General features: G+C 70.7%; 98 protein-coding genes and 2 pseudogenes (2 of these 100 only partly in view). 42 read left to right on the top strand and 58 right to left on the bottom strand.

The genetic code is table 11. The annotated features are described in order from the left end of the window. From IPK24_09105 to IPK24_09055, 11 genes are all read right to left on the bottom strand, one after another. Window positions 1-204, bottom strand: partial view of a glycosyltransferase family 2 protein gene (locus IPK24_09105; protein ID MBK8075706.1) — the beginning only. The gene continues 705 nt to the left of window position 1, outside the view; the window shows 204 of its 909 coding nt (coding positions 1-204); the start codon lies at window positions 202-204; its stop codon lies beyond the left edge, outside the window. A gap of 202 nt (window positions 205-406) precedes the next feature. Continuing rightward, window positions 407-1,294, bottom strand: coding sequence for a glycosyltransferase (locus IPK24_09100; protein ID MBK8075705.1), 888 nt, complete (start codon window positions 1,292-1,294; stop codon window positions 407-409). Between the two features lie 77 nt (window positions 1,295-1,371). Then, window positions 1,372-2,205, bottom strand: a complete 834-nt coding sequence (locus IPK24_09095) for a WecB/TagA/CpsF family glycosyltransferase (GenBank protein MBK8075704.1) — start codon at window positions 2,203-2,205, stop codon at window positions 1,372-1,374. Between the two features lie 622 nt (window positions 2,206-2,827). Further along, window positions 2,828-3,826 carry an NAD(+) synthase gene (gene nadE / locus IPK24_09090; protein MBK8075703.1) on the bottom strand — a complete coding sequence of 333 codons (999 nt, stop codon included), beginning with the start codon at window positions 3,824-3,826 and terminating at the stop codon, window positions 2,828-2,830. A gap of 3 nt (window positions 3,827-3,829) precedes the next feature. After that, entirely contained in the window at window positions 3,830-5,836 is a 2,007-nt protein-coding gene (gene asnB / locus IPK24_09085; GenBank protein ID MBK8075702.1) for an asparagine synthase (glutamine-hydrolyzing), read from the bottom strand. Continuing rightward, window positions 5,836-6,063 (bottom strand): hypothetical protein, encoded by a 228-nt coding sequence (locus IPK24_09080; GenBank protein MBK8075701.1) that lies wholly within the window; start codon window positions 6,061-6,063, stop codon window positions 5,836-5,838. Before IPK24_09080 ends, asnB begins: the two co-directional genes overlap by 1 nt. Next, entirely contained in the window at window positions 6,060-6,470 is a 411-nt protein-coding gene (gene acpS / locus IPK24_09075) for a holo-ACP synthase (protein MBK8075700.1), read from the bottom strand. The genes IPK24_09080 and acpS overlap by 4 nt, the downstream gene beginning before the upstream one ends. Then, window positions 6,467-7,321, bottom strand: a complete 855-nt coding sequence (locus IPK24_09070; GenBank protein MBK8075699.1) for a hypothetical protein — start codon at window positions 7,319-7,321, stop codon at window positions 6,467-6,469. The genes acpS and IPK24_09070 overlap by 4 nt, the downstream gene beginning before the upstream one ends. Beyond that, entirely contained in the window at window positions 7,318-8,832 is a 1,515-nt protein-coding gene (locus IPK24_09065; protein ID MBK8075698.1) for an AMP-binding protein, read from the bottom strand. The genes IPK24_09070 and IPK24_09065 overlap by 4 nt, the downstream gene beginning before the upstream one ends. Window positions 8,833-8,852: 20 nt before the next feature. Continuing rightward, window positions 8,853-9,119 (bottom strand): acyl carrier protein, encoded by a 267-nt coding sequence (locus IPK24_09060; protein ID MBK8075697.1) that lies wholly within the window; start codon window positions 9,117-9,119, stop codon window positions 8,853-8,855. Between the two features lie 99 nt (window positions 9,120-9,218). After that, a complete protein-coding gene (locus IPK24_09055) occupies window positions 9,219-10,739 on the bottom strand; it encodes a sugar transferase (GenBank protein ID MBK8075696.1) in 1,521 nt (506 codons plus the stop codon). Between the two features lie 357 nt (window positions 10,740-11,096). Here IPK24_09055 and IPK24_09050 point away from each other — a divergent pair, with 357 nt between their 5' ends. The 9 genes from IPK24_09050 to IPK24_09010 all read left to right on the top strand — a co-directional run bounded on the left by IPK24_09050 (window position 11,097) and on the right by IPK24_09010 (window position 24,792). Beyond that, on the top strand, window positions 11,097-11,792 hold the full coding sequence (locus IPK24_09050) for an HAD-IA family hydrolase (protein ID MBK8075695.1): 696 nt from the start codon (window positions 11,097-11,099) through the stop codon (window positions 11,790-11,792). A gap of 10 nt (window positions 11,793-11,802) precedes the next feature. Beyond that, complete coding sequence (locus IPK24_09045) at window positions 11,803-12,600, top strand: ABC-2 family transporter protein (protein ID MBK8075694.1); 798 nt, start codon at window positions 11,803-11,805, stop codon at window positions 12,598-12,600. Next, a complete protein-coding gene (locus tag IPK24_09040; GenBank protein ID MBK8075693.1) occupies window positions 12,593-13,429 on the top strand; it encodes an ABC-2 family transporter protein in 837 nt (278 codons plus the stop codon). The genes IPK24_09045 and IPK24_09040 overlap by 8 nt, the downstream gene beginning before the upstream one ends. Further along, window positions 13,426-14,418, top strand: a complete 993-nt coding sequence (locus IPK24_09035) for an ATP-binding cassette domain-containing protein (protein MBK8075692.1) — start codon at window positions 13,426-13,428, stop codon at window positions 14,416-14,418. Before IPK24_09040 ends, IPK24_09035 begins: the two co-directional genes overlap by 4 nt. 310 nt (window positions 14,419-14,728) lie before the next feature. Continuing rightward, on the top strand, window positions 14,729-14,941 hold the full coding sequence (locus IPK24_09030; GenBank protein MBK8075691.1) for a hypothetical protein: 213 nt from the start codon (window positions 14,729-14,731) through the stop codon (window positions 14,939-14,941). A 2,806-nt stretch (window positions 14,942-17,747) separates the two neighbouring features. Then, window positions 17,748-19,349, top strand: a complete 1,602-nt coding sequence (gene wecB, locus IPK24_09025; protein MBK8075690.1) for a UDP-N-acetylglucosamine 2-epimerase (non-hydrolyzing) — start codon at window positions 17,748-17,750, stop codon at window positions 19,347-19,349. A 20-nt stretch (window positions 19,350-19,369) separates the two neighbouring features. Next, on the top strand, window positions 19,370-21,271 hold the full coding sequence (locus tag IPK24_09020; GenBank protein MBK8075689.1) for a DUF2334 domain-containing protein: 1,902 nt from the start codon (window positions 19,370-19,372) through the stop codon (window positions 21,269-21,271). Between the two features lie 139 nt (window positions 21,272-21,410). Next, window positions 21,411-22,964, top strand: a complete 1,554-nt coding sequence (locus IPK24_09015) for a Tat pathway signal sequence (GenBank protein MBK8075688.1) — start codon at window positions 21,411-21,413, stop codon at window positions 22,962-22,964. 67 nt (window positions 22,965-23,031) lie between these two features. Continuing rightward, window positions 23,032-24,792 (top strand): polysaccharide deacetylase family protein, encoded by a 1,761-nt coding sequence (locus tag IPK24_09010; GenBank protein ID MBK8075687.1) that lies wholly within the window; start codon window positions 23,032-23,034, stop codon window positions 24,790-24,792. 108 nt (window positions 24,793-24,900) lie between these two features. Here the strand turns inward: IPK24_09010 and IPK24_09005 are convergent, their stop codons facing one another. Further along, a complete protein-coding gene (locus tag IPK24_09005; GenBank protein ID MBK8075686.1) occupies window positions 24,901-25,581 on the bottom strand; it encodes a hypothetical protein in 681 nt (226 codons plus the stop codon). 196 nt (window positions 25,582-25,777) lie between these two features. After that, window positions 25,778-28,312 carry an ATP-dependent Clp protease ATP-binding subunit gene (locus IPK24_09000; protein MBK8075685.1) on the bottom strand — a complete coding sequence of 845 codons (2,535 nt, stop codon included), beginning with the start codon at window positions 28,310-28,312 and terminating at the stop codon, window positions 25,778-25,780. 317 nt (window positions 28,313-28,629) lie between these two features. On the opposite strand from IPK24_09000, the gene IPK24_08995 reads away from it, so the two are divergent. Further along, the gene (locus tag IPK24_08995) at window positions 28,630-30,225 is read left to right on the top strand and encodes a 4-coumarate--CoA ligase family protein (GenBank protein MBK8075684.1); all 1,596 of its coding nucleotides are present in this window, start codon (window positions 28,630-28,632) and stop codon (window positions 30,223-30,225) included. Between the two features lie 114 nt (window positions 30,226-30,339). Here IPK24_08995 and IPK24_08990 read toward each other — a convergent pair whose 3' ends face one another. The 3 genes from IPK24_08990 to IPK24_08980 form a co-directional block, all read right to left on the bottom strand. After that, window positions 30,340-30,684 (bottom strand): Lsr2 family protein, encoded by a 345-nt coding sequence (locus tag IPK24_08990; protein MBK8075683.1) that lies wholly within the window; start codon window positions 30,682-30,684, stop codon window positions 30,340-30,342. A 477-nt stretch (window positions 30,685-31,161) separates the two neighbouring features. Continuing rightward, a complete protein-coding gene (locus IPK24_08985) occupies window positions 31,162-31,410 on the bottom strand; it encodes a hypothetical protein (protein ID MBK8075682.1) in 249 nt (82 codons plus the stop codon). Window positions 31,411-31,453: 43 nt separating this feature from the next. Further along, window positions 31,454-31,990 (bottom strand): hypothetical protein, encoded by a 537-nt coding sequence (locus tag IPK24_08980; GenBank protein MBK8075681.1) that lies wholly within the window; start codon window positions 31,988-31,990, stop codon window positions 31,454-31,456. 235 nt (window positions 31,991-32,225) lie between these two features. On the opposite strand from IPK24_08980, the gene IPK24_08975 reads away from it, so the two are divergent. After that, window positions 32,226-33,284: a hypothetical protein gene (locus IPK24_08975; protein ID MBK8075680.1), complete on the top strand. Its 1,059-nt coding sequence runs from the start codon at window positions 32,226-32,228 to the stop codon at window positions 33,282-33,284. A 48-nt stretch (window positions 33,285-33,332) separates the two neighbouring features. Here IPK24_08975 and IPK24_08970 read toward each other — a convergent pair whose 3' ends face one another. The 5 genes from IPK24_08970 to IPK24_08950 all read right to left on the bottom strand — a co-directional run bounded on the left by IPK24_08970 (window position 33,333) and on the right by IPK24_08950 (window position 37,620). Then, window positions 33,333-34,268 (bottom strand): nicotinate-nucleotide diphosphorylase (carboxylating), encoded by a 936-nt coding sequence (locus IPK24_08970; GenBank protein MBK8075679.1) that lies wholly within the window; start codon window positions 34,266-34,268, stop codon window positions 33,333-33,335. 140 nt (window positions 34,269-34,408) lie between these two features. Beyond that, a complete protein-coding gene (locus IPK24_08965; GenBank protein MBK8075678.1) occupies window positions 34,409-35,341 on the bottom strand; it encodes a pantoate--beta-alanine ligase in 933 nt (310 codons plus the stop codon). 42 nt (window positions 35,342-35,383) lie between these two features. Continuing rightward, window positions 35,384-35,569, bottom strand: coding sequence for a hypothetical protein (locus IPK24_08960; GenBank protein ID MBK8075677.1), 186 nt, complete (start codon window positions 35,567-35,569; stop codon window positions 35,384-35,386). Next, on the bottom strand, window positions 35,566-36,552 hold the full coding sequence (locus IPK24_08955) for an SPFH domain-containing protein (protein MBK8075676.1): 987 nt from the start codon (window positions 36,550-36,552) through the stop codon (window positions 35,566-35,568). Before IPK24_08955 ends, IPK24_08960 begins: the two co-directional genes overlap by 4 nt. A gap of 114 nt (window positions 36,553-36,666) precedes the next feature. Then, entirely contained in the window at window positions 36,667-37,620 is a 954-nt protein-coding gene (locus IPK24_08950) for a DUF2520 domain-containing protein (protein MBK8075675.1), read from the bottom strand. 74 nt (window positions 37,621-37,694) lie between these two features. On the opposite strand from IPK24_08950, the gene IPK24_08945 reads away from it, so the two are divergent. After that, window positions 37,695-38,450: a methyltransferase domain-containing protein gene (locus tag IPK24_08945; protein ID MBK8075674.1), complete on the top strand. Its 756-nt coding sequence runs from the start codon at window positions 37,695-37,697 to the stop codon at window positions 38,448-38,450. 235 nt (window positions 38,451-38,685) lie between these two features. After that, a complete protein-coding gene (locus IPK24_08940; GenBank protein MBK8075673.1) occupies window positions 38,686-39,825 on the top strand; it encodes an ATP-binding protein in 1,140 nt (379 codons plus the stop codon). A 403-nt stretch (window positions 39,826-40,228) separates the two neighbouring features. On the opposite strand, the gene menC is transcribed toward IPK24_08940, so the two are convergent. Further along, window positions 40,229-41,347 carry an o-succinylbenzoate synthase gene (gene menC, locus IPK24_08935; protein ID MBK8075672.1) on the bottom strand — a complete coding sequence of 373 codons (1,119 nt, stop codon included), beginning with the start codon at window positions 41,345-41,347 and terminating at the stop codon, window positions 40,229-40,231. Beyond that, window positions 41,344-42,258, bottom strand: a complete 915-nt coding sequence (locus IPK24_08930; GenBank protein MBK8075671.1) for a GNAT family N-acetyltransferase — start codon at window positions 42,256-42,258, stop codon at window positions 41,344-41,346. The genes menC and IPK24_08930 overlap by 4 nt, the downstream gene beginning before the upstream one ends. A 60-nt stretch (window positions 42,259-42,318) precedes the next feature. Between IPK24_08930 and IPK24_08925 the strand changes: the two genes are divergently transcribed. After that, the gene (locus tag IPK24_08925; protein MBK8075670.1) at window positions 42,319-43,263 is read left to right on the top strand and encodes an SAM-dependent methyltransferase; all 945 of its coding nucleotides are present in this window, start codon (window positions 42,319-42,321) and stop codon (window positions 43,261-43,263) included. A gap of 120 nt (window positions 43,264-43,383) precedes the next feature. Then, entirely contained in the window at window positions 43,384-43,836 is a 453-nt protein-coding gene (locus IPK24_08920; protein ID MBK8075669.1) for a hypothetical protein, read from the top strand. A 38-nt stretch (window positions 43,837-43,874) separates the two neighbouring features. Here IPK24_08920 and IPK24_08915 read toward each other — a convergent pair whose 3' ends face one another. Both IPK24_08915 and IPK24_08910 read right to left on the bottom strand, forming a co-directional pair. Next, the gene (locus tag IPK24_08915) at window positions 43,875-45,353 is read right to left on the bottom strand and encodes a PH domain-containing protein (GenBank protein MBK8075668.1); all 1,479 of its coding nucleotides are present in this window, start codon (window positions 45,351-45,353) and stop codon (window positions 43,875-43,877) included. Between the two features lie 8 nt (window positions 45,354-45,361). After that, window positions 45,362-45,853, bottom strand: a complete 492-nt coding sequence (locus IPK24_08910; GenBank protein MBK8075667.1) for a PH domain-containing protein — start codon at window positions 45,851-45,853, stop codon at window positions 45,362-45,364. A 98-nt stretch (window positions 45,854-45,951) separates the two neighbouring features. On the opposite strand from IPK24_08910, the gene IPK24_08905 reads away from it, so the two are divergent. Beyond that, window positions 45,952-47,055 (top strand): NADH-quinone oxidoreductase subunit D, encoded by a 1,104-nt coding sequence (locus IPK24_08905; GenBank protein MBK8075666.1) that lies wholly within the window; start codon window positions 45,952-45,954, stop codon window positions 47,053-47,055. Between the two features lie 39 nt (window positions 47,056-47,094). Here the strand turns inward: IPK24_08905 and IPK24_08900 are convergent, their stop codons facing one another. The 3 genes from IPK24_08900 to IPK24_08890 all read right to left on the bottom strand — a co-directional run bounded on the left by IPK24_08900 (window position 47,095) and on the right by IPK24_08890 (window position 51,194). Continuing rightward, entirely contained in the window at window positions 47,095-48,231 is a 1,137-nt protein-coding gene (locus IPK24_08900; protein MBK8075665.1) for a hypothetical protein, read from the bottom strand. Between the two features lie 249 nt (window positions 48,232-48,480). Beyond that, a complete protein-coding gene (locus IPK24_08895) occupies window positions 48,481-50,364 on the bottom strand; it encodes an FAD-dependent oxidoreductase (protein ID MBK8075664.1) in 1,884 nt (627 codons plus the stop codon). Then, the gene (locus IPK24_08890; protein ID MBK8075663.1) at window positions 50,307-51,194 is read right to left on the bottom strand and encodes a hypothetical protein; all 888 of its coding nucleotides are present in this window, start codon (window positions 51,192-51,194) and stop codon (window positions 50,307-50,309) included. The genes IPK24_08895 and IPK24_08890 overlap by 58 nt, the downstream gene beginning before the upstream one ends. Before the next feature lie 142 nt (window positions 51,195-51,336). On the opposite strand from IPK24_08890, the gene IPK24_08885 reads away from it, so the two are divergent. After that, window positions 51,337-53,967: a DUF4062 domain-containing protein gene (locus IPK24_08885; GenBank protein ID MBK8075662.1), complete on the top strand. Its 2,631-nt coding sequence runs from the start codon at window positions 51,337-51,339 to the stop codon at window positions 53,965-53,967. Between the two features lie 48 nt (window positions 53,968-54,015). Here the strand turns inward: IPK24_08885 and IPK24_08880 are convergent, their stop codons facing one another. Genes IPK24_08880 through folP form a run of 3 tightly spaced genes read right to left on the bottom strand, consistent with a single transcriptional unit; the run spans window position 54,016 to window position 56,197 of the window. Next, the gene (locus IPK24_08880; protein ID MBK8075661.1) at window positions 54,016-54,483 is read right to left on the bottom strand and encodes a DUF3180 domain-containing protein; all 468 of its coding nucleotides are present in this window, start codon (window positions 54,481-54,483) and stop codon (window positions 54,016-54,018) included. Beyond that, entirely contained in the window at window positions 54,483-55,370 is an 888-nt protein-coding gene (gene folK / locus IPK24_08875; GenBank protein MBK8075660.1) for a 2-amino-4-hydroxy-6-hydroxymethyldihydropteridine diphosphokinase, read from the bottom strand. The genes IPK24_08880 and folK overlap by 1 nt, the downstream gene beginning before the upstream one ends. Beyond that, a complete protein-coding gene (gene folP / locus IPK24_08870; protein MBK8075659.1) occupies window positions 55,367-56,197 on the bottom strand; it encodes a dihydropteroate synthase in 831 nt (276 codons plus the stop codon). The genes folK and folP overlap by 4 nt, the downstream gene beginning before the upstream one ends. A gap of 907 nt (window positions 56,198-57,104) precedes the next feature. Here folP and IPK24_08865 point away from each other — a divergent pair. Continuing rightward, entirely contained in the window at window positions 57,105-58,985 is a 1,881-nt protein-coding gene (locus IPK24_08865) for a SulP family inorganic anion transporter (protein MBK8075658.1), read from the top strand. Between the two features lie 126 nt (window positions 58,986-59,111). On the opposite strand, the gene folE is transcribed toward IPK24_08865, so the two are convergent. The 6 genes from folE to dacB all read right to left on the bottom strand — a co-directional run bounded on the left by folE (window position 59,112) and on the right by dacB (window position 66,156). Further along, the gene (folE, locus tag IPK24_08860; GenBank protein MBK8075657.1) at window positions 59,112-59,786 is read right to left on the bottom strand and encodes a GTP cyclohydrolase I FolE; all 675 of its coding nucleotides are present in this window, start codon (window positions 59,784-59,786) and stop codon (window positions 59,112-59,114) included. Window positions 59,787-59,800: 14 nt separating this feature from the next. After that, a complete protein-coding gene (gene ftsH, locus IPK24_08855) occupies window positions 59,801-61,801 on the bottom strand; it encodes an ATP-dependent zinc metalloprotease FtsH (protein ID MBK8075656.1) in 2,001 nt (666 codons plus the stop codon). A 166-nt stretch (window positions 61,802-61,967) separates the two neighbouring features. Then, window positions 61,968-62,522 carry a hypoxanthine phosphoribosyltransferase gene (hpt, locus tag IPK24_08850; protein MBK8075655.1) on the bottom strand — a complete coding sequence of 185 codons (555 nt, stop codon included), beginning with the start codon at window positions 62,520-62,522 and terminating at the stop codon, window positions 61,968-61,970. 78 nt (window positions 62,523-62,600) lie between these two features. Next, window positions 62,601-63,590, bottom strand: a complete 990-nt coding sequence (gene tilS / locus IPK24_08845; protein ID MBK8075654.1) for a tRNA lysidine(34) synthetase TilS — start codon at window positions 63,588-63,590, stop codon at window positions 62,601-62,603. 8 nt (window positions 63,591-63,598) lie between these two features. Further along, window positions 63,599-64,684 (bottom strand): zinc-dependent metalloprotease, encoded by a 1,086-nt coding sequence (locus IPK24_08840; GenBank protein MBK8075653.1) that lies wholly within the window; start codon window positions 64,682-64,684, stop codon window positions 63,599-63,601. A 68-nt stretch (window positions 64,685-64,752) separates the two neighbouring features. Beyond that, on the bottom strand, window positions 64,753-66,156 hold the full coding sequence (dacB, locus tag IPK24_08835) for a D-alanyl-D-alanine carboxypeptidase/D-alanyl-D-alanine-endopeptidase (protein MBK8075652.1): 1,404 nt from the start codon (window positions 66,154-66,156) through the stop codon (window positions 64,753-64,755). A 129-nt stretch (window positions 66,157-66,285) separates the two neighbouring features. Between dacB and IPK24_08830 the strand changes: the two genes are divergently transcribed. From IPK24_08830 to IPK24_08820, 3 genes are all read left to right on the top strand, one after another. Further along, window positions 66,286-66,843 (top strand): inorganic diphosphatase, encoded by a 558-nt coding sequence (locus IPK24_08830; GenBank protein ID MBK8075651.1) that lies wholly within the window; start codon window positions 66,286-66,288, stop codon window positions 66,841-66,843. Between the two features lie 68 nt (window positions 66,844-66,911). Then, a complete protein-coding gene (locus tag IPK24_08825) occupies window positions 66,912-67,628 on the top strand; it encodes a hypothetical protein (protein MBK8075650.1) in 717 nt (238 codons plus the stop codon). A 131-nt stretch (window positions 67,629-67,759) separates the two neighbouring features. Further along, window positions 67,760-68,971: a hypothetical protein gene (locus tag IPK24_08820; protein ID MBK8075649.1), complete on the top strand. Its 1,212-nt coding sequence runs from the start codon at window positions 67,760-67,762 to the stop codon at window positions 68,969-68,971. A 101-nt stretch (window positions 68,972-69,072) separates the two neighbouring features. Here IPK24_08820 and serA read toward each other — a convergent pair whose 3' ends face one another. From serA to IPK24_08805, 3 genes are all read right to left on the bottom strand, one after another. Further along, window positions 69,073-70,290 (bottom strand): phosphoglycerate dehydrogenase, encoded by a 1,218-nt coding sequence (serA, locus tag IPK24_08815; protein ID MBK8075648.1) that lies wholly within the window; start codon window positions 70,288-70,290, stop codon window positions 69,073-69,075. Between the two features lie 62 nt (window positions 70,291-70,352). Further along, the gene (locus tag IPK24_08810; protein MBK8075647.1) at window positions 70,353-71,276 is read right to left on the bottom strand and encodes a transglutaminase family protein; all 924 of its coding nucleotides are present in this window, start codon (window positions 71,274-71,276) and stop codon (window positions 70,353-70,355) included. After that, the gene (locus tag IPK24_08805; protein ID MBK8075646.1) at window positions 71,273-73,831 is read right to left on the bottom strand and encodes a circularly permuted type 2 ATP-grasp protein; all 2,559 of its coding nucleotides are present in this window, start codon (window positions 73,829-73,831) and stop codon (window positions 71,273-71,275) included. Before IPK24_08805 ends, IPK24_08810 begins: the two co-directional genes overlap by 4 nt. A 313-nt stretch (window positions 73,832-74,144) precedes the next feature. Here IPK24_08805 and IPK24_08800 point away from each other — a divergent pair, with 313 nt between their 5' ends. From IPK24_08800 to IPK24_08790, 3 genes are all read left to right on the top strand, one after another. Beyond that, window positions 74,145-75,368 (top strand): hypothetical protein, encoded by a 1,224-nt coding sequence (locus IPK24_08800; protein MBK8075645.1) that lies wholly within the window; start codon window positions 74,145-74,147, stop codon window positions 75,366-75,368. Continuing rightward, complete coding sequence (locus tag IPK24_08795; GenBank protein ID MBK8075644.1) at window positions 75,335-76,060, top strand: HNH endonuclease; 726 nt, start codon at window positions 75,335-75,337, stop codon at window positions 76,058-76,060. The genes IPK24_08800 and IPK24_08795 overlap by 34 nt, the downstream gene beginning before the upstream one ends. 91 nt (window positions 76,061-76,151) lie before the next feature. Further along, complete coding sequence (locus tag IPK24_08790; GenBank protein MBK8075643.1) at window positions 76,152-77,213, top strand: DUF695 domain-containing protein; 1,062 nt, start codon at window positions 76,152-76,154, stop codon at window positions 77,211-77,213. Here the strand turns inward: IPK24_08790 and IPK24_08785 are convergent. Genes IPK24_08785 through IPK24_08775 form a run of 3 tightly spaced genes read right to left on the bottom strand, consistent with a single transcriptional unit; the run spans window position 77,161 to window position 79,318 of the window. Next, window positions 77,161-77,481, bottom strand: a complete 321-nt coding sequence (locus tag IPK24_08785; protein MBK8075642.1) for a ferredoxin — start codon at window positions 77,479-77,481, stop codon at window positions 77,161-77,163. The genes IPK24_08790 and IPK24_08785 overlap by 53 nt on opposite strands. Continuing rightward, window positions 77,478-78,743 carry an NADH-quinone oxidoreductase subunit F gene (locus tag IPK24_08780; protein MBK8075641.1) on the bottom strand — a complete coding sequence of 422 codons (1,266 nt, stop codon included), beginning with the start codon at window positions 78,741-78,743 and terminating at the stop codon, window positions 77,478-77,480. The genes IPK24_08785 and IPK24_08780 overlap by 4 nt, the downstream gene beginning before the upstream one ends. Then, window positions 78,740-79,318, bottom strand: a complete 579-nt coding sequence (locus IPK24_08775; protein MBK8075640.1) for a ferric reductase-like transmembrane domain-containing protein — start codon at window positions 79,316-79,318, stop codon at window positions 78,740-78,742. The genes IPK24_08780 and IPK24_08775 overlap by 4 nt, the downstream gene beginning before the upstream one ends. 209 nt (window positions 79,319-79,527) lie before the next feature. Between IPK24_08775 and IPK24_08770 the strand changes: the two genes are divergently transcribed. Together IPK24_08770 and IPK24_08765 are read left to right on the top strand one after the other, a co-directional pair. Beyond that, entirely contained in the window at window positions 79,528-80,229 is a 702-nt protein-coding gene (locus tag IPK24_08770) for a response regulator transcription factor (GenBank protein MBK8075639.1), read from the top strand. 7 nt (window positions 80,230-80,236) lie between these two features. Continuing rightward, window positions 80,237-81,712 carry a HAMP domain-containing histidine kinase gene (locus IPK24_08765; protein MBK8075638.1) on the top strand — a complete coding sequence of 492 codons (1,476 nt, stop codon included), beginning with the start codon at window positions 80,237-80,239 and terminating at the stop codon, window positions 81,710-81,712. Between the two features lie 12 nt (window positions 81,713-81,724). Here the strand turns inward: IPK24_08765 and IPK24_08760 are convergent, their stop codons facing one another. From IPK24_08760 to IPK24_08750, 3 genes are all read right to left on the bottom strand, one after another. Continuing rightward, window positions 81,725-82,222, bottom strand: a complete 498-nt coding sequence (locus IPK24_08760) for a hypothetical protein (protein MBK8075637.1) — start codon at window positions 82,220-82,222, stop codon at window positions 81,725-81,727. Between the two features lie 54 nt (window positions 82,223-82,276). Further along, on the bottom strand, window positions 82,277-82,864 hold the full coding sequence (locus IPK24_08755) for a sigma-70 family RNA polymerase sigma factor (GenBank protein ID MBK8075636.1): 588 nt from the start codon (window positions 82,862-82,864) through the stop codon (window positions 82,277-82,279). 147 nt (window positions 82,865-83,011) lie between these two features. Beyond that, window positions 83,012-84,172, bottom strand: coding sequence for an inorganic phosphate transporter (locus IPK24_08750; protein MBK8075635.1), 1,161 nt, complete (start codon window positions 84,170-84,172; stop codon window positions 83,012-83,014). Between the two features lie 241 nt (window positions 84,173-84,413). Here IPK24_08750 and sulP point away from each other — a divergent pair, with 241 nt between their 5' ends. Further along, complete coding sequence (gene sulP / locus IPK24_08745; GenBank protein ID MBK8075634.1) at window positions 84,414-86,273, top strand: sulfate permease; 1,860 nt, start codon at window positions 84,414-84,416, stop codon at window positions 86,271-86,273. A gap of 25 nt (window positions 86,274-86,298) precedes the next feature. On the opposite strand, the gene IPK24_08740 is transcribed toward sulP, so the two are convergent. Beyond that, the gene (locus IPK24_08740; GenBank protein ID MBK8075633.1) at window positions 86,299-87,492 is read right to left on the bottom strand and encodes an aminotransferase class I/II-fold pyridoxal phosphate-dependent enzyme; all 1,194 of its coding nucleotides are present in this window, start codon (window positions 87,490-87,492) and stop codon (window positions 86,299-86,301) included. A gap of 124 nt (window positions 87,493-87,616) precedes the next feature. On the opposite strand from IPK24_08740, the gene IPK24_08735 reads away from it, so the two are divergent. The 5 genes from IPK24_08735 to IPK24_08715 all read left to right on the top strand — a co-directional run bounded on the left by IPK24_08735 (window position 87,617) and on the right by IPK24_08715 (window position 94,191). After that, window positions 87,617-89,137 carry an HNH endonuclease gene (locus IPK24_08735; GenBank protein MBK8075632.1) on the top strand — a complete coding sequence of 507 codons (1,521 nt, stop codon included), beginning with the start codon at window positions 87,617-87,619 and terminating at the stop codon, window positions 89,135-89,137. Between the two features lie 105 nt (window positions 89,138-89,242). Beyond that, window positions 89,243-90,184, top strand: coding sequence for a homoserine O-succinyltransferase (gene metA / locus IPK24_08730; protein MBK8075631.1), 942 nt, complete (start codon window positions 89,243-89,245; stop codon window positions 90,182-90,184). Between the two features lie 140 nt (window positions 90,185-90,324). Further along, window positions 90,325-92,079, top strand: coding sequence for a S8 family serine peptidase (locus IPK24_08725; protein ID MBK8075630.1), 1,755 nt, complete (start codon window positions 90,325-90,327; stop codon window positions 92,077-92,079). Between the two features lie 158 nt (window positions 92,080-92,237). After that, on the top strand, window positions 92,238-92,579 hold the full coding sequence (locus IPK24_08720) for a hypothetical protein (GenBank protein MBK8075629.1): 342 nt from the start codon (window positions 92,238-92,240) through the stop codon (window positions 92,577-92,579). After that, on the top strand, window positions 92,569-94,191 hold the full coding sequence (locus IPK24_08715; GenBank protein ID MBK8075628.1) for a DUF222 domain-containing protein: 1,623 nt from the start codon (window positions 92,569-92,571) through the stop codon (window positions 94,189-94,191). Before IPK24_08720 ends, IPK24_08715 begins: the two co-directional genes overlap by 11 nt. Before the next feature lie 43 nt (window positions 94,192-94,234). Here the strand turns inward: IPK24_08715 and IPK24_08710 are convergent, their stop codons facing one another. Beyond that, window positions 94,235-95,947: an amidohydrolase gene (locus IPK24_08710; GenBank protein ID MBK8075627.1), complete on the bottom strand. Its 1,713-nt coding sequence runs from the start codon at window positions 95,945-95,947 to the stop codon at window positions 94,235-94,237. Between the two features lie 276 nt (window positions 95,948-96,223). Here IPK24_08710 and IPK24_08705 point away from each other — a divergent pair, with 276 nt between their 5' ends. From IPK24_08705 to IPK24_08690, 4 genes and pseudogenes are all read left to right on the top strand, one after another. After that, window positions 96,224-96,559 (top strand): STAS domain-containing protein, encoded by a 336-nt coding sequence (locus IPK24_08705; protein ID MBK8075626.1) that lies wholly within the window; start codon window positions 96,224-96,226, stop codon window positions 96,557-96,559. Beyond that, complete coding sequence (locus IPK24_08700) at window positions 96,556-97,308, top strand: GAF and ANTAR domain-containing protein (protein ID MBK8075625.1); 753 nt, start codon at window positions 96,556-96,558, stop codon at window positions 97,306-97,308. Before IPK24_08705 ends, IPK24_08700 begins: the two co-directional genes overlap by 4 nt. A gap of 80 nt (window positions 97,309-97,388) precedes the next feature. After that, window positions 97,389-98,084 (top strand): annotated as a pseudogene (locus tag IPK24_08695) (GAF and ANTAR domain-containing protein). A 133-nt stretch (window positions 98,085-98,217) separates the two neighbouring features. Beyond that, window positions 98,218-98,691 carry a universal stress protein gene (locus tag IPK24_08690; protein MBK8075624.1) on the top strand — a complete coding sequence of 158 codons (474 nt, stop codon included), beginning with the start codon at window positions 98,218-98,220 and terminating at the stop codon, window positions 98,689-98,691. Window positions 98,692-98,741: 50 nt separating this feature from the next. Here the strand turns inward: IPK24_08690 and IPK24_08685 are convergent, their stop codons facing one another. Both IPK24_08685 and IPK24_08680 read right to left on the bottom strand, forming a co-directional pair. Further along, window positions 98,742-99,536 (bottom strand): CAP domain-containing protein, encoded by a 795-nt coding sequence (locus IPK24_08685; GenBank protein ID MBK8075623.1) that lies wholly within the window; start codon window positions 99,534-99,536, stop codon window positions 98,742-98,744. Window positions 99,537-99,603: 67 nt separating this feature from the next. After that, window positions 99,604-100,413, bottom strand: a complete 810-nt coding sequence (locus IPK24_08680; GenBank protein MBK8075622.1) for an SAM-dependent methyltransferase — start codon at window positions 100,411-100,413, stop codon at window positions 99,604-99,606. Between the two features lie 126 nt (window positions 100,414-100,539). Here IPK24_08680 and IPK24_08675 point away from each other — a divergent pair, with 126 nt between their 5' ends. Further along, the gene (locus IPK24_08675) at window positions 100,540-102,690 is read left to right on the top strand and encodes an EAL domain-containing protein (GenBank protein MBK8075621.1); all 2,151 of its coding nucleotides are present in this window, start codon (window positions 100,540-100,542) and stop codon (window positions 102,688-102,690) included. 43 nt (window positions 102,691-102,733) lie between these two features. Here the strand turns inward: IPK24_08675 and IPK24_08670 are convergent, their stop codons facing one another. The 3 genes and pseudogenes from IPK24_08670 to IPK24_08660 all read right to left on the bottom strand — a co-directional run bounded on the left by IPK24_08670 (window position 102,734) and on the right by IPK24_08660 (window position 106,734). Further along, window positions 102,734-104,941, bottom strand: a complete 2,208-nt coding sequence (locus IPK24_08670) for a molybdopterin-dependent oxidoreductase (protein ID MBK8075620.1) — start codon at window positions 104,939-104,941, stop codon at window positions 102,734-102,736. 10 nt (window positions 104,942-104,951) lie between these two features. After that, complete coding sequence (locus tag IPK24_08665; GenBank protein ID MBK8075619.1) at window positions 104,952-105,089, bottom strand: DUF3553 domain-containing protein; 138 nt, start codon at window positions 105,087-105,089, stop codon at window positions 104,952-104,954. 295 nt (window positions 105,090-105,384) lie between these two features. Further along, a pseudogene (locus IPK24_08660) lies at window positions 105,385-106,734 on the bottom strand (DEAD/DEAH box helicase). A 234-nt stretch (window positions 106,735-106,968) separates the two neighbouring features. Here IPK24_08660 and IPK24_08655 point away from each other — a divergent pair. From IPK24_08655 to IPK24_08640, 4 genes are all read left to right on the top strand, one after another. Next, window positions 106,969-107,907 carry a hypothetical protein gene (locus IPK24_08655; protein ID MBK8075618.1) on the top strand — a complete coding sequence of 313 codons (939 nt, stop codon included), beginning with the start codon at window positions 106,969-106,971 and terminating at the stop codon, window positions 107,905-107,907. 107 nt (window positions 107,908-108,014) lie between these two features. After that, window positions 108,015-109,628, top strand: a complete 1,614-nt coding sequence (locus IPK24_08650) for a methyl-accepting chemotaxis protein (GenBank protein ID MBK8075617.1) — start codon at window positions 108,015-108,017, stop codon at window positions 109,626-109,628. Between the two features lie 135 nt (window positions 109,629-109,763). After that, window positions 109,764-110,792 (top strand): amidohydrolase family protein, encoded by a 1,029-nt coding sequence (locus tag IPK24_08645; GenBank protein ID MBK8075616.1) that lies wholly within the window; start codon window positions 109,764-109,766, stop codon window positions 110,790-110,792. Beyond that, window positions 110,789-111,622 carry an SDR family oxidoreductase gene (locus IPK24_08640; GenBank protein MBK8075615.1) on the top strand — a complete coding sequence of 278 codons (834 nt, stop codon included), beginning with the start codon at window positions 110,789-110,791 and terminating at the stop codon, window positions 111,620-111,622. Before IPK24_08645 ends, IPK24_08640 begins: the two co-directional genes overlap by 4 nt. An 89-nt stretch (window positions 111,623-111,711) precedes the next feature. Here IPK24_08640 and IPK24_08635 read toward each other — a convergent pair whose 3' ends face one another. Next, complete coding sequence (locus tag IPK24_08635) at window positions 111,712-112,725, bottom strand: SDR family oxidoreductase (protein ID MBK8075614.1); 1,014 nt, start codon at window positions 112,723-112,725, stop codon at window positions 111,712-111,714. Between the two features lie 134 nt (window positions 112,726-112,859). On the opposite strand from IPK24_08635, the gene trmB reads away from it, so the two are divergent. Beyond that, the gene (gene trmB / locus IPK24_08630) at window positions 112,860-113,573 is read left to right on the top strand and encodes a tRNA (guanosine(46)-N7)-methyltransferase TrmB (GenBank protein ID MBK8075613.1); all 714 of its coding nucleotides are present in this window, start codon (window positions 112,860-112,862) and stop codon (window positions 113,571-113,573) included. Here trmB and IPK24_08625 read toward each other — a convergent pair. The 4 genes from IPK24_08625 to IPK24_08610 all read right to left on the bottom strand — a co-directional run. After that, window positions 113,562-113,999: a hypothetical protein gene (locus IPK24_08625; GenBank protein MBK8075612.1), complete on the bottom strand. Its 438-nt coding sequence runs from the start codon at window positions 113,997-113,999 to the stop codon at window positions 113,562-113,564. The two genes, trmB and IPK24_08625, sit on opposite strands and share 12 nt — an antisense overlap. Further along, complete coding sequence (locus tag IPK24_08620) at window positions 113,992-114,354, bottom strand: hypothetical protein (GenBank protein MBK8075611.1); 363 nt, start codon at window positions 114,352-114,354, stop codon at window positions 113,992-113,994. The genes IPK24_08625 and IPK24_08620 overlap by 8 nt, the downstream gene beginning before the upstream one ends. A gap of 221 nt (window positions 114,355-114,575) precedes the next feature. Further along, window positions 114,576-115,028, bottom strand: coding sequence for a hypothetical protein (locus IPK24_08615; GenBank protein ID MBK8075610.1), 453 nt, complete (start codon window positions 115,026-115,028; stop codon window positions 114,576-114,578). Next, window positions 115,000-115,343: the final stretch of an MFS transporter gene (locus IPK24_08610; protein MBK8075609.1), read on the bottom strand. 922 nt of this gene lie beyond the right edge of the window; only the last 344 of its 1,266 coding nucleotides appear in the window; the start codon falls outside the window, past its right edge; the stop codon is at window positions 115,000-115,002. Before IPK24_08610 ends, IPK24_08615 begins: the two co-directional genes overlap by 29 nt.

Here is a 115,343-nt window from a genome sequence, read left to right as displayed (position 1 = left end):
GATGTTGATCGCTGCCGCATAGCCGAGATTGCCCCCCGAGGGCACGAAGCGCACCCAGTCGTAGCCTCGTACGACGTCGGGAGTGCCGTCCTGCGAATCGTTGTCGACGACCAGGACGTCCAGGTCCAGCCCCGTGCGCCGCTCACGGTCGAGGGCATCGAGGAGCCGTGGGATCTGGCGGGCGCTCTGGTACGTGACGATCAACGCTGTGCACGGCGGATGGTTCGACGCCGAGGCATCCGCCTCGGTAGCTGACGTCGCTCGGCACATCGATGATCTCCAGGGAAACGGCATGTCAGGCGACGAACAAGGCGTGCCAGCCCGGGAAGCGGACTGAACATCCTGACAGGTCAAAGCATAACCGCCTGCTGCGCGCCAGTCCCGGAGGCTTCAGATCCCCACGACATCAGCACGCACCCGGCCCTGGCAAGGATTGACGGCTGGAGTCGTCTCTCTCCCACGACGTGCCCACGCGCCGGAAGCGATCGAGGCGGGCGAGGCAGGCGAACCCGATGTACACCAACACATCAAGGGCAGCCGTCGGGCCGGCGACGATCGATCGGACCAGCCCCCACAGGGTCGATGTGAGTGGCTGCCGAAGCACCAACTCGTCACCGCCCACCTCGTCGCGCTGAAGCCGCTGGATCTTCGCGACCGCCCCTCGGCGTAGCACCGCGAGGAGCGCGCGAGCGGTTCGGGGGACGCGAACGACGACCGGGTCGCCGCTGATCACGGCGATCTCGCTGTCCGTGAACAGCGAGTCGACGAACAGATCGTCACCGACGACCGCCGGCCAGGTTCGGAAGCGCGCTCGACCACGTTCACTGAGACCGTAGACCCCGGCCCCCCACAACCGGTTGAACAGCGACGGGATCAACAGCCGCGCGCGGTAGTAGGACCGGACCAGCCTGGACGCCCCCCGGGTGTCGTAGGTCAGCGCGGGGCGCGCCGCGAGCACCCGGCCGTCGCGGGACAGATGATCGAGCACGGCCAGAGCGGACGCCCCTGGCAGGGAGACATCGGCGTCCAGATAGAGGCGCGGGAAGGTGGTCGCCTCGTCGTCACCTCTTTGGAGTGCGGCGATCTTGGATGACTCCGCGATCTCCACCACGCGTATCGCGGGATGAACGGACGCCGCGACCTCCGCCGTGTCGTCAGTGCAGCCGTTGCACACCACGATGACCTCGAGCGTGCCCAGAGGCAGTGCGCTCACCAGCGCCGTGAGCGTGTGAGCAATCACCGTCGACTCGTTGTGAGCCGGAATGATCACGCTTCCCAACGGACCCCGGGTCACATTGCCACCCTTCTCATCTCTCGGCCCTGGCTCTCGACCGTGACGGACACGCGCTCAGCGGATGTAGCTGGATCGCCCTACTGATCAGCCCGGATTCGAGGCTCCGCAGGCTGTGGATCGGCTGCCGGCCGGGGCAACGCCGGAATGGCGCTGTTGGCGTACAACATGCGCAACGCCCGAGGGCTCTGGACGAGATACCGACGCGACAGTCGACGGGGCTCCCGGGCGAGACGATAAGCCCACTCCAATCCATGATCACGCATCCACCTCGGTGCCCGCGGAATCGTGCCCGCCATGAAGTCGACGGCAGCACCGAACGCCACGGCCACGAGCGCCCCGGTTCCGTTCGCGTACTTGGCCATCCACTGCTCTTGCAGGGGCTTCCCGAGCGCAACCACGAGCAGGTCCACACGATGCGAGGCCAGTTCCTGCTGTATCCGCCGACAGGCCTGTTCGTCCAGGAGATCTTCTCGGGAAGGTGTCAGATGACAGGCGAGGTTCAACCGCGGCCGCTGACGAGCCATCGCGGCAGCCAACGGCTCGCGCAGCGCCGGACTTCCACCGAGAACGGCGACCGATGACTGACGAGACTCGGCCAGGCCGAGGAAGTCCGGCAGGAGGTCGGCTCCGGCCAGTCGCGGATAGGCGGTACCCGTCAGTCGCCGCGCGACCTGCACCAAAGGGATGCCGTCGAGAAGGACGAGCCAATCGTCCATGTGGCCAGGGTCCATGTCGTCCCCATCGACCAGCTCGCCGAAGTGGGCCAAGTGATCGAGATTGGCTGACGCCACGAGGAGACACCCGGTGCCTCGGGGACGCCCGAGATGCCCATCCATGAGGCGCCACAGGTCATCGGCCATGACCAGGTCGACCGCGCAGCCACCGAGCAGCACGCGGCGCAACCCGGTCACCTGGGCACCGGATGGTGCGCGGAGATCGATGACGAGATCGGTCTCCGGCGATGGCCCTGCCATCAACTGTTCGCCAGCCGACGACGGAACTTGATCGGGCGCCCGCTTCGAAAAGCCCCAAGTTCGCGTCATGCTTCACCCCTCGACATTCAGGTGCGTGCTCGGCGCACTTGGCCCCAAGGATTGGATCGGGTGCCATAACCATTTTCTATCGGAACCCGTTGCGTGTCAGGGGTTCCGGGGAAGCGACACCGATCCTGTCAGCCAGAGAGGGGAATGAATCACATTGCGTATAGAGGCCCTCACGGACGGTGGAAGAAGCTCATCGATCCGGACTGGAGACGAAATCCTGGCCACTGGAACTCAGCGGAAAGGCCGGTCCGAACCTGTCTCATATCGTCACCAATTCTCTACTCAGAGTTAGTAAGTGACTCACGTGCCGGTCGCACGAGGAGGACGGCGGGGCAGCGTGAGTCGCGGCCCGAGACCGAGAAGCGGAGGGACGGTCGCTCAGCCACCACGCCGGTCTGGGGCTGCGCGGGCACGAAGACGCCCGGGCAAGCCGCTGTTGCCCGGGCGTCAGAATTCGTTCGGGTCTCGCAGAGATACGGTTACCGGCTCGTCACGAGCCGACGATCTCCTCGACCGGCTGGACCAGTTGGGGAGCGAAATGCAGGTATCCCGTCGTCCGGCGCTTGCCGTCGATGTCGTGATACACGCGTTCCACCTGCTGTGCGGTGAGCCCGGTGGCCACTGCCACTTCCTCCAGCGGGACGCCGTTGTTCTTCCCGTACAAGCACAAGTCCATCCGGTCGTGCGGCAGCGAGAAGTAGAACTCCTCCTGTGACTGCGGCAGCGAGTAGGTGTCGGTCGTCGACGGCCGGGTACGGATGGCCTCCGGAACACCCAGGTGCTCGGCAAGCGCATACACCTGCGACTTGTACAGGTGGGCGATTGGCTTGACATCCGCTGAGCCGTCGCCCAGCTTCACGAAGAAGCCCTGGTCGTACTCCAACCGGTTCGGCGTACCGGACACGACGTAGTTCAGTCGATCGGCATGGTAGTACTCCAGCATCTTTCGGACCCGCTGCTTGAAGTTGGTCGCCGCGACGATTCCGAGGTAGGCCTCGTGCGGCAGCCGATGCTTGGTTTGCGTGCCGTCGGGCGCCTGCACGACAACCGAGTACAGCCGGAAGGTGTCGGAGTCGACGACGCTCGGCAGCACGATCTTCGAGGAGTATCCCTGACCGTACTCGGGGCAGACCAACCTGATCGCCTCGTCCCGGCGGGTGTAGCAGCCCGAGGCCTCGAGGATGGGCGACAGCTCCTCGAGCGTGGAGTCGATCCCGAGCGAATCGGACAGCATCCGGCTGAAGACCAAGGTGTCCGAGGACGACTCGCGCTCGGGCATGTGCAGTCCGAAGACCCGATTCGGACCGAGCGCCCGCACGCAGAGTGCCGCCACCACGCTCGAGTCGATGCCGCCCGAGAGAGCCACCACGATTCCGCGGCGGCGGGTACGGGCCAGGTAGGCGTTCAGGCTCGACGAGATCTTCGCCGTCTCCTGCTCCGCGTCGATCGCCAGGCTCGTAGGTCCGAACGAAACCGCTGAGGTGCTCATCGCTCACTGACTCCTGTCATAGGTCGAGGCAAGTGCCATCCGGTCGACAGCAACCAGGGGGTCGACAGTCACCGGCTCGGACGCCGACCCATGGCCAGCGACGAATAGGGCGTGGGTCAGCTGGGTCGAGATGACTGCCAGCACACGCATGTTGTCGGTGTTGCTCATGTTCTGCCCACGGGTGCGGGCGCACTTGTCGACCAGTCCCCTGACCAACGCAGCATCGAAAACCCCGGCGTCGCGGACAGCGCGCTCGGACGTGATCTCGTCGAACCAGTCGGGGCGGCCGGTCGTGAAGAAGCTCGCTGCGTCCGGCGCTCGGTACGGTTGCTTCGGCCGGTGCAGGATCTCCTCTGGAAGCAGATCTGCGAACGCACGCTTGAGCAGGTACTTCTCCTCCAGGCCGAACAGCTTGTGCTGAGCAGGCAGGGCATTGGCAAAGTCCACGACATCCCGGTCGAGAAAGGGGAACCGACCCTCGACCGAGTTCGCCATCAGCATCCGGTCCCCTTGCGACGACAGGATGTACCCGGGGAGCAGCGTCGTCATCTCGAGCCATTGCCCACGAGCAAGGAGATCCCAGTCCGCGGCGCCGGAGGGCATACCCGCGACGACGTCCGGCGAGCCCGAAGCCTTGATCTCTTCGCGCATCGGAGCTGCCAGAAGACTCTCGAGCATCGCGGTCGAGTCCCACCGTGGCCGATGCGACATGGCCGCGTCACCGACGTCCAAGTTGCGGCCGAAGAAGCTGCGGGCGAAGGCAGGGGTCTTCCCGGGCGAGCGAGACATCCAGGGGTAGAGAAGCTCCGAAGCCCGTGAGCGTTTGGCCGAGGCTGGGTCACGTGCCCAGAACTGGCGGACCCTGGCCTCCCGGAAGATGTCGTAACCGGCCAGGACCTCATCGGCACCCTCGCCGGTGACCACCACCTTGAAACCGTTGTCCCGCACGAGTCTTGACAGCAGGAAGAGGGGCGCGGGAGCCGCCCGCAGGATCGGCGTCTCGGTGTGCCGGATGACGTCGGGGAAGATCGCGGCGATGTCCGAAGGACTCACGACGACGTCCTCGTGCTCCGTTCCCAGGATGGCGGACATCTGTTTCTGGTAGCGGCCTTCATCGAAATCGGCATCGGAGAATCGAAGCGAGAAGGTGTGCAGGGGTGCCGAGGTGTAGCGCGCAACCACCGCAGCCGTGATGGACGAGTCGATACCACCAGAGAGGTAGGCCCCGACGGGCACGTCACTCCGCAGGAAGCGCAGCCTTGCTGCCTCGACGATCCGCCGGCGCAGTTCCTCGGTGTTCTCCTCCACGTCTTGGGAGGGCTCGGCCCCTCTCGAGGGGAAGTCCGCCGCCCAATAGGGCTGGGAGTGCCAAGCGCCGGTGGCGTCCAGAACGGCATAGTGACCCGGCGGCACCTGCCGGACCCCCCGGAAAGGCGTCGTCGGCGCCACCGTCGACCAGTAGGTCAGGATCTGCTCCAAACCCGACGGGTCGAGCTCCCGGGTCACCACCGGATCGGCGAAGAGGGCTTTGACCTCGGAGGCGAACAGAAACCGGTTCGCAGTCCGGGTGTAGTACAGCGGCCTGACCCCCAGCCGATCCCTCGACAGGATCAGCCGGCGTTCCCGCGTGTCCCACAAGGCAATGGACCATTGCCCGTTGAACCGTGAGAAGCACCCCGGCCCCCATTCCTCCCACGCGTGCACGATGACCTCGGTATCGCTCGCGGTGCGGAAGGTGTGACCACGACCACGAAGCTCGGCGGCCAGCTCGACGTAGTTGAAGATCTCGCCGTTGAAAGCTGTCCAGAGGGTCTCGTCCTCGTTGCACAACGGCTGCGCCCCGCCGACGGTGTCGACAATGGCCAGTCGCGTGTGCCCGAGGGCTGCCCGCTCATCCCGGTAGTAACCCCAGCTGTCAGGTCCGCGGTGCCCCAACCGACCGGTCATCCGGCGGAGCAGGGCGAGGTCAGGGGGCCCAGCTGTGCTCACCACGCCGCAGATCCCGCACATCAGCCACTCACCCCTTGGCGCACAGCCCCGCGAGCCTCGAGTAACGCCGCAACGGCCGAGGCGTCAGTCAGGAGGTCGAGGTCCATGTCCTCGTCCCGCAGCACTACCCCGAAGACGTCCTCCAGCAGCAGCGCCAGCGTGACCGCATTCAGCTCTCGGTCCTCGTTCGACGGCCGCATCTGTGCGAACCGTTCGAGGACGGAGCGCACCTCCTTCTCGGCCGTCACCGCGCGCCCTCCCCGGCAACCTGTACCAGCGCTACCGCCGTGGCGTAGTCGTCGCAGTGCGACAGGGACACCTGGAGGTCGTGTGCCCTGGCCTGCCGCGCAGCCACGCCGACGAGCCCACCCAAGGTCACCACCGGCCGGCCGTCGGCCTCATTGACGATCTCGATCGATCGCCAAGGGATGGGGCCGGTCCATGCCACGGGCAGCGCCTTGAGAACGGCTTCTTTGCCTGCAAATCGAGCGGCGAGGTGCAGTCCAGGCCGGAACTTACCCATGCAGTAGGCGATCTCTCGTGGCGTGAACCACTTGCGAAGAAACGTATCTCCCCGCGCCCGCACCAAGTCCTCGATCCGCGCCACAGCCACGATGTCGGTTCCTGTCCTGGTCTGCATCGTCGGCCCGGTCACCGGATAGCCCCGGCGACCACACGAACCCAGGTTCCCGCCGCCACCTTCGCGCCTTGCGCGTTGAGATGTCCCGGGTCTGAGGCGTAGCCGTCGTACAGGGCGAAGTAGTCCTGCCCGTCGTGGCGGCCGCCCGAGCGGGACCCGTCAGGAGCCGTGGACTCGGCAGCGGCCACGTCAAAGAGGTGATCACCGGCGTATCGCTCGCGGACGAGGGTGTTGAAACGCTCTCGGGCGACGTTCTCGGCCGGCCCGAACCGGTCATTCCCCGAGAGGCGGGCCTTGAGCTGGGAGAGCCCGCGACGATCGGTCATCAGCGGCACCGTCGCCTTGACGACTGTGATGTCAGGGAAGTCCCGCTCCAGCGCCTCCACCGTGTCGCGGTATGCGGCGAAGAGAGCATCGACGTCAGTGTCGGTGCGAAAATCGATGTAGCAGAGCTTCATCATCGCGATATCGATGTGCTCGGCGAGACCGCTCCGCAACGCTTGATCGAAGTCCTGGATCTTGCCGAGCGGTTGTTCGTTCACCCCGAGATAGTCGTGCTCGACGAATCCACCTGGAGTCGTGAGGGGACGACGGCCCTGCTCGATTCGGGGCGCCGGCATCCCATGGTCTGCGTAGAGGGCGGGCAGACCCTCGAGCACGTTCATCCCCACCGACTGATGGCCGAAGAACACACGCGCCGTCGAGGCCGTGGCCAGGTCGCCGGCCGAGACATCCGCCGGCGCAGCGTTGTTGGGCATCGATGTCTCCCCTTGGTCGCGACTCACGGTCCACCACAGGGCCGCGGCCACCATCACCACGACCACTGAGATCGACAGAGAGACGCGCGCTCGAGTCAGTTGTGTCATGCGTGTGCTCCTTCGGGGGTCGAAGCCGAGGCGAGCTCCCGCAGCCGTGGCTTGGCCACCTTGCCGTTGGCCGTGAGAGGCAACGCGCTCACCACGATCACGGATCGCGGCACCATGTGCGCCGACAGCTGCGAACGGCAGAAAGCGAGCACATCAGCCTCGGACACCTGCTCACCGGGGCGGCCGACCACGAACAGGCAGATCGCCTCGCCCGCCTCATGATCCGATACACCGACAGCAGCTGCCGAGACCAGGCGGTCCATGCGCAGCACACACGCCTCGATCTCCTGGCTGGACACCCGATAACCCCAGGACTTGATGAAGTCGTCCCGCCGATCGACGAGGTAGATGAACCCCTCATCGTCGAGGACGGCGATGTCACCGGTGCGCAGGCCATGCTCGGTGTACTTCTCGGCCGTGCCGACCGGATCGCCGTAGTACCCCGCGGTGACGCTCGCACCGCGCGCGTAGATCTCTCCAGGCTGCCCCGGGGCCACCGGCTGCCAGTCCTCGCCGAGCACCGACAGTGTCACTCCGGGGATCCCCCGGCCAATCGAACCCTGCTTCTCCCACAGCCTTTCTGGAGGGAGATAGGACAGCCTCGCAGTCGCCTCGGTCTGGCCGTACATGACGAACAACCGGGCGTTCGGCTGGGCTGCGGTGAGCTCCTCGACCAGAACCTGCGGCAACTTCCCTCCCGCCTGCTGGATGATGCGCAGTGACGCCAGTTCTCGGCTGGCGAACGTCGCTGCCCTCAGCAGCAGCTGGAAGGAGGAAGGCACGCCGGCGAGGACGGTGCATTCCTCGCGCTCCAACTGATCGAGTGCGGTTTCCGGGAACACGAAGGAGTTGCACAGGACGATGCGACCACCTGCGCGCAGGTGGGTGTGCAGGAGCGATGCGCCGTAGCAGTAGTAGAAGGGAAGGATCACCAGGACCCGGTCATCGCCACGCAAGCCCAGGTACTCCACGATCGAGGCGGTATTGGCCTGGATGTTCCGGTGGGTCACGCGGACCGCCTTGGGCTGGGCTGTCGAGCCCGAGGTGAACATCAGGACGGCGTCAGTGTCGGGATCGACCGGCTCGGGATCCGGCCAGTACACCGTGCCCTCGTCGAGCAACACTGCGTCGGTCACCACCGCGACCGGTTCTGCGAAGACGTCCGGGAATCGCCGCAGCACACGCCGATCGACCACCACGGCAACGCATCCGACGAGGTCGGCGTTACGCCGCACACTGTCGGGGGTCAGCTTGTCCGACAACGGCACCGCAACGTGACCCAGCTTCATGATCGCCAGATACCCAGCGACCCAGAGCAGAGAGTTGGGGCCGAGGATGGCCACCCGAGAACCTGGCGCCAGTTGGAGCAGCTGCAGCTCCGCGGCGATCCGCCCTGCGGCCCGGCCTAGGTCAGCGTAAGTGTGCCGAAACTGCCCCTCGACCAGCGCGATGTCGCCTGGCGCAGCCTGAGCCAAGAGGTGGTCGGCTGTGTTCTCCCCCGAAGAAGTCACTGTCACGCCCTCGAGAGCGCCTAGAGACTCGGCAGCGCAACGCGCTTGCCCGCAACGAATCCGGTGAGGGCCGCGATGCTGCCCAGGTTCGCAGGCACCGTCTCTGCCTCCGTCACCTCAATGTCGAAGTGGGACTCGAGGAACTCGATGAGCTCGAGAATGCCCGTCGAGTCGATGATGCCGCTCTCGACCAAGGCCTCCTCGTCCTTGGGGGTACGCGAAACATCACCGAAGAGGTAGTTCGTGACCACGAACTCGATCAGATCAGCTCGGATCTCGACATTCATAACAGCCCCTCACGTCAGCGCCTATTGGTTCACTCATGTTGCTTCACCTGGGGGAGGCCTAGTGGGGCAGTCCCACAGATGGCCCACCCGCACACACACTCAGTAGGCGCCGCTTCGCCCGACCACGGCACGCCAGGTACGCCACAAGATGGCGACGTCGAGCCAGAAGTTCCAGTTGTCCACATAGCGCAGGTCGAGTCGCAACGACTCTTCCCACGTGAGGTCGCTGCGACCACTCACCTGCCACAGTCCCGTCAGCCCCGGGCGCACCCGCAGCCGCCGGGTGGCGTCGCTGTCGTACGCGGCCACCTCCTGCGGCAGGGGCGGCCGAGGCCCAACCAGGGACATGTCGCCACGCACGACGTTCCACAACTGCGGCAGCTCGTCGAGGGAGTAGCGGCGCAGCACCGCACCCACCCGGGTCACCCGGGGGTCATTCCGGATCTTGAAGAGTAGGCCATCGTTCTCGTTGAGCTCCTCCAGCTCGGCGCGGCGCTGCTCGGCGTCGGCCACCATGGAGCGGAACTTCAGCATCTGGAACGGCTTGCCACCCACCCCGACCCGGGTCTGGCGGAAGATCACCGGCCCGGGCGAGGTCAGCTTGACCGCCAGGGCGGCCACCAGCAGCACCGGCGAGGTCGCGAGCAACAGCCCGGCACCCAGCGTCCGGTCGAGCACGCCCTTGACCAGCATCCGCCCGCCCTGGGTCACCGGTCGATCGAGGTGCAGCAGCGACAGCCCGGCCACCGGCCGGATGGACAGCCGCGGGCCGGCCACCTCGACGATCCCGGGCGAGACGATCAGTTCGACGCCACGTTCCTCGAGCTGCCAGGCCAGACGACGCAGGGCATGCCCCGACAGGTCCGGGTGAGAGGCCACCGCCACCACCCCGGCGCGCAACTGCGACACGGCCGCCATGATCTCGTCCACGATGCCGGCCGTCGCCTCTTGACCGGGTTCGGCGTTCTGGGCCACAGGTGCCCCCTCGGGCGAGGCCGGGATGCACACCCCCACCGAGACCAGCCCGTGCCAGGGCTCACGATCGAGCTGCTCGACCAGATGCGCCGCGGCATCGGCCCGGCCGACGACCAGCACCCGGTTCAGGCCCTGCCCGGCCAACCGACGCTTGAACAACCAGGCGCGCATCCGCCGGCGCAACACGAAACTCAGGAACAGCGCCATCGGCAACGCGATCATGACGTAACCGCGGGAGAGATCGCCCTTGATCACAAATGAGGACGCCGCCGTCACCGCGAACAGGAAGAGGGTCGCATCGGCCAGCCGGCGGTACTCCTCCGGCCCGGTGCCCAGATAGCGATTCTCATAGCCCCGCTGAATGGCCACCGAGGCCACCCACAACACCGGGGCGAGCAGGCTGAACAGAATGTAGGGCGAGGACGCCTCGCTGCCGAAGCGGATGAAGAGCCCGGTCACCCCGGCCACCAGGGCAGCCCCGACATCGGCAACGATGAGGATCTGCCGGTACCGGTTGAGTAGTTCCCGGGGCCCGACAGCATCGTCGCTGTCCAACGTCAGTCGAGTGACGACGTTGCGTGGCGCAGAGCTCTCCGCTTCGAGTTGATGGGCCGGTGAGGCCGGTGGCTGAGTCAGAATGGACACGCTCGACGTCCCTGTCTTCATGATTCCCCCCGCCAGTGGCGGTAATCCCTTGCATCCCCCCGCCGATGGCGGTCGTGTCACCCGAGCGACGCCTGAACTATAGGCAGGTCGGCGAACCAGGTGCTGACACTTTGCTGAATTAAGGCATGCCCATGCGAGGGTTAAGTCAGAAGCCCTAGATCAATAGAACTGAGAGTGTTTGAACGGCTACTTTCTGCTGTAACCCCTGACCCGAGCCTCGCTCGGAGGGGCCGTCCGGGGTCTGAGAGAGTAAGTGACTGCGAAGCGCCCGAGCGCACCTCGCGCCCCGATCCGCCGAGCCGGCCGGTGCCTGCCCGGCAGCCGAGGGAGACCACCATGCTGCGACCCGCCGACCCCTCGATCCGGGCGGTGCTGTTCGACTTCCACTGCACCCTGGTCGACCAGGGGGACGGCTCGGCCTGGCTCGATCTGGCCTGGGCTGCTCTCGACCGCGACGGCTCGGCGGCCGAAGCCCTCGGTGAACCACGGGCGACCCGCTTGAGCGACCTGCTGCACCATGTCTGGGACGGCGCACGCGACATCGACCCGCACAACCGGCGGGACCTCGACCCGATCGTCCACCGCCGGGTGTTCTCCGAGCTGGTCCATCGACACTTCGCCGACCTGGACGACGACCTGATCGCCGCGTTGTACGCATCGGTCACCGATCTCTGGACGCTCTACACCGATGCCATCCCGACCTTGACCGAACTGCGCGCAGCCGGCGTCCGCACCGCCCTGGTCTCCAACATCGGGATGGACATCCACGACGTCCTCGACCGGTGCGGCCTGACCGAGTTGTTCGACGCCGTGGTGCTGTCGTACGAGGTGGGCGCGGTCAAGCCGGAGCGCGCCATCTTCGAGCATGCGTTGAAGCTGATCGACGTGCCCGCTCACCAGGCGTTGATGGTGGGCGACAACTGGCGGGACGACGCGGGCGCCGGGGAGGTCGGCTGTCGGGTGCTCATCCTGCCGCGCACCTCCGGCCCCGACCACGGCCTCGACCGGGTGCTCGCCCTGACCCGACCCTGAGGTCGATGTCGTGACGGCCTATCTGGCGTTCCTGCGTGCCGGCTTCCACCGCTACGCCACCTATCGCCTCGCGACCGTGGCCGGCGCCTTCACCAACTCGGTCTTCGGCCTGGCCCGGGCCGCGATCCTGGCCTCGGCCGTCGCCGGGGCGGGCGCCATCTCGGCCGGGGGCTACACCGCCCACCAGGTGATCACCTACGCCTGGCTGGGTCAGGCCCTGATCACCCCCGTCAACGTGTTCCAGTGGAACGAGCTCGCGCTGCGGGTCCGCACCGGTGACATCGCGATCGACCTGGCGCGGCCGGTCGACCTGCAACTGAGCTGGTTGGCCACCGACCTCGGCCGGGCCGGCTACAGCCTGCTGCCCCGCAGCCTGCCCCCGGTGCTGATCGGGGCGCTGCTCTTCGGCCTGGCGCTCCCCGCCCACCCCCTGCCCTACCTGCTGGGCGCGCTGTCCGTCCTGCTGGCCGTGGTGATCTCGTTCGCCTGCCGGTTCGCGGTCAACCTCACCGCGTTCTGGCTGGTCGAGATCCGCGGTGTGATCGGCAGCTACGTGGCGATCTCGAGCCTGCTCTGCGGGCTGGTGGTGCCGGTGTCCTGGTTCCCCGGCTGGCTCGACACCCTGGCCACCGCGACCCCGTTCCCGTCCCTGCTGCAGGCCCCGATCGACGTCATCACCGGACGGGTCAGCGGCACGGCCGCCCTCGGCACACTCGCCGTCCAGGCCTTCTGGGCGGTGGCCACGCTCGGCGTCGGCCGCGCGGTGCTGCACCGGGCCACCCGCAAGCTGGTGGTGCAGGGTGGCTGACCCGTCGACGACACCGGACGCCGCGCGCCCCGGCCGCCTTCACCCCTACCGAGCGCTGCTCGGCTCACGCGTGCGATCGCAACTCACCTACCGCACCTCGTTCGCCTTCGAGGTCTTCAACAGCCTCTCGTTCGCCGTGTTGGAGTTCGTCGAGGTCTACCTGATCTTCCACAACACCGCGTTGCTGGGTGGCCTGGGGGTCGTCGAGTCCTTCCTCGTCTTCGCGCTGGCCAGATCCGGCTTCGCCCTGGCCGACCTGGTGGCCGGTCAACTCGACACCATCCCGAGCATCGTCCGCGCAGGCACGCTCGACACGATGATGCTGCGACCGCTCCCGGTGCTCGCGCAGTTGATCCTCGGCGACGTGCAGCTGAGGCGCCTGGCCCGGCTGACGCTCTATGTCGTCGTCCTGATCGTGACCTTGCCCCGGGCGCCGGTGGACTGGACCCCGGCGCGGGTCGCCCTGGTCCCGGCGACCGTGGTCGGCGGCGGCCTGATCTTCACCGGGTTGTTCATCGCCGCCGGCGCCCTGCAGTTCCGGCTGGTGGACGGTGGCGAGGTCGCCAACGCCTTCACCTACGGCGGCGGGTACGTGGCGTCGTATTCCACCGCGGTGCTGCCGGCACCGGCCCGGGCCTTCTTCACCGCGGTGGTCCCGGCCGCGTTCGTGGGATACCTGCCCACCCTCGCTCTGCTCGGCCGCACCGGCCCGGTCGGCCTCCCCGGCTGGCTCGGCTGGTACACCCTGCCGGTGGGCGGGCTCACCGTGACAGCGGCTCTGGCCCTGTGGCGCAACGGGTTACAGCACTATCAAGGGGGTGGCGGGTGAGCATCATCCAGGCGGACCGGTTGGTACGCGAGTTCCGGGTCGGCGGGCGGCTGCGCGGCGGCGTCCGCCAGGTACGCGCGGTCGACGAGATCAGCTTCACCGTCGCCCCCGGCGAATCGGTGGGCTACATCGGGGCCAACGGCGCCGGCAAGTCGACCACGATCAAGATGCTGAGCGGCATCCTCACCCCGACCTCCGGTCAGGTGCGCACGTGCGGCCTCGATCCGGTCCGGCAGCGACGTGAGCTGGCCGCCCACCTCGGCGTGGTCTTCGGTCAGCGCTCGCAGCTGTGGTGGGACCTGCCCCTGGCCGAGTCGCTGACGATCCTGGCCGCGGTTCACCGCCTACCGACCCGGCGCTGGACGACGCGACGCGACGAGCTGGTCGACCGCCTCGACCTGGGCGCCTTCCTGCAGCGACCCGTCCGCCAGCTCTCGCTCGGCGAACGGATGCGCGGCGAGCTGGCCGCGGCGCTGCTGCACGAACCCGAACTGCTGATCCTGGACGAACCCACGGTCGGACTCGACGTGCTCAGCAAGGAGCGCCTGCGGGTCTTCCTCCGCGAGGAGAACGCCGCCATCGGCGCCTCGGGCCACGGCCGCACCATGCTGCTCACCACCCACGACATGGACGACGTGGAGCGGCTCTGCGAACGCCTGCTCGTCGTCGACCGCGGCCGGCTGGTCTACGACGGCGACCAGGCCGGACTGACGATGAGGGTCGGCGCCCGGCGGGTGCTCGTCGTCGACCTCGCCGAGCCCCATGCCTCGCTGGCCCAGGCCGTGTCCGGGCTGGTCGGCGTCCAGGTGCTGGCTGCCGAGGGCGGCGGCCTGCGTCATCGCTTCGCGTTCGCTCCCGGCACGGTGACCGCGGCCGAGGTGCTGTCCCGGCTCAGCGCGCACGCGTCGGTGCGCGACCTCAGCATCGTCGAACCAGAGATCGAGGACGTCGTCCGCCGCCTCTACGAAGCGACCTCCGACCCGCGGTGACCAGGCCATCACGACGGATGGCGAACAGCATTTAGTGATCATTCGAACACTCATTGTGAGATTCGCCTGACACGAGCATCGGCGTCTGTTTAGTCTGATCGCACACCGAGTTGGATCACTCACTAGAAGTGACCGGCGACGTGTGCGGGGGCACCGTCCAAGCGAGCCGGCCAAGCCGGCCGAGCGTATCGGCGCACCTGGGCATCACCTCTCGGGGAGGACCAGACCACACGAGCAGGCCGTCGCGCATCGGCGGAGCCTGCACCGCCGGCGTGCGCGGGCGGGACAACACCGGGGAGCGATCCGGGGGATGAACATGTTCGACGTCGTCGATGGTTCGGCCATCGCACTGGCCGGGCGGCTGCTGCTGGACGGAGCCGGGCTGTTGTTCGGGCTCTATGTGATCACGATGGCCGGACTGTGGTCACGATGCCGCCTGCTGCCGCTGCGTCACCGCGATCGACCGGTCCAAACCCCTTCCGGCACAGGCGATATCCGCATGTCTTTGCCGTCCGATCGGTGAGGCGGCGACTGCCGGCCCTCGCGGCCGCGGTGCTCGGACTGCTGCTGCCGCTGTCGGCAACCGCAGCCGAGGCGGCCCCCACGGGGCCGGACAACTCACTGCGCGTCAGCCGGGTGGACCAGTCCCGATGGCCGACCATCTCGGCCGTGCTGACCGCGCCGGGCTCGACCGCCACCGCCCTCCGCCGCGGGCTGCGACTGCAGGGCACCGGGGCGAATGCGACGCCCACCAGGGTCACCCCGCTCAGCGGCCAGGACCTCGAAGTGGTGATCGTCCCCGAACCGTCCCTCAGCGGGACGGCGCTCAGCGCTCAGCGCCGCGCCCTGGCCGAGTTCGCCCACGCATTGCCGGCCGGTGCCCGCAGCGGCGTCCTGCTGGACCCGGACCATGCCCCCAGGTTGACCAGCGACTCGGCGCCGGTGGTGGCCGACCTGGCCACCCTGACGACCTCGTCGGCGCAGGCGTCGGTCACCCATCGCACCGAGACGGCCCTGGCGGCCTTCTCCTCGGGCAGCACGGTGCGACGCACCGTCGTCCTGGCCACCGCCGATCTGCGCCCACCGGACCCGGCCGCCCTGGCCCGGGTGCGTTCTCGGCTGGCCGCCAGCGGCACCCAGCTGTTCGTTCTCGAACTCGCCGGTGCCGCAGCGATCTCCGACCTGGCCCCCGCGACCGGCGCCTTCACCGTGGGCTCGGGCAGCCCCGACCGGGTGTTCTCGGCCGCACCCGCGCGGATGCTGGTCGACCTCACCCACCAGTTCCACGTGCAGTTCACCGCTCCCCCCCTGCTGTCGCGCACCAGCCCGCTGGCCCTCTCGCTGACCCAGGACGGCGCCGTACGCACGGTGGACCTGCCCACACCCACCGCTCCCACGGCCCAGGCACCGGCCCCCCCGCCGAGCACCGACCATGGCGACGCCGAGGGCTACCGACCGGTGGAGTGGCCGATGCGCCTGCTCGCCGGCTCCCTCGTGGCCACCGCCCTCGGCCATGCGCTGATCATGCTGATCGCCAGTCACCGGCCTCGGCGCCCCACAGCGCCCGGCGAGCCCAGCCAGCGGGTACCCGCACGGCGTCCGTGGTTCGTCGTCCTCGTGCCGTGCCTGGACGAGGAGCGGGTGATCCGCGCCTCGGTGAGCCGGCTGCTGAACCTGCCGCACGACCGGCTCGAGATCGTGGTGATCGACGACGCCTCGAGTGACGCCACCGCGGCCGAGGTCGAATCCCTGGACGACCCCCGGGTGCGCCTGCTCCGGCGACACCCACCCGAGGCCCGCCAGGGCAAGGGCGAGGCGCTCAACGCCGCCTGTCGCGAGGTGCTGCGCCGCGCCGAGGCGGCCGGTCGCGATCCGCACGATGTGATCGTCGTGGTGCTGGACGCCGACGGCCGCCTGGACGCGCGGGCGCTGGACGAGGTCGAGCCGTACTTCGCCGATCCGCGCATGGCCGGGGTGCAGATCGGGGTGCGGATCGTCAACCGGTTCTCCAGCCGATTGGCCCGGATGCAGGACGTGGAGTTCGTGGTCTACACCCGCGTCTTCCAGCGCGCCCGGCGCCACCTCGGCTCGGTGGGCCTGGGGGGCAATGGACAGTTCATGCGCCTGTCCGCCCTGGCCTCGCTCGGCGATCGGCCGTGGTCGCGCAGCCTGACGGAGGACCTCGACCTGGGCATCCGGCTGATCGCGGCCGGCTGGCGTACCGACTTCTGCCCCACGGTCGACGTGCACCAACAGGGCGTCGTCACGCTGAGCGCCCTGCTGCGCCAGCGGACCCGGTGGTTCCAGGGCCACCTGCAGGCCTGGCGGTTGTTGCCGCTGGTGCTGCGCGGCGCCCCCCAAGCGCGCCCGGGCCGACCTGGCCTACCACCTGTCGGCTCCGCTGTTGCTGTTGATCGCCTCGTTGTTGTCGGCCTCGTTCCTGGCCTCGGTGATCGCCCACGTGATCCGGGCCGCCCAGGGGCAGGGCGAACCCGCCTGGTGGATGCTCGGCAGCTACCTGCTCACCGTGGGACCGACGCTGGCCTTCGCCGCCGTCTACCGCGCGGCCCAGATGCCACGGCCGAGCTGGACCCGCACGGCGCTGCTGGCTCACGGCTACGTGGTCTACGGACTGATGTGGTACCTCGCCGGGTGGCGAGCGGCCTGGCGCATGGTGCGCGGGCGCACCGGCTGGGCCAAGACCGGTCGGATCGAGGAACGGACCGCGCGTCCCAGTCGGCCGATCAGTGCCACGACACCCCGGATCCTCACCTTGCAGCCGACCGCCCCGGTACCGCTCGAGGAACGCCTCGAGGTGGCCCCCGACGCGAGGTCCACCTCGTCCGGGACGATCGACCTGCGGGGCCTGCTGGACCACTCATCGACCGTCGAGACCGCCGAGACCGCCGAGACGGCCGACGTTGCCGACCGGACCCGCGCGTGACCGGATCCGGCCCGGCCACCCGAGTGCCGCCGCCTCGCACCCCGCCGCGACCGGCGCCGGTGCGGGTCGACCGCCGACGCACGGCGAGGGCCCGCGTGGCCGCCCTGCTCGTCCTCGGCGTCCTGATGTTCGTGGTGGTGGCGATGACCAGGTCGTGGTCCGACGGTTCCGAGCACGGCCCGTGGCGCGTGGTGTTCACCGGATTCGGCACGGTGCGAGGCGAGGCGAAGAGCCTGCACCTGTCGCCTCGCCCGGCCGACAGCACCGAACACACCCACGCAGCCCTGGTGGTCAGCCGACGCAGCTATGGCGACCTCAGCCTGACCACCTCGGTCACCACCGAGCGCCAACTGCGCACCGGCTCACCCAACCTCTGGGAAGTCGGATGGGTGTTGTGGCACTACCAGGACCCACACCGGTTCTACGCCCTGGCCCTGAAACCGAACGGCTGGGAACTGTCCAAGCAGGACCCGGAACACCCTGGTGGGCAACGATTCCTGGCCTCGGGAACCAACCCGGCCTTCCCCATCGGCACCACCCACGTGGTCGGTGTCACCCAGGTGGGCAACACGATCAAGGTCTCGGCCGACGGTCTGCTGCTCACCGCATTCAGCGACGACGACAAGCCCTATCTCAGCGGGGCGAACGGCTTCTACACCGAGGACGCCGAGGTTCGCTTCCGCTCCATCCGCGCCGTGGAGGTAACCGCACCGTGACCATCCCTCTCATCGACCGCGCCGCAGAGCGCCGCCCCGGATCACCGCGACGCATCCTGGTGGTCTACGGCACCCGCCCCGAGGCGGTGAAGATGGCGCCGCTGGTGCATGCGCTGCAGCACAGTGCCGACTTCGAGCCCATCGTCGCCGTCACCGGTCAGCACCGGGCGATGCTCGACCAGGTCAACGAGGTCTTCGGGATCACCCCCGACATCGACCTCGACATCCACTCCCCCGGACAGACCCTCACCGAGATCACGGCCAGGACGCTGGCGGGCATCACTCCGGTGATCGAGCAGGTGGCGCCGGACGCCGTGGCCGTCCAGGGGGACACCACCACCACCTACGCCGTGGCGCTGGCCGCCTTCTACGCCCAGGTACCCGTGGTTCACCTCGAGGCCGGGCTGCGCACCCATGACCTCACCTCGCCGTTCCCCGAGGAGCTCAACCGCCGCCAGACCACGATGCTCTCCGATCTGCACCTGGCACCCACGGCGGCCGCCCGCGCCAACCTGGTGGCCGAGGACGTCTCACCCGATGCGGTCGTGGTCACCGGCAACACCGTGATCGACGCCCTGCACCAGACCCTGGCGAGCGTGCCGGCCTACGGCGACGACGAACTCGAACGGCGGCTGGCCGGCGACGCCCGGGTGCTGCTGGTGACCGCCCACCGTCGCGAGTCCTGGGGCGAACCGATGCAGCGCATCGGGCGCGCCCTGGCCCGCCTGGCCCGGCGCTACCCCGACCTGCTGGTGGTCTTCCCCGCTCACCGAAACCCCTTGGTGCGCGAGGCGATCCTGCCGCACCTCGATGGGCTGGCGAATGTCGTGATCACCGAGCCACTGCCCTACGGCGGCTTCTGCCGGTTGCTGCAACGCGCCTCGATCGTGCTCACCGACAGCGGCGGCGTCCAGGAGGAGGCCCCGGGGCTCGGCAAGCCGGTCCTGGTGCTGCGCGAGACCACCGAGCGCCCCGAGGCGGTGCACGCGGGCACGGTGCGCCTGATCGGCACCGACGAGGACGCCGTAGTGGACGCCGTCTGCACCCTTCACGACGACCCTGCCGCCTACGCCTCGATGGCGCACGCGACCAACCCCTACGGGGATGGCCAGGCGGCGCGGCGCAGTGTCGAGGCCCTCGCCCACTTCTTCGGTCGCGGCGAGCGCCCGACCGAGTTCGACCCGGCCCGCCCGGTCCGGATCGAGCTACCCGACGAGGTCGCCGACCTCGCCGGGCCGCCCTCGGGACAGCTCGAACTGCTGCCCGCATGACCCATCACGAGAGGAAGTCCATGGCACGTCACTCCCGAGTCCGGGGGGCGCTGATCGTCGGCGTGGCCCTGACGGCGCTGCTCACCACCGCCCAGCCGGCCCCGGCGGCAGGCGGGGGGCACGGCAAACACGGCGGCCGCCACGACAAGCGGCAGCCCGTGCTGATCAGCCCGCCGACGCCACCGTCCGGCCGGCCCCGGATCCCCGCGCGCCCGGCGCCCAAACCCCGCACCCGCACCCTCACTCGCACGGCATCGACCACTGTCGCGGCCGGCGCGACAACGGTTGCGCCGATGGCAGTCTCGGCCCTGGCGGTCACCCCGCCGGCGACCGCACGCAGCTTCGGCCCCACCGGCGGCACCACGTCCACGCTGGTCTTGTACGACACCACCAGCGCGTACGGCTGGCTGGGTGAGCTCTACGCCCTGGCGGCCGGCAACCTGGCCACGCACTTCGGCCGGGTCACCGCCGAGCCGGTGACCAGCTACGTGGCCGGTCAGATCAACGACCACACCGCCGTGGTCTACCTCGGCTCGACCTACAACGAGCCCCTCCCGGCGGCGTTCCTCAACGACGTCGTCGCCTCGACCAAGCCCGTGCTCTGGAGCGGATTCAACGTCTGGCAGCTCTCGGGCGCCGCCGGATCGGCGACCCAGACGGCGTTCACCACCAAGTACGGCTGGGACCCCACGACGTCCTACCTGGACACCACGGACACGATGGCCTCGGTGAGCTACAAGAGCCGGGCGCTGACCCGCTCGACCCTGAACACCGGCGGCCTGCTCGGCCCGCACATCACCAACGCCGCCGCGGTGAGCGTTCTCGGTCAGGCCAACTGCACCACGGCCGCCGGCGCACCCACCGCGTGCGCCGCGATCGCGCAGAGCACCGGCACCAGCGTGCCGTGGGCGATCCGATCGGCGAACCTCACCTACGTCGGCGAGATCCCGTTCTCGTACATGTCCGAGAGCGACCGCTATCTGGCCTACGCCGACCTGCTGTTCCCGGCGCTCAAGCCGGGCGCGACCGCGTCCAAGCGCGCCGCCGTCCGGCTCGAGGACGTCAATCCGACCTCCGACCCGGCGGTGCTGCGGGCCTTCGCCGACTCGCTGTCGAGCCAGGGCGTGCCGTTCCAGGTCGGGGTGATCCCGCGGTACACCGACCCGCGAGGCGTCTTCACCGGCGGGACGGCCTCGACGATCTCGCTGGCCAACCGGCCGTTGGTGGTCTCGGCCCTGAAGTACATGCAGTCCAAGGGGGGCGTGCTGATCCAGCACGGGTTCACCCACCAGTACTCGAACGTCACCAACCCGTACAACGCGGTCAGCGGTGACGACTTCGAGTTCTACCGGGCGCGGTGCTCGTCGACCCCGAACCCGCCCTATCAGTTCGTGACCTGCGTCGACACCTCGTGGGTGCGACTGACCGGTGCCCTGCCGGGTGATTCCCAGTCCTGGGCGGCGGGCCGTGTCACCTCGGGGCGCCAGCTCATGACCAACGCCGGCCTGGGCACGCCCACCATCTTCGAGACGCCGCACTACTCGGCCACCGCGGCCGACTACCGCGGCATGCGGCAGGTCTACGCCACCCGGTACGAGCGTGAACTGCTCTTCGGCGGCTCGATCTGGTCGGGTGGCAGCAGCGCCAACGTGTTCGGCCAGTTCTTCCCCTACAGCGTCAACGACATCTACGGCGGCAAGGTGCTGCCCGAGAACCTGGGCAACTTCGAATCGGAGGCCTACAACAACAACCCGCCCCGCACTGCGGCGCAGGTGGTGGCGAACGCGGCGGCCAACCAGGTCGTCACGGAGTCGGTGGCCAGCTTCTTCTTCCACCCGGACTACCCGCTCGCCGAGCTGAACGCGATCGTGGGCGGAATCAAGCAGCTGGGGTACACCTTCGTCCCCGCGGCTCAGCTCTGATCGCCGATGAGCCGAGTTGAACCGTATGACTCGGCGTGCCGCTGGCCCTCCCCCCTCGTCGGGGGGAGGGCCACCCGGGCCGAATCCGCTCCGGCCCGCCGCACCCGGTGCGCCGCGAACCCGCCACCGTCTGGTGGCCGTGCTGGCCACGGCCGCCCTGGGCTCATTGGCGGCACTCACGCTCGCCACCGGCTCGCCGTCCGGCCGACCCCCGGTCGACCCCGGACGGGACGCACGCACCCCGGCGACGCCGTCCGCAGCCCGATCTGCCCTGGCCTACCCGCGGTTGCCGGTCCCTGCCGCCCCGCCCGTCGTCGCGTCCGCCGCGGGCCGGGTGGTACTGCGGGTGCACGACGTGCGCGGACGGCGGTTGACCTGGTCGGCCTTCCGGTCACTGCAGTCCAACGGCCACGGTGTCGGTGGGTACGACGACATGCTGCTCGACCCGTCGAGTCTGCGCGTCCTGCGCGGCTGGCCCCTGTACGCCCACGGCGGCGACGTGGCGCTGGACCGGCCCGCGACACCGGCCGCGCTCGGCTTCTCCTGGCCCAGCTCGCAGGGCTACTCCGCCGTGATCCTCGATCTGCCCCGACCGGGCACCTACCTGCTCAGCGACCTGATGGCCACGGACGCCGTGCGCCGCACCCGAGCCGCGCTGATCGCCCGGCCGGGCTACCGCAGCAGCGCCCGGTTCCGCACGACGTGGCAGGCCGCGCAGACCGCCCTGACGGCAGCGCACCGGGCCCGTGCCGAGGGCGATCGGGCGCGCCTGGCCTGGTCCGCCTACGACGCCGCCGTACGGGCCGATCTGCTGTTGCTCACCGAGTTCGGGACGCAGTTCGCCGCCGGCCACCGGTCGCTGCGCCCGGCCTGGGGATTCACCACCGACTCCTCCCAGACGGCGGGCACGGCCAGTGCCGCCGCCGCCTCGATCGTGCGCGGCTCACGGCGGGACGGCGCGCTGCGCATCGTGTTCGACCTCGGCCGCTCCCCGGCCTCGTATGCCACCGCCGTGGCGACCGCCCACCGGTCCGGCCTGCGGGTGGTCGGGCAGTTGCTCGATTCCTCCGACATGGCGCGGATCAGCCTGGCGCAGTGGCGTTCCCGAGTCGCCTCCTACGTGCGAGGACTGCCCGCGGTCGACGTCTGGGAGGTCGGCAACGAGGTCAACGGCGATTGGCTGGGTCGCGATGCGGCCGCGAAGGTCGCGTTCGCCGCGACCTACGTCAAGGCCCACTCACGGGCTCGGACCCTGGTCACGTTGTACTGGCAGCTCGGTCAGGACACCCCGCAGACCTCGATGTTCAGCTGGGCTCGGCGCAACCTCAGCACCTCGGTGCTGCGTCGGATCGACGAGATCGGGGTGAGCATCTACCCCGAGCAGGCGCCGATGGGGTTCGCCCTGGATCGGGTGATCACCACCCTGCACTCCGCCTTCCCCCGACAACGGATCTCGATCACCGAACTGGGGTACGGCAGCGCGGACCTGAGCCACGTGTGGTGGTGGGGCTCACGCACCGATCCGCGGGGCGCGGGTCGCACCGCCGTGGCCGACCTCTACACCCGGGCCGTGCTCGGGTACCGGTACTCCGGCGGCGGTACGTACTGGTGGTACTTCCCGCAGGAGGCCCGACCGGGAACCCGGTTGTGGGCCACCTTCGCGGCGGCCTACCGGGCGGTCGTCCCGCGCTGACCGGGCGGCTGACCGGACCGCTGACCGGACCCAGCCCCGACCGAGCCGCAGGCACCCCGTGAGGCCGGTGGGCCGCGCCCGGTGGCGGTGGTCGCTCGCGGTCGGTCTGGTGCTCGCCGGGGCCACGGCCGGGGTGGTCTCGCTCCCGACGACCCCGTCACGGACGCCGGTCGCGTATCCGGCGACCTCGGGAGCCGCACCGGCCGCCCTGCCGGGCGGGGCCGACGTCCCCGCCGGACCGGTGACCACCTTCGGAGGTCCCGGCGCGCCGTCCACGCTCGTGCTCTACGACACCGCCGGCGAGCACGGCTGGATCGGAGAGCTCTACGCCCAGGCCGCAGGCAACCTGGCCAGTCACTTCGGGCCGGTGACCGCGATTCCCGCCGAGCGCTACCGCGCCGGCCAGATCCGCCGGTTCCGCGCCCTGATCTACCTCGGCACCACCTACGACGCCCCGTTGCCGCCCTCGCTGCTGGACGACGTCCGCACCTCTACGGTGCCCGTCATCTGGTCGGGTCTGAACCCCTGGAGGCTCTCCGGGGCGGCGGGGTCGGCCACGCACTCGGCGTTCCTGGCCCGATACGGCTGGGATCCGACCGCTTCGCGTCTGGACCTGCGGGACGCCGTCACCGCGGTCGACTACAAGGGCCGCACGCTGTCCCGTTCGCCACTCAACCAGGCAGGCATCCTGGCGCCCCGTCTGGTGTCGCCGGCCGCGGTGACCGTGCTGGCCGAGGCCCGCTGCACCCGGTCACGCCGGGTGGTGCCGTGCATCGGGGCGAGCACCCGGCTGCGCAACGGCGGCCTGCCGTGGGCGATCCGCTCGGCCAACCTCACCTATGTCGGCGAGAACCCGTTCTCGTACGTGGCCGAGGACGACCGGTACCTGGCCTATGCCGATCTGCTGTTCGCCGCGCTGGCCCCCGATGCCCCGGCCAGCCGCAAGGCCGCCGTGCGCCTCGAGGACGTCAGCCCGGTCTCGGACCCTGCCGTGCTGCGGCAGTTCGCCGATTACCTTGCCGCGCACCACATTCCGTTCCAGGTCGGGGTGGTGCCGGTGCACCTCGACCCGACGGGTGCTCAGAACGAGGGCACCCCCCAGACCGTGACGTTCCGGGACCGGCCCGAGATGGTCGAGGCGCTGCGGTACGCCCAGGCCCACGGCGGGGTCCTCGTCCAACACGGCCTGACCCACCAGTACGGCGCCATCGCCAACCCCTACAACGGGGTCAGCGGCGAGGACTTCGAGTTCTTCCGTGCCCGGTGCTCGGCGAATCCCGACCCGCCGTATCAGTTCCAGGCCTGCCAGGCGGCGTCCTGGGTGCGCCTGGTGGCACCGCTGCCCGAGGACTCGCCCTCGTGGGCTGCCGACCGGGTGCTGCGGGGACGCCAGGCCCTCGCCGAGGCCGGACTGGACCCGCCCACGATCTTCGAGACACCGCACTACACCGCCAGCGCCGCCGCGTACCGAGGCATGCGCCGGATCTACGGCACCCGGTACGAACGCGAACTACTGTTCGGGGGCACGCTGCGGGCCGGGGCCGATCCCACGCACTCGATCGGGCAGTACTTCCCCTATCGCGTGCACGACGTCTACGGCGGCGTCGTGTTGCCCGAGAATCTCGGCAACATCGAGCCGCTGCCCTACAACCAGCACCCGGCCCGCACCCCGAAGGACCTGGTGCACAACGCGGCCGCCAACCTCGTGGTCACCCAGGCCGTGGCCAGCTTCTTCTTCCACCCGCACTACCCGTTGGCCGACCTGGCCGCCACGATCGACGGGATCCAGGAGCTCGGCTACCAATTCGTGCCCGCCGACCAGCTCTGAGGAGCGTGGCAAGCCCTCTTGGTGATCATGCAATCCGTGCACGTTTCGTGCACGGATTGCATGATCACCGCGGGTTGGGTGCGGCGTACCCGGGGTGGCTGTCGGCGATCAGCCCTGGGTGGACGGCGTCGCGCTCGCCGTGCCGTGGGGAGCGCCATTCGGGGCCGTGCCGTTCGGGGCACCGCCACCGGGACCGCCCTTCGGCGCGGGGTCGCCCGTGCCCATACCGTCCTCGACCCCGGTCACCGCGAAATCGGCGTCCAGTTTCACGGTGACCTCGGTGCCGTCGGCCTTGGTCATGTGGGCCTCGTACTCGCCGTCACCGGCGTCTGTCTCGACCCGGTAGACCGTCCCGCCCGGTACCGCCTTCAGCGCGGCTGCCGTCACCGTCGCGGCATCGGCGGTGCTCAGCGCCTTCTCGTCGTCGCGCACCGGGGCCGAGCCGTGCACCTTCTGCCCGTCGGCGCCGCCGTTCGACCCGCGCTGCGCTCCGCTGCGACCCTGCTGACCGGTCGCGGCGTCCGGCCCCGCTGCGCTGTCCGAGGAGCCCGAGGCGCTCGGTGCACTGGACGCCGAGGGCGTGGGGGTCGTCTCGGCAGACGCCGTCAGGGTGCCCGCCAACACGCCGCCGGCGATCGCGCCGGCGGCCAGGAGCCCAACCGCGGCCACGGTGCCCCGGCGGTGACGACCCCGGGGCTTGTCGGCTGTCCCCGACGGGGTCGCCGAGGTGCCCCAGCTCGTCTGCGGCTGGTCCGTGGTGGGCTCGTTCATCGGATCCTGGGTCATCATGCGTGCCTCTCTCGCGGCCTTCGATCGCCCGTTGCGATCACAGGACCAGGTTCGGATCCGCCCCTGATCGCGCCCTGGTGTGGCTCTGTGCCGAGCCTGTGACCAGCTGTGAGACCGGCATGCAGAAGGGGCACGTCCCACCCGATCAGGTGGGCCGTGCCCCTTCGATGCGATCAGTGCCGACGAGTACCCCGGCTCACCCCTCGGCCGCGGGTGTCTCGCTCAACCCGCTGCCACCGGCGGCTGCCGGCTCGACCAGCGTGGGGTCGGCGATCGGCGACTTCACCGCTCCCGTGAAGGTGAAGTGCGCGCTCTCACCCTCACCCTCGGCGTCGACCACCACGATCTGCCCGGCCTTCAGCTCGCCGTACAGGATCTTCTCGCTCAGGGCGTCCTCGATGTCGCGCTGGATGGTGCGGCGCAACGGCCGCGCCCCCAACACCGGGTCGTACCCCTTGATCGCCAGCAGGGCCTTGGCCGCGGGGCGCAGTTCGATGCCCATGTCGCGGTCCTTCATCCGCTCGTCCAACTTCGCGATCATCAGGTCGACGATCTGGACGATCTCTTCCTGCGACAGCTGCGGGAAGACGATGTTGTCGTCGACGCGGTTCAGGAACTCGGGGCGGAAGTGGTTCTTCAGCTCCTCGTTGACCTTGGCCTTCATCCGCTCGTACGCCGTCTTGGTGTCGGTGCCCGACTGGAAGCCCATCTGCGCACCCTTGGCGATGTCACGGGTACCCAGGTTCGTGGTCATGATGATCACGGTGTTCTTGAAGTCGACCACCCGACCCTGGCTGTCGGTCAGGCGACCGTCCTCCAGGATCTGCAGCAGCGAGTTGAAGATGTCCGGGTGGGCCTTCTCGACCTCGTCGAACAGCACCACCGAGAACGGCTTGCGCCGCACCTTCTCGGTGAGCTGGCCACCCTCCTCGTACCCGACGTACCCGGGCGGGGAGCCGAACAGCCGCGAGACGGTGTGCTTCTCGCTGAACTCGCTCATGTCGAGCTGGATCAGCGCGTCCTCGTCACCGAACAGGAACTCGGCCAGGGCCTTGGCCAGCTCGGTCTTCCCGACGCCGGTGGGGCCGGCGAAGATGAACGAGCCACCGGGGCGCTTCGGGTCCTTCAGCCCGGCGCGGGTACGCCGGATCGCCTGGGACAGCGCCTTGATCGCGTCGTTCTGACCGATGATCCGCTTGTGGAGCTCGGCCTCCATGTTCAGCAGGCGCGAGGACTCCTCCTCGGTGAGCTTGAACACCGGGATGCCGGTCGCCGTCGCCAGCACCTCGGCGATCAGCTCCTCGTCCACCTCGGCCACGACGTCCATGTCGCCGGCCTTCCACTGCTTCTCGCGCTCGGCCTTGGCCGCCAGCAGCTTCTTCTCGGTGTCGCGCAGCGAGGCCGCCTTCTCGAAGTCCTGCGCGTCGATCGCGCTCTCCTTCTCGCGGCGGGTCTGCGCGATCTTCTCGTCGAACTCGCGCAGGTCCGGCGGCGCCGTCATACGACGGATCCGCAACCGGGCGCCGGCCTCGTCGATCAGGTCGATGGCCTTGTCCGGCAGGAACCGGTCGTTGACGTAGCGATCCGCCAGGGTGGCGGCGGCGACCAGCGCGCCGTCCGTGATCGAGACCCGGTGGTGCGCCTCGTACCGGTCGCGCAGACCCTTGAGGATCTCGATGGTGTGGGCCAGCGAGGGCTCCTGCACCTGGATCGGCTGCAACCGCCGCTCCAGCGCGGGGTCCTTCTCGACATGCTTGCGGTACTCGTCCAGCGTGGTGGCACCGATGGTCTGCAGCTCACCGCGGGCCAGCATGGGCTTGAGGATGCTCGCGGCGTCGATCGCGCCCTCGGCGGCACCGGCACCCACCAGGGTGTGGATCTCGTCGATGAACAGGATGATGTCGCCGCGGGTGCGGATCTCCTTCAGCACCTTCTTCAGGCGCTCCTCGAAGTCACCGCGGTAGCGGCTACCCGCCACCAGGGCGCCGAGGTCCAGGGTGTAGAGCTGCTTGTCCTTCAGCGTCTCGGGGACCTCGCCCTTGATGATCGCCTGGGCCAGGCCCTCGACGACCGCGGTCTTGCCGACGCCGGGCTCACCGATCAGCACCGGGTTGTTCTTGGTGCGGCGCGAGAGCACCTGCATGACCCGCTCGATCTCTTTCTCGCGCCCGATGACCGGGTCGAGCTTGCCGTCGCGGGCGGCCTGGGTGAGGTTGCGGCCGAACTGATCGAGCACCAGCGAGCCGGACGGCGTGCCCTCCTGGGTCCCGCCGGCGGTCGCGGGCTCCTTGCCCTGGTAGCCGGACAGCAGCTGGATCACCTGCTGGCGGACCCGGTTGAGGTCGGCCCCCAGCTTCACCAGCACCTGGGCGGCGACGCCCTCACCCTCACGGATGAGGCCGAGCAGGATGTGCTCGGTGCCGATGTAGTTGTGCCCCAGCTGCAGCGCCTCGCGCAGCGACAGCTCCAACACCTTCTTGGCGCGCGGCGTGAACGGGATGTGCCCGGACGGCGCCTGCTGCCCCTGACCGATGATCTCTTGCACCTGCTCGCGTACGGCGTCCAGTGAGATGCCGAGGGATTCGAGCGCCTTGGCGGCGACTCCCTCACCCTCGTGGATCAGGCCGAGGAGGATGTGCTCGGTGCCGATGTAGTTGTGGTTCAGCATCCTGGCCTCCTCCTGAGCCAGGACGACGACACGGCGGGCGCGGTCGGTGAACCTCTCGAACATCTGCGCTCCTCGTGTGGTCGGGCGGGTGACAACAGGTCGGCCTGCCGTCGACTCGTTTGACCTCTCGATGCTATCTGTGGCATCCAGGGGGATCACCAGACGTGTCGCACGAGTCACGGTGGCGATTCCCTGCTTACCCGGTGCTTCGGCCAACGGTGAGCTGCACTTTCGTGTTCCACAGCTGCCGATCCGGGTTCGGCTGTTCGCTGCTGGCATAAGCGTCACGAGGGCGAATCCGGGTCGCCGTGGGTATGGGGCACCGCCGATGTGGCGGTCGGGGACTAGCCAAGTGACGCCCGTCACAGCAAGATCTGGACATGATTCACCACAGCCCCCTGCCGGACGTCGAGATCCCGCGCGTCGCCCTGACCGGTTATGTCCTGGCCCGTGCCGCTGAACTCGGGGACAAACCGGCGCTGATCGACGGCCCCACCGGCCGCACCCTCACCTACGCCCAGCTCGAGCAGTCGATCCGATCCCTGGCCGGTGGACTGGTCGCTCACGGCCTGCGTCCCGGCCAGGTCGTCGCCCTGATGGCGCCGAACCTGCCCGAGTACGCAGTGATCTTCCACGGGGTGGCCATGGCCGGCGGGGTGCTGACCACCGTGAACCCGACCTACACGGCCGGCGAGGTCCACAAACAGCTCCTGGACGCCGAGGCCACGCTGCTGATCACCGTGGCCCCCTTCCTGCCCGTGGCCCGCGCCGCCAGCGAGGGCACGGCCGTCACGGACCTCTATCTGATCGGTCCGGCGGACGACGCCCCGAGCGAGGCCTCCAGCCCCGATTCCCACGACGAATCCGTCGCCACGGCCCTGCCCGCGAAGGCCCTGGCCACCCTGTTCGGCGCCCCGCTCGCCACCCAGGTTCCCGTCGATCCGGACGACGTGGTCGTCTTGCCCTATTCCTCCGGAACCACCGGGGTGAACAAAGGGGTCATGCTCAGCCACCACAACCTGGTGGCGAACATCGCCCAGGTGATCGCGCCGGCCGGCCTGGCCGAGGACGAGAAGCTCATCGCCGTCCTGCCGTTCTTCCACATCTACGGCATGCAGGTGATCATGAACTGCGGGCTCCGCGTGGGCGCCACCGTGATCACCATGCCCCGCTTCGACCTGGAGCAGTTCCTCGACCTGCACCAGCGGTACGCCGTCACGCGCAGCTTCGTGGCACCGCCGATCGTGGTCGCCCTCGCCAAGCACCCGATCGTGGACTCCTACGACCTCTCGGCGCTGCGGCAGGTGTTCTCGGGTGCCGCCCCGCTGTCGGCCGAGCTCTCCGAGGAGGCGGGCCGCCGACTCGGCTGCGAGGTGGTGCAGGGCTACGGCATGACGGAGATGTCGCCGGTCTCGCACCTGACCCCCCTGGGTGGTTTGAAGCCCGGCTCGGTCGGGGTGACGGCACCGAACACCGAGATGCGCATCGTGGACCCCGCCACCCTGCAGGACGTCGCCGACGGTGCCGACGGGGAGTTGTGGATTCGCGGGCCCCAGGTCATGCGCGGCTATCTGAAGAATCCCGCCGCCACCGAGCTCACCTTGGATTCACAGGGCTGGCTGCACACCGGGGACATCGGGCACGTCGACGCCGACGGTCATGTGTTCGTGGTGGACCGGCTCAAGGAGCTCATCAAGTACAAGGGCTTCCAGGTGGCGCCCGCCGAACTCGAGGCGGTATTGCTCACCCACCCCGACGTAGCCGATGCGGCGGTCGTCGGAACACCGGACCCGGACGCCGGAGAGGTCCCCAGCGCCTTTGTCGTGGTCCGCCCGGGCGCCTCGGTGGATCAAGAGAACATCAAGAGTTTCGTCGCCGGCCAAGTGGCCTCGTTCAAACAGATCCGACATGTCACGTTTGTCGAGTCGATTCCGAAGTCGGCGTCGGGAAAGATCCTGCGCCGACTGCTCCGGTGACCCCACCGCCCGAGGGCCTCGCGCCATCGGCCCGGACATGACGCGGGGTGGGCATCTGGCCGATGCCCACCCCGGTAACGGTCGATCACCGACCGTTCATGTCATGGCGCGACGTCAGTGCGCGCCCTCGTAGGCGGCCATCACCTCGGCCGAGACCCGGCCCCGGTCACTGACCTGGAAGCCGTTGTCGCGAGCCCAGGCGCGCACATCCCCCAGGGATGCGCGAGCTGCGGAACCATTGCGGGCAGCCTTGGGAGTCGCACTGCGCCGTGCGGATGCACGGCCACCGACGCGACGAGCATGTCCGATCCACGGTGCGATCGACTCCCGAAGTGCCTCGGCGTTGTCGGCCGAGACATCGATCTCGTAGCTGACGCCGTCCAGCGCGAAACTGACGGTCTCTTCAGCCTCACCACCGTCGACGTCGTCGACGAGGATGACCTGGACCTTCTGAGCCATGAATTGCTCCTGTTTACGGAGGAGGGAGGGAGGGAACTGCAAGCGACAGTGTGGATCCAAATAGTCGAAAAGTCAAAGCACGTGAGGGATTCATGTTCGGCATCGATTTCGGCCTCGGGATCGATATCCACGAAATGCGGGCGAGATCACTCATCGCCCCCGAAGGGAACTCCGGTCCGCTTCCCGGAATTGATCACAACAAGAGCATCGCGAGGTCTCGCGAAAGGACCCGCAGGCGATCGTTGCGCGCGCCCAAACCCACTGAAGAACACCGGGGAACACGGTAGAACGACCGTTCGTCAACCCGGCAACATGACCGTGCCCGTCGGTTCGGCCGACCCGCACTCCGGTGTCGCCGCCCTATTTCACCGGACCCGTGAACGCGTTTCGGCCACAGCTTTCGAACGACCCCGACATCACTCGATCGGCGCTACACCTGACAGGTTGTCGACCATCGGTCCAGAAAGCCGCACCACCTCAGGCGGGCTCTGCTGGGCGCTCCGCGGCGGAGCCGGTCACATCGTCCGACGGCTCTGCGCCATCCGGGCCACCCGGACCATCCGGGCCGGTCTCGACGCGACCGGCTACCGGGTGGTCGACCTCACGGTTATAGCGCGCCAGCGCCATACGTTCGCGGCGGTCGGCGTGCACCAAGGCCCGCAGACCGATCGCGAAGAAGACGAGAGCACCGACCGAGGGAAGCGCCGCTTCGAGGAAATCCACCACGTCAGGAGGATACGTCCGCGGGCAGACGGCCACCTCACCGGCCTCAGCTGTACTTCGACAGCGCGCCGTGGACCAATCGCTCCATCGCCGGCAGACCGTGACCGGCGCCCAGACCACGCAGCACCGCGGCCTCTTCGGCACGGTGATCGAGAACGTCGGCCACCACGCGGCTGATCGCGGGCTCATCCGCCCGCTCGGCGAGTTGCCGGAGCACGCTCATCAGGGCCTCGTGACTGGCGAGCAGCCCCTCCATCACCGAACCTGGCGCGTTCGGGTCCGGGGTTCCGCCGTCGAAGCCCGCCGGGAGCGCCGCGCCGGCGGCCACCGCGATCGAGGCCAGCCGCGACAGGTCGCGCACATCCCGCTCGACCAGCGCGGTCCACTGCCGCACGTCGCGCTGCTCGATGGCCATCGCGCCGATGGTGCGCAGCAGGTCCTCCGCCTGCAGGGTCACCGCCGAACGCAGCAGCTGACGCACCACACCACCGGCCACCCGGGGACCCGGGGCTCGTACCGGCACATCCGCCGCGGGAGGCTGCGTCGGGGGGTCGGTGCCTGCGGTCGGGGTCGACACCACCATGTCGGGTCTGTTCCTTCGCTGTCGTGGCCCCCGTGAATGGCGCTCACAGTAGTCCTTCAATGACACAGTGTCATCACGCCGCGACGGTGGCTCGGAATGTCGCGAGGGTGGGTGATTATCAGCCCGCGCTGCGGGGAATGGTGAGGACGTAGGTATCTCGTCCGGCCCCGGGAGTCGCCCCGTGTCACCGTCACGCACCCGTCGCCGCGCCAGCCCGGCCTGGGAGGGACGCCGCGTGCTCCGCGTCGCCACCCTTCCCGGCCGCAGCCTCTACGCCCGGCACCTGTCGCACCCTGAAGGCATCGACGGCATCCACCGCACCACCGTCTCCATGCTGGGGACAGCGCCACGCGATGGCTCCTTCGACGTCGCGTGGCTGCTGAACCACCTGGACGAGATCGACATCGTGCACGTTCTCGGGCTGCCGCCGAGCACCGGGCCGGACTCGGTGGACGCCACCCGGGCCGCGGTGGACGCCGTCCGGCGTTCGGGCACCCCGCTGGTGGTGACGGCCTATCACCTGAGGGATCCGGCGGGCCACGACGACGACACCTTCGGTCGGCGACTGGCCGAACTCCTCGCTCGCGCCGACGCCGTGCTCACGCTCACCGACTCGGCCGCCGGCGAGATCGCGCGACGCTGGAACCTGGCCTCCACGGTGCTGCCACACCCGCATGCGGTCGACTTCGTCCGGATGCGCTCACCGCGCCCGACGCGTCGGCGCGGGCTGGTGGTCGGAACCCATCTCGGCTCCCTGCGCCTGCCGGTGGATCCGGTGGTGTTCGTCGACGCCCTGACCCGTGCCGTGGCCGCCACCCCGGGTGCCCACCTGCGGGTGCACGTCAACGAATCGGTGACCGACGCCGGCGCGACCGCCTATGCCCCCCACGCCATGCGGGCCATCGCCGCCCTGGTGCAGTCGGTCGGCGGCTCGCTGTTGGTGCACCGGCCGTTGACCGAGGCCAAGCTGTGGGATCACCTGTCCGCCCTCGACGTCTCCGTGGTGCCGGGGGTGCACGGCTCGCACTCGGTCTGGCCCGAGGCGTGCGCCGACCTGGGCACCCAGGCGGTCCTGCCGTCGTCCTCGCATGCCAGCCGGCAACGGCCGGCGACGCTCGACTACACCCCGGGGGAGGACGTCGAGCAGGTCGCCGACTCCCTGGCCGGGGTGCTGCGGGCCGTGGGTGAGGCGGACGGCGTGCACCGCAGCGACCCGGCGGCACGGTGGAACGAACGCGTCACGGTGTGCGAACGCCACCGGTCGATCTACGACGCCCTGTTGGGCAGCGCCTGATCGTGCTCGAGGCGCCTGAGGTGGTGCATCCGCATCAGTGCACCCGCATCAGTACATCCGCAACGTGATGTCGAGAGCCGGCGCCTCCTGCACCAGGGCGTCCACATAGACGTGGTCGACCCCGGCCCGCGCGACGTGCGGCGCCTGGGCGAGCCGGTAACCACCCGAACAGGCCACCTCGACCCGCTCCGAGGTGGCGGCGCGGATCTGATTGACCATCGAGGGCAGCTGGTCGAGGGCGGACTGCTCGCACACCACGAACCGGGCGCCGGCGTGCACCGCCTCGACCCCCTGCAACGGCGTCTGGACGTCCACCTGCACCAGCGCGCCCGGCAACCGGCGCCGGACGGCGTCCAGCGCCCCCGCGACCGAGCCGGCGGCGGCCGCATGGGCCACCGTGACGTGCGCCGCGTCGTAGAGACCGGCGCGACCGTTCGTGCCGCCGCCGCACCGGACGGCGTAGCGCTCCAGCGGGCGCAGACCCGGGGTGGTGCATCGCGTGTCGAGCAGGCGGGTGCCGGTGCCGGACAGGGCCGCCACCCAGGCCGCCGCATGCGTGGCCACTCCCGAGAGGTGCCGCACCAGGTTCAAGGCGGTGCGCTCGGCCACCAGCAGCACCCGGGTCGGGCCGCGCAGGTCGGCCAGCACGTCGCCGGCCTGTACCCAGGCACCGTCGTGCACCCGCAGGTCGGCCGTGGGGACCGGCAGGTCCAGCCGTGCCGCGGCCTCGGCGAGCACCACCGGCCACAACAACAGCCCGGTGGCCACCCCGTCCCGGCCGGCCACCACCTCGGCCCGGCGGTCGTCGTCCACCGGCACCGTGGCCGCGGTGGTGACGTCGACCCACCCGGGGCCGAGATCCTCTGCCAGGGCGCGCACCACCAGGTCCCGCACCCAGTGCGGCTCGAGCCCGGCCGCCGTCAGGGCGTCCCGGGTTCCTGCCTGCCACGGTGCGCGGGGGCCGTCCGCGCGGTGTCGACTCATGCTCGAATGCTCCACCCTGCCAGGTATCTCTGTGTGACCCCCACATAACGGAAGGTACTCGGTCGGGAGGATTCGAGCGGTGTGCACCCCAAGATCATGCCCGCGTGTCGTGTCGATCGGGGTCGGATCAGCTCGCCGGATCAGCTCGCCGGGACCGGTGGCGAGCTGATCAACATCGGCCCGGACGGCTCCTGCCCCACCAGCACCGGCACGTTGTCGATCAGCCGGGTCGTGCCGACCCGCGCGGCCACGGCGAGCAGCGCCTCCCCCCGGTACCACTCGGGCACGTCCCGCAGCGTCTCCGGGTGCACCAGCACGAGGTAGTCGACGAGGCAGAGCGGTTCGCGAACCAATACGGCACGCGCGGCCCGCCGGACGGCGCTGGCCCCCTCGGGCGCGGCGGCCTCCCCCGCCTGCAACGCCCGCGGCAACGTCAGAGCCACCTCACGGTCGAGCGTGTTCAGGTACGCATTGCGGCTGCTCATCGCCAGACCGTCGGGCTCGCGCACCGTGGGCACCGCCACGATCTCGCATCGGAAGTCCAGGTCACGCGCCATGCGCCGGATCAACAGCAACTGCTGGGCATCCTTCTGCCCGAACAGCGCCAGGTGCGGACGGGCCAGGTGCAGGAGCTTCGCCACCACGGTGAGTACTCCGTCGAAGTGCCCGGGCCGGCTGTGCCCCTCGAGCACCTCACCGAGCTGACCCGCCGAGACCTTCACCCCCGGGTCACCGTCCTGGTAGATCACGTCGGGCCCCGGTGCGAAGACCAGGTCGACCCCCTCGCGGGTGCACAGGTCGAGGTCGGCGTCGAAGGTCCGCGGATACTTGGCCAGGTCCTCCTTCGGCCCGAACTGCAGCGGGTTCAGGAAGATGGTGGACACGACGTGGTCGGCGCTGGTGCGGGCCTGACGCATGAGCGTGGCGTGGCCCTCGTGCAACGCGCCCATCGTCATCACCACGGCGACGGTGCCGCCGAAACGGTCGCGCGCGGCGTCCAGTTCGGCGCGGGTACGGGCAACGACGGGTGCGGCGTCCACGAGGCTCCCTCCGGGCACTGGGTCGCGCACCATCTCATGCGCCGCCCCACAGAACCGGACGATCACGTTACCGGGTCATTCCCGGCGCTTCAGCCGTCCGGCATCGGTCAACGCCCGGGTCAGCAGCCATTCGAGGTGGGCGTTGGTGCTGCGCAGTTCCTCACCCGCCCACCGCGCCAGCGCGTCGTGCACCTCCGGGTCGAGGCGCAGCACCATCGCCTTGCGCTCTCGACCGCGACGGGCCGGTTCGGGGCCGCTCACGCGTAGAGGGTGCCCGTGTTCACCACCGGCGAGACCCGGGAGTCCCCGCACAGCACCACCAACAGATTCGAGACCATGGCCGCGCGGCGCTCCTCGTCGAGGTCGACCACGCCCTGCCGGCTGAGTTCGGCCAGCGCCAGCTGCACCATGCCCACCGCCCCTTCGACGATCGTGCTGCGCGCGGCGACCACGGCCGCGGCCTGCTGGCGCTGCAACATCGCCTGCGCGATCTCGGGGGCGTAGGCCAGGTGGGAGATGCGTACCTCGAGGATCTGGACCCCCGCCGCGACCACCCGCTCGGCGACCTCACGGGCGAGCTCGGAGGAGATCACGTCGGTGGACCCACGCAATGACTCGCTGCCCTCGGGGCCGTCGTAGGGGTAGGAGCGCGCGACGTGCCGGACGGCGGCCTCGGCCTGCACCTGGACGAAGCCCATGGTGTTCTCGACGGCGAACGTCGACTTGGCGGTGTCGGCCACCTGCCAGACCACGATCGCGGCGATCTCGACCGGGTTGCCGGCGGCGTCGTTGACCTTCAGCCGAGGCGTGTCGAAGTTGTTGACCCGCACCGTGACGTTGCGGCGCGACGTCCAGGGCAGCAGGGTCACCAGCCCCGCGGTACGCGCCGTGCCGACATAGCGGCCGAACAGCTGGACGACGCGGGTCTGCCCCGGCTGGATCACCGTGGTCGAGGCGAGCAGCGACACCGCGAGGACCAGGCACAGCAGCGCCAGCACGATCAGGGCGATGTCGACGACCCCGACGCTGCCGGTCATGTCACCATCGGGCAGCGACGTGCCGGTCCGGCTCGCCGACCACAACAGCAGGACCACCGCCAGCCCGCCGAGGATCAACGCGATCAGCAGACCGAGGAATCCGTTGACGTGCCAGGCCCGGCGTTCGCGGATGTCGACGGCACCGACGAGTGCCACGGCAGGTTCGGCAGACCGGGCAGGGACGGCAGGCACGGACGTGTCGTTCATGGCTCCTCCAGGAGCTCACCGGCGGTGCACAGCGCACCGAGATGGCAAAGTGATATCACTTTGCGATCAGTTGCGCCAGGCGCGCGGCGGCGAGTGCTCCTGCCGAGCCGATGGTCAGGGCTCCTCGGGGGGCTGCGCCAGCGCACTGAGCAACGCTTCGGCGCGTTCGGGGCTCAACCGCCCCGAGGCCAGCGCCCGTTCGGCGGTGGCCCGGGCCATCGCGCGATACAGCGGCAGCACCGCCGGAGCGGCGCCGGCCGCCTCGGCCACCGCATCGGCCGCGGTCAACGCCTGCACGTGTGCCGCCACGGTTCCGGCGTCCCCGCGGGCGACCGGGCCGGTCAGGGCGCCGTCCCCGGCGCGCAGCGCATTGTCCAGAGCGGCCGACAGCAACGGGGCCAGCACCCGATCCGCGGGCTCGATTCCCGCGCCCCGCAACAGGTCCAGCGCCTGGGCAACCAGCGTGACCAGGTGATTGGCGCCGTGGGCCAACGCCGCGTGATAGAGCGGGCGGGCCTCCTCGGCGACCACGACCGGCTCGGCGCCCATCTCGACCACCAGGGCCTGCGCGATCGGCAACACCGGATTCGGCGCGGTGACCCCGAAGCAGCAGTCGACCAACCGGGACAGGTCCAGGCTGGTGCCGGTGAAGGTCATCGCCGGGTGCAACGCCAACGGGATCGCGCCGCGGCCGGCCGCGGCGGTCAGCACCCGCCAGCCGAATCGGCCGGAGGTGTGCACCACGAGTTGACCCGGCTGCCAGATCCCCGCGGTCGCCAGCCCGGCGACCAGCTCGGTCAGCGCGTCGTCCGGCACGGTGAGCAGCACCAGTTCGGCGCGCTCGATCACATCGGGCACGGGCAGCACCGGCACCCCCGGCAACATCACCTCGACCCGCTCACGACTGGCGGCCGAGACCGCCGAGGCCCCCACCACGGCATGCCCGGCCGCCCGCAGCGCACTGCCGAGCACCGCACCCACCCGGCCGGCCCCGACCACGCCGACACCGAGGCGTCCCGGGCGCTCGGAGGGATCGGGGGAGGCTGAGCTGAATGTCGGGTCGGTCACGATGTGCTCACGGTCTGACCCGCAGGGCGGCCGATGGCTCCGATGTCACGAGCAGTGACGTTAGCCTGACGAACGTGGGACGTCATGACCGGATCGCCCAGCTCGCGGACCTACGCAGGCCCGTGGGTGATGCCGTGCGCGACGTGCTCGAGGTGGCCGATCTGGCCACCGGCTACGGTCGCACGCTGCGGGCCATGATCGTCGAGGCCGAGGCCGCGGACTGTCCGGTGCGATTCCACGCCGTCGACACCTCGTCCGACCTGGACGACGACCTGCTCGGCGACGTGCGGGTGCGCTCACTGATCGCCGATCTGGACGAGCCGTTGCCCTTCGCCGACGTCAGCCTCGACCGGGTGGTCTCGGTGAACGTGGCCGAGCACGTGGCCGATGCCCTGGTACACGTCGAGGACTGTTACCGGGTGCTGCGACCCGGGGGGCTGCTGGTGCTGGCCCACAGCGACTGGGACACCACCCTGTTCGCCAGCGACGACGACGCCCTGACCCGACTACTGGTCGACCGGTTCGTCTCCAGCGTGCCCCAGTGGGCCGAACGCGCCGACGGCTTCATGGGCCGCAAACTGCTCGGCCTGGCGCGAGCCACCAGCTTCGAGATCGAGACCGTCGAGACCTGGGCCGACACCCACCGTCGCTTCGACGAACACTCCGTCGGCTGGAAGGTCGCCCGCGGCGTCCTGGCCGCCGCGGCGGACGACGCCCAACTCGCAGCGAAGGCGGCTGCCTGGGTCGCCGGCCTGCGCAAGCTCGCCGACGATGGGCGCTTCCTGTTCACGGTCACGGATGTCGCGCTGGTGCTGCGCCGTCCGATCTGACGCGCCGTCGCGCGCGTCGCCTTCGCTCTCCCCCCTCCCTCCCTGGCTTCCTGCTCCCTTCATGCCCGGATCCCGCCATGATCACCGTTAGATCGCAGTCTCCACCGGTTCAGCCGGAGCAAACTGCGATCCAACAGTGATCATGGCGAACGTGAGCTGCCAGCTCCTCACCCTTTGCCCATTTCACCATGTAAATTGAACGTGTCACATTCAAAAGACCTGGTAAGTTGGCTGAATGATCGCACGCGTAGCCGATCTGGCGCGGGTTCGCACGGCCCTGGCCCGCTCACCCGTGGTCTTGTTGGTCGGCCCTCGCCAGGCCGGCAAGTCGACCTTGGCGCGCGAGGTGGCGGCTGACGAACCCGCCGCCATCTTCGACCTCGAGAACCCCCGGGACGCCGCGCGCCTGAGCGACCCGATGCTGGCCCTCGAGTCCCTGCAGGGTCTGGTGGTGATCGACGAGGCGCAACACGCACCCGAGCTCTTTCCGGTCCTGCGGGTCCTGGCCGACCGCCGCCCCAGCCCGGCGAGGTTCCTGGTTCTCGGCAGCGCCTCTCCCGAACTGGTCGGCCTCGGGGCCGAGTCCCTCGCAGGTCGGGTCGAGATCATCGAACTCTCGGGCCTACGCCTCGGCGACGTCGGCAGCGCTCGCTCGGACCGACTCTGGCTGCAGGGAAGCCTTCCAGCGGCCTTCACGGCAGACCTCGACGACTCGCTCACGTGGCGCTCCAACTACATCGCCACGTTTCTCGAACGTGATCTCGCCCAGCTGGGGTTCCGGTTGCCCGCCAGCCACATGCGTCGCTTCTGGACCATGCTCGCGCACTACCACGCGCAAACCTGGAACGGCTCTGAACTGGCACGCGCACTGGGGGTCTCGCAACCCACGACCCGGCGGTACCTGGACGCGCTGACCGATGCGCTCGTCGTCCGACAGCTGCCGCCGTGGTACGCGAACATCGGCAAGCGGGTGGTGCGATCCCCCAAGGTGTATATCCGCGACTCGGGCATCGTTCACGCCCTGCTGGGGCTCGACTCGATGGATTCCGTTCTGGCCCACCCCAAGGTCGGAGCGAGCTGGGAGGGCTTCGTGATCGAGCAGATCTCCCAGCTGCTCGATCCCACGCCGCTCTATTTCTGGGGAACACAATCGGGAGCCGAGCTGGACCTGCTCTTCGCTCGGGGCGGACGCAGCATCGGCGTGGAGATCAAGCGCACCAGTTCGCCACGGGTCACCCCGTCCATGCGCAACGCTGTCAATGATCTCGAGCTCGATCGGATCGCGGTGATTCACCCTGGGTACGAACAATTTCCGCTGGCGCCGTCCATCGATGCCGTGCCACTGTCCGACCTGGCGCAGATCGCCGAGTTCTGACGCTCACCACCCCCAGGTCCCCACCATGATCACCGTGAGATCGCAGTCTCCACCGGTTCAGCCGGAGCAAACTACGATAGAACGGTGATCATGGCGGGTCGAGGCCGAACTGGACGACGAGCGCACGCTCGCGGCGTCCCCGCCTGAGGGCACCACGCGCTGGGACGCCTTCCCGTTCCAGCGCGCGGACGACGCCCGTACCCATCCAGTCCGGCCGCTCACCGGCACCGAACGTCCCCGGGACGGCGAGGATCCGGCCACCTGCCACTGCACCTCATCGGCGCCACGCGACGACGGCGCGTCGGACGGGACGGCCCTGATCTGGCACAACGACACCTGGACCCTGCGCCGGTTCGCCCGCACCGGCGGTTTGTGCATTTCTTACATGATCACGGGGTGGTGGTCAGGCGGTGAGGCGGGTACGGGACGTCGTCAGCTCGGCCAGCACGTCGGGCAGCGGGTCGATGCCGATGCCCGGACCCGTCGGCACGTCGATCGTGCCGCCGTCCAACTCGAAGGGCGTGGTGACGTCGCGCGCGTAGTACCGCCGGGACGCCGAGGTGTCGCCGGGCAGGGTGAATCCCGGCAGCGCGGCCAGCGCCAGGTTCGCCGCCCGACCGATGCCGGTCTCGAGCATGCCGCCACACCACACCGGGATGCCCGCCGCGGCGCAGACGTCGTGGATCCGCCGGGCCTCGAGGTAGCCCCCGACCCGGCCCGGCTTGATGTTCACGATGTGACAGGCGCCCAGCGCGATGGCGTCGGCAGCGGCCCGCGCCGAGACGATCGACTCGTCCAGGCAGACCGGGGTGCGGATCGCCCGGGCCAGCGCGGCGTGACCGAGCACGTCCTCTTCGTCGAGCGGCTGCTCGATCAGCAGCAGGTCGAACGGGTCCAGCCGGGCCAGGTGCGCGGCGTCGCTGCGGTGGTAGGCGGTGTTGGCGTCGACCTGCAACACGATGTCGCCGAAGCGTTCCCGGACGGCGCGCACCGGCTCGACGTCCCAGCCCGGCTCGATCTTCAGCTTGATCCGCACGTACCCCTCGGCGAGGTAGCCCTCGACCGCGTCGAGCAGCTGCGGGATCGAGTCCATGATCCCCACCGAGACGCCGCAGGGCACCGCGGCCCGGGTCGCCCCCAGGTGGCGGGCCAGCGGGACGCCGGCACCGCGCAACCAGGCATCGAGGATCACGGTCTCGAGGGCAGCCTTGGCCATCCGGTGCCCCTTCACCCGCGCCAGGGCGGGAGCCACCGCATCCGGGTGCAGGTCGTCGACCGCCGCCACCATCGGCACCAGGTAGCGGCGCAGCACCTCGACGCTGCCCTCGACGTACTCGCTGCTGTAGTAGGGGTTGTTGTCGCTGACACACTCGGCCCAGCCCTCGACGTCGCGCCCGTCGGGCAGCCGGAACTCGGCCCGCAGCAGCAGCACGTCCCGCGCCGTCTCGGTACCGAACGAGGTCCGGAACGGCGACACCAGCGGCATCGCGATCCGGATGCCCTCCACACCAATGAGTTTCATCGTTCCTCCTGAGCTCGCACCAACACGTAGTGCCCGTCCCGGGTGATCCCGCTGATCTGCATCCCGGCTACCAGCGAGGTGGTCAGCGCCTGCCGGACGACGTGCCGCCAGCGCAACGCGGCGTCCAGATCGGTGCGCCGCAAGGCCTCGATGTCCGCGGGGATCGCCACCAACACCCCCGGCGCCGACTCTCCCCCGTGCCTCACCGGAGTCGGCGAGCCGTCGCTCGCGAGCTCGATCAGGTCGACGAACCCGTTGCGGCGCAAGGCAGCTGCCTCCAGCACCTCGGGCGGCGGGCCGTCCGGCCGGTCCACCGCGGCACACACCTCGGCCGACGCCAGCCGCCAGTGCAGGTAGAGCCGGTCCGTGGCGTCACCGGCGTTGATCGCGTCCGGCATGGCGCCGTAGAAGTCGACCAGATAGCGCACCGGCCGCGCGGCGAGCTTGCCGAGGTTGAACCAGGCGTTGCGCCGGATCAGCGGATCGAAGGTCCAGCTGACCACCTCGATGCCGCGCTCCAGCGCCCAGACGCGCTGGTGCAGCTTGAGGGCATACCCGACGGCGCGCCCCAACCCGGCAGGCAGCACCCCGGTGATGTGACTGTGCAACGCCGTACCCGCAGGGGCGGCGAACAGCGCCAGGCTGGCGGCGATCACCTCACCCGCGCCGGCCTCGCCCTCAGCCTGGGCCGGTTCGCAGGCCAGGGTCAGGTACTGCCCGGTGAGGGCGTACATCCGCAGGATCTCGTCCGGCATGACCGAGGCGCCGCCGGTGTCCCAGATCGCGTCGAAGACCCGCTCGACCGCGGCGGTGCCGCGCCGGGCATCGGTTCCCTCGACCTCGACCACCACCACACCGGCCGCCGACGCGGCCCGGTTCGCGGCCCGCCGCGCCGCCTCCAGATCGCTCATGAGCCCTCCTGACCCCACACGTCCTCGCCGGAGCCGCGGCGATGCCACTCTGGGGACGTGATGCCCTGGGACGCCGCGTGGTCGGCCGCACTCTACGGTCCGCACGGCTTCTACCGTCGGCCCGAGGGACCGGCGGGGCACTTCCGCACCGCCAGCCACGCCGCCGGGCCGACCCTGGCCCGGGCGCTGCTGCGCCTGGCCACCGACCACGGCGCCACCGCCGTGGTCGACGTCGGCGCCGGCCGCGGCGAGCTGCTGACCGCACTGGCGATGGCGACGAGCGCCCTGCCGGGCTCGCCGCCGCTGCGACTCCATGGGGTGGACGTCGTCGAGCGTCCCCCCGACCTGCCGGCGAGTGTCACCTGGTCCGGCGGCCTCGACGAGACCGACGCAGCCGTCTTCGAGAAAGCCCTGGTGGTGGCCTGGGAGGTGCTCGACGTGGTCGCCTGCCCGGTGGTGGCGCGCGAGGACGGCGCGCTGCGCGTCGTCCTGGTCGAGCGTGACGGCACCGAGCAGCTCGGCGAGCAGGCCGGCCCCGACGAACAGGACTGGTGCCGACGTTGGTGGCCGGTGGGTGAGGGCGAGCGCGCCGAGGCCGGCACCACGCGGGACGCCTGGTGGGCCGCTCTGCTGTCGCGCGCCCGGGCGGGCGGCGCGAGGGCGGTGCTGGCGGTGGACTACGCCCACCATCGCGACGACCGGCCGCCCGGCGGCAGCCTGGTCGGCTACCGCGCCGGCCGACTGGTGGCGCCGGTCCCGGACGGTTCGTGCGATCTCACGGCGCACGTGGCGCTGGACGCCGTGGCCGCTGCCGGCGAGCGGTCGGGGGCGCGCACCGTCGAGCTCACCGACCAGCGGACGGCGCTGCGCCGACTCGGCGTCCGGGGCCGGCTCCTGGAGGGTGAGGGGTGGTCGGCGGCCGCGCTGGCGCGGGTTGCGGCCGAGGCCGAACTGATCGATGCAGCCGGTCTGGGAGCCTTCGGATGGCTGGTACAGCATCCGTGAAGCGGGTAACGCGTGATGTGAGGCTCATGTGCCCGAGGACGTTGGCCCCCTGACCCGCCGGGCGCCGACGGTAACCATGGTGGTCGGACCGATGTCCACAGCCATGGGAGGACGCAGGGTATGGACGTCTATGCGGTGCTCAAGAACATGACCACCGAGATTCTCGATGCGGCCGAACACACGCTGCGCACGGCCCACTTCGCGCACTACGAGTCCTGGGGGGACCAGCTCACGCGCGCCAGTCTGGGCGACCTGTACGAGCACATCATGATCTCGTTGCACCACCGCGACCTGGCGCACATCATCAGGCACTGCGAAGGCCTTGCCGCCGAACGCTTCAACGCCGGCTTCGACCTGATCGAGGTGCAGACCACCTTCAATGCCCTGGAGCAGACCATGTGGCAGCGCTGGGTGGACACCGCTCCCTCGGATGAGGTGGCCCAGGGCGTCGGCATGCTGAGTTCGGTCCTCGGGGCGGGTAAGGACGCCGCGGCCCGCACCTACGTCCGGTTGGCCACGCACCGGCATGCCCCCGCCATCGACGTGAACGCGCTCGCCGAGGGAACGGTCTGATCGAGGGCGCCTACTGATCCGACAGGCTCAGGGCCGGCTCAAGGCCGGCGCATCCAGCGCTCCGGGCCGGCGATCGCGCGCGCCTGCCGTGCTCGTGCCGCTTGATCCGAGAGCAGTTGAGCCGCAACACCTTCGGCCAGGTGCTCGACCACCGGCGTGATCGGCCCGGGCGTCGAGTGCAACGCGAACGAGGCCAGCCCCCACCGCCGCTGCAACGGACCCTGGGTCACGCCCAGACTCTGGGTACGGGCATGAGGCACCACGACCAGGGTGCGGTTGAGCACCCCTCGCCGGATCAGCAGCGCCGTCCGGGTCGCCCGGAACCCGTTGCGACGCCACGAGATCCAGTCGAACCGGCGAGCCGCCCGGGGTGAGGTGACGAAGCCGTGCGCCGGCCCGCTGCCCACCAGGGCGGCGTCCAGCAGCTGATACGGCTGCTCGTCCGGTTCGGCGCCGAGGTCGGGCAGGACGAACGCCAACACCCCGATGGCCTCCTGCCGGGTGCCGACCGGCAGCAGCAGGGTCTCGGTCTTGCCCTGGGCGGCGTCCCCGCTCCCGCCGTAGCCCGCGATGTTGACCTCCACCTGCCACCAGGCCGCGCGCCGCCACAGCAGCGACTGACGCAGGCGCACCGCCTGCACCCGGCCCGGCGGCACCGTCTGGGTCCGAGCCTCGAGCAGACCATGGCGCAGTCTCAACCCGTCCGGCGAGATCGCCGCCCGGAAGCCGAAGCCCCGGCTGAACCGCGACCACAACCCACCGCCCAGACCCAGGGCGGCGGGAACCAGGGCGGCGAACGGCGCCATCTCGCCGGTGGCCAGACTCACCGTGATCAGCACGATCGCACTGATGACCAGCACCACGGTGGCCGAGGACAGCGCGATCGAGCCGATCAACCGTGCCGGAGGTACCTCGAGCCAATGGTGCTCCGGGGCCTCGGGCGCCTCGGCCACCCCGGCGGCGGCATAGTCCAGTCCCGCGGCGGAGGCCAGCAGATGGTTGCGCACGGCCCGGGCCCGGGCCTCACTCAGATACGACAGCTCGATGGCCGAGTGCCCGGCGCCGGCCACCTCGACGGTGAGTTTGGCCAGGCCGAAGATCCGGGCCAACAACGGCTGGACGACGTCCACCGCCTGCAGCCGGTCGAGCTGGGCCAGCCGGTGCTGGCGGAACACCACTCCCCGGCGCAGCTCCAGCGCGTCGGCCGTGACCCGGTAGCGCGTCATCCGCCACGAGAGCACCATCAGGGCGATCACAGCGACCAGCACCACCACCAGGATCCCGCCGCCGGCCAGCCACACGCGCAGCGAGACGTCGCGTCCGGGCAGCGGCACGCCTGATCCGTCACCTCGCCCGCCGTCGTTGCGCAACCAGCTCTCGCCCAGGTCGCGCACGATGAAGAAGCCGACGATGGCGACGGCCTGCCAGGACCGGATCAGCGGGGTCAGTGGGTGCACCCGCTTCCAGGAGCCGTCGGCGAGAGCGGCCTGCAATGCGTCGGGCAAACGCTCGGGCAGCGGCTCGCTCACAACCCCGCCAGCTGGGCCTGACCGCGTTCGGTGAGCCGATCTCGCAACCGGGCCGCCTCGGCCGCCTCGAGGCCGGGGATCTGCGAGTCGGTCCCGGCCGAGGCGGTGTGCAACTGCACCGAGGCCAGGCCGAACATCCGCGCGATCGGCCCCTCGTCGACGTCCACGTACTGCAACCGGCCGTAGGGCACCACGACCATGCGTCGCCAGATCCGGCCGGCCCGCACCAGCAGATCCTCATCGCGCTCGGCGTAGGCCCAGGCACTCACCTGACGCCCGATCAGCCACGACCCCCAGGCCAGGCCGGCCAGGGGCAGCGCCGCGAGGGCACCCACCCACCACCGGCCGAGCCACACCCCCACCACCAGGGGCGGCAGCGCTGCCACCAGACACCAGACCGCGAGCACGATCCGGCGCACGGTGGCCAGCTTCGGTGAGACCGGACGCCACTGGACGCCGGCCACGTCGAACGGGTCGGAACCTGCCATACGGGCAGGATCCCACAGGGGCGTGGCAGACTCGCGGCGTGAGCTCGGCGCGCGAACTCGAGGTGGGCCTGGGAGCCGGTTCGCTGGCAACGGCCGACATGGTGCTCAACATCGGCCCCCAGCACCCCGCCACCCATGGCGTGCTGCGGCTGCGCATCGTGCTGGACGGCGAACGGATCACCGCCGCCGAGCCGATGGTCGGCTACATGCACCGCGGCGCCGAGAAATTGTTCGAGGTGCGCGACTACCGCCAGATCATCGTGCTGGCCAACCGCCACGACTGGTTGAGCGCCTTCGCCAACGAACTGGGCGTCGTGCTGGCCACTGAGCAGATGCTCGGCATGGAGGTGCCGGTTCGGGCGGTCTGGGCACGCACCCTGCTCGCCGAGCTGAACCGGGTGCTCAGCCACCTGGTGTTCCTGGGCTCCTATCCGCTCGAGCTGGGCGCCATCACCCCTGTCTTCTACTCCTTCCGCGAGCGGGAGGAGCTGCAGGCCGTGATGGAGGAGATCTCCGGCGGCCGGATGCACTACATGTTCAACCGGGTCGGCGGCCTCAAGGAGGACCTGCCCGCCGGCTGGATCGGCCGGGTGGCCGCAGCCATCGCCGCCGTCCGCTCGCGCCTACCCGATCTCGAGAACCTGTTGCTGGGCAACGAGATCCTGCGCGGACGCACCCAGGGGGTCGGCGTGCTGCCCCGCGAGCTGGCTGCCGCCTACGGCGTCAGCGGGCCGATCGGACGGGCGAGCGGCCTGGACGTCGACCTGCGCCGCGACGACCCCTATCTGGCCTACGGCGAGCTGTTCGCGCCGGGGGGGCCGGGACGGGTGGTGACCCGTACCGCCGGGGACAGCTTCGCCCGGCTCGAGGTGCTGGTCGAACAGGTACACGTCAGCCTCGACCTGGCCCAGGCCAGCCTGGACGCCCTGGCCTCGTTGCCCCGCGGACCGATCAACGTCAAGTTGCCCAAGGTGCTCAAGGTGCCCGAGGGCCACATCTACCGCTGGACCGAGAACCCGTTGGGGATCAATGGGTACTACCTCGTCTCCAAGGGCGAGAAGACCCCGTGGCGGCTCAAGCTGCGCTCGGCGTCCTTCAACAACGTACAGGTGCTCTCGCAGCTGCTGCCGGGCACCCTGGTCGCCGACATGGTCTCGATCATGGGCTCGATGTTCTTCGTGGTGGGCGACGTCGACAAGTGAGCCCGAGGCTCACCTGCCGCGCGAGCGCACCGCGAGGCGTCAGGACGCGGTGCGCGCGGCGTCGTCCGGCACGAAGGCCCCGGGCGTGAAGAACGGGGACGGCGGCACACCGGGACGCATCGCCCGCGAGGCGGCTCGGGCTCCCTCGGCCAACTGGCGCATCGCGGCCTGATCGACCACGACCGACCGCTCGCCGGCGTCGTGGTGCCCCCGCGAGGCCGGCTCGAACAGGCTCGCCGGGCGCGGCTCGGGACGCTCCAGGGTGAGGACGAAGTCGTCCTGGGCGGCCGCGCTGCTGATCGAGGCGTAGACCAGGGCCTCGACCTGGTCGGGGGCCATGGTCGCGGTGGCCGGGTGCCGCTCGGGCACGGTGCGCAGGTCGACCACCGCGGCGGCGGCCAGATCATCGGCCAGGGCAGCACCGATCAGAGCCAGATCGGCCAGGGCGTCGAAGGACGGCTGCGATTCGGCTCGCCCTGCGGTCACGCGTCGCTGCTCGTCCTCGGGGCGCATGACGGCATGACGGCCGTGGCCGGCGTGTCGTCCCACCCCGGCGCGCGAGCCACTGTGGGCCTCGACCGACTCGGTGGGTCCGGGCTCCAGCACCGGAACCCCGGCCGTGGCGAGCACCGGGGCACCCGGCCCCGGCGGCAGCACCGGCAGCGACGGGTCCCGGGTCATCGACATCTCGAGGCCGGTGATCGGGGTCGCCGGCGGGCGCTGCGCGGGCAGACCGAACAGGTTCAACGGGCCGAGCCCGGCCGCCGATCGAGCCGGCACCGGCGTCCCGGGCAGACCAGGGGCACAGGACTGCAGCCCCCGGCGGTTCGAGGTGAGGATCGGCAACGACCGAGGTGTCGCGGGCGAGGCGGCCCGGTCGAAGGCGTCCACGATCGGCAACGGACCGGTGATCGGCGAGGGCGGCGGCGTGGGCCGCAACACCGATGGCGCGGCGTCCCGTTCGCGGTGCGCCTCGGCGACCGCGAGCTCGAGGTCCCGAATCCGGGCACGCAGCTGCGCCCGGTCGGTGCGCAGTCGCCGTCGGCCGGCTCGGGAGTTCGCCTGTTCCAGCGCCACCCCGAACACACCCGAGGCGGCACCGGCCGCGGCCAGGTCGGCGCGGTGCAGCGCGAGGCCGGCGCCGCCGGCGCCGAGCGCTATCACGAGCGCGGTCATGGGTGCTATCGACAGGGCGGCCTGCTTCGCATTCGGCGCCCAGCGCTGCCCGTCATCTCCCGAGGTGTGGCGTCCCTTCACGGCGACCAAACCTAGGCGGATCGGCCCAACACATCTGGTAACCGGGCCTCGACACACCGACGTGTTCTGACGAGGTCTTTTCGAGCCACTCTGCGGACAGCGCCGCTGGTCACGCCGAGGACGCCGATCGCCGCCCCCACTTCTGTGTCCGATTTGCGGCTACTCACCCTACGTACCCGTGCTCGCAACACCCTTTTCACCAGTCACAGTGGTCACACCGACATCGTCGCCGTGACGAGGCTCGGACGCGGCCAGACAGCGGTGGATCAGGGTCACCACGAGCGCTCCCTCGCCCACCGCCGAGGCCACCCGCCGGACGGCCCCGGCCCGAACGTCGCCGACCGCGAACACCCCGGGTCGAGAGGTCTCGAGGGCCATCGGCGGACGCTGTTGCGTCCATCGCGGCTCGACCGGTCCGTCGTCCAGGGCGCCGTCCAGGGCGTCGTCCGGGGCGCTGTCAGAGGCGTCGTCCGGTGACCCTGCCACGACCTCGGGACCGGTCAGGATCGCCCCCCAGCGGTCCAGCGCCACGGCACCGCGCAGCCAGTCGGTGCGCGGCACCGAGCCGATCAAGACGAACAGCACCCCCTCGGCCGCCTCGCGCCGGCCGCTGTCGAGGTCCTCGAGCTCGATCGCCTCGACGAAGCCCTGACCCCGACCCCCCACGATCTGCACCCTGGGCCGAACGCTGATGTTCGGCAGGGACTCGATCTCGCGCACCAGGTAGTCCGACATGGTCTCGGCCAGCCCGGCCCGGCGCACCAGGATGGTCACCTGCCGGGCATACCGGGCCAGGTGGACGGCGGCCTGGCCCGCGGAGTTGCCGCCACCGGCCACGAAGACATGCCGGCCCCGCATCGCCTGAGCCTCGGCCACCGCGGCGCCGTAGAAGACACCGCGTCCCTGCAGCGCCTCCAGCTCCGGCACCCCCAATCGGCGATACGTCACACCCAGCGCCAGCACCACCGTGCGCGCCCGAGCCGCCGTCCCGTCCGACAGCCCGATCCGGAGCGCCCCGTCGACCGTCTCGAGCGAGGTGGCCGAGCGCATGAACAGGAATCGTGCCCCGAAGGCCCACGCCTGTTGATAGGCGGCAAAGGTCAACCGGCTGCCGCTCAGCCCCGTCGGGAAGCCGAGATAGTTGCGGATCAGCGAACTGGTGCCCGCCTGTCCCCCGACCGCCTCGGCCTCGATCACGAGCGTCCGCAGTCCCTCGGAGGCGGCGTAGACCGCGGCGCCCAGCCCAGCCGGCCCACCGCCGACGATCGCCACGTCGAAGACGTCGTCCTCGGCCAGCGGCTTCATCAACCCGAAGGCCTGGGCAATGTCGAGACCGGAGGGGGCGCACAGCACCGTCGGTTCGGCGGTGAACCGCAGCTCGACCACCGGCAGCGCCGGCTCGACCAGCCCCATCGAGGCCAGCGCTGCCTCCCCCTCGGGCTCCTCGGCGGAGATGAACGCCGCAGGGATCCGGTTGCGGGCGAACAGATCTCGCAACTCCTGTGTGCGCGGTGACCATCGGGGACCGACCACCCGCACCGCCTGAAACCCCTGCCCGGCCCGCGAGGACCACTCCTCGAGCACCTCACTCACGCTGCGGTGGAACTCCTCGTCGCGGGTCGGCCCGGGCCGCATCACCCAGCGGTCCAGCCGGCCGAGGGTGATCGCCTCGAAGATCGGGCCGGTGGTGGACCAGTCCCCCCAGCGCACCACCGCCACGCGCAACGCACTGCGATCCAGGGCTCCGGCCCGGGCGAGGACGTCGAGGCCATCAGGGTCGGCGCCGCCGTAGCCGATCAGGATCATGGCGATCGGCGCCCGGCCGGCCAGATCCGCCACCGCCCCACTCGCCTCGTCCGGATCGGACAGCACCATCACCCGGTAGTCGGTGCCATACCGGCCGGACAGTGCGGCATCCAGGGCGGCCTGCACATGCGGCTCGCGGCTGGCCGCCAGGATCACCGGACGGGTGTCGGGCGCGCCGCCGTCCGCGGTCATGACGCCCCCCGCGCCCCGGACGACGTCCCCGCCGCCCGGGTCGCCGCGCGCCACCCCGCCACACCGGTCAGGCCGACCCAGACCACCATGACCACGTAGCCGGCCAGGGCGGGTCCGCGGCGGGCATCCTCCAGGAAGAGCGCCAGCGCTGTCAGCTCCAGCGTTCCGAAGGCGGTGTACCCGAGGGCGGCGGGAACCAGCAGGTGGGCCTCGGTACGCACCGCCCACACCGCTGCCACCGCGAAGGCGATCACCCAGGCGCCGGTGATCCGCGCCATGAACGGCGTGAGCGCCCAGGGCCAGCCCTGCAGCAGCGGGTCGACGGCCAGCACCAGGCCCGCGCCGCAGACGCTCAACAGCACGGCCTGCATCAGCAGCGACAGCCGGATCGGCCGGGGCAGGCCTCCGGTGCCGTCCGTTCGCGCCCGGGGCACCGCCGCGCCGGCCCGCCGGTGAACCCACCGCGACCGAGCGATCAGGACCCCGCACATGGTCGCCGGCACCACCACGTACACGATCACCCAGAACCAGGCGGCCAGGCGCGGCAGGCCATCGTCGTTCAGGTGCAGCCGATCCCGGTGCAGCACGGTGGCGAGCAATGTGAACAGCGTGAACACCCAGATGGTGAGCCACGGGCCGCCGGCCGCCGCCCAGCGCCCGTCTCGCAGCATCGCGATCACCAGGACGCACCCCGCGCCGTACCCGGCACCGAGGAAGGCGGCCGACAGGGGCGGCCGGATCGTCCACGCGAAGACATCGGCCGTCCGGTCGGCGCCCACCCACAGCGCGATCACGGCGAGCGCAGTGAGCGCCCCGAACCCGATCAGCACCGCGGTGACCGTCCACCCCAGGTCGCGCTGAGCGACTCTCTGCGGCATCGTCACGAAGACCCCACCCAAGCCGAAAACCCCCTCGACTCCTCTTTCCTCACATAGGTGATGAATCGCCCAGAGTAGGGGCACCCGTTCCAGGTGGCGCGCGCACATGACCCCCTCGCCCGGCCACCACCACGCCAGGAGGCCAGGCATGATCACCGATCCGGCGCAGGCCACCACCGGGCCCACGGCCGCCCCGCCCATCGAGACCTGGGACCAACGGGTTCGGGTGTTCGTCTCCTCGACGCTGGAGGAGCTGGCCGCCGAGCGTGCCGCCGTCCGGGCCGCGATCACCCAGCTGCACCTGACGCCGGTGATGTTCGATCTGGGTGCCCGGGCCCACCCCCCGCGCGAGCTCTACCTGGCCTACCTGCAGCACAGCGACGTCTTCATCGGTGTCTACGGCGAGCGGTACGGCTGGATCGCGCCCGGCAGCACCATCTCGGGGCTGGAGGAGGAGTACCTGCTGGCCGGCGACCGTCCCAAGCTGCTCTACCTGCGCACCCCGGCGGCGGCGCGCGAGCCGCGGTTGACCGCGTTGATCGAACGGATGTGGGCCTCCTCCGGTGTCTCGACCGCCCCCTACTCCGACGCCGATGACCTCGGTCGCCGGGTGATCGACGATCTGGCCGTCCTGCTCACCGAGCGCTTCCGTGGCGTTGCCGCCGGCCCCGTCCTGGATCCCGCCCCGCTGCCCCACCCGCCGTCCCCGCTGATCGGTCGGACGGCGGAGCTCGACCATCTCCGCTCGCTGCTGACCGGCCCCGAGGCCCGGCTGGTGACGCTGTTGGGGCCGGGGGGCATCGGCAAGACGCGGCTCGCCCTGGCGGTGGCCGAAGCGTGCCAACCGCGACTGGACGCCGTGTGCTTCGTCGATCTGTCGGTGGTCTGCGAGCCCGGCGAGGTGCTGGGCGCCGTGGCTACCGCCTTGCGGGTGCACCCGAGCGCCCGCCCGGTGGCCGAGGTGCTCGTCGACGTCCTGAACAGCCATCGCGTGCTGGTGGTGCTGGACAACGTCGAGCACGTCCTGGCGGCCGGCCCGGACATCGCCCGGCTGATCGCTCTGTGCCCCGAGACCCGGGTGCTCGCGACCAGTCGCGCGGTACTGCACCTGCGCGGCGAACACGAGGTGGAGCTCGGGCCGCTGCCGGTTCCGCCGCCCGCCGACGATCACCCGACCTCCGATCTGGTGCGTGACGTCGAGGCGGTCCAGTTGTTCGTACACCGGGCCGAACAGGTTCGCCCGTCGTTCGCGGTCACCGACGACAACGCCGCCGAGGTGGCCGCCATCGTGAACCGGCTGGAGGGCATTCCGCTGGCCCTGGAGCTGGCCGCAGCCCGGCTGCGATTGCTGCCGTTGGCCTCGGTGGTGCCCGCCAGCGCACTCGATCTGGCCTCGGCCGACCTCGACATGCCCACGCGCCACCAGACCCTGCGGGCCACGATCGCCTGGAGCAACAGCCTGCTCGCCGAGCCCGATCAGGCCGCGCTGCGCGCCGTCGCGGTGTTGCCCGGCGGGTGGACGCTGCCCGCAGCCCAGGCCGTGACCGGCACCGACCCCGACCCCGACCCCGACCCCGACGCCACGCTGGCCCAGCTGTCCCGACTGGTGGAGCAGAGCATGGTGCGGGTCGAGCTGCCGGCGACCGGAGAGCCGCGATTCCGCATGCTCGAGGCGGTGCGTACCTATGCCCTGGAACAGCTCCAGGCCGCCGGTGAGTACCCGGCGACCATGCAGCGACTGGCGGGCTACGTCCACCGCCTCGCTGTGCAGGGCGCCGATGGCCTGTGCCGCAACGAATCCCGTCGTTGGCGGCAGCGACTGGACGCCGAACTCGACGTGGTCCGAGCCGCGCTGACGTGGGCGCTGCACAGCGATGACGCAGCACTGGCGGTGCAGATCAGCGCGGCGCTGGCCCGCTATTGGTGGAGCCGAGGGCTGCTGCCCGAGATGCTCGCGCTCGCCGAGTCGGTGGCCGGGCTGAGCTCGTTCTCGACGCTGACGCCGGCCGAGACGGACCTGCTCGCCTGGTGTCGAGGCACGATCCGGATCGCCACCGGGGACGACGACCAGGCACGCGACCTGCTGACCCGCGCCACCGAGGGCGCCCGGGCGCGCGGCGATGATCGTCTGCTGGCCCAGGCGCTGTTCAGCAGCGCACTGATCGCACCGGCCGCGACCCGGCGCTCCCTGCTCGAGCAGGCCCTGGCGCTGTTCGAACGCCGGGCCGACCGCTGGGGCCAGGCACTGACCCTGCTGCCGCTGGGCACCCTGGAGCTGCTCACCGGACAGGTCGACACGGCGACCCGGTGCCACACCGAGGCGCTGTCCTACGCCGAGGACATCGAGGACGATCACCTGATCGCCTTGGCGCTGGACCAACTCGCCGCCGATGCGTTGCTGACGGGACGACCCGAGCAGGCCGCCGGCCACCTGCGGCGCTCGGTGCCGATCCATCTCGACCTGCACGATCCCGAGGGCACCGCCAACTGTCTCGATGCGGTGGCCGCCCTGGTCCTCGTCCGCGGTGGCGTGGACCGCTCCGCCCGGTACCTGGCCGCGGCCGACCGCGTGCGCCAGGTGGCGGGGGTGGTGGTCTGGCCCTTCCTGCGGCCGCTGCGCGACCAGTTGGTCTCGGCCGTCCAGGCGGCGCGTCGTCCCGGTACCCCGAGCGCCGTCGTCCCGCCGGTCGAGCCGGTTGAGCCGGCCCCGCCGGGCTGGAACGGTCTTCAGGCGCTGGACGCCGCGCGCAGCGAACTGGGTTCGGCTCCGGAGAGCTGACGGGCACTGACCGGCACAGACCACACTGACCGACACTGACCGACGGGCTCAGGCGGCCTGCGACTCGCCGCGGTCGTCCTCGCCGGGCGGACGTCGGCACCACCGCTGCCCGATCAGCCCGGCCCCTGCCAGCACGACGGCCGCCAGCGCGCTGCCGACGGCCATCCAGAACAGCTCCCGGCGTTCCCCCACCAGCGCCCGGAGGACCACCGCGGCCTGGGCGACGTACCAACCGGTCAGCACGGCCCCCACCGAACTGGACGCCGAGGCCAGCACCGCGATCCGGGCTGCGGTCAGTGGGCTCAGGGGTTGGGGACGACGACCCTCGACCCAGCGACGCACCTCTCGGGCCGCGACGAGCACCACGCCGGCGAGCACGATCAACCCGGCCGGCGCCGTCCAGGGCACCGGCAACGGGTCGGCCCCGTTGCGCTGCAGGGCGTCAAGGATCACCCAGCTCGCGCCCGCGACGATCACGGCGAGGGCGATCAGGGTCACCAGCCGCGTGGAGCGCATCAGCCGACCACCAGGTCGGGCCGATACCGCAGACCGCTGCGGTCGGGCGCCTGGTGGGCCAGATCGGCCACCGGCCCCGCCCCGGGCAGCAACGCCAGCGGGTCCATCTGCGCCCAGGGCACCAGCACGAACGCCCGGCCGGCCGCTCGCGGGTGCGGCACCTGGAGCGCCTCGGTGGCCAGGACCAGGTCACCGAAGGCGATCAGGTCGATGTCGAGGGTCCTGGCGCCCCATCGGCCCTCGCGCACCCGGCCGTGTCGCTGCTCGATCCGGTGACAGCACGCCAACAGCGCCGCCGGGGTCAGCGTGGTGTGCACCTCGACGACGGCGTTGAGGTAGTCCGGCTGTTCCGGCCCACCGACCGGATCGGTCTCGACCACCGGCGAGACCGCGGTCACCTGGACGCCGTCGAGGGCTCGCAGGTCGTCGATGGCCGCCTGCAACGTGCCCAATCGCTCACCCAGGTTGGAACCCAGGGCGAGCACGGCCGCCACCGGCCGCTCTCGGCGGCGGTGGATCTGCACCGCCACGTCGGCGAAGGTCTCCGAGATGGGGGCCGTCGGTTTGTGAACGGTCACGTCGGCGGCAGCCACCCGGGGATCGCGCAGGCACCGCTCGGCCAGCCGCTGGGCCAGGGTCTCGATCAGATCGACCGGATCACCGCGCACGATGGTGGCCAGATCGACGGCCAGCGACCCGTAGTCGACCGTCTCGGCCAGGCGATCCGTGGCGGCCGCCGCCCGGGTGTCCAGGTGGAGTACGACGTCGACCACGAACTCTTGACCATCTCGGCGCTCGTGGTCGAACACACCGTGGAACCCGGTTGCCCGCAACCCCGACAGCGCGATGCGGTCGAGGGGCTCGAAGCGGCTGGCGAGCGCACTCATGAGGCCGTCCCGAGACCGGCCCCGGCCCGGGCCCGCGCCGTCCGCGCAGCCACTCGAACCGCGTCAGCCGAGGCCGCCACCTCGTGCACCCGCACCGCCCACGCACCCGCCGCGGCGGCGAGCACCGAGGTCGCCGCCGTGGCGTCGTCCCGAGTCGCCGGCCCCGACAGTCCGGTGCCGACGGGGTCGCGGGCCACGGCCTCGCTCAGGAAGCGTTTGCGCGAGGTGCCGACCAGCACCGGTCGGCCCAGCTCCACCAGCCGATCCAGGGCGGCGAACACCTGCCAGTTCTGCTCGGCGTTCTTGGCGAAGCCGAATCCGGGGTCGAGGACGAGCCGGCGCTCGTCCACCCCCGCCGCCCGTAACGCCGCCACCTGACGCGACAGCTCCGAGCAGACATCGCTGACCACGTCGTCGTAGTGGGTCAGCGACTCCATGACGTCGCTGAACCCGCGCCAGTGCATCACCACGTACGGCACCCCCGCTTCGGCCACCACGGCGATCATCTCCGGGTCGGCCTGACCCCCGCTGATGTCGTTGACCAACTGTGCACCGGCCGCGATCGCCGCCCGGGCCACGCCGGCCCGCATCGTGTCGACGCTGACCACCGCGCCGGCCGCGACCAGGCGTTCGACCACCGGAACCACGCGCCGCAGTTCCTCCTCGGGGTCGATCCGCAGCGCGCCGGGCCGAGTGGACTCGCCCCCGATATCCAGCAGATCGGCACCCTCGGCGAGCAGCCGCATCCCCTGGGCCACCGCCTCGTCCGGCGAGAACCAGCGGCCACCGTCGCTGAACGAGTCCGGAGTGACGTTGATCACGCCCATGACCAAGCACCGGTCGTGACCGTCGAGGGCGGCGGGCAGGCCGAGCAACTCGTGCACGAGGTTCACCCTACGGGCCGGGCGAGTGTCGATCCACAGGTCGGGGACGACGCGGCGGCCGGTGGTGCACAGGCCCGGACCTGGACCATCCCCAGTCGGTCCACATCTCATCCACACCACGTCCACAGGTATCACGTCGGTCATCCACAGTCGACATCGGATCTTTGCCGAAACTCCTTGGGGCACAACGACATTCGCGACCCAGATTTCTTCCTGGAAAGGGTTGCGCGCACCCCCGGGGTGGAGTAGACATCTGCCACGCCAGCAGCAGCGGTGAGATCGACCGAACCGGGTCCACCCGGCGGGGCCGCTCTCACGGGCACCGTGACCCGGGGGCACCCGGAGCCAGGGCGGTCGACGTCGGGGGCACCCGATGGCGGTCGCAGCTCGGATCCCGACTGCTGTCGGCGCCGGTGCGGAGAACGAGCAAACCGTGCCGCCCACCCGGGCGGTGACCGTGGATGGCCCGCGGACAGGTCTGTTTCGGGCCGTGCCACCCGGTTGCACGGTTCGCTCGTCGCGGTTCACGCCGTGACGCCGAGCGGCGGTTCTGCGGCGGGGCCGGTCGGCTACGGCAGGTCTCGAACGCACGATCCGCTGGGGAGCCACCCCCCGCGTCTCGCTCTCGGCCCCTCCCCCCGGGGATGCTGCGGGCGGCAGGCAACCACACAGCAAGGCCCCTCCAACTCATGCTTGGAGGGGCCTTGTTGCATGTCTAGCCGTCCGAGGTCTCGACGAGGAAGCCGACACGCCATGACACGGCCTCCCGCTCAACGCATACCTGCGCCGCCGGAACAATTCATGGCCTCCGGAGACCCACAGATCGCGCATCGAACGGCACACTAACGATGTGCGTCCACCAGGTGAATTCTCCCTGCGCGCGCCGTCCCTTCCGGGGATCGAGCAGCTGCGCTCCTACAAACGCGAGTTCGCGCCGGGTGATCTGCTGGCTGGATTGCTGGTCGCAGCGCTCGCCGTCCCCCAGGCCCTCGGGTATGCCACCGTAGCCGGGGTCCCGGTCCAGGTCGGGCTGTACACGCTGCCCCCGGCGCTGTTGGCCTACTTCCTCTTCGGCAGTTCCCGCCTGCTGTTCGTGGGCCCGGTCTCGACCGTGACCGTCCTGAGCGGCACCATCGTGCGGCAGTTGGCCGGGGATGACGTCGCCCGCGCCGCGGACCTGACCTCCGCCCTCGCGCTGACCGCCGGCGTGATCCTGCTGCTGGCCGGTCTGCTCAAGATCGGCTGGGTGGCCCAGTTCCTCAACGAGCCGATCGTCACCGGGTTCGTCACGGGCCTGGTGGTGTTGGTCATCGTCGGCGAGATCCCCGGCCTGCTGGGGCTCAAGACGCCCTCAGGTGCCCTGATCGACCGGGTGTGGGTGTTGATCACCACGGCGCACAAGGCACAGCCCACCACCCTGCTGGTCGCTCTGGCGGCTCTGCTGGTGCTGTTCGGGGGGCAATACATCGCGCCTCGGCTGCCCTGGTCGTTGGTGGTGCTGGTCGGCGGGATCGCCGCCTCGCGAATCCTCGACCTGTCCGGGCACGGCGCTCGCGTCGTCGGGTCCGTGCCGAACGGCGTGCCGCTGCCGCAGTTGCCGGTGATCGAGCTGTCCCAGATCGGATCCCTGATCACCGGTGGCGCTGCCATCGCCGCGGTCGGGATCGCCGAGGGACTGGCCGCCGCCAAGACCTTCTCCAGTTCCGGTGCCGGCGATGAGGGCGAGCGCCTCAAGGACGACTCCGAGCTGGTCGCCAACGGTGCCGCGGACATCGCCTCGGCGCTGTTCGGTGGCATGGGGGTGGCCGGAAGCCTGTCCAAGACCGCGGCCAATGCCCGGGCCGGGGCACGCACTCAGGTCAGCAGCCTGGCCGCGGCGGCCGCCGTCCTGCTGGTGCTGCTGTTCGCGACCGGACTGATCGCACCACTGCCCAAGGCGGTGCTGTCCGCGATCGTGATCCACGCCGTCTGGGGCCTGCTGCACCCCAAGGAGTTCGCCCGCTATCGCAAGGTGCGGCGCAACGACGGCCTCGCCGCCGTGGTGGCCTTCGGTGGCGTGCTGGTGCTCGGCCCGCTCAACGGGCTGCTGCTCGCCATCGCCCAGTCCCTGGCCGGCCTGGTCTACCGCTCGATGCAGGTCAACATCGACGAGATGGGCAAGGTGCCGGGCGAGAAGGCGGCCTGGGGCTCGCTGGCCAACGACTCGGCCCGCAAGCGGGTGCGGCGGATCTGTGTGCTCCGCCCCGACGGGCCGATCTTCTGGGCCAATGCCGGGCCGGTGTTCGATCGGATCCGTGACGGCATCGACGCCCGGCCCGACGCCCTGGCGGTGCTGTTGGACATCGAGGCCAGCAACCAGATGGACACCACGGCGGCCGAACAGCTGCGCGGTCTGATCCGCGAACTGCACGATCGCCACGTCGAGCTCTACCTGGTGCGGGTGTTCGGCAACGTCCGCGCCGTCCTCGACCGGGCGGGGGTGCTGGACGAACTCGGCGAGGGTCGGATCTGGCACTCGATCTCGGCCGGGGTGAAGAGCGCCAAGCAGTCACCGGCGTTCGTGGCGGCCCGGGCGGCAGCGGCCGCCGAGGCCGCGATGGACGAGGCCAGCGACTACTTCGACGAGCTGGACGACACCGACCTGGACGGCTACGAGAACATCGCCAGCCGCTGGCGTGAGGTGGGGGCGCTCGCCGCGCTGCACGAGTTCACCCCCGACTCCCCCACCTGACCCACCCCACCCCAACCCACCCCGTGATCATGTAATCCGTGCACGTTTTGTGCACGAATTGCATGATCACGGGTGGGTTGTGCACGGATTACATGATCACCGAGGGGGTTCAGCGGCGCGAGGGGTTCAGCGGCGGTCGAGGATCAGACTCATCGCCTCGGCTCGCGTGGCCGGGCGCCGCAACAGGCCGCGGACGGCGGAGGTCACCGTGCGCGAGCCCGGCTTGCGCACCCCACGCATCGACATGCACAGGTGCTCGCACTCGACCACCACGATCACCCCACGCGGTTGCAGGATGTCGGTCAGCGCGTCGGCGATCTGGGTGGTCAGCCGCTCCTGCACCTGGGGTCGGCGGGCGAACACGTCGACCACCCGGGCCAATTTGGACAGACCCGTGATCCGGCCGTCACGGGCCGGTACGTACCCCACGTGGGCCACCCCATGGAACGGCACCAGGTGGTGCTCACAGCACGAGAACACCTCGATGTCCTTGACCAGCACCATCTCGTCGTGGCCCAGGTCGAACGTGGTCGTGAGCACGTCCTTGGGCTCCTGCCAGAGCCCACCGAACATCTCGGCGTAGGCCCGGGCCACCCGCGCCGGGGTGTCCCGAAGGCCATCGCGCTGCGGATCCTCACCGATGGCCAGCAGGATCTCGGTGACGGCCCGCTCGACCCGTGCCGCGTCGTACGGCGGTCGCTCGCCGCGCTCGGCACCCTGCAGCCCCGCAGTGATCCGGGCAGCATCGACAGCGTCGGCTGCAGCGGCGTCGCGGCGGGCCTGATCGTCCGCGATGGTCATCGGATCGCCCGTGGTCAGCCCGGCTCACCGAACGGCGGCAGCGAGCTCGGCCCACCCGTGCCCGGCTCGGACTCGACGGCGCCGGCGGGCACCCGCGATCCATTGGACGCCGCCCGCTCGGTCGGGGTCAGCACCGGTGGGATGGTCGAGACCGCCCGCTGGTTGCTCGACAACCAGATCGGACGCTCCGGACGCTTGACGATCTCGGTGAAGATCGCCGCCAACTCGTCCTTGTTGAGCGTCTCCTTCTCGAACAGCGCCAACACCAGAGCGTCCAGCACCTGACGGTTGTCGTTCAGGGCGTGCCAGGCCTCGTCGTGAGCCGCCTCGATCAGCCGACGAACCTCTTCGTCGACGATGCTCGCGACCTCTTCGGAGTAGTCCCGCTGGTGGCCCATGTCGCGCCCGAGGAACACCTCGCCGCCGGAGGAGCCCAGCTTGATCGCCCCCACCCGCTCGGACATGCCGTACTGGGTGACCATGGCCCGCGCGATCGCGGTGGCCTTCTCGATGTCGTTGCTGGCGCCGGTGGTCGGGTCGTGGAAGACCATCTCCTCGGCCACCCGCCCGCCCAGGGCGTAGGCCAACTGGTCGAGCATCTCGTTGCGGGTGGTGGAGTACTTGTCGTCGGTCGGCATCACCATCGTGTACCCCAAGGCCCGGCCCCGGGGCAGGATCGTCACCTTGGTCACCGGGTCGGTGTGCCGCATCGCCGCTGCCACCAGGGCGTGACCGCCCTCGTGATAGGCGGTGATCTTCTTCTCCTTCTCGTTCATGATGCGCGACCGCTTCTGCGGGCCCGCGACCACACGATCGATCGCCTCGTCCAGCGCCTGATCGTCGATCAGCCGGGCGCCGGCCCGCGCGGTCAGCAGTGCGGCCTCGTTGAGCACGTTGGCCAGGTCGGCCCCGGTGAAGCCCGGGGTGCGCCGCGCCACGGCCCGTAGGTCGACGGAGGGTGCCATCGGCTTGCCCTTGGCGTGCACGGTGAGGATGTGCTCGCGCCCGACCATGTCCGGCGGGTCCACCGCGATCTGACGGTCGAACCGGCCCGGTCGCAGCAGCGCCGGGTCGAGGATGTCGGGCCGGTTGGTCGCCGCGATCAGGATGACGTTGGTCTTGACGTCGAAGCCGTCCATCTCGACCAGCAACTGGTTCAGGGTCTGCTCACGCTCGTCGTGGCCACCACCCAGACCGGCACCGCGGTGACGCCCGACGGCGTCGATCTCGTCGACGAAGACGATGGCCGGGGCGTTGGCCTTGGCCTGCTCGAACAGATCGCGCACCCGGCTGGCGCCGACACCGACGAACATCTCGACGAAGTCCGACCCCGAGATCGAGTAGAACGGCACCCCCGCCTCACCGGCGACCGCGCGGGCGAGCAGCGTCTTGCCGGTGCCCGGCTGGCCGTAGAGCAGCACCCCCTTGGGGATCTTGGCGCCCACCGCCTGGAACTTGGCGGGCTCGGCCAGGAACTCCTTGATCTCCTGGAGCTCCTCGACCGCCTCGTCCGCTCCGGCGACGTCCGCGAACGTCACCTTCGGGGTGTCCTTGCTGACCAGCTTCGCCTTGGACTTGCCGAAGTTCATGACCCGCGAGCCACCGCCCTGCATCTGGCCCATCAGGAACCAGAACAGACCGAGGATCAGCAGGATCGGCAGCACCGAGACGAGCAGCGTGCTCCACCAGGACGGCGTCGCGATGCGGTCGTTGTACCCGTCGTCGGGCTTGTGGGTGGCGAGCAGCTCGACCAGTTCGGGCCCGCGGGCGTCGACGTAGTAGGCCACCACCCGGGTCTTCTCGTTCTCGGGGGCCTTCAGCACCAGTTCGATGCGTTGGTCACCACCGACCAACGTGGCCGACTTGACCTTGCCCTCGGTGATCAACCGTACGGCGGTCGACGTGCTCACCTGGGAGAACTGGTTCGGGGTGAGGGCTCGTGCCCCGAACATGAGCACGATGAGTCCGATGATCACCCAGATCACCGGACCGCGGGTCAGTCGTTTGAGATCCATCACGCAGGGCGGGCGCCCCGTCCCTCCTGGTCGCTGGGAGTTGATACGGCGTCGAGCAGCGGAGCAGTACCGCCGCCCACCGTCTCATCGACGGTACACGCCGTCCGCCTGAACCAACGGCGCGCCCGGATCCGCTGTTCCGCAGTTCGGCGGCCAATCCGCTGGGTCACCCGCCGTACACGTGGGGGGCCAGGGTCGCGACCACCCGCAGATTGCGGTAGCGCTCGGCGTAGTCGAGCCCGTAGCCGACCACGAACTCATTCGGGATGTCGAACCCCACGTACCTCACGTCGACCTCCACCTTGGCTGCCTCGGGCTTGCGCAGCAGGGTGCAGACCTCGACCGAGGCCGGTCCCCGCGAGCCGAGGTTCGCGATCAACCACGACAGCGTCAGGCCCGAATCGACGATGTCCTCGATGATCAGCACGTGGCGCCCGGTGATGTCGCGCTCGAGGTCCTTCAGGATGCGCACGACGCCGGAGGACTTGGTGCCCGAGCCGTAGGAGGAGACCGCCATCCAGTCGGACTCCACCGGCAGGTGCAGCACGCGGGTCAGGTCGGCCATCACCATGACGGCGCCCTTGAGCACCCCCACCAGCAGCGGGTTCTTGTCCACGTAGTCGCGATCGATCTCGGCGCCGAGTTCGGCCAGCCGAGCATTGATCTGGTCCTCGGTGAGCAGGACGGCGGTCAGGTCCCCCGCCAGGTCACTGGCGTCCACGGCTCTCCATCAGGCTCGAATCCGGCGCGACCACGCTGCATCAGGCTGCATCACGGTTGCATCAGGCCCGCGGTTGCATCAGGCCAGCGCAAGCCTGCCACAGTCCCGGAGGGCTCTGATGCCACCGGGCAGGTCAACGGGTCCCTGCCCGCGCCAATCGGTCACGAGCCCGTCCACGGCCAGCACGTGTCGCCGAGACAACGCCCCGGCCGGGCAGCCGGCCCGACGAAGGGCGAACAGCAGCGCCCGGCGCCGGACGGCGTCCGGGGCGGCGGCGAGCACCGTCGTCCGATACCCCGGCAGGTCGGGGTCGACTGCCGCGTCCAGCACCTGCTGCGCCCACTGGTCCAACGCGGTGGCGTCCTCACGGGCCAGGTCGGCGGTGCGGGCCAGTGCCTCGACCAGGCCGGGTCCGAGGGCCTCGACCAACGCCGGCATCACCGCCCGCAGCCGTGACCGCGCGTAGGCGGGATCGGCGTTGGCCGGGTCGTGCCAGGGCCGCAGCCCCAAGGCCTCGCAGGCGGCCAGGGTGGTGGTGCGTCGCACCCCGAGCAGCGGACGGCGGTACAGCCCCCGGCGGGCCGCCATACCGGCCACCGAACGGGTGCCCGACCCCCGGGCCAGACCCAGCAGCACCGTCTCGGCCTGGTCGTCGGCCGTGTGCCCCAGCAGGACGGCGTGGGCCGCCAGCCGTTCTGCCGTGGCCTGCAGCGCGCCGTAGCGGGCATCCCGGGCCGCCGCCTCGGGTCCGCCGTCGCGACCGGCACAGTCCACGGCCACGGCCTCGACCGGGGCCAGCCCCAACTCGGTGCACACGGTGACCGCGCGAGCCGCCACCTCGGCCGACTCGGCGGACCAACCGTGATCGATCACGATGGCCCCGGCCCGCAGCCGTCGTCCCCGGGTGCGGTGGCGGCCGCCGGACAGGAAGGCCGCCGCCGCGGCCAGGGCCAGCGAGTCGGCGCCACCGCTGCAGGCCACCAGCACGAGTGCGTCGTCCGGCAGGTCGGCCAGGTCGTCGGCGAGCGCGCGGCGGACCGCCGCCACGGCCGGGTGGGGACCGCTCATCGGCGCCCTCAGCCGTGCACGCGCCGCACCCAGGTCGCCGGGTCGGCGATCTCGGTCGGCCGGGGCAGATGGTCCGGCAGCGCCCACACCGCGTTGAACCCATCGATGCCCACGCGGGACTGCACCTCACGCACGAAGTGGGCGCCGTCGGCGTACTGGCGCATCTTGGCCTCGAGCCCCAACAACCGGCGCAGCAACCGGTCGAGGGCACCGCGTCCGGCACGGCGGGCCGTGAACGCCGCCCGGATGGACGCCACGGTCGGGATCACCTGGGGGCCGACCTCGTCCATGACGACATCGGCATGCCCCTCGAGCAACGACATCACCGCGGTCAGGGCGGCCAGCCGTTCACGCTGTTCGGGTGACTGCACGGCATCGAGCAGCGGAGCGCCACTGGACGGGCCGTCACCGCCCCCGCGCAACAGGTCGGGCAAACTGCGTGCCGCATGCGCCAACCGCACCGCGAACTCGCTCGGGTCGGCCATGAGATCGGTTGCCAGCGAACGGATCTGGCCGCGCAGATGATCGGCCAGCCACGGATTGGCGGTGAACTGAACCCGGTGGGTCTCCTCGTGCAGGCACACCCACAGCCGGAAGTCGCGCGGCACCGCCTGGAGTTCGGTCTCGGTGGCCACCACGTTGGGGGCCACCAGCAGCAACCGGCCGGACGGCTCGGCGAAGGGGTCGTACTGACCCAGCACCCGGGAGCCGAGGAACCCCAGCAACGAGCCCACCTCGGCACCGGTCACCCGACTGCCCACGGCAGCCAGGGCCGTGCTGGGCGGTTTGCCACCTCGCCGCGAGAACGTCTCGGCCACAACGGGTTCCAGCAGGCCCCGGAATCCCTGGCAGTTGGCCTCGGCCCAGCCACGGCGATCGACCACCAGCACCGGTGCGCCAGGCCCTGCCTGCAACCGGGACACCTCGGACACGTGCCCGGTGGCGATCCCCGCCGCCTGCCGCAGTTCGGCGACCGCCTGCGCCGCCTGCTCGGCCGGGAGCCTCGGACCGGCACCGGCGAGGGTGGCCGCGGTACGCGCCGCCAGGTCCCAGTCCACCAGGAGGTCCACCGGCGGCGACGTGGTCGAGGTCATGCGCTCCACCGTACGTGGCAGCCGGAGCAGCCGCTCGACGGCAAGGCGAGAGCCGGGACGGGAGGGCGTCAGGGGCAGCCGCACCGGGCCAGCGTCGCCGCCACCTGGTCCAGGGCGGTCCGTGCGGGATCGGTCGACGGCACCTTGTCGGCCAGCACCGCGAAGGCCAACTGACGGCCGTCGGCGTCCACCACGATGCCGGCCAGCGAGCTGACGCCGGTCAAGGTGCCGGTCTTGGCCCGCACCACCCCGATGGCCGCCCGGCCCGCCGGGGCGTCGAACCGCTCCGCCAGGGTGCCGGTGACGCCGGCCAGGGGCAGCCCACTCAGCACCGGGCGCAGCTCCGGGTGCTCCGGCGAGGCGGCCAGGGCGAGTGCGGACACCAGGGTGCGTGCGCTGACGGCGTAGCCGCGGCCCATGCCGCTGCCGCCCGCCACGGTGTGCCCCGTGACGTCGATGCCGAGCAGGGCCAGCCGGTCGAGCACGGCCTGGCCACCCCCGGCGAAGGTCGGCTCGCGGTTCCCGCTGATCGCCACCAGCCGCGCCAACGCCTCGGCGACGGTGTTGTCGCTGTCCTCCAATGCCTGCTCGACCAGTCGCGCCAACGGCGCGGAGAAGACCTGAGCCAGCACCTCGCCGTCACGGGGCGCGCTGGTCCGGCGGGGCGCGGTGGCCACCGTGACACCGTGGGCCCGCAGTCGGACGACGAACGCCCGCGCGGCGGCCATGCCCGGATCGCTCACCCGGGGAAACGGGTGACCCGCCGGGGAACGACGGCCCGGGGAGGCGTTACCGGAGTCGAGTTCGAGGGCAGCCACCGGGGCGACGAACCCGCCCGTGGTGTCACCCGGCTGCCACAGCGGACTCACGGTCGGGCCGGCGAACAGCGTGTCGTCCAGGCCCAGGGCCACCGAGGTGGTGCCCTTGGCCCGCAGCGCGGTGGCGGTGGCCGCCGCCAGATCGTCCAGACCGGCCCGTCCGATGACGGCCGAAGGGTCGCCCCGGCCGGGGGCCAACAGGACGTCACCGCCCCCGACCAGCACGATCTCGCCGGCGGCGCCCTGCACCACTGTGGTCGCCAGCCGCTCGGCCCCGCTGCGCACCGACAGCACCGCCGTCGCCGTGAGGATCTTGACCGTGGACGCCGGCACCGCCGTCACGGTCGGGGACTGCCCGAACAGGCTGGCCCCGGAGGTGACGTCGACCACCTCGGCGGCCACCGAGGGCCCGAGCGCTGCGGCGGCCAGGACGCCGTCCAGGTGCCCGCCGAGCCCCGACGCCGGGGTGGGCGCGGCCTCGTCCAGGGCGGGCAACACGACAGCCGGGCGCGTCGGGATCACGGCGCCGGGTACCGGCAGGGCCGAGGCCGCGGGCGAGATGGCGGGCGTCGTCCCCGCATCGGACGACGCAGCCGATCCGAGCAGTGCCGAGAGCGTGATCCCCACCACGGCGATGACCGCTCGTCGCACCATCACTCCCCTCGTCGCAGGCTGGACCGTGCCGGATGCGTTCGGTCTGGGACAGTAGTACGCGACAGGGGGCTCGGCAGAGCCCCCGACGGCGCCCGGCCCACGGGCGGCATCGCACATGAAGGGGTTCACGTGGAGTTTGACGTCACGATCGAGATTCCGGCCGGCCAGCGCAACAAGTACGAGGTCGATCACGAGACGGGACGGATCCGCCTCGACCGGATGCTGTTCACCTCCACCCGGTACCCACACGACTACGGCTTCATCGAGGGCACCCTCGGCGAGGACGGCGACCCGCTGGACGCGCTGGTGCTGCTCGACGAGCCCACCTTTCCCGGCTGCCTGATCCGCTGCCGCGCCATCGGCATGTTCCACATGCGTGACGAGGCCGGCGGCGACGACAAGGTGCTGTGCATCCCCTCGGGCGACCCGCGCGGATCCCACATCAAGGACCTCGAGGACATCTCCGACTTCGACCGGCTCGAGATCCAGCACTTCTTCGAGACCTACAAGGACCTCGAGCCCGGCAAGAGCGTGGAGGGCGCCCACTGGGCCGGTCGGGTCGAGGCCGAGGCCGAGGTCGAGCGCTCGGTGGCCCGGTTGGCTGCCAATGGCGGGCACCTCGGCGCGCACGAGCCGGCGGCCCCTGCCAGCTCCGCCAACCCCCGACGCACCCGCGGCGTGTTCTGAGCCGATCCTGATCGGGTGCCCTGCGGCACCCTCTCGCCTCGGTCGGTGCGCGCTGGCACCCTTTGGGTATGACGTTGCCCATCGGCGCACCCGAGGACCCTTCGGCCTCGCAGGGGCTCAGCTACGCCGGTGTGTTCGTCAACGCCGACCGTCGCCTGCTGCTGGACCAGTTGGCCCAGCGGCGTTTCAGCGGCTGGCTCGGGCCGCAGGAGGGTGACTGGGTGCTGGCCGTGGCCGAGCAGGCGACCGGGGCGGTCGCCGGGGGCGGGACGGCGTTGACCACCTTGGCGCGCGACCTCGCCCACGCTCTGGGCGCCGTCGTGATCGTGGCCCGGGTGGAGCGGGACCGAGTGCTGCGCCTGGACGGCTGGGACGGCACCGACGACGACGGGCACGACGAGCCCGAGCCGCTGGGCAGCTATCTGAGCGATCCGAGCGTGGATGCCCACGACGACGGGGTCTACCCCGAGCCGGTCGGCGCCGAATTCGCGCCGAGCTACGCCCGGTCCTGCGGCGTCCCCGAGGCGACCGGCGAGCTCACCGAGGTACTGGAGGAGGAGCTCGACCCCGAGAGCGTGTTCGAATCCGAGCGCCTCGACTCGGTGCTGCGACTGCTGGAGCTGCCCCGCTGGCTGATCTCGGCCGGTTCCCTGCCCGGCGACGTCCCGGCCGGCCCCCGGCGCAGCGAGCTGGTGCGCCTGGGCGCCGGCCGTGAGGGTCTGCCCGGGCTCGTGGTCGGGGCCGTGACCGGCGTCCTGCGGCGGCGACGGCGACGACTCACCTGAGGGATCGTCGAGCTGGTCCGTCCGGGTCCCCTGACCGGCCACCTCTCATCCCGTCGGCCCGCTGACCGACCGGCCCGGGTGAACACCCCCATCGGGGTGGCTCGCCAGGGACGGACGAGGGGCGTGAGGTCATGACGACCTGGGGGAACCAGCGAGCACGCGGCACGCACACCGCCGGGGCCGGCGCGGCCGCGGCGATGCTCGCCATCCTGGCCTCGGCCGGGCTCGCGGCCGTGGGTCCCTCGGCGTCGGCGTCGGCAGCCGGGACCGGATCACCCACCACGTCGTCCCTGCGGCGTCTGGCCACCCCCCTGACGCCGCGCGGGCACGAGGTGCCGGCCAAGGTCGTGCGGGGCGCCGTGCCCACGGCGGCAGGCAAGGGCTACTCGACCCTGGGCGCGAGCCCGGTCGGCAAGGCCGGCCCGGTGGCCCTGCCCACCTTCTCGAACACGTTCACCTGGAACGGCGATCTCTACCCCTACCGGATGGTCGGCCGCAGCCCGGCGGGCTCGGCGCACACCACTGCACTGGCCAACACCATCGTGCCGATCGCCGTGAAGGCGAGCGGGGTCACCATCCCGACCACCGCCTCGACGGTGAGAGCGGTCACCAGCTCGGGACTGTTCACCTCGAGGACCTTTCCCGGCGGCACGGGGCAGTACGGGGACGTGTTCATGCGCACCCAGTTCTGGAGCGAGCTGAACGGCGGCACCAAGAACTGGCACGTGGTCATGGCAGCCCCCACCGTCAAGCCGACGATCACTCTCACCGTGCCGTCGGGCAAGGGCACCATCGGCACCATCGGCGGCGTCCCGGTGGCCATGGTGGACGCCGACTGGCTGGACACCACGTTGCTGCCCGTCGTGCGGGCGGCCAAGGCCAATGTCCTCACCCAGCTGCTGACCACGAATGTGGTGGCCTGCGCGCCCTATACCGTCGACCTGTCGGCGTGCGGCATCGGCGGCTTCCACAGCGCGGTCACCGACCCCAACGGCACCCACACCTACACGTATCAGTCGTTCCTCAACCCCGCCCTGTTCGGCAGCGCGAGTGGGTTCACCGACATCGGGCCGATGAGCCACGAACTGGCCGAGTGGCTCACCGATCCCTACCTGGACAACCGGGTGCCGGAATGGATCTCGCCGCTGGCACCCCAGTACGGCTGCATGGAGGACCTGGAGTCCGGCGACCCCGTGGTCGGCAAGTTCATCCGGATCAACACCCTGGCCTACCAGGACGAGGCCTACCTCGCCTGGTTCGCCCGCTCGGCGTCCACCTCGTGGCAGAACCGGTACACCTGGTTCGACTCGTTCGCCTCGGTCAGCCCGCCCTGCATCCTCTGAACCTCGTGGTGCCCCACCCCCAAACCCTCGGTGATCATGTAATCCGTGCACGTTTTGTGCACGGATTACATGATCACCGAGGGTTCTGGGGGGGGTGGGGCTCAGGACAGCACGCGCAGGCGGATGGTCTCGGGCAGCTTCTCGAGCACGTCACAGGTGGTCTGCTCCAGGCTCGCCCCGACGTCGGTGATCACGTAACCGATCTCGCCCCGGGTGCTCAGGAACTGCGCGTCGATGTTCACCCCGTCGCCGGCCAGCACGCTGTTGATCTGGGCCAGCACACCGGGGGTGTTGCGGTGCACGTGCACGATGCGGTGCTCGCCCGCGGCCTCGGGCAGGGTGAGCGTCGGCAGGTTCACCGACAAGGCGGTCGAGCCGGAGCGCACGTAGTCGGCCAGCTTGCCGCCGACGAAGGCGCCGATGTCGCGCTGCGCCTCCTCGGTGGACCCGCCGATGTGTGGGGTGAGGATCACGTTCGCCAGGCCGCGCAACGGGGAGACGAACTCCTCCCCCGCCGACTTCGGCTCGGTCGGGAAGACGTCGACTGCCGCGCCCGCCAGGTGACCGGACTCGAGGTGGCCGCGCAGCGCGTCGTAGTCGACCACGAACCCGCGCGACAGATTGAGGAAGATCGACCGCCGGCGCATCTGGGCGAACTCCCGCTCGCCGAACAACCCGCTGTTGCCGCGGCGTCCGTCGACGTGCAGCGTCACGATGTCGGCCTCGGCCAGCAGCTCGTCGAGGCTCTCGCAGCGCCGGGCGTTGCCCAGCGCGAGCTTGTCGGCGGTGTCGTAGAACATCACCTGCATGCCGAGGTTCTCGGCCAGCACCGAGAGCTGGGTGCCGATGTTGCCGTAGCCGACGATGCCGAGGCGCCGGCTGCGCACCTCGTGGGCGCCCGAGGCGGACTTCCGCCACACCCCGGCGTGCATGTCGCGATCCTTCTCGGTCAGCCGACGGGTGAGCGCGATGATCTCGGCCAGCGCCAGTTCCACCACGCTGCGGGTGTTCGAGAACGGCGCGTTGAACACCGCGATACCGCGCCGCGCGGCAGCGGTGACATCGATCTGGTTGGTGCCGATGCAATAGGCGCCGATCGCGAGCAGGTCGGGGGCGGCGTCCAGGACGGCGGCGGTCACCGTGGTGTTCGAGCGCAGCCCCAGGATCTGGACGCCGCGCAACGCCTCGATCAGCTCGGCCTCGCCCAGGGCGTCGGGCCGGCTGATGACGTCGATGTCGGCCGCACGCAGCGCGGCGTCCCCCTCGGCGTGGATGTTCTCCAGATTGAGCGCCCGCAGCGACGCGGGGCGGGTGGACATCACGGGTGGTGTTCCCCTCAGAGGATCGGCGCACGGCGATCGTGCACCTCAGGCTCCGGACTTCAGGCTCCGGACTTCAGCGGGACGACGTCGACGGCGACCGCGAGAGTGCTCACACTGCCCTCGGAGAAGATGACCCCTTTGAGCGGCGGCACATCAGCGTAATCCCGTCCCCAGGCCGTGAGCACATACGACTCGTCGACGACGGCGTCGTTGGTGGGGTCCAGGTCGATCCAGCCGAGGCCGGGCAGCAGCACCGAGACCCACGCGTGCGAGGCATCGGCGCCCAATAGTTTCGGCTGGCCGGGCGGAGGTTGGGTCTCGAGGTAGCCACTGACATAGCGGGCCGGCAGGCCGCAGCGGCGCAGCACGGCGACCGCCAGGTGGGCGAAGTCCTGGCAGACACCCTCGCGGCGATCGAGCACCTCGGCCAGCGTCGTACTCACCGAGGTCACCCCCGATCGGTAGGAGAAGTCGCGATAGATCCGGCGCACCAGCTCGCGCACCGCCTCGCCCACCGGACGACGCGGGGTGAACACGGATGCCGCGAAGTCGGCCACCGCGGCGTCCGGCGCATCGGCACCCGGTGTCGCGAACGGCACGTGCACCGAGGGCAGCAGAAAGTCTCTCGCCCACAACCACTCTCGGGGTTCGTCGAATCGGGTGCGGGCCTGTTCCCACGGAGCGGTACACGCCACCAGCGCCCGACTCAACGCGGCGGCGTCCCGCTCGACCTCGACCCGGCTGGTCGCGGTGACCACGAGTTCGGTGTGTGGCGTCAGCACCTCGAGGTAGACGCTGCGGTTGCCGTAGAAATCGCTGTGTTCGCTGACCAGGTCGGCCCGGGGGGTGACCGCGAGTTCGTGCTGCAGGCACCGCTGGCCGTGCCCGTCGCGAGGGGCCAGGTGCGCCCGGCCGTAGGACTCGGTCACCTCCTGCTGGTAGGAGTACCGGGTGGTGTGCTGCACCTGATACAGCCTGCTCACGCGTCCCACCCCCGGATCGCCGCTGTGGTGTGATGCGGTGCCACATGGCCGAAATGCGTGTCGGTCAGGTCGAGGGCGAGCCGGTCGAGTTCGGTGAGCGCAGCGTCCAGGACGGCGCTCAACCCGCCCCGCCGGCCGTCGACCGCCTGCGCCGCGACCTGGGGATCGAGTTCGCGCAACCGAGCCTGGACGGCGCGGGCCCGAGCCTGCAACGGCGTCGCGTCGGGCAACCTGGCGAGGTCATCCAGCAACCGATCCAGTTGCAGTGCAACGGATCTCGGGTTCCCGCGATCCAGCAGCAGCAGGTCGAGCACGGCGGCGATCTGCGCCGTACCCGAGCGCCCGGGTTCGCGGCGCCGATAGGTGATGATGCTCTCGCCGGCCACCAGCACCGATTCGACCACCAGCGTCTGGACGGCGGGTGAGTACTCGACGTCCAGGGTGCGGCGCAACAGAGTGATCAGTTGACGGGCCCGCTCGATGCGACGGCCGGCGTCCATGAAGGCCCACCCGAGGTCGCGCACCATGCTCTCGGCCGCCAGCCCGGCCAGCGCCAGCAGGCCCTCGAGCACCCGCGCGAGAACCGGCTGCAGCGGCGCCTCGCCCTCGGGGGACGCCGCGGTCTCGGCCAACACCCGCTCCAGGCTGCCCAACACGATCCAGGTGTCGAGCGAGAGCTGCTCACGCAGGGCCTGCGCAGCGGCCACGGTGGCCCGGATCGAGGCGGCGACGCTGCCCGGCAGGTCGGCATCCCCGACCAGGGCACGCACGCTGGGTTCGGATCGGGGTTCGGATCCGGGTTCGGATCTGGTCTCCGGTGAGCCGTCGTGCATCAGGGCTCCACGCATCACCTCCAGCGCTGCGGCGCCGGGCGTACCGGGGCGAGCCGTCCAGTCCTCGGTGAGGTCGTCGACCACCCGCAGCAGCCGAACGGCGTCCTCGGCCCGCTCGGCGAACCGACCCAGCCGGAACAGGTTCTCGGCCACCCGCGGCGGCAGCACCTCGGCTGCCGGGGCCGGGATGGCCAGGGCACGGGGCCAGGCCAGATCGACCGAGGCGGGCACCGCGGGCTCGGCGGTGGCCAGGACCCAGACGTCCTTGGCCGGTGCCTGATCACTGTTGCCGGCAGCGTGGTTACCGACCTCCGGGGCGATCCGTCCCAGACCTCCGGTCAGCAGCCGATACCCCCCGCCGTGGCCGACAGCGAAGGTGCGCAGCGTGAAGCGCCGGGGCGCCAACCCGGCCGAGGTGACGATCGGCGTGGTGGTCAACGGCAACGATTCCTGGGCGCACCAGGCGTGGGGCCGGGCCTCGATGCGCCGGCGCAACTCGTCGCGGCCCGCCTGCGACAGGGCGGCGCCGACGATGGCCACCGGCGCACCGGGCGATCGGACGACGGGCAGCAGCACCAGTTCGTCGAGCCGGTCGAGCACCCGCCGCCGGCTGGAGTCATCCGCGCACCACCAGGTGGGCACCGAGGAGAGCAGCGGCTCCTCGTCGAGCAGCGCCCGGGTCGCGGCGTCCAGGTAGGGGGCCAGCGCCGGCGTCTCGAGCACCGAGGCGCCGATCGGGTTGACCACCGAGACGGTGCCACGGCGGACCGCCTCGAGCAGGCCCGGCACGCCCAGGTCGGAGTCGGCACGCAGCTCGAGCGGATCGGCGTCGAGATCGCCGAGGCGGCGCAGCACGACGTCCACCGGCTCGAGCCGGCCCAGGGAACGCAGGTAGACGCGGCCACCGCGCACCGTCAGGTCTTCGGCCGTGACCAGGGGGTAGCCGAGCAAGGTGGCCAGGAAGGCGTGATCGAACGGCGTCTGCTCGCTCGGCCCCGGGATCAGGATCACCACGCGGGGGGCCTCGGCGGTTCGGGGTGCCACGTCGCGCAGGGCCAGTCGCAAGGTGTCGAAGAAGCTGCGCAGGCGATGCAGTCGGGTGTCGCGGTACAGGCCCGGCAGCACACGCCCGACGATGCGCCGGGCCTGAATGGCGTAGCCGGCCCCGGACGGCGCGGCGGTACGGTCGCTGATCACGCACCAGCGGCCGTCCTCGGCCCGAGCCAGGTCGGTGGCGGTGAGGATCAGCTGGTGGGCGCCCGGCACGGTGACCCCGTCGGCGGCGCGGATGAAGCCCGGGTGGGCCAGGATCACCTCTGGCGGTATCACCTTGTGGCGCAGCAGGTTTCGGGGGCCGTACAGGTCGGCCATCATCAGGTCCAGCAGCCGGGCGCGCTGGGTCAGTCCGGCCTCGAGGTGCGACCACGACGTCGGGTCGAGGATCACGGGCAACGGGTCGAGCCGCCACCGACGCTGGGTGCGCGAGGACCCGTAGGTGACGCCCTCGTCCTCGACCAGGTGGGCGATCTCGGCGCGCCGGGTCAGCAGGCCGGGCAGGCCCAGGTGCTCGATGGTCGCGGCCAGATCGGCGGCATGATCGTGCGGGGTGGCGTCGGCGGCGAGCAACTCGTCGACACCTGGGCTCACCAGTCGAGTGGCGTAGGTGGCCGAAATCGGGGCGTCCGCTGCCGCGTCACCGGCGGGGAGTGCGGACGCGTTCATCGAGGTGGAGTCTATTCGTGGGCACCTCGGGGCCGGGTGGGGTGGGTGGGGTTGTTGCGCGCGGCGATCCATCCGCGCTCGCAGGCTCGCGCTCCCGCCAGACCCAGCCAGCCGCGCGCAACAACCCACCCACCCCACCCTCTCACTCAACCCACTGCGGCATGGGTAGGCGTGAAAACCGTTATGGCGCAATGCGATTCGACAAGCCAACCCATAGCGGTCGAACATTTGTTCCAGTAGACTGGAGGCATGTTCACGGCCGACCTACTGCACGACGCGGACGCCGAGGTTGCCCGGCTCAGCGTCGAGGTCGTTGCGCGAGCAGGTCAAGATGCTGGGGGCCGAGAACGTCACGTTGCGGAAGCAGGCGGCCGGGAACGCTGCGCGATTGTCGGCGCGGGAGGCGGTCTGGGACTGGTTCACCGATGGTGGACCGGAGAACGAAGACGACCGGGATGTGGTGGCGGGGCGGATCTGCCGGACGTTCCTGACCCCGGGGACTGTGGAGCCCTCCCTGGTGACGGTCGCGGCGGTCACTCTTGCGCAGTCGCAGCCGTCGGGGCTCTCGGATGCCGAGGTGGTCTCGGCGGCGGTGGCGTGTCGGCAGGCGATCACCCACATCGAACTCACCCAAGCCCAGCTGACCCGGGAACTGGCGTGGCGGTACCAGGCCCGTCACCCCCACGAGTTGGACCTGGACGTCGAGGTGAACCTGCCCGAGTGGGTCCGTGACCCCGAGGAGCGGGCGGTGACGGCGGCGATCGAGGAGGTCGCCGCGGTGGCGCGGATCAGTCCGTCGGGACTCCGGGCGCGGGTGGAGATGCTCGCGACCTGGCCCGAGGACCACGGCCGGCTCTACCGTGCCCTGCTCGACGGGTCGATCTCCACGACCCGGGCACGGGAGGTGGCCCGCCAGACCGCACGCCTCGCAGCAGGTCGGGCGCGGGACTGGGTGGAACAGATGATCCTGCCCGTCGCCGAGCAGCTCGGGACCGTGGGGTTGCGTCACCGGATCGAGCGGCTGATCGCCCAAGCCGATGCGGTGGCGTATCGGCGGATCCTGGACGACGCCGCAGCGGAGAAGGACACGGTCAAGGTCAGCCAGCAGGGTTACGGGCGGGCGGCCATCACCTACCGCGGCTCGCTCACCAACGTCGCTGAGCTGCACGCTGCGCTGCTGCACCGGGTCCGGGCCGCGACCTGCCCCGCCACCGGCACCAACCCGAGCGCGGGCACCGACGCGGACACCGGTGCGGGCAGGGGTGACGGCGTCCGGGGTGGTGGCTCGGTGGGGCAGCGGGAACGTCAAGCAGCCTCGATGGCGCAGGTCATGTTCGACCTGATCACCGACCCCGACACCATCCCCCCACTACTGCCCACCACACCCGGCAGCCCCGGCGACGGTGACCCGGACACCGCGACCACCACCCAGCACACCACTACCCCGCACACACCCGAACGCAACCGACCCAGGCGACCACGGCCCCGGCGACCGGTGACGAGGTGGTCGGTGACGACGCGACCGGTGACGACGTGACCAGTGGTGGCCTGCTCGGCGGCGGGGCCGTCAGTGCCCCGGCACCGGCCTGCCCGGGGATCCGGGTCGAACCCAAGGTGTCGTTGAACGTGACCATCCCGTTCCAGGTCCTCGCCGCGCTCTGGGCCGGGGAACCACCCCCGACCGGATCCGGATGGGTCGAAGCGGCCGGCCACGGACCCATCCCGACCGAGGCCCTCGCCACGATCCTCGACAAGTACGGCCAACGCGCCCTGTGGCGCTGCCAGGTCCTCGACGACCGACCCGACTCACCCACCTACGGCACCCTGATCGCCATCGGACGCGCCGCCACCGACCCCGGGTACACGCCGTCCCCATTCGTCAAGACGTTGGTGAAGGCGGCCCGGCCCCGCTGCTCCCACCCCGGGTGCGGACGCCCCGCGATCGAGGCCGACCTCGACCACGTCACCGCCCACAGCAAGGGCGGCACGACCAGCGAGCAGAACCTGGCCCCGTTGTGCCGGTTCCACCACCTGCTGAAGCACCACGCCGGTTTCACCCCGACCCTGGACCCGACCACCGGGCAGGTCACCTGGCGCACGCCGTCCGGGCACCTGGTCAGCGAACCACCCGACATGCCACCACCCCTGGCCACCGAAGGCGACCTCCCCGGCGCCTGGCCACTCCCGCCGGCAGACTCTGGTCGCGACAGCGAGCCACCACCGTTCTGACCGAGCGGAGCGACGGAACCAGGTGGGCGGATTGTCCTACCGTGTGCACGGATTGCATGATCACCAACGAGTGGGCTTACGGTGACCGGCCATGGCCCTGTTTCGCCGACGCCCCCGTTCCGGCGCCCCGGATGCCACCGCCGCGCTAGAGAGCATCAGCCGGTTCTGGTCCTGGTGGCACGCGACCGGCGCCGACCAGATCGCGCAGGCCATCGAGAGCAGCACCGTCGAGGCGATGGCCCCGACGATCGCCGAACAGGTCGCGGCGATCGATGCCGACCTGTCCTGGGAACTCTCACCCGGCAACGGCCTCAGCCGGCACCTGCTCGTGGTCTCGCCCGGGGGCAATCCGGCGCTACGGGCCACGGCCCGCCGCTGGCTACTGGCCGCCCCGGCACCGGACGATGTCTGGAGCTACGCCGACTCGCGCCAGCCGGTGGCGGATCTGGCCGCCATGACGCTGCGCCTGGAGGACACCGAGATCGCTCCCAGTGAGGTCGAGGTCGCCGCGCGGGTCACCGGAGCAGGCTTCGATGCCACGCTCTACCACCCCGCGTTCGCCTCCCTCGCCGAACCGCAGCGACTCCAGGCCGCCTTCCTCGTCCTCGACTGGGTGCTCGGCGAGAACGCCGTCGAGACCTGGGTGCACGAGATCTCCACCACCACCGTCAAGCCACTGGACCCGATCCCGGCGCTCGGCCTGCGCACCGTGGTCGACCATCTGCAGACCGAGTACACCGACGACGACGGCAACCCGGCGTGGGCGATGCTGACCGGCACCGCGGACGACGGCGCACCCGTGATCGCGATGGCCCAGGTACCGCTGCGGGCCTCGACCGCACCCCACTTCGACACCTGCGTGCGGGTGGTGGTGCCGTTCACCGACCAAACCCCCGAGGGCCTTCCCGGCCCCGACAGCCTGGCCGAGCTGCGCGGCTTCGAGGACCACCTGACCCATCGGCTCGGCTCCAGCGGACGTCTGGTCGTTCACCAGACCCACGGCGGCGTCCGGCTGTTGAGCTACTACGTCGACCGAGCCACGCCGGCGGCCGACCAACTGCGCGCCGCCGTCTCGGGCTGGCGGCAGGGCCGGGTCGAGGTCACCGCGCAGCACGACCCCTCGTGGGAGCTGGTGGCCCACCTGCGCGGCTGAGCCGCAACGCCAGGAGTGGGCACGCGGCCACCGCCTCGCGCGCCTCACCCAGCAACCGGTCCGGTACCGCAATGGCGTTGGGGGGCAAGGGATCCCGTCCCTGAACTGCCACCGGCGCGGGGTAGCCCCACGGGTCCTCGGTGAGCAGTTCGGGCAGCATCTCGGTGCACAGCCCTCGGCCGTCGCACGCCACCCAGTCGATGTGCAGTGTGGTGCCGGCCGAGCGGGTCGACCTGCGTGCTGCAGGTGTGGTTGGGGTGGAACTCATCGCGCACCTCCGGTGCAGTGGCCGCCCAGGTGGGCGGTGATCTCGTCGGCGAACGTGGTCAGGCTCGACCGCACGAACCGCACCGTGCCGTCCGGGTGCCGACAGGCCCCGCGCCCGGTCACCAGACCGGCGATCGCGGCCAGATGACCCGGAAGCTCGTCCAGCCCCTGGACGGCGGCCGGGTCGGCCAACCGGGCAAGGTCGTGCCCCAGCGCGGACAGCCCGAACAGGCAGGGGCCGCACTGCCGGGCGCTCTGCCCGGCCAGGTAACCGACGATCGCGGACGTCACGACCAGCGGACAGTCCTGCACCCCCAGCGCCCACACGATCCCGGCTCCCGGGGTGGCCCCGAACGGTGCCAGCCCGGCCCGCGACATCGACGTGCTCGCCAGCTCCTCCGCCGGCACCCAGGCCCCGTGGTACCCCCCGACCAGGACGGCGCGCAGCGGCCGATCGGCCCCGCCGGCCAGCCCGAGCAGGTCGACCAGGCCGATGCCGTACCCGGCCTCGACCACCCCGGGCTGCGTCACCGCCCCACCGAGGGTGGCCAGGAACGTGCCCGGCTCGGCCTCGGTACCCGCAGTCCGGAACTCCTGGGGTCCGTACCGGGCGATCACTGCGACGTGAGCCAACGTCTCGACGTTCTGCACCAGCGTCGGCCGGCCCCCGACCCCGCGCTCGGTCACCAGATGACGCTTGGTCGTCGGCAGCGCAGCCCGTCCCTCGACCGCCGCCACCGCCGCCGACTCCTCGCCGGAGACGAAGCCCGTCGGGGCGGTCACGACCTCCGGCTCCACCCGGTCGCACCGGGCGATCTGCCGCTCTGCGAGCGCCCGGCGGACGGTGTCCTGGGCCATGCCCGCCTCGCCCGCCTTCACGTAGACCACCACCCGATCAGCGCCGACCGCCTCGGCGGCCAGCTGGACGCCGTCCAGCACCAGGTGGGGCGCCAGGGTGAGCAGGACGGCGTCCTTGCTGCTCGCGGGCTCACCCTCGGCGCCGTTGGCGATGACGACGGCTCGACGTCCGGCGCCGGAGGCCGAGGCCACCTTGCGCCAGGTCGGGAATCCCGCGCCGCCACGCCCGGTCAGGCCGGCGGCCTCGAGCGAGGCAGTGAGGTGGTTCGGACCGCCGCGCCAGGCGATCTCGCCGTGGCGAGCCCGGTGGGAGGCCAGATCGGTGGCTCCGGGGCGCAACAGCCGGGCGGGCACGAGGCCCTGGGCACGGGGTGCGGCGATCGTCGGCTCGGCCGTCGTGGTCATCGGGCACCGCCCAGGCTCGCGCGCGCCGTCCAGCTCGAGCGCGGGTCGGCGGCCGCCCGGCGCCAGGCGACGGCGGCCAGCACCCCGGTCACGCAGGCGAGCGTGGTGGCCCGCAACCAGGTGGTGCCCGCATCGCTACCCGTGCCCAGGCCGTGCAGCACCGCCAGCGGCCAGAGGGCGTAGGCCGACAGGTGCACCGCCTTCCAGACCCGCGCCCCCAGCCGGGCACGCAGCAGGCTGGTCACCCCGATCGCCAGGATCAGGTCGAGCGCCAGCGTGCCCAGCCCCAGCCAGAGCGGGCGGTAGGCCCCGGCGAAGGGCACCACCAGGTCGAGCAGACGCAGCTGGGCATAGGGATCCAGCAGCAGGGTCACCAGGTGAACGCCCAGGAAGACCGTGGCCAGCAAGGCTGCCGAGGAGTGCAGCGCGGCCACCGCGAAGCGCGGTACCCCCGGCACCGGGCGGGCCGAGCGGGTGATGATGCCGAGTGCGACCACCAGGGAGAACAGCACCAGCGCCGTGACGCCGCTCCCCCGGGCCAGGTACCAGGATGCGGTCGTGAGATCGAGAGTCATGACGAGCAGGCTGCGCCCGCAGTCTGTGCCCCGGCTGTGCAGCGGCTGAGCGAGGGATACGCACCCTCGCCCGTCCAGCCCACACAGGATTCTCACAGCGTGGCCACAGCGTGGCGTCGGGCAGGCGGCGCAGACTGACCCTCATGAACACGACGCCCTCGTCACCGCCCTCGTCACCGCGCACGTCACTGCCCGCACAGCGGACGCTGATGCACCACCCCGACGGCCGGCCGGTGAAGATCCTGGTCGTGGACGACGAGAACGCGCTGTCCGAGTTGTTGTCCATGGCGCTGCGCTACGAGGGCTGTGAGGTGCGCACCGCGGCCGACGGGCTGGGCGCCGTCCGGGCGGCGCGCGAGATGCGACCCGACGCGGTCGTGCTGGACGTGATGTTGCCCGACATCGACGGGCTGGAGGTGCTGCGCCGGTTGCGTGCCGACAGTGACGTCCCGGTGCTCTTCCTGACCGCCAAGGACGCCGTGGCCGACCGGATCGCCGGCATCACGGCCGGCGGTGACGACTACGTCACCAAGCCGTTCAGCCTCGAGGAGGTGGTGGCCCGGCTGCGGGGGTTGATCCGCCGGACGACGCTGATGACCGACCTCGTCGACTCCCGCCTGATCGTCGGCGACCTGACGATGGACGAGGACAGCCACGAGGTCGAGCGCGACGGCACCCCGATCCAGCTGACGGCCACCGAGTTCGAGCTGCTGCGCTATCTGATGCGCAACCCGCGCCGGGTGCTCAGCAAGGCCCAGATCCTCGATCGGGTGTGGAACTACGACTTCGGTGGGCAGGCCAACGTGGTCGAGCTGTACATCTCCTACCTGCGCAAGAAGATCGATGCCGGACGCGCTCCCATGATCCACACCCTGCGGGGCGCGGGCTACGTGCTGCGACCCGCCGACTGACGCCCCGATGCCCCGAACCCTGCGCGCTCAGCTCGTCCTGGTGCTCGCCATGCTCACGGCGGGAATCGCCGTCCTGGTCGGTGCGGCCAGCCTGATCGCCCTGGAACGCAATCTCAGCGGCCAGCTGCACCAGCAGCTCGATGCCGCCACGTCACGATCCAAGCCGGCGCTGTCCGACTCGGGCGGCTCCGACGGCGACGATGACGACAACGGTGGCCCCCACGAGGACGACGACGGCCCGGCCTTCCTGGACCTTCGCGGCCAGGCGGAGGGAACCCTCGGCGTCCTGCTCCAGGGCGATCGCCTCGTGGAACACGGGGTGATCGGCGCGACGTGGACGCCGACCGCCGGGCAGCAGAGCCTGCTGGCGGCAGTTCCCCAGGACGGCGCCCCCCATGCGGTCGAACTCCGTGGCGAGCTCGGGGACTACCTGGTTCAGGTGGTCCCGGCGGGGCGGGACAGCCGAGCGGTGATCGGGCTGCCGTACTCGGGGATCGAACACACCGTGGCCGAGTTGGCCCGGGTCGTGGCCGTGGTGGCCCTGCTGGCGGTCGCGGTGGCCGTGCTGGCGGGCCTGGTGCTGGTCAGGATGGCCTTGCGTCCGCTGCGCCGCGTGGCCGCCACCGCGTCGCGAGTCGCCGAGTTGCCCCTGGAACGGGGCGACGTGACCCTGCACGAGCGGGTACCGGACCGTGACACCGACCCGCGCACCGAGGTCGGCCAGGTTGGCACGGCGATCAACCGGATGCTGGGCCACATCGACGGCGCGCTGGCCGTCCGGACGGCGAGCGAGGCCCGGATGCGTCGCTTCGTCGCCGACGCCAGTCACGAGCTCCGCACCCCGCTGGCCTCGGTGCGGGGGTATGCCGAGCTGACCCGGCGTCAGGGCGGCGACCTGCCCGAGCAGGTGCTGCACGCCGTGGGGCGGGTGGAGTCCGAGGCGGTGCGGATGACCGGCCTGGTCGAGGATCTGCTGTTGCTCGCCCGCCTCGACGAGAGCCCGCAGGCGGCGGCGATCCGGCACGAACCGGTCGATCTGACCGCAGTGGCGATCGACTGCACCAACGATGCCCACGTGCTGGCCCCCGGACACCACTGGCAGCTCGACCTGCCGGACGAACCGGTGGTCGCCCTCGGGGACGCCGCGCGGCTGCGGCAGGTGCTGACCAACCTGTTGGCCAACGCGCGGGTGCACACCCCGGCCGGCACCCGGGTCACGGTGCGGTTGCGCGAGCGGGACGGCGAGGTGGAGCTCGAGGTGCACGACGACGGGCCTGGCGTCCCCGAGTCGCTTCAGCCGGCGGTCTTCGACCGGTTCGCCCGCGCCGACTCCTCACGCTCGCGCGCCGCGGGGAGCACCGGGCTGGGGCTGTCGATCGTGGCCTCGGTGGTGCAGGCCCACGGCGGCCGGGTCGATCTCGACAGCCGTCCGGGGGACACGACCTTCCGGGTGGTGTTACCTCGCGCGATGCCGCAGGGCTGAGCCGCCCGACGCTCAGTCGATGCGGAACCAGTCGGTGGCGATGGGCCGCTCACCGTCACGGTGCACCACCAAGCGCACCAGGCCGGGGGCCAGATCGGCGAGTGAGAAGCGACCGATGTCGTCCACCTCGATCTCGGTGACCTCGGGCTCGACGGCAGCGTCGCCGGGTGCCCGGTGAAGCTCCATCCGCGCTGGTTCAGCCGGGCTGAGCTGGCCCATCATGCGCCACCCCCGGGTGGGGGCGGCCACCTCGACCTCAACGGCCAGATCGCCGCGCTCGAACGTGAGTTCCCGCGGGCTGCGCAGCTCGTCCTCGGTTGTCGAGCGCAGGGCCACCAGGGGGCGATCGACGCTCGAGTCCCAGGTGAGCATCGCCAGTTCCATGTCCATCGCGCGCATCGTGAAGCTCGCCTTCGCCATCCGGCTCACCAGCTCGGGGACAGCCTCCTGGCGCCCGAACAGCGCTGCCAGCTCGCTGAGCAGCTGCGCGTCACGGTCGTCGTGTGTCACCGGTCCTCCTGCGGCAGAAAGGTCGAGCCTTGGGAGACCGTGGCGGTCTCCTGTTCAAGCAGAGTCATCGGGCTCTCCGCTGATACCACGGCGTTCGACCGCGAGACGAAGGTCACTCAAACAGCGCATCCGGGTGGGCCCGAGACTGCCCATCGGGATACCCATGGCCACGGCCGCGTCCTTGTACGACAGCGCCTCGGTGGCGCCGAAACCGGTGATCAACATGCGCAGCAACCGCTGACACCGGTCGCTGATCTCGGCGAAGGCCTCCCACAGCAGCCGGTCGCGCTCGGTGCGGACCACGGCGGCGTCCGGGCCGGACGACGGGCCCACCGCGGCGTCCAGGACGGCATCGTCATCGGTGAACACGGTTCGCCGGGAGCGGCGGTAGAGCCGATGGATCTCGTGGCGCACCACCGTCGCGAGCCAGGAGCCGACCCGCTCGGGGTCCTCGATCCGGTCGAGGTGCTCGAGCAGACGCATCCAGGCGGTCTGCAACACATCGGAGGCCTCGGCGTCGCGCAGCCGGTAGGAGCGGGCGATCGACCACAGCAGCCCGTTGTACCGGTCGACCAAAGTGTCCCAGGCGCCCTGGTCACCTCTGCCGGCACGGGCCAGCAGCGAGGCGGCGTCGTCGTCCAATCACGCCTCCGTGCTCATATGTGCTCATCGGTCAGACTGGGCAACCCCCGAATGGGGCAAAGTACCAGCAAGAAGCCCTCGCCACGCGGACGACGGGCGCCCACCGAAGTGGACGCCCGTCGTGATGTCGAGCGGTGTGGAGTCGGCTCAGGCGGTGGTCGCCTTGGCCTCGTCCGGAATGATCACGGTCTCTTCCGGCTGGAGCTCGGCCTCGAGGTCCTTGTGGCTGATCGAGTGGGTCATGGCCCACGCGATCGCCACGCCGATGGCCAGCGTGACCACGCTGGTCACGATGACATCGAAGACACCGGGCAACTGGGTCATCTTGAAGAAGACGAACGCCAGCGCCGTGGTGGCCGGGATGGTCACGATCCAGGCGATGACCATCTCGCCGACGACCTTCCAGTTGGCGCCACGGCCGGACGCCGCGCCCGCACCGACGACCGAGGAGGCCGCAGCGTGGGTGGTCGAGATCGGGATGCCGAGGCTGGTGGCCCCGAAGATCGCGGTGGTGGCACCGATGTTGGCGGCGACACCCACCCGAGCGTTCAGGTTGGTCAGCTTCATACCCATGGTCTCGATGATCCGCCAACCGCCCCAGACCGTACCGACGGCGATGGCGGCGTAGGCCGAGAGGGCGACCCAGGTCGGCACCGGGAACTTGCCGCCGGCGTCGGCGGCCAGGTAGCCACCACCGGCGAGCACGGCGGCGATGACGCCCATGGTCTTCTGCGCGTCGTTGGCGCCGTGACCGAACGAGACGGCAGCGGCGGAGACGATCTGCAGACCCTTGAACGGCTTGGCGTCGTCATCCCAGCGGGTGAGCTTCTGCAGGCCCCACACGAGTGCGGCACCCACTGCAGCGACGGTGAACGCCACAATGGGGGACAGCGCGATCGCGTAGACGACCTTCTTGACGCTGGACCAACCGACGGCCGCGGTGCCGCCGACAGCCAGGCCGGCGCCGACCAGACCGCCGATGATGGCGTGGCTGGACGAGGACGGCATCCCGACGAACCAGGTGACGTAGTTCCAGACGATGGCGGACATCAGCGCGGCGAAGATCACCGCGACACTGATGTAGTCGGCCTTGACGGTCTTGGAGACGGTGTTGGCCACCGCTGTGCCCACGAAGAAGTAGGCAGCGAAGTTGCAGACGGCGGCGAGCCAGACAGCTTGCACGGGCGAGAGCGCCCGGGTTGCGACGACGGTCGCGATCGAGTTGGCGGCGTCGTGGAACCCGTTCGAGAAATCGAACAACAAGGCCAACGCGACAACCGCAACGACGGTGAGCAGTAACAGATCCACGGCATCCTCCTGTGGTGGGCGTCGTCAGGATGACAGAGGCATCCACCTGCGAAAACGGGACTTAGAACCCACCGTCAAGCACCCGTGAACGACGCATGTCGCCCAGCCCCTGCGGCGACCTGCGGATGTGGCCTGGGGCACACGTGAAGCTCAATGCCGGTTGGACAAGAGTTCACGTCGCGTTTGCCGAGCGCGGTTGGTCTGACCGGGTGACCGGGAGGCTACGCGGCAGCTCGAGCCGATGCGGACGGCCGTTCACCGAGAACCGCTTCCGCGGCGTTCATGGACAGGCCAGACTCAGGCCGTGTCCGATCACGCCCCCATCACCCCGACGTCGGCACCTCGGGCCGGGATCAGCCGATGGTTGCCCATCCTGGAGTGGCTCCCGAGCTATCAGCGTGGCTGGTTGCGCGAGGATGTCACTGCCGGGCTGGCGCTGACGGCGCTGCTCGTGCCGCAGGGCATGGCCTACGCCCAACTGGCCGGCCTGCCCCCGATCACGGGCCTCTACACCAGCGTGATGTGCCTGGTGGCGTACGCCATCGCCGGGCCGTCCCGGGTGCTGGTGCTCGGCCCCGACTCCTCGCTCGGTCCGATGATCGCCGCCACCCTGCTGCCCCTGCTGGCCGCCGGCGGTGACCCGGTGCGCGCCGTCGTCCTGGCCTCGGTGCTGTCGATCCTGGTGGGCCTGTTCATGATCGGCGCCGGGGTGGCCCGGCTCGGGTTCGTTGCCGATCTCCTGTCCAAACCCACCCAGATCGGCTACATGAACGGTCTGGCGCTGACCATCCTGGTCGGTCAGGTGCGCAAGCTGCTGGGCTTCTCGATCGAGGGCGACGGCCTGGTCGGTGAGATCACCGGCACTGCCCGACGGATCGCCGAAGGGGCGACCAACTCCGCCGCGCTGATGGTCGGGGCGGCCTCGCTCGTCGTCCTGCTGGTGCTGCAGCGGGTGCTGCCCCGGATCCCGGCGGTGCTGGTGGCCGTGGTGGCGGCCACGGCGGCCTCGACGATCCTGGACCTGCCCGGGCAGGGGGTTCGGGTGGTCGGCGAGTTGCCACAGGGCTTCCCCCCGTTCGCCCTGCCGCTGATCTCGCTCGGCGACATCGGGCTGCTGATCGCCGGCGCGTTGGGCATCACGCTGGTCGCCCTGGCCGACACCATCTCGACCGCCTCGGCGTACGCCCGTCGGGCGGGCACCCCGGTCGACGGCAACCAGGAGATGGTCGGCATCGGCCTGGCGAACGTGTTGTCCGGGCTGTTCCAGGGGTTCGCCGTGAGCACCAGCGGCTCACGCACCGCGGTGGCCTTCAAGGCCGGCGCCCGCACCCAGGTGGCCGGACTGGTCGGCGCCCTGGCCATCGTGGTGCTGTTGGTGGTCGCCCCGAACCTGCTGGCCGACCTGCCGATCCCGACCCTGGCCGCGATCGTCGTGGTGGCCGCGATCTCGATGTCGGACCTGCCCGGGGTGCGTCAGCTGTACCGGCAGCGGCGGATGGAGTTCTGGCTGTCGATCGCCGCGACGGCCGGGGTGGCGGTGTTCGGGGTGTTGCCCGGCATCGGCCTGGCGGTCGGACTGTCCATCCTGAACGTGTTCCGCCGCGCCTGGTGGCCCTACCAGGCGGTTCTCGGCCGGGCGCCCGGCGTCCCCGGCTATCACGACATCACCCGGTACCCGAGTGCCCGGCAGATGGACGGCCTGGTGGTGTTCCGCTTCGACGCGCCCCTGATCTTCGCCAACGCCCGCACCTTCGCCGAACAGGTGATGCAGCTGGACGCCGGCGGCAGCCCACCGAAGTGGATCATCGTGGCGGCAGAACCGATCACGGACATCGACACCACGGCTGCCGACATGCTCGCCGAGCTGGTCGACGACCTCGCCGAACAGGGAACCCAGTTGGTGTTCGCCGAGCTGAAGGACCCGGTGCGCGCCAAGCTCGAGGCCTACGGGTTGCCCGCTGTCCTGCAACGGATCACGTTCTTCCCGACACTGAACAAGGCCGGCAAGGGATACCGCGAGGCCTTCGGGACCGATTGGTCGGACGAGGATCTCACCGATGCCGAGCCGCCGCGGGAACGAGAACCTGACCCGCAGATCTGACCGGCATCGCGATCACGCACTGCGGTCAGCGCAGCCAGGCCGCCAGCCGCTCCACCGCCTGTTCGATCTCAGCCGTCGAACCGGCGAAGCTCAACCGCATGAACCGGTGTCCGGCCACCGGGTCGAAGTCCACCCCGGGAGTGAGGGCCACTCCGGTGGCGGCCAGCACCTGGGCGCACCAGGCCGTCGCGTCGTCCGTCAGGTGTCCGATGTCGCAGTAGGCGTAGAACGCGCCGTCCGGCGGGGCCAGGTGCCCGATGCCGATCCGGGGCAGGGCCTCGAGCAACAGGTCACGGTTGGTGGCATACCGCGCGACGTGGCCGTCGAGCTCGGCCCGCGAGGCCGGGTCGAAGGCCGCCACGGCGGCCACCTGGGCGACCGCCGGCGGGCAGATGTTCAGGTTGCCCACCAGCAACTCCACCGGACGGCGCAGCGCCTCGGGCAGCAGCAGCCACCCGATACGCCACCCGGTCATCGAGAAGTACTTGCTGAACGAACCGACCACCACCGAGGTCCGGCTGGTGTGCCAGGTGGTGGCGCAGGGTCGGCCGTAGTCGATGCCGTGGTAGATCTCGTCACTGATCAACAGGGTGCCGTGGGCCTCACACCAGGTCGCGATGGCGGCCAGCTCGGCCGCATCGATGATGGTGCCGGTGGGGTTGGCCGGGCTGGCGATGATCAGGCCCGCCGGTGGTTCGTCCAGCGCCGCCAGCATGGCCACCGTCGGCTGGAATCGGGTGTCGTCGCCACAGTCGAGCTCCACCACCTGGCATCCCAACGCCTGCAACGTGTTCCGGTACGCGGGATACCCCGGCCGCGTCATCGCCACGGTGTCGCCGGCGTCGAAGGCAGCCAGGAAGACGGCTGTGAACCCCCCGGAGGAACCGGTGGTGACGATGACGTCGTCCGGGCCGACCGCGATGCCGTAGCGCTCTCGGTGGTGAGCGGCGATCGCCTCACGTAGCGGTGCGATGCCGACCGCCTCGGTGTACCCGAGCACCTCACCGGCCATCGCCCGGCGGGCCGCCGCCAGCACCGGTGCGGGTGCAGGCGTGGACGGCTGGCCGGCACACAACGAGATCACGTCGCCGTGGGCCGCCTGGCGGGTGGCAGCGGCCTTGAGCACCTCCATCACGTGGAAGGGCTCGACCCGGCCTCGGCGGGACACCCGCACCGGGCTCGGGAGGCCGGCGGCTGCTGAGCGGGGCAGTGCGGTCATACCGGTCAGCCTGCCAGGTGCAGGGAGGATTTCGGCCGTTCGGCCGACCCGCCCGAGCTTGGGTCGGCAGGTGAGGCGGGGGAGGATGGCGGCAGAGGCTTGCCGTCACGCACAGAGGAACTGGATGGGCTCCCGATTCAACCCGCCGCCCGGCTGGCCGGCGCCGCCCGAGGGCTGGCGGCCCACCCCCAACTGGATCCCCGACCCGAGCTGGCCCGCGCCACCGGTGGACTGGGAGTTCTGGCTGGTCGACGACGGCCCCCGCCCGGCGCCGAGCCCCCAGGCTGAGGCGCTGATCCCGCAGCAGGCCGGACCACACTCGGTCACCACCGGTGCGATCCCCACCGCCGCGATCCCCACCGAGCCGGCGATGGCCCAGGCCATCCCGCCGGCCGCGGCGGCGAATCCGTCGTGGGCGATCCCCTCGTCGCCACCTGTCTCGGCACCGCCCGCGCCACCGCTCGCGGCGCCGTCCGACACCGGCTCGCTGCCCATCACGCGCCCCGGCACGGACTCCCCCGCCGGGCCGCTGCTGGCCTCGGTCCCGCCACAGGCTCCGCCCCCGGGATCCCTGCTGCCTGCGCCCGACGGTTGGCCGCTGAGTGAGGTCCCGGACCCCTCGGACGAGGCCGAGGACCCGCTGAGCGACACCGGGATGCGCCGCAAGGTGCTGGCGGCTGCGGCGGCAGCAGCGGTGCTGGGCACCAGCGCGGTGGCCCTGTGGATGAGCACCCGCCCCGAGGCCAGCGAACCCATCTCGCGGCCCGCCGCCACGGCGGCTGTCCGCTCGGCGCCGACGCCCTCCGGTGGGGCGACAGCGAGCGCCACGCCGTCCAGCGGGGGAGCTTCCTCCAGCCCCGGCGCGGGGGCCGGAGTGATCCCCCAGGACGCCACCGCTGCCCTGAGCGCGCTGATCACCCGCACCGACCAGGCGACCACGCCCTACCTCCGGTCGGCCTTCGGCACCGGATGGGGTGACCCCGACGGCAACGGCTGCGACACCGGCAACGACGTCCTGGCCCGCGACCTGACCGCGACCAAACGGGCCGGCAACCAGTGCGTGGTCACCGCCGGCCGGCTGCTCGACCCCTACGTGGGGCGCACCGTCACGGCACGTTCCGTCAGCGGCACGATCGCCCTGGACTTCGTGGTGCCGCTGGCCGACGCCTGGACCTCCGGCGCCCACGCCTGGACCGACCAACAGCGTCGCGACTTCCTGGACGACGCCCGCAACGTGCAAGCCGTGCAGGCGAGCACCACCGCGAAGAAGCGCAATCGGGACGCCTCGGGCTACATCCCCTCGTCGGTGCGGTACCGCTGCACCTACATCGCGCGTCAGATCGGGCTGAAGTATCACTATCGGCTCACCGTGAGCGATGCCGAGCGCGCGGTGATGACCCAGGTGCTGGCGACCTGCCCGAACCAGTCGTTGCCCACGGATCTTCGCCCCTCCGCGGCCATCGCCCAGGGCGGCACCGGCGCGTCCACGGAGCCCGAGACCCTCTCACCACAGATCGATCCCGATCCCGACGCCGGCCTGGACGGCGACCCTGCCGCACCCGAGGTGGGCACCAGTCCGACGCCGGGCATGGCGCGTGCCCCGCTCGGGCGTCCGGTCGAGACCAGTCCCGCAGCGGCGCGCTAGCTGCGGACCCGGCCGGCAGCCCCCGGCGAGCACCGGTCACAATGGGGGGTCCAGCCCTCGAAGGACGCACTCGCCTCGAGGACCGCCCCGTCAGGAGTCGCCCCGATGCCCGTCACCATTCCTCGTGATCTGCCCGCGCGCCGAACGCTGGAATCCGAGAACGTCTTCGTGATGACCGAGGGACGGGCCACCCACCAGGACATCCGGCCGTTGCGGATCGCCATCGTCAACCTGATGCCGACGAAGATCGACACCGAGACGCAGTTGCTCCGGCTGCTCGGCAACACCCCGCTGCAGCTGCAGATCACCCTGCTGCACATGGAGTCGCACGACTCGCGCAACACCGCGGGCGAGCATCTCGACGCCTTCTACGCCACCTTCGACCAGGTACGTGACCGCAAGTTCGACGGCCTGGTGATCACCGGCGCGCCGATCGAGCAGTTGCCCTTCGAAGAGGTCGACTACTGGCCGGAACTGTGCGAGGTGATGGACTGGTCAGAGGACAACGTGTTCTCGACCATGCACGTCTGTTGGGGCGCCCAGGCCGGGCTCTACCGGCGCTACGGCATTCAGAAGTACCCGTTGCAGGACAAGATGTTCGGCGTGTTCCAGCACGAGGTGCTCGACCCACACTCACGCATCCTGAGCGGCTTCGACCAGGTCTTCCCCGCGCCGCACTCCCGGCACACCGAGACCCGCGCAGCCGACATCGAGGCCGCCGACGGGGTCGAACTGCTGGCGACCTCACCCGAGGCCGGGGTGTACCTGGCGGCGAGCACCGACGGCCGCCGGCTCTATGTCACGGGGCACCCGGAGTACGAGCGCTACACCCTGGCCACCGAGTACGAGCGGGACATCGCCAAGGGGATGCCGATCGAGGTCCCTCGCAACTACTACCCGCACGACGATCCGTCCCGCCCGCCCAAGGTCACCTGGCGCTCCCATGCCTTCCTGCTGTACGCGAACTGGCTGAACTACTGCGTCTACCAGCGCACCCCGTTCGACCTGCAGGCGATTCCCGCCGAGGCCACCACCGTCGAGGACTGAATCACCCGAATCGGCTCGTTGCGGGCAGTTCAGTAACCGGCCGGTCACACGGCGATGCATCCGAGCAACTGCCCAAATGGTCGAACTCTCCCTATGGTGGGCATCTGTCCCATCGAGGTGACAGAGGTCGAGGAGGAGACATGCAGGCACGACGACTCTTGGCGAGCGCTGCGGCAGCAGCGACCATCGCCACCGTCAGTGGGGTGGCCGCTGGAGTGGCGGGCTTCGCGGGCGCTGCCCAGGCCGCGACCGGGGTGGCGAGCGCGCCGTCCCGGTGGGTGGTGCTGGCCGACACCGGCGCCTCGGCGGACGCCATCGCGGCGAATCTGCGCGCAACCGGCGCCACCGTCACGTCGGTGAACGGCGAGGTCGGGTTGGTGACCGCCACCAGCACGGACAGCGGCTTCCGCGCCACTGCCGGTCGCATCAGCGGGGTGCAAGGCGTGGCCGCCGACATCAGCATCGGTTCGGCGCCTCACCGGGTCTCCCCCTCCGTGGTCGAGCGCGAGCACGCTCAGTCGGGTGGCTCGGGCAAGCACGGTGGAGCGCAGCCGGCCAAGCCGCTGGCCGACCCGCTGGACAACCTGCTCTGGGGCATGCAGATGATCAATGCCCCCAAGGCTCACGCCACCGAACGGGGCGACCGCCGGGTGACCGTCGGCGTCCTGGACACCGGCATCCAGGCCGACCACCCCGACCTGGCGGCGAACGTGGACCGCTCGAAGTCCCGCAACTTCACCACCGACATCCCCGAGATCGACGGCCCGTGTGAGACCGCCTCCTGCGTCGACCCGGCCACGGTGGACGACGGTGGTCACGGCACGCACGTCGCCGGCACCATCGCGGCGTCCCTGAACGGATTCGGCCTCAGCGGCGTGGCCCCCGGCGTCAGCCTGGTCAACATCCGCGGCGGGCAGGACGCGGGCTACTTCTTCCTCGGCCCGGTGGTCAACGCGCTCACCTACGCCGGTGACATCGGCCTCGACGTGGTCAACATGTCGTTCTACGTCGACCCCTGGCTCTACAACTGCACCGGCGGCGCCCCTGAGGACTCCCCGGCCGCGGTGGCCGACCAGAAGGTGATCATCGAGAGCGTCAACCGGGCGCTGAAGTACGCCAACCGCAAGGGCGTCACGCTGGTGGGTTCGCTCGGCAACGAGCACGACAACGTCTCGGCGCCTCGGCCGGATGCCTCCAGCCCGGACTACGACAACCCGGCGAACGACTGGGACACCGCGCCCTACCTGCGCACCATCGACAACAAGACCTGCGTCGATCTGCCGCTCGAGGGTCCGAACGTGCTCGGCGTCAGCGCCCTCGGCCCCTCGGGTCGCAAGGCGGACTACTCCAACCACGCCACCGACCTGAAGGGCAACGAGATCGAACTGTCGGCCCCGGGTGGCTGGTTCCGTGACGGGTTCGGGACGGCGACCTATCGCACCAACGAGAACCTGATCCTGTCGACCTATCCCCTGGCCGTGCTGCAGGAGGAGGGCTCGGTGGACGCCGCAGGCAACGTCACGCCGGACGGCGAGGCGCTCGGTGTGATCAAGCAGTGCACCACCAAGCCGATCAAGGGTGCAGCGGCCTGCGGGTACTACGCGTACCTGCAGGGCACCTCGATGGCCGCACCCCACGCATCCGGCGTGGCGGCCCTGGCGGTCAGCGCTCACGGTCACTCCGACGGCAGTCGGGGCTACACCCTGGCACCGGCCACGGTGAAGCGGATCCTGAGCTCCACGGCCACTGACCACGCGTGCCCGGCCGGTGGCGTGCAGGCCTACACGCAGGAGGGTCGTGACGCCACGTTCACCGCCACCTGCGTGGGCACGACGGCGTTCAACGGCTTCTACGGCGCAGGCATCGTCAACGCCGCGGGGGTTGTGAAGCACTGATCGCACCGTGAAGCACTGAACCACCCTGGTTTATCCAGGCGGGGCCCCGGTATGCAGCGCATGCCGGGGCTCTCGCCGGTTCAGAGCGCTTCAGAGCAGGTAGGGCCGCGAACGATTCACCTCTTGTCATCGTACATATGTTCGATTAGACTGGTCTCATGTCCGTGATGCTGGCCTGCTTCGCCGAGTCGGGTGACCCCGACGAGGTCGCTGCGCTGCGCGCGGAGTGCGCCCTGTTGCGGGCGCGCGACGGTGAACTGCGGATGGCGTGTGGTCGCCTGGAGCGGCGTGTGAACCGGTTGAGTGAGGAACAGGACTGGGCCACCCGCCGGATCGCCCGCCTCACCGAGCGGTGTACCCACCTGGCCGATCTGGTGCCCGTGGCCGCCCTGACCGCACCGCCCACCGGGACCGGGAACGCACGCGGAACCAGCGGACGCGCATCGGACGACGTGCCCAGCGCCGCCCCTGACGGGTCTGGTCGCGGCGTTGGCCGGTGACGGTGGCGCCCGGCTGGCGGCGGCGGTGCAGACCGCGGTCGGTGACCTGGCCGCCCTGTCCGTGCCCGACCCCACCGCCGGGGTGGAACTGGGCTGCCTGGCGGATCTGCCCGACCGGGCCGTCGCCGACCTGGCCGCCGCCGGATGCCGCCTGGCGACCTGGGCCAAACTCGCCGCCACCGTCGCCGCCGAAGAACTGGTCACCCGGTGGGAGAACGGCGCCGCCGACGAGCAGGCCAGCCCGGTCAACGCCCAACCCGTCTTCCCCGACCACGACCTCGGCTACCGCGCCGCGATCGCCGAAACCGCCACCACCTGCCTCCTCGCCGAGACCACCCTCGCCGCACGAGTGGACACCCTGCGCGAACTACCGTCCCGGTTGCCCGGCCTGTGGCACCTGCTGGCCACCGGGGAGGTCGACATCGACACCGCCCGCCTGGTCCACGCCAAGACCCGCCACCTACCCGGCGAGACCCTGACCCGGCTGGAACCGCAGATCCTGACCAAGGTGGTCGCGTTGACCTACGGTCAACTCGCCGCCTGGCTCGACCGCATCGTCGCGACGGCCGATCCGCGGGACCTGGCCGAACAGATCGCCGACAACATCGAACGCCGCCGCGTCGCGTTCCGTACCGCCGGCCCCGGGACCGGGCGGATGACGTTGACCGCCTCCGTCGCCGACATCGAAGCAATCCAGATGGCCCTGCTCGCCCACGCCTCCGCCGGCGATGACCCCGACCAGCCCCGACCCACCGCCGCGATCCGCGCCGACATCATCACCGACCTCATCACCGGCACCCACACCGGCACCGTCTCCACCGAACCCGCGACCGAGCCAGAACCAGAGACCGAGTCCCTCTCCGACGCAGCAGCCGACGATGACGCCCAGGCGGAGGCCCAGGCGCCGACACCGAGACCCCCAGGCCCGACCCGAACCAGAGGCCGAGGCCAGACCGACGCCGAGCCAGAGGCCAGCACCAAGGCCGAGCCCCCCCCCCCCCCCCCCCACACCGGCACCGGCACCGGCACCGGCACCGGCTGCAGACCACCCCAACCCTTCACACCCGACTCGCTCGCATCCCTGCCCGGACCCCGCGTCCACATCACCGTGCCCCTGTCCGCCGTCCTGGGCGCCGACGGCATCGGCGAGGCCAACGACTACGGACCACTCACCGCCGACGCCATCCGCGACCTGCTCGCAGGGCTGCACCGCATGGGGGCCACCGCGACCTGGCGCTGCCTGATCACCGACGACACCCCCGGCTCACCCACCCACGGCACCATCCTGGGCATCGGCAAGGCACCCCACGCCCTGGTCCGCACCGCCACCGGACTCCTGCGCGAACTCGTCCAAGCCCGCGCACAGTGCTGCACCTTCCCCGGCTGCCGACGCCGCGCCATCACCTGCGAGGTCGACCACCGCACCCCCCACAGCCAGGGCGGACCCACCTGCGAATGCAACCTGCATCCCTTGTGCAAGCACCACCACCGGCTCCGCGAACGAGGCTTCACCCCCACCCTCATCGACCCCGGCACCGGACTACCCATCACGCAATGGGTCACCCCCACCGGACGCACCATCCGCACCGAGAGCGAACACCCGCCCTTCTGACGCCGCAGCCTGGGGTGGCCATGCGTCTGGTCACTCACGCGCCTCAGATCTCGTGGACCACGCGCCCGCTCGCCACGGTCAGCTGCACCGTGGCATCCGCCAGCGGCGCCCTCCCGCCCGCGGCGAACCCGTCGGCGAACACGTCGACGTCGAGCATCGCCAGATCGGCCCGTGCGCCCACCCGGATCGCCCCGGCCTCGTCGTCGTGGTTGACGTAGGCCGAGCCCGCCGTGAAGGCGTCGACGGCATCGGCCAGGGAGAGCCGCTGCTCGGGCAGGAACGCAGCGTTGTCGCGGTGCTCCGGGTCGATCCGCGTGACGGCAACCTCCAGCTGCTCCAACGGGTTCGCCGTGGTCACCGACCAGTCGCTGCCCATCGCCAGACGCGCACCGGCCGCCCGGATGGTCTCGAACGGGTACTGCAACCGAGCCCGATCGGCACCCAGGAACGGGATGGTCAGCTCGTCCATCTGCGGCTCCGACTGAGCCCAGTAGGTCTGGCAGTTGGCGACGACGCCGAGGGCGGCGAAGCGGGCCAGGTCGTCCGGCTGCACGATCTGCAGATGCGCGATGTGATGACGCCGGTCATGGTCGCCGTGCACCGACCGGGCCGCCTCGATCGCGTCGAGCCCATGGCGCACCGCCCGGTCACCGATGGCGTGCAGGTGCACCTGGAAGCCGTGGCCGTCCAGCGCGGTGACCGCCTCGATCAACAGCTCCCGATCGACGTAGGACAAGCCGCGGTTGTCGGTGTGACCACCGCATCCGTCGCAGTACGGCTCGAGCAGGGCGCCGGTGTAGTTCTCCAGCACGCCGTCCGTCATGATCTTGACCGTGGTCGGGAAGAACCCGGCCACGCCGGAGCCGGCCTGCTGGGCCGCACCGAGCGCCCGCTCCCGTTGGGCCAGGAGGTCGTCGATCTGATCCAGGCCGCGATGCCGGTCCCACCACAGCGCCCCCACCACCCGTCCGGTCAACCGGCCATCGGCCGCCAGAGCGCGGTAGGCCTCCAGGGTGCCCGGGATCACCCACGCGTCCTGCCACCCCGTGATGCCCAGGCGGTGCAGGAACGCCTGCCCCTCGAGCACGGCGTCCTGCCATTCGGTGGCCGTCGGAGTGGGCACGACGGTGTCGTTGAAGGCGTAGGCCGCACCCTCGTGCAGGGTGCCGGTCGGCTCACCCGTGACCGGATCCCGCTCGATGCGGCCGTCGGCCGGGTCGGGGGTGTCGCGGCCGATGCCCCCGAGCTCGAGCGCCCGGCTGTTCACCCAGGCACCGTGGACGTCCCGGTTGAACAGGAAAACCGGCCGGTCCGGGACGACGGCATCCAGGTCCTCGCGGCGCGGCGTTCCGCCGGGGAAGTACTCCATGGCCCACCCACCGCCGATGATCCACTCCTGGTCGGGGTGCGCTCCGGCGTAGGCAGCCACGGCGTCGAGGTAGGCAGCCTTGCCCTCGAGATCGTTCAGCCAGACCCGTAGCCGGTTGCGACCGGCGAACGGTGCATGGACGTGAGCATCCTGAAAGCCCGGTACGACCAATCGATCCGGGGCGTCGACGACGCGGGTTCGGGGACCGACCCACTCGGCCATCGTCGCGGCGTCCCCCAGCGCCATGATGCGGTCGCCCCGCACGGCCAGGCCTGTGGCCCAGCCACTCGGCGCGCCGTCCAGGGTGGGGGAACACCGCACTCGCGCCCGCGTGATGACCAGATCTGCCGGACCGGTCGCGGGCTCACGCGCTGCCGATCGATCCATGCCCACCGGGCACCACCTCTCGCTTCAGGCTGCCGAAACGGCTCAGCATAGGCGGCAATGATGGGCGAGCCAGGGCTCGAGATGCGCGTCAGCGCATGGCGGACGACCCTCGGTGGCCCTGGTGGAAGACGGGTCAGCGCCGTAGCATCAAGGTGATCAGGTGCACGGTCGAGATGCCCGAGATGCTGCGGCAGGCATTCCGACCTGTTCACCCCACGTGTCGCCCCGGACCCGGTGATGCGCAAGAGGCTCTCTTGTGCCCGGGAGGCGGTTGCCATGAGCACCACCGCTCTCCTCGTGGACGTCGCGGTCACCCCTTGGTGGACGCTGTTCGTCATCGGCGACCTGGACCTCGCCACGGGCCCCGACCTCGACGTCCGGATCGATCGGACCGTCGCTCAGCATCCGGGTGACGGTCTGATCCTGGACTTGTCCGAGGTGACCTTCATGGACTGCGTGGGGCTGCATCCCATCATGCGCGCCCGCAATCTGCTCACTGATCACCTGTGTCTACGGGGCGTGCACGGAGCAGCACAACGGCTGATCGAACTCGCCGGGGTCGAGGCGAGTCTGCACATCCTGGCGGACGGCGAATCGCCGGCTCACCGGTGATCAGTCCGACCGACCGGCATGCTGCCGTCCAGGCGCTCATCGCCGCGCAACCGGCCGAGCCCGAGGAGTCCGCCGCCCCGCACGGCCGGGCCACCGGCACGGTGGATTGGCTGTGCCGGCTCTGCCGCGCGACGGTCCGAGCGCTGTCGGCCACCGGGGCCGCGGTCACCGTGATGACCCCCGCCGGCGTGCACGCGACAGCCGCGACGTCCGGACGCGACGTCCCCGCATTGCAGAACCTCCAGATCACGCTCGGCGAGGGGCCGGTCATCGATGCGTACGCCTCACGCCGACCGGTCCTGGTGCCCGACCTGCGGACCGCAGCGTCGCGCTGGCCCGGGTATGCCGCCGGCGCCCTGGAGTGCGGCGCCCGGGCGGTGTTCGCCTTCCCCCTTCAGATCGGGGCTGCCCGTCTCGGCGTGCTGGACATCTGCCGCAGCGCTGCGGGCATGCTGACGGCCGTCGGCCTGCAGCAGGCGGTGACGTTCGCCGAAGTGGCCGCCGAGACGCTCCTGCACGGGCAGGCCGGCGCCCCACCAGGGCAGACGGAGGCGGGCCTGGACCGCGCCCTGGATTCCCAATTCGTGATCTACCGGGCACAGGGGATGGCGATGGTCGACCTCGGGGTCAGCCTCGCCGAGGCCATGGCCCGGCTGCGCGCCCACGCCTACGCCCATGACCGCCCGCTGCAGGACGTCGCGCGCGACGTCGTCGAGGGCCGGCTCCGGCTGGAATCCGATGGCCCGTGATGCGATACCCCAGCACCGGGCAGCACCGGGCAGCACCGAGCCACAACAGACCTACAGTGGACGACAAAAGGGAGGCCGCGATGCCGACGGTGTCACGAGAACGACTGGCCGAGGTCTTCGTCGAGGTCGCGGACACCTTGGTGGACGACTTCGACCTGATCGAGTTCTTGCGCAACGTGACCGTTCGGACAACCGAGCTCGTCGACGTCGCCGCCGTCGGCCTGTTGTTGGCCGATGCCCACGGCCAGCTGCAGTTCATGGCCGCCTCCGACGAACGGACCCGACTGCTCGAACTCTTCCAACTCCAACACCACGACGGCCCATGCCTCGATGCCTATCTCAGCGGGCACCCGGTGGTGAATGCCGATCTACCGCTGGCCACCGAGAGATGGCCGACCTTCGCTCCCCATGCCACACGCCTGGGATTCCGTTCCGTGCACGCCATCCCGCTGCGACTGCGCAACAAGGTGATCGGGGCGCTGAACCTGTTCGGCACCCATGCCGGGGTTCTGGACGCCGACGAGATCACGGTCGTCCAGGCCTTGGCCGACGTCGCCACCATCGGACTGCTGCAAGAGCAGGCCGTGCACCGCGCCGAGATGCTCGCCGAGCAGTTGCAGGGCGCGCTGAACAGCCGAGTGATCATCGAGCAGGCCAAGGGCGCCCTCGCTCGCACCCATGGGGTGGACGTCGACAGCGCCTTCGTCGCGCTGCGCAGCTACGCCCGGCAGCGAAACCTCAAATTGCTCGATGTCGCACGCGCCGTCCTGGTGGATCCCGGCAGCATCCCCGATCTGACCCGGCCCCGGAAGACTCCACCTCGCCCCCTAGCAGAGCACGTCCAAGCGGCCCTTGGACTCACGCGCCACGCGCGACACCGTGCCACGCTGAAGGCATCGAGGAGGAGCCATGAGCACGTCGGATCAGAGCGCATCGCAGCAGCACGATCGCACCCGTCGGGTCATCGTCGGCATCGACGGGTCGGCGCGGTCCCGGGAGGCACTGACCTGGGCGGTCACCGAGGCCAGCCTTCGCGGCGCGGAACTTCACGCCGTCACCGCCTGGTGGGTTCCGGGGGGCTACGGGGACGTTTGGATGATCTCCCCCGGGGCCGACTATGCGACCGAGGCGGGCAAGATCCTGGACGCCGCCCTCGTCGAGGCGCTCGGCCCCCAGGAGGCCCAACTCGTGCACCGCCACCTGGTCGAGGGAAATCCGGCCAACGCCCTGATCGATCTGGCCGGGCCTGGGGACCTGATCGTGGTCGGCTCACATGGGCACGGCGGCTTCGTCGGGGCGCTCATCGGTTCGGTGAGCCAGCGAGTGGCAGCCCACGCCCAGTGCCCCGTGGTGATCGTGAGGCATCCCAAGAACCAGCACTGACCAGCACCGACTGACCAGCACCGACCGGCAGCAATGACCGGCGGCACAGATCAGGGCGTGCCGAAGTTCTGCGTCCAATAGATGCCGTACGAGCCGCCGGTGGCGACCCCGACGCCGAGTTCCTTCAGCCCGCAGTTGAGGATGTTGGCCCGGTGGCCGGCACTGTTCATCCAGCTGCCCATGACCGATGCCGGCGAGCGCTGCCCCGCGGCGATGTTCTCGGCGGCCGCGCTGTAGCTGTAGCCCGCGTCCTTCATCCGCTGGAACGGTGAGCGCCCGTCCTGGCTGGTGTGCTCGAAGTAGTTGTTGGCTGCCATGTCGGCGCTGTGGCGCTGGGCAGCGGTGGCCAGGCGCGAGTTCCAGGTCAGGGCGGGGCAGCCTGCGTTGGCCCGTTCGATGTTGGTCAACCGCAACACCTCTCGAGCGTCCGAGGACGCCGGGGCTGCGGGCGGTGTCGTGACGGTGGGCTTCTGCGTGGGCTTCTTCGTAGGCGGTTTCGTGGGCTGTTTCGTGGGTTTGGGCGTCGTCTTCGGCTTGGCTGCCTGAGGAGTGCGCTGGGCCGCGGTCGGGCGCGGTGACGCCTTCCGGACGGGCGCCGTCGAGGTGACCGGACTGCTCGACGGGCTCGCCTGGAGCCGAGTCACCGTCGCGGGCGAGGCCGCCGGGGCAGCCTGCGAAGGGGCGTTCGGATCCGGCGAGACCTGACCTGCGGACTGCGCAGTCCGCAGCGAGGACGAGCCGGGCAGGAACCCGACCGTGGCGAGCACCGTCCCCCCGGCCAGACCGGCGGCAGCAGCCACCACCGCAATCAGGACACCGGGCCGGTTCGAACCAGGGAACGCCATGCCCTCACCGTCTCAGCCCCCGGCCCGGCTTGCGCCAAGGTGATGTCAAGACCGGGTCGAGAGTTCCTTAGATCCGGGCCACCCCGGCCAGCGCGCCGTACCGCTCGGGCCGATCGCCGGCGTCCAATGGGCCGTCCGGACGCCACAGCGGCAGGTGCACCAGGCCCGGCTCGACCAGTGGCAGGCCGTCGAACTGCGCGGTCAGCTCCGCCCGCGAGCGCAGGTAGATCGGGGTGCTGGTGCGGTTGGAGAGCTTCTGCCCCTCGATGACCTCGGGAGGCTGGTCCTCGTGGGTGACGTTCACCAGCGCCACATAGCTGCCGGGTGCCAGGACCCGTCGCAGCCGAGCGACGATCCCGGCCGGGTCGTCCTCGTCGGGGATGAAGTGCAGCACCCCCAGCAACAGCAGCGCGATCGGGGCGTCGAAATCGAGCAGCTCCCGGGTCTGAGGATGATCGAGGATGGTCGCCGTGTCGCGGGCGTCGGCCTGGATCACCGTGGTGTTCGGGGTGTCGATCAGCATTGCCCGGCTGTGGGAGACCGCGACCGGGTCGAGGTCCACGTAGACCACTCGACTCGCCGGATTGGCCTGCTGGGCGACCTCGTGCACGTTGCCGACGGTCGGGATGCCCGAGCCGATGTCGAGGAACTGGGTGATCCCGGCGTCGCAGAGGAAGTTCACCACGCGGCGCAGGAACGCCCGGTTGGCGCGCATGGTGTCGCCGATGTTCGGTGACATGCGAGTGAGCGCCTCGGCCAGTTCTCGATCGGCCTCGAAGTTGTGCGCACCGCCCAGGAAGTAGTCGTAGACGCGGGCTCCGCTGGGTCGCTGGATGTCGAGCGGATCGAGGCCGTCGGCCCAGGTCGGCTGGCTCATGGAGATCTCCTCGGGGTCCGTCGTCCGTGATGTGACGCCTGAGCTGGCCGAACCAACCTAGCGAGGCGAATCGTCCCGTGGAATCACCAAAGCTGGATTAGGCCGTTTTGGCCGTAAGATCACCTCGTGACCGCCGGGTTCCCCGCGTCCGCGCTCTCGGGTGATGGGGCCGCCATACTGCGAACGGCCCTGATCTCGCACTGGGCCGACGGTCTGGCACGCGCTGTGTACCTGCCGATGTCCCCCCGGGAGTTGCGGGTGTTCCTGCGTACCGCGGCCGACCAGCTGATCCGCGCGGTGGCGGCCGAACCACCCGATCTCGAGGCGGCCCGAGGCGTGGGACGACGTATGGTCCAGACCGGCCTGATCGCCGACGTGGTGATCCCCGCGACCACGACCGCCTTGGCCACCCACCTACCCGCCCTGACCCGGGCGCACGGCTCGACGGCGGGCGACCACGCCACCACGCTCGTCCTCGGGGCCGTGTTCGACGGGTATGTCGACGCCGCCCGGCGCCGCGTCCTGGCCGAGCAGGAGGCCGTGCGCCGAGCCGAGGCCGAGGCCCGCCGCCAGGCCGAGGAGGCCATGCGGGTCAGCGAGGCCCGGTTCCGCACGATCTTCACCGACGCCGCCGTCGGCATCGGCATCGCCGACCTCGGCGGACGGATCGTCGACGCCAATCAGTCGTTCGCGGCCATGCTCGGCTACACGGTCGAGGAGTTCTGCCGGCTCTCGGTGTCCGACTTCGTCGACCCGGACGACGCCCAGGGCATGTGGGAGGTCTACGAGGAGATCATCGCCGGACGCCGCGACGTGGCACGGATGCAGAAGCGCTACCGGCACAAGGACGGTCATCAGGTCTGGACCGAGCTCACGGCATCGTTGATGCGCGACCGCGACGGCACGCCGCAGTTCACCGTGGCCATGGTCGAGGACATCACCGCACGCCGCCGATTGCAGGAGGAGTTGCGCTACCAGGCGGTTCACGACCCCCTCACCCAGTTGCCGAACCGCGCGCTCTTCCAGGAACGTCTCTCGACCGCCTTCGCCACCCCGGGCAGCCGGATCGGGATCTGCTATCTCGACCTGGATCGCTTCAAGATCATCAACGACACGCTCGGTCACCACGTCGGTGACGAGTTGCTGGTGCTCATCGCCCGGCGCCTGAGTGACGAGGTCTCGGCTCGCGGACACCTCGCCGCGAGGATGGGGGGCGATGAGTTCGTGATCCTGGTGGTCGACCCACCCGAGAACGCCCTCACCGAACTCGCCGACTCGGTGCTCGAAGCGCTCGCCCGGCCGGCCCACGTCCTCGGTCACGACCTGCGCGTCTCGGCGAGCATGGGAGTGGTCGAGACCCGGGTCGAGGAGACCACGCCCGCCGACGTCCTGCGCGCGGCGGACGCCACGCTGTACTGGGCCAAGGCCGAGGGCCGCAATCGATGGGCGACGTTCGACGCCGAACGCAACGCCCGGGAACTCGCCCGGTACTCCCTGGCCGCCACGCTGGTCCCGGCGCTGGACGCCGGCGAGTTCGCCGTCCACTACCAGCCGATCGTCGACCTGGGGGACGGCCGCATCCGAGGCCTCGAGGCGCTGGTGCGTTGGCACCACCCCAACCTGGGCTGGCTCCAGCCGGAGCGATTCGTCGATCTCGCGGAGGAGACGGGCGCGATCGTGCCGTTGGGACGTCACGTCCTGCAGCAGGCCTGTGCACAGGTGGCGCGATGGAACCGCGGTCACCCCGGCGACGCGCTGTTCGTCAGCGTCAATGTCGCGATGCGTCAGACCTGGGAGCCGGGCCTGGTGGACGACGTCGGCGAGGCACTGCGGGCCTCGGGCCTGCCGGGGCACCTGCTGCAGCTCGAACTCACCGAGAGCGCCCTGCTCGACCCGGGCGGCAGGGCGGTCGAGGCCCTGACCGCACTGGCCGACACCGACGTGCGGATCGCGATCGACGACTTCGGCACCGGGTACTCCAATCTCGGCTACCTGCCCCGGCTGCCGCTGCACACCCTCAAGCTGGCCAGCGGGCTGGTCGAGGGCGAGCTGCTCACGGACCAATCCCCGTTCCTGTCCGGCCTGATCACGTTCGCCCATGACCTGGGGCTGCACGTGACCGCCGAGGGTGTGGAGACCTCCAGCCAGGCGAAACGGCTGCGCGACACGGGCTGCGACACGGCGCAGGGCTGGCTGTTCGGCCGCCCGGCCACCTGGCCCCACCTGGTTCGCGAGCACCTGGGACCCGTCGCCCACACCACCGCGATGTCCCGGTAACACCCACCCCCCAACCCGCTCATGCTCCGCAGGTGACGCCTGATCACCCCGAATCGGGGCCGAGAAGCGTCACCTGCGGAGCATCGGCGGTCACCTGCGGAGCATGAGCGGGTTGTGGGGTGGGTTGGGGGGTGGGTTGGGGGGTGGGGTGGGCGGGGGCCAGCCGGACGCGGTTGTCGGCGAAGACGGCGCCGCCACCGTGGTCGGATCGGCCGTCGGCAGTGGTGGCGTTCACCGAGGTGCCGGATCGGCCCGGCCGCAGCCCCTTCGTGGTGGCGAGCACCCCTGGCCGGACCGCGTCGCTCACCCGAGCGATGGCCTCGAACGAGCCTCGATCGTTGTGCACCAGAACGGATTCCCCATCCCGGACGCCCCGCGACGCGGCGTCGTCCGGGTGTACCAGTACCTGGGCCTCGCCCGCCCGGTGGTGCAACGGACTGCCACTGAAGGTCGAGTTCACCAGGTAGTGGTTGGCCGCCGAGATGAGCACCAGGCCACCGTCCACACTGTCCGTGCCGCCCTCGCCGCCTTCGCCGTCCTCGCCTCCCGCCGAGCTGTCGACCGCAGGCTCGTGGGGCGGCACGTACTGCGGCACGAGACCGATGCCCGCCGCCTCGGCGGCGGCCGAGGCGAACTCGAACCGGCCGGACGGCGTCGCGAACCGCTCAGCGAACGGCAGGAACGGCTCGGGCCGGGGTAGTCGCTGCCACCCGGTGCGCCGCAACGATTCCGGAGTGATCCCGGCCATCTCCGGACTGTCCAGCGCGGCCCGGGCCAGCTCCAGGTCGTCGGCGTACACCGCGGGCTCGGTCACCCCGAGCGCATGCGCCAGACCGCGGAAGATCTCGGTGTGTGAACGACATTCCCCCGGCGGCGGCACAGCCGGCTCGTTCCACTGCACGTACAGGTGGCTGTAGGACTCGGTCAGGTCCAGATGCTCGAGCTGCGTCGTCCCGGGCAGGACGACGTCGGCGTAGCGCGCGGTGTCGGTGAGCCGATGGTCGACCACCACGGTGAACAGGTCCTCGCGGGCCAGGCCGTCACGCACCCGCTGCTGGTCGGGGTTGGACAGCACCGGGTTCGCGGCCCACATCATCAGCACGGTGACCGGCGGGTCCTGCCGGTCGAGCAACTCCCGGCCGAGCGAACTCATCACCAACGACCGGGTCGGACCGGCCGGGCGCAGATCGGGACGGCCCAGTGCCGCCTCGTTCCAGCCATACGCCGGCCCGGTCGAGTAGCACAGGCCACCACCGTGCCGGGCGTAGTCACCGGTCACCGCCGGCAGGCACGAGACGGCGCGCAGCGCCGCAGCCGCTCCCCCGTGCCGCTGCATCCCCATCAGCGCCCTGATGCCGAGCGGGCGGTGGGCCGCGATCAGGTCGGCGAACCGCTCGATCTCGGACGACGCGAGCCCACAGACCTCGGCGGCTCGCCGCAGCGGCCACTGGGCCAGCACCTGGTCACGAAACAGCGGCCAGCCCAGGGTCGAGCGGTCGAGGTAGGCCTGGTCGACAGCGCCCTGCTCGCTCAGCCGGGCCATCACGGCCAGGGCGAGCGCGGCGTCGGTCCCGGGCCGGGGCGCCAGATGGACGTCGGCACGGGCCGCGGTGCGGGTGCGCACCGGGTCGATCACCACCAGGGGGGCGCCACGATCGCGCCCGGCCGTGACGAACGGCCACAGGTGCAGATTGGTGGTCAGCGTGTTGGTACCCCAGAGCACGATCAGCCCGGAATGCGCCAGATCCTGCGGATCCATCCCCGCAGCCGACCCGGTGGTCAGGGCCATCCCTGCATGGCCGGCCACCGAACAGATGTTGGGGACGTGCCGACTCGCGCCCAGATGATGGAACAGCCGCCGCCCGGCGCCGCCCAACCCCTGCACCATGCTCACGCTGCCGGTTCCGGCGTAGGGCCAGATGGCCTCACCGCCGTGAACCTCGATCGCCTCGCGCATCCGTGCCGCGATCTCGGGGAGTACCTGGTCCCAACCCACGCGTTCGAACTGCCCGGATCCCTTGGGTCCGATGCGGCGCAACGGATACAGCAACCGTTCCGGCGCCGCCGCGACCTCCGGGTAGCGGTTCACCTTGGCGCACAGGCCGCCCCGGGTGAACGGATGATCGGCGTTGCCCCGCACCGCGGTCGCCCGCTCACGGCCGACCCCGTCGGATTCGACCGTGACCACCCATGAACACCCGTCAGGGCAGTCGAGCGCGCAGGCGCCGACCACCTCGCGTCGGGTGAGCACGGGGTGTGCCTCAGAGCCGAGAGAAGCCCTTGGTTCCGGCCGGGATGCGTTGGATGCCGGCCGCGCCGAAATCGACGATGATGTCGCGCTCGGTCACCTCGACAACCTTGCCCATGCCCCAGCTGTCGAGGGTGACACGGTCGCCCACCTCGAATCCTGCAGTTGTCGGAGGCACGTGCGCCTCACGGGTGAACGGGCTGGTGGGAAGCACTCGGCCCCGGGCGGGTGGTCGGCTCGACATCTTCCCAGTGTGACGGCTTTGCCGCCGGTCGGAAACCATCTCAGTGATGACGGGACCGTCCGGACGAACCGGTACCGGCGGCGAACCCGGCCGAACCCGCTGAACGGCCCTGTCGGCCCTGCCGACCCTGCCGGCTCTGCCCACGGCGTCCGGCACCGGGACGTGATCCGGAGGCGCCGGTGTGCGAGGCCGCGCGCGGCCGCACCACGATGGGGGCGCCCGAGGCGCCCATGGTCAGCACGGCGTCATGCCCGGGTGATACCGATTCGACCAGCGCCTCGACGTTGGCATCACGGTGCAGACGACGCATCGTCGACATCTCGGCGGCCTGCACGAAGGCGACGACCGTGCCCGCGCTGCCCGCCCGCGCCGTCCGACCGGATCGGTGCAGGTAGTCCTTGTGGTCGGCCGGCGGGTCGTAGTGCACCACCAGGTCGACGTCGTCCACGTGGACGCCGCGCGCAGCGACGTCGGTGGCCACCAGGACGCGGGTACGACCGTCGGTGAAGTCCGCCATCACGCGCTGGCGGGCGCCCTGGGTGAGGTTGCCGTGCAGGGCCGCGGCGTCCACCCCTGACACGGTGAGCTGCTTGGCCAGGCGGTCGGCGCCGTGCTTGGTGCGCACGAAGAACAGGGTGCGCGCCGGGCGAGCGGCCACCTCGGCCGCGATCTTCGACTTGTGGTCACCACGGACCACGAAGACCCGGTGGCTCATCGAGCTGATCGTGGCCTGCGCGGCCGCGACGGCGTGCACCGCGGGATCGGTCAGGTAGGTCTCGACCAGCCCGGCGACGCCGCGGTCGAGGGTGGCCGAGAACAGCAGCCGCTGGCTGTGGGCGGGCGTCATGTCGAGCAGCTGCTTGACCACCGGCAGGAAGCCCAGGTCGGCCATGTAGTCGGCCTCGTCGAGCGTGGTGATCTCGACCGAGTCGAGCCGGCAGGACTTGCGCTCGATCAGGTCGATCAGCCGACCGGGCGTGGCGACCACGACGTCGACGCCACGGGTCAGGGCGTCGATCTGGCGGCCGTAGGCCTGCCCACCGACCACTGTGGCGACCCGCAGCCCGAGCACCTCGGCCAGGGGGGCGAGGTTGGCCGTGACCTGCAGTGCGAGTTCGCGCGAGGGCACCAGCACCAGCGCCCGCGGCGCCTTGGGACGACGCGCCGCGCCGTCTCGGCCGTCTGCGCCGGACGGGCCGGCGGCGAGGCGGGTGAGGATCGGCAGTCCGAAGGCGAGGGTCTTGCCCGAGCCGGTGGCGGCACGGCCCAGCACGTCACGACCGGCGAGAGCGTCCGGCAGAGCCCGGGTCTGAATGGCGAACGGGCGCTCGATCCCGCCGCGGCGCAGCGCCTCGATCAGCGGGGCGGGCAGGCCCAGGTCGGCGAACGAACCCAGCGCGGGTGGGTCGAGGGCGAGCGAGGCGTCCAGGGCGGCGTCCAGGGCTGTCTGAGCAGTCGTGGCGGGACGCGACGGACGGGGGGAAGAGGTGGATCGGGGACGGTTCGACCGGCCTGCGGACGCAGAACGGCGCGGCGCGAAGGATCGCGACATGAAAGGTGATCTCCATCGATGGCAGGGGGCCGCAAGAATCAGTGGCCTCGTGCCGCGGACCGCGAAGAACGGGCCTGCCGGGAATGCGCACCTCGAAGAGCGACCTCGTGGGCGGGGCCCACGACAAGGCCCGGTGAAGACCGGGCCTCGTGACCAACCTTAACAGTGATGTCTCGCCGACCCGGATCGAACCCCCGGATCGAACCGGCGGCCACCACAGGCGAGGATCGGGGTGTGACCACCCAACCTCGACTGCTGGCGGCGAGCTGCGTGCTGCTGCTGGCGCTCAATCTGCGCCCGGTGGTCAGCGCCGTGGGAGCCGTGGTGCCGGAGCTGCGGGTCGACACCGGCCTCTCGGCCAGCGTGATCGGCCTGCTGCTGTCGTTGCCGATGCTGGTGTTCGCCACGCTCGGGCTGACCGCGCCGGCGCTCGCCGAACGGGTCGGGCACGCGTTGGGCGGCACCTGGCGCCTCGGCCTGGGCAGCTGGACGGCGTTGGCGGGCGTGGCCCTGCTGCCCTGGCTGGTGCTGACCCGTCGCGCCGCCGGACAACCCGTCGCCGCCACCGGCCATCGGTTGCCGTTGCGCACCGTCGCGCGGACCCGCCTGGCCTGGACGCTGGCGCTGTACTTCGGTATCCAGGCGATGCTCGCCTACGTGATCCTGGGCTGGCTGCCCGAGATCCTGACCCACCGAGGCCTGGGAGCCACCGCAGCCGCCTACCAGGTGGCGGTGATCATCATCGTGGGCATCCCGCCGGCGGCCGTGGCCTCGAGCGTGCTCAGCCGCACGCGCCGGCCGGAGGTGCTCGTGGTCACCCTGTCCGGGTGCTACCTGGCGGGCTTCCTGGGGCTGGTCGTGGTGCCGCTCTCGGCCGTGGTCGTCTGCTCGATCCTGATCGGCATCGGCAGCGCGGCCTTTCCGGTCGCGCTCTCGCTCATCGCGATGCGCTCGCGTAGCCCCCTCGCCACGACCTCGCTGTCCGCTTTCACCCAGAGCGTGGGCTATCTGGTCGCTGCGCTGGGTCCGTTCGCCGTCGGTGCGCTCTACGAGTGGACCGGCAGCTGGACCCCGCCTCTGGTGGGGCTGGCCATCGGGGCCGTGACCCAGGCGGTGTGCGGCATTCTCGCGGTTCGTGCCGGCACCCTGGACGACGCGCTGGCTTCGTCCTGACCGAGGGCTCAACCCGCTCTCGTCCCGATCCGATCATCAGTGGAGGCCGAGGGACGCGGCGGTGGTCCGTGACCCATCGGGAGCGACTATCCAGGGAGACAACCCAGATGGCACTCGATGCTGGACAACGTCGGACCGGATCCGCTCGTCGCGGGGTGTCCTACCGGATCAAGCTCATCGGCGGGTTCGTCGTCGTCCTGGTGTTGACCTCGCTCGGGGTGCTCACCGCCACCTCGCAGATCCGTACCCTGCAACAGACCCGCGACGCCGAGGTGGGGCAACTGGCCGCCTTCGTCGGCGACATCGGCCAGGCCGCCCTCGCGGCCAAGGCCATGGCCAACGACGAGCGGGGCTTCCTGCTGACCGGGGAACAGAAGTTCGCCACCGAGGCGCTGGGCCGGCTCGACGTGATCGGCAAGAGCCTGACCGCGGCGCGCGAGCACGGCGGCGCCACCCGGCTGGCGCAGGTCGAGGCGATCGAGTCGGGCATCGCCGCCTGGGCCGTGGTGGTCAAGGCCGAGTTCGCCCAGAACGCCACCGACCACGACAAGGCCGTCACCACGGCCATGAGCACCAGCCGCGATGCCCGCAAGGCCTACGAGGCCCTGCTCGCCCAGACCCAGAAGGCCGCCCAGACCGAGCTGCTGCAGGGAACGGCGTTCGCCGCCACGGCGCGGCGAGCCGCGACGCTCTTGTGGTCGCTGCTGGCCCTCACGCTGATCGTGGCCGGGGTGCTGGCGAGCCTGGTGATCCGCGCCACCACGCGCCCGTTGCAGAGCGCCGGAAAGGTGCTCGAAGCCACCGCGTCCGGTGATTTCAGCCGCCGCATGGACCACGACACCGCGGACGACTTCGGGCGACTGGCGCAGGGCCTCAACCACACTCTCGACAGCCTGCAGGACATGGTGAGCGGGGTCACCCACACCGCTGCGGCGCTCACCTCGGCCACTGCCGAGCTCACCCGCAGCAACAGCCACATCGCCGACACCGCCCACACGGTCTCGGATCAGGCCGCCATGGCTGCCGGCACCGCCGAGCAGGTCAGCAGCAACGTGCAGACCGTGGCCGCCGGCGCCGAGGAGATGGGCGTCTCGATTCGCGAGATCGCCAACAATGCCGGCGAGGCAGCGCGGGTCTCGCAGGAGGCGGTCATCGCCGCACAGGCCGCCGGTGAGACCGTGGCCGAGCTGGGTCGCTCCTCGGCCGAGATCGGCAACGTGGTCAACCTGATCACGGCCATCGCCGAACAGACCAACCTGCTCTCGCTGAACGCCACCATCGAGGCTGCTCGCGCCGGCGAGGCCGGCAAGGGCTTCGCGGTGGTGGCCGGCGAGGTCAAGGACCTGGCGCAGCAGACCGCTCGCGCCACCGACGACATCTCCACGCGCATCGGGGTGCTGCAGTCCGACGCCGGTCGCGCGGTCGAGGCGATCAACAAGATCACCGACGTCATCGGCAAGATGAGCGACTACTCCACCACCATCGCCGGTGCCGTCGAGGAGCAGACCGCCACCACCCAGGAGATGTCGCGCAACGTCGCTCAGGCTGCCGAGGGGGCCGGGGGGATCGCCGGCAACATCCACCAGGTCGCCGCGGCCGCCGACACCACGAGCCAGGGCGTCGGCCAGGCTCGCCAGGCCGCCGCCGAGCTCGAGACGCTGAGCCATCACCTTCAGCAGCTGCTCGAGGCATTCCAGGGAGCCGGCGCCGCTCGCGGCTGAGCGCCACCGACGGACCGGCGCCATCGGGCGTCATCGGGTTCGTTCGAGGCGTTCACCTAGGATCTCGGCGTGCCAGGTGTCGAGAGTCCCACCGCGACCACCGCCCCCACCGCGGTCGACGTCCACGCCCACGCCATGCCCATGGCTGTGTTGCAGTGGCTGGCCGGACGAGGCCTGGCCGACCTGGCGGGCGTGGAACGCGGGGTCGTCGTCCTGGATCCGATGATCAGCGGGGTCGGTCGGGGGGCACCCCTGCCGCTGGCCCGCTCGATGTACGACGCCACGGTGCGGCTGGCCGAGATGGACGCCGCCGGCGTGAGTCACGAAGCGGTGTCGCTCCCCCCGTTCCTGATGGCGACGATGAGCCCGGACAGCGCGCTGGTCGGCGAGCTGCTGGCCCGCGGTACGCAGGCGCTTATCGAGTACTGCTCGACGGACCAGGATCGATTGCGGCCGCTGGCCGGTGTCCCGGTCGGGTTCGCCACGGCAGCCGACACCGCGCGCGAGGTGTTGGACAGCGGCTCGGTCACGGGCATCGCGGTGGGCAGCCGGGGCGGTGGTACCGAGCTGGACGACGCGGTGAACACCGAGCTGTGGACGCTGCTGTCCGAGCGCGAGACGTTCGTGCTGCTGCACCCGAGTGGCGTTCCGGACCCGAAACGCTTGGCGGACTTCTGGTTTCCCCAGTTGGTCGGGTATCCGATGGAGACCGCGGTGGCGGCGGCACGGTTGGCGTTCTCCGGCGTACTGGAGGCGCATCCGTTGCGGTTGTGTCTGGCGCACGGTGGCGGCTGCCTGCCGTCGCTGCGCGGCCGGCTCGACATGGGATGGGACCGTAAACCGGTGGCCCACACCACGAGTGCGCCGCCGCGCGAACTGTTCGACCGGCTCTACTACGACACCGCGGTGTTCGACCCGGCGATCCTGCGCCGCCTGGTCGAGGACGTCGGGGCCGATCACGTGCTGCTCGGCACCGACCACCCGTTCGACCTGGCCGAGCGCGACCCGATCGGCTTCGTGGACTCGGCCGGGCTGGACGACGTCGCGCGCGGCCTGATCCTGCACCGGACGGCGGCGCGGCTGCTCGGTATCGAGGCCGACCCCGACGACGAGACCGGCCCGCCCGGTCGTGAGGATGAGGGGCGCGCGAGGATGTCGTCATGACCTCCAAGACCTGGTTCATCACCGGCAGTTCGCGTGGCTTCGGTCGCGAATGGGCCCTGGCCGCGCTCGAACGAGGCGACCGGGTGGCCGCCACGGCACGTGAGGTGGCCTCACTGGCCGATCTGGTCGCCGCCCACGGGGAGGCCGTGCTGCCGATCGCACTCGACGTCACCGACCGGGACGCCGTCCAACGGGCTGTCGATGAGGCAGTCGAACACTTCGGGCGCCTCGACGTCGTGGTCAACAACGCCGGCTACGGCCTGTTCGGCATGGTCGAGGAGGTCAGCGAGCACCAGGCCCGCGCCCAGCTCGAGACCAACTTCTTCGGCGCGCTCTGGGTCACTCAGGCAGCGTTGCCCCACCTGCGCGCGGCTGGATCGGGGCACATCATCCAGGTGTCCTCGATCGGCGGGATCACCGCTTTCCCCGGTCTGGGGATGTACCACGCCTCGAAATGGGCGCTCGAGGGCCTGACCCAGTCGCTGGCGGCCGAGGTGGTCGACTTCGGCATCACGGTCACCCTGGTCGAGCCCACCGGCTACGGCACCGACTGGGCGGGCGCCTCTGCCGTGCGCACCGATCCGTTGCCGGACTACGAACCCGTGCGCGAGCGCGCCGCCGCTCGTCGCGCCGCCGCCATCGGTCGACGCGGCGACCCCACCGCCACCCGCGCGGCGATCCTGGCCATCGTGGACGCCGAGGCCCCGCCGTTGCGCATCTTCTTCGGTGACGGCCCACTCGCCACCGCGACCGCCGAGTACGCCTCACGTCTGGAGGTCTGGCAGGCCTGGGAATCGGTCTCGATTGCCGCCCACGGGAACCCCGCCTGATCGCACGTGCCATGATCACCGTTTGGACGCCTGATCCGGGACGAAAACCCGGCATTCTGGATTCCAGACCGTGATCATGGAACGACGGGTCACTGCACGGACCAGCCCCCGTCGGAGGGCAGCACGGCGCCGTTGATGTTGATGCCATCGTCACTGAGCAAGAAGGTGATCGAGGCGGCCAGGTGCTCGGCGGTGGCGATCGGCGGGATCAGGTTCAGGAACGGCCCGAGGCGCGCCAGACCGAACTCGGACGTCGCGGCAGGCATCGGGATACCCGTGGCCACCCCACCCGGCGCCACGGCGTTCACCCGGATGCCGGACGGCCCGTACATGAACGCGGCACTACGAGTCAGCCCGATCAGACCGTGCTTGGAGACGGTGTAGGCGGTGCCGGAGGCGTTGCCGCGCAACCCGGCCTCGGACGAGACGTTCACGATGGCACCCCGGCCGGCGGCGAGCATCGCCGGCACCACGGCCCGGGTCAGCTTGAAGGCACCGGTCAGGTTGATCGCGATCACCCGCTCCCAGATCTCGTCCGAGGTCAGGTGAGCGGGCGAGAAATCGTCGTTGATCCCGGCAACGTTCGCCAGCCCGTCGATCCGCTCCCCGGCGGCGGCCACGATGCGGTCGATGTCGTCCTGCCGCGTGACATCGGCTGCCACCGTGATGATCTCGGCACCATGGAAGGCCTTGGCCAGGGCCTCCAGCCGCTCGGCGGAGACGTCCACCGCGACCAGCCGGGCGCCTTCCCTGACCACGCGGGACGCCGTCGCGCGGCCGATGCCGGACCCCGCCCCGGTGACGATCACGGTGCGTCCCTCGAACCGGACGCCGGTGACCTGTTCGCCCCACTGCTCGGCGGGGTCGTCCTGGCTGGGCATGACCCCTCCGTTGGCCCGGGACACCAGCGAGTCGACCACCTCCTGCGGCAGCTGCCCCTGGCTCATGACCACGAGCTGCTGCAGCGGCAGCTGGCGCACCGGGGCGAGCCGGCTCTCGTCGAAGCCACCCTGGCCGAGCAACTCGCGGATCAGCGGGCCGCCCTCGGGGTGGTCCAGCCAGGTGCCGATCGAGCTGTTTGCCGTCAGCGGGGCGGTGGTCATGAGGTCGGGCTCCTCGACAGAAGGAATGGAGGTCGTGGCTGGGATCGTCGCAGACGCTGCGCCAGGCGCCACCGGGGCCAGCCCTGATCTGCGCATCACACCGGCCGATCGAGCGCCGATAGTCTTGACCCGCCATGGCCGCTGGAGGGAACCATCACGGGCTCGCCTCGGTGCGCCACGAGCCGCCGCGGACCTTCAAGCACCGGCGGGGACGGATCACGGCCGGGCAACGGGCGGCGCTCGATGCCCTGTGGCCGCGCTATGGCCTGGACCCCGGCCCCGGGCCGATCGATCCGGCGACGGTGTTCGGTCGCCACGCCCCGGTGGTGGTCGAGATCGGTTTCGGCATGGGCGAGGCCACCCTCACCCTGGCCGCCGCCGACCCCGAGCGCGACGTGATCGCCATCGACGTACACACCCCCGGTGCCGGGGCACTGCTGCGCGATCTGGACGCCGGGGGGCTGACCAACGTCCGCGTGATGGTGGCCGACGCCCAGTGGGTGCTGCGTGAGCTGCTGTCACCCGGATCGCTGCAGGAGATCCGGGTGTTCTTTCCCGACCCGTGGCCCAAGGGGCGCCACCACAAGCGCCGCCTCTTCTCGGCGCCCTTCGTTGCCCTGGCAGCCTCACGGCTGCGTCCCGGTGGCCGCCTGCACAGCGCCACCGACTGGGCCGACTACGCCGCCCAGATGGTGCAGGTGGTCGAGGCAGAACCGTTGTTGCACAACAGCTTCGGCGGTCCCGCACCCAGGCCGGCGTGGCGCCCCGTGACACGCTTCGAACAACAGGGGCTCGACAAGGGTCACGAGATCGTCGACGTGATCGCCGAGCGGATCTCAGGCGCGTGACCTCGTCGAGCCGGTGCGGCGCAGCCACCACAGCCCGATCACGGGCAGCACCAGGGGCACGAACAGGTACCCACGGCCGAATTCCGACCAGACCGTGGCCTGCGGAAAGTCCTCTGGCACCAGCAGGCTGAAGGCGCCGATCACCAGGACGCCGACCAACTCGATGCCCACCGCCACCCACGCCACCCGGCGCGCTCCGCGCCAGCTGCCACCCAGGGCGAAGGTGGCGATCACGTAGACCACCGCCGAGAACCCCGAGAGCAGATAGGCGATGGGGGCCTCGTCGAAGCGGGTGCTCAGCTGGACGGCGGCCCGCGCGCTGGCGCCCAGAGCGAGGATTCCGTACAACGTCACCAGGATGCGGCCCGCGCCGGACGCCGTGGACGACGGCGCGGCGGGGGCGGACGGCGTGGAGCGCTCAGCCACCGTAGGCCCACATCATGTTCAGCCGGGCCGCCATCGCCATCACGGTGAAGCCACCCAGCGCGACCACGGCCGGCGTCCATCGGGTGCGCTCGGCCCAGCCCCACAGCACCGCAGCGGGCAGCACCAGGACGATCCCCAGCAGGTACCCGATGACGGTGACCCGCGAGGCGACCTCGTGGCCACGGGCCAGCCCCACCGTGGCGAACACCACCTGAGCCAGAACGGCCACCTCGAGCAGCAGGGACAGGCCGAGCAACAGCCCGGCCTGCATCCGATCCCGGGCCGCCATGATCAGGCCGATCACGGTCAGGGCGAGGCCACCGCCGACCTCGGCCCAGAGCAATGCAGAGTGCACCTGGCTACCTTGCCACGACATCAGCCGACCGCACCGAGCCATCGCACGTGGGTCAGCTCGGGTCGGCGGTGACCTCGAGCACGAAGTCCGTGACCGTCGTCCGGGCCGAGCGTGAGCGCCAGAGCACGTGGTGGCCGATGCCGGGCAGCTCACGGCGCACCAGATCCACTCCGAGCGCGCGGGCCCGCTCCGCGTACGCGCGGGACAGCTCGGGGCGGGCCTCACTGCGGTCCCTGCTGCCGTGCAGAATGAGTGCCCGGCGACCCTGCAGCCCGTCGACGGGGTCGCCGCCCGGCAGCCAGGGAGCGATGGCGACCACGGCGGTGACGGTTTGCGCCGCCCGCCGCCCACACGGCCGCCCGGCCGCCCATCGAGTACCCCACCAGGATCACCGGAACCGGACCGTGCCGATCGGCCAGCCGGGTCAATGCCCATCGGGTGTCGACCACCGGATCGGCTCGGGCGCCGTTCCAGCCCCGATTCCGGTAACGCAGCAGATGGACGGCGAGACCCCGGTCGGCGCCCCGGTCGGCGAGGGTGCGCCCCAGGCCGCGCAGTTCCAGGTCCAGCAGCGGGCAGTAGCGGCCGTGTCCGGTCGCGTATCCACCGGGCAGCACCAGCGCTGCGCAGCTCGCACCGACCTGGTCAGCGCTGCGGGCCGTCCAGGTGGTCAACTGCGGCACCCGCTCCATGCAGGCTCTCGTCGGCGTCCGGCCGGTGCTTCATGAGCGGTGCACCCCGCTCGGGTCCGAAACCTGGGTGCGGCCTGCGCAGGACACGGTGGACGGCGTAGGGCGCGAGCAGGCCGGTCGAGGCCGCCAGCAGCCACCAGAACGAGACCGGGCCGATGCGCTGGATGGCCACCCCACCCACCACCGGTCCGATCACCGATCCGATCCCGTAGGACATCACCAGGACGGCGCTGGCCGGCACCCGCAACTGTGGGTCGATCTCGTCGTTGACGTGGCTGATCGCCAAGGAGTACAGCG

The sequence above is a fragment of the Kineosporiaceae bacterium genome, from assembly GCA_016713225.1.
In the GTDB taxonomy this organism is placed as follows: Bacteria; Actinomycetota; Actinomycetes; order Actinomycetales; family Kineosporiaceae; genus JADJPO01.
This window is presented reverse-complemented; position numbering and strand designations above follow the sequence as displayed.

Excerpts from the sequence above, each read along its gene's own strand:
- nadE (MBK8075703.1), bottom strand. The coding sequence starts at position 3,826 with ATGAGCACCTCAGCGGTTTCGTTCGGACCTACGAGCCTGGCGATCGAC.
- asnB (MBK8075702.1), bottom strand. The coding sequence starts at position 5,836 with ATGTGCGGGATCTGCGGCGTGGTGAGCACAGCTGGGCCCCCTGACCTC.
- IPK24_09070 (MBK8075699.1), bottom strand. The coding sequence starts at position 7,321 with ATGACACAACTGACTCGAGCGCGCGTCTCTCTGTCGATCTCAGTGGTC.
- IPK24_09060 (MBK8075697.1), bottom strand. The coding sequence starts at position 9,119 with ATGAATGTCGAGATCCGAGCTGATCTGATCGAGTTCGTGGTCACGAAC.
- IPK24_09050 (MBK8075695.1), top strand. The coding sequence starts at position 11,097 with ATGCTGCGACCCGCCGACCCCTCGATCCGGGCGGTGCTGTTCGACTTC.
- IPK24_09030 (MBK8075691.1), top strand. The coding sequence starts at position 14,729 with ATGAACATGTTCGACGTCGTCGATGGTTCGGCCATCGCACTGGCCGGG.
- wecB (MBK8075690.1), top strand. The coding sequence starts at position 17,748 with ATGGGTGTTGTGGCACTACCAGGACCCACACCGGTTCTACGCCCTGGC.
- IPK24_09020 (MBK8075689.1), top strand. The coding sequence starts at position 19,370 with ATGGCACGTCACTCCCGAGTCCGGGGGGCGCTGATCGTCGGCGTGGCC.
- IPK24_09005 (MBK8075686.1), bottom strand. The coding sequence starts at position 25,581 with ATGATGACCCAGGATCCGATGAACGAGCCCACCACGGACCAGCCGCAG.
- IPK24_09000 (MBK8075685.1), bottom strand. The coding sequence starts at position 28,312 with ATGTTCGAGAGGTTCACCGACCGCGCCCGCCGTGTCGTCGTCCTGGCT.
- IPK24_08995 (MBK8075684.1), top strand. The coding sequence starts at position 28,630 with ATGATTCACCACAGCCCCCTGCCGGACGTCGAGATCCCGCGCGTCGCC.
- IPK24_08990 (MBK8075683.1), bottom strand. The coding sequence starts at position 30,684 with ATGGCTCAGAAGGTCCAGGTCATCCTCGTCGACGACGTCGACGGTGGT.
- IPK24_08980 (MBK8075681.1), bottom strand. The coding sequence starts at position 31,990 with ATGGTGGTGTCGACCCCGACCGCAGGCACCGACCCCCCGACGCAGCCT.
- IPK24_08970 (MBK8075679.1), bottom strand. The coding sequence starts at position 34,268 with ATGAGTCGACACCGCGCGGACGGCCCCCGCGCACCGTGGCAGGCAGGA.
- IPK24_08965 (MBK8075678.1), bottom strand. The coding sequence starts at position 35,341 with ATGGTGCGCGACCCAGTGCCCGGAGGGAGCCTCGTGGACGCCGCACCC.
- IPK24_08955 (MBK8075676.1), bottom strand. The coding sequence starts at position 36,552 with ATGAACGACACGTCCGTGCCTGCCGTCCCTGCCCGGTCTGCCGAACCT.
- IPK24_08940 (MBK8075673.1), top strand. The coding sequence starts at position 38,686 with ATGATCGCACGCGTAGCCGATCTGGCGCGGGTTCGCACGGCCCTGGCC.
- menC (MBK8075672.1), bottom strand. The coding sequence starts at position 41,347 with ATGAAACTCATTGGTGTGGAGGGCATCCGGATCGCGATGCCGCTGGTG.
- IPK24_08930 (MBK8075671.1), bottom strand. The coding sequence starts at position 42,258 with ATGAGCGATCTGGAGGCGGCGCGGCGGGCCGCGAACCGGGCCGCGTCG.
- IPK24_08925 (MBK8075670.1), top strand. The coding sequence starts at position 42,319 with ATGCCCTGGGACGCCGCGTGGTCGGCCGCACTCTACGGTCCGCACGGC.
- IPK24_08920 (MBK8075669.1), top strand. The coding sequence starts at position 43,384 with ATGGACGTCTATGCGGTGCTCAAGAACATGACCACCGAGATTCTCGAT.
- IPK24_08910 (MBK8075667.1), bottom strand. The coding sequence starts at position 45,853 with ATGGCAGGTTCCGACCCGTTCGACGTGGCCGGCGTCCAGTGGCGTCCG.
- IPK24_08905 (MBK8075666.1), top strand. The coding sequence starts at position 45,952 with ATGGTGCTCAACATCGGCCCCCAGCACCCCGCCACCCATGGCGTGCTG.
- IPK24_08900 (MBK8075665.1), bottom strand. The coding sequence starts at position 48,231 with ATGACCGCGCTCGTGATAGCGCTCGGCGCCGGCGGCGCCGGCCTCGCG.
- IPK24_08885 (MBK8075662.1), top strand. The coding sequence starts at position 51,337 with ATGATCACCGATCCGGCGCAGGCCACCACCGGGCCCACGGCCGCCCCG.
- IPK24_08880 (MBK8075661.1), bottom strand. The coding sequence starts at position 54,483 with ATGCGCTCCACGCGGCTGGTGACCCTGATCGCCCTCGCCGTGATCGTC.
- folK (MBK8075660.1), bottom strand. The coding sequence starts at position 55,370 with ATGAGTGCGCTCGCCAGCCGCTTCGAGCCCCTCGACCGCATCGCGCTG.
- folP (MBK8075659.1), bottom strand. The coding sequence starts at position 56,197 with ATGGGCGTGATCAACGTCACTCCGGACTCGTTCAGCGACGGTGGCCGC.
- folE (MBK8075657.1), bottom strand. The coding sequence starts at position 59,786 with ATGACCATCGCGGACGATCAGGCCCGCCGCGACGCCGCTGCAGCCGAC.
- ftsH (MBK8075656.1), bottom strand. The coding sequence starts at position 61,801 with ATGGATCTCAAACGACTGACCCGCGGTCCGGTGATCTGGGTGATCATC.
- tilS (MBK8075654.1), bottom strand. The coding sequence starts at position 63,590 with ATGAGCGGTCCCCACCCGGCCGTGGCGGCGGTCCGCCGCGCGCTCGCC.
- IPK24_08840 (MBK8075653.1), bottom strand. The coding sequence starts at position 64,684 with ATGACCTCGACCACGTCGCCGCCGGTGGACCTCCTGGTGGACTGGGAC.
- dacB (MBK8075652.1), bottom strand. The coding sequence starts at position 66,156 with ATGGTGCGACGAGCGGTCATCGCCGTGGTGGGGATCACGCTCTCGGCA.
- IPK24_08825 (MBK8075650.1), top strand. The coding sequence starts at position 66,912 with ATGACGTTGCCCATCGGCGCACCCGAGGACCCTTCGGCCTCGCAGGGG.
- IPK24_08820 (MBK8075649.1), top strand. The coding sequence starts at position 67,760 with ATGACGACCTGGGGGAACCAGCGAGCACGCGGCACGCACACCGCCGGG.
- serA (MBK8075648.1), bottom strand. The coding sequence starts at position 70,290 with ATGTCCACCCGCCCCGCGTCGCTGCGGGCGCTCAATCTGGAGAACATC.
- IPK24_08805 (MBK8075646.1), bottom strand. The coding sequence starts at position 73,831 with ATGAACGCGTCCGCACTCCCCGCCGGTGACGCGGCAGCGGACGCCCCG.
- IPK24_08790 (MBK8075643.1), top strand. The coding sequence starts at position 76,152 with ATGGCCCTGTTTCGCCGACGCCCCCGTTCCGGCGCCCCGGATGCCACC.
- IPK24_08785 (MBK8075642.1), bottom strand. The coding sequence starts at position 77,481 with ATGAGTTCCACCCCAACCACACCTGCAGCACGCAGGTCGACCCGCTCG.
- IPK24_08780 (MBK8075641.1), bottom strand. The coding sequence starts at position 78,743 with ATGACCACGACGGCCGAGCCGACGATCGCCGCACCCCGTGCCCAGGGC.
- IPK24_08775 (MBK8075640.1), bottom strand. The coding sequence starts at position 79,318 with ATGACTCTCGATCTCACGACCGCATCCTGGTACCTGGCCCGGGGGAGC.
- IPK24_08770 (MBK8075639.1), top strand. The coding sequence starts at position 79,528 with ATGCACCACCCCGACGGCCGGCCGGTGAAGATCCTGGTCGTGGACGAC.
- IPK24_08765 (MBK8075638.1), top strand. The coding sequence starts at position 80,237 with ATGCCCCGAACCCTGCGCGCTCAGCTCGTCCTGGTGCTCGCCATGCTC.
- sulP (MBK8075634.1), top strand. The coding sequence starts at position 84,414 with ATGCGGACGGCCGTTCACCGAGAACCGCTTCCGCGGCGTTCATGGACA.
- IPK24_08740 (MBK8075633.1), bottom strand. The coding sequence starts at position 87,492 with ATGACCGCACTGCCCCGCTCAGCAGCCGCCGGCCTCCCGAGCCCGGTG.
- IPK24_08735 (MBK8075632.1), top strand. The coding sequence starts at position 87,617 with ATGGGCTCCCGATTCAACCCGCCGCCCGGCTGGCCGGCGCCGCCCGAG.
- metA (MBK8075631.1), top strand. The coding sequence starts at position 89,243 with ATGCCCGTCACCATTCCTCGTGATCTGCCCGCGCGCCGAACGCTGGAA.
- IPK24_08725 (MBK8075630.1), top strand. The coding sequence starts at position 90,325 with ATGCAGGCACGACGACTCTTGGCGAGCGCTGCGGCAGCAGCGACCATC.
- IPK24_08720 (MBK8075629.1), top strand. The coding sequence starts at position 92,238 with ATGTCCGTGATGCTGGCCTGCTTCGCCGAGTCGGGTGACCCCGACGAG.
- IPK24_08710 (MBK8075627.1), bottom strand. The coding sequence starts at position 95,947 with ATGGATCGATCGGCAGCGCGTGAGCCCGCGACCGGTCCGGCAGATCTG.
- IPK24_08705 (MBK8075626.1), top strand. The coding sequence starts at position 96,224 with ATGAGCACCACCGCTCTCCTCGTGGACGTCGCGGTCACCCCTTGGTGG.
- IPK24_08690 (MBK8075624.1), top strand. The coding sequence starts at position 98,218 with ATGAGCACGTCGGATCAGAGCGCATCGCAGCAGCACGATCGCACCCGT.
- IPK24_08685 (MBK8075623.1), bottom strand. The coding sequence starts at position 99,536 with ATGGCGTTCCCTGGTTCGAACCGGCCCGGTGTCCTGATTGCGGTGGTG.
- IPK24_08680 (MBK8075622.1), bottom strand. The coding sequence starts at position 100,413 with ATGAGCCAGCCGACCTGGGCCGACGGCCTCGATCCGCTCGACATCCAG.
- IPK24_08650 (MBK8075617.1), top strand. The coding sequence starts at position 108,015 with ATGGCACTCGATGCTGGACAACGTCGGACCGGATCCGCTCGTCGCGGG.
- IPK24_08645 (MBK8075616.1), top strand. The coding sequence starts at position 109,764 with ATGCCCATGGCTGTGTTGCAGTGGCTGGCCGGACGAGGCCTGGCCGAC.
- IPK24_08640 (MBK8075615.1), top strand. The coding sequence starts at position 110,789 with ATGACCTCCAAGACCTGGTTCATCACCGGCAGTTCGCGTGGCTTCGGT.
- IPK24_08635 (MBK8075614.1), bottom strand. The coding sequence starts at position 112,725 with ATGACCACCGCCCCGCTGACGGCAAACAGCTCGATCGGCACCTGGCTG.
- trmB (MBK8075613.1), top strand. The coding sequence starts at position 112,860 with ATGGCCGCTGGAGGGAACCATCACGGGCTCGCCTCGGTGCGCCACGAG.